Genomic DNA, 110672 nt, shown 5'->3' with positions numbered 1-110672 from the left:
CAGCGCTCCCGCCTGGTTCGAGAGCTCCTCCCCGAGATCGTCGAGCGTCTGCCGGTCGAGCACGGGGAGCTGCGAGATGTCCCCAGCGGTGTGGGCGTCCGGGACAGGGGTGACGGTTGCGCCGTCGGCGTCGTCCTTCGGCCGGGACCAGATCATGAGCAGTAGACCTCCGACGAGGACGGCAGGGACTCCGTAGACCAGGAGCTGGCTGACAACGGGCGTACGGAGGGCCCGGATGATCGAGCCGACCTCGGGGATGACCACTCCGGCCTCGTACACGTGGTCCCCCTCGAGGGTCGCCGTCCAGGGATCGACGGAGTCGTTGGCGTCACCCTTGGTGCGGACGGCGGTGGTGCCGTCCGTCCCTCTGATGACTTCGACCACCCGGTGCGTCTCGACCCGGTGGTCCTCCACGGGGATGTGGTAGCTGATGACGTCGCCCACGGCGATGCTGCTCACGGGCTGGAGTGTGGTGACGACGACGTCGCCGGGCATGATCTCCGGCGCCATGCTGCCGGTGAGCATCGTGGCGGTCTGGTAGCCGAGGAAGCGGGGGCCGATGGCGAAGAACAGGACGGCGGCGATCGCCGTGATCATGAGCAGCGTTCCCAGCAGGCTCGCGAGGCGCTGGGCGAGGGACGGCCGGTCGGCGTCGACCACGGTCTCCACGGGTGCGCTCCGGCGTCCGGCAGGCCGGAGCGTGGCCCGTGGTGCGGGGCTGAGGGACGGGAGGTCGATCGTCGTCACGCGTGGCTCCTTCTGGTGGTTCCCCGGCTCCGGTCGATGACCGGTCGAGGTTGCCCGCCTGCCCGGTGGACGGACCGGAACGGGTGGGCAACCTCGGGAGTGCTGGACTCCTGGTATCCACTGTGCTGCTCCGGACTAAAAGTCACCGTGCCGGAAGGGCGAAAGAAAACCGAAGAAAGAGCGAAGAGCGAGCTCCTGGGGCGTTCGTTCCCGGTGCGTGACGGCGGCCAGTGGGATTCAGGGGCCGGCTCCGCTGGTCGCTGCCTTCGTTCCCAGTGCCCGACGGCGATCGGTGGGAACGAACGGTTGATCCCACTGCGCGACGGCGACCAGTGGGAATGAGCATGGGCCAACGCCTGCGGGAGGGAGCGGTCCGGCCCATCCTTCGCTGCGCTTGTTCCCAGTACCCGACGGCGATCGGTGGGAACGAACTGTCGATCCCACCGATGACGGCCGAGGAGTGGGATGGAGAGCGAACCAACGTCCGACCGAGCTGCTCGATCCCACGTCCTAAGCCGGAGGAGGTCCAGTGGTGGGACCGAGCGTCCTGGACTAGGCGAGCATGTCCCGGACCAGGGGGATGACCTTCGTGCCGTAGAGCTCGATGCTGCGCATGAGCTTCTCGTGCGGCAGGGGGCCGGCGCTGTACTTCATGTCGAAGCGGTCGATCCCGAGGGTCTTGACGGTGGAGGCGATCTTCGCTGCCACGGTCTCCGGCGAACCGACGTAGAGCGATCCGCTGTCGGCCTCCTGCTCGAACTCGGCGCGGGTCGTCGGACCCCAGCCTCGCTCGCGGCCGATGCGGTCGCGCATGATCCTGTTGTCCGGCCACAGCTCCTCGCGCGCCTGCTCGTCGGTGTCGGCGATGTAGCCGGGCGAGTGGACACCGATGGGCAGGGTGGGCTGCTCCAGCTGGGTCAGGGCCCGGTGGTACAGGTCCACGTAGGGCGCGAAGCGTGCGGGGTCGCCGCCGATGATGGCGAGCATCAGCGGCATGCCGTAGCGTGCGGCCCGAACCACGGACTCGGGACTTCCGCCGACGCCGATCCATGTCTTGATCCGGCCGCTCTCCGTCTTCGGGTACACCTCGTGGGCGTTCAGGCCGGGCCTGGTGCTGCCTGACCAGGTGACGGGGCCCTCCTTGAGGAGCTCGGAGAAGAGATCGAGCTTCTCCTCGAAGAGCCGCTCGTAGTCGGAGAGTTCATAGCCGAAGAGGGGGAAGGACTCCGTGAAGGAACCGCGTCCGAGGATGACCTCCGCGCGACCGTCGGAGACGGCGTCGAGCGTGGCGAAGCGCTGGTAGACCCGGACCGGATCATCGGAGCTGAGCACCGTCACGGCCGAGCCGAGCCGGATGCGAGAGGTCTGGCCGGCGATCGCCGCGAGCACGGTCTCGGGCGCGGAGATGGCGAAATCGTCGCGGTGGTGTTCGCCGAGTCCGATGAAGTCGATGCCGACCTGATCGGCGAGCACGGCCTCTGCGACGACGTTGCGGATGACCTGCGGGTAGGGGACGCTGCCGCCGTCCTCCCCGCGCGTGACATCCCCGAAGGTATCGAGTCCGAACTGCACTTCGTCTGCCATGATGGTGCTCCTTCGTGTTGCGTCCGGCGTGTTTCCGGTCCTGCTGGGAGAACGACCTCCATCGCACTCTTATTCCATGCATACGTATGTAGTTTCTCGCGGGGTTCCCTCTTGAGTCCTCCGGTCTCGGCTGCGTTGTCGGGCATGAACGAGTGCTCGTGCACGAGGCGCCGGCACTGAAGTCGCCGGCCCCGGAGTCACCGGCCCAGTCGCAAGCGCGGACGGAGTCATCGGCCCCGGGTCTGCGCGGCCTCGACGGCACGGTCGGCGCGAGCGATGCTCGCCGGGTCCGAGAGATCGACGCCTGCCCTCGCCGCCGCTGCACGGGCTGCAGGGCTCGACAGATCCGGCGGGACGAACTCCTCGGCCCGGGTCCGCTGGTCGACGTCCGCATAGGCCGCCTGCTGCTCGGACAGGGCCGGAATGGTCTGTTCCGTCGTCCATAGCGTCTCCGCGGTGACCGTCACACGGCTCCCGGTCAGCGCGGCGGACACCATCGGCACGTACCCCAGGGCGTGTCCGACCCGGTTGGGGTGGTACGAATCCGAGACGGGATGCGAGAGCCCGTTCAGCCATTCGACGTCGTCGCACACGGCGTGGCCGGTGAAGGCCACCGTCGGATCGACGAAGACGAAGCCTGCCCGCGTAGCCGCCGCCGCCGTCGTCCGGTTGAGGAGGTCCACCGTTGCGTTCAGGCCAGCCTGGTCCCGGGGTGAGAACCAGGTGCCCGCGTTGCAGTCCTCACCGTTGAAGAGGCGCGGGTAGCCGACGATCGCGACCGCCGCCCGCGGCGCACGGACGCGCACCTGTTCGTAGAGCCGGTCGAGGCGACCGGGGAGCAAGCCTGTGATCAGGGCCCGCGTGCGGTCGACGGCGGCGGTGCAGTTGCTCAGCCAGGCCGGCTTGGCACACTCGCTCAGGACCGAGACGAACGCGACGTCGTTCCCGCCGACACTCAGGGAGACGTACGAGGTGGTTGGACCGAGGGCGCCGAGCTGAGTCGCGGCGACATCCGCGACCTTGGCTCCCGAGCAGGCCCGGAGGCTCAGGACGAACCCCTTCGCACTCGCGATCAGGGAAGGGTAGGCATCGGCGGAGCGCCGACAGTCCGTCCCGTCGGCGATATAGGCGCGCGTCCCGGTGCCCGAGGAGTAGGAGTCGCCGAGGGCCACGTAGGACTCCCCCGCCACGGCGGACGGCGCGGGGAGCACTGTGACCGGTAGGACGGGCGCGGCAACGGCAGTCGGGATGCGGGGAGGCATCATCGGTACTCCAGCTCGTCGGGATGATGGATCCACGCTAGACCCGGAGCCGAGTGACCGGGCGGATCCCGCTTCGGGTCCCCGATCCGGGATCCCCGCGCTACGGGCCACCGAAGCGGTGGCCCTGACGGCCGCCGTCGGGCTTTGCCTCTCCTCGGCACCGCGCGGTACGCTGTAGTAAGGATCACATCCAGCGATCCCTCAACTGAATACGCCTTCGATCCGCAGCGGGAGAGTTCTGCTGTCGACCACAGACCGGCAGGCGCCGTAGGAGCAACTCCTCCCCAGGAATCTCTCAGGCCCAGTACCGTCGCGGATAGGCAACTCTGGAAAGCGGTGGCGGACGTCGTCCCTCACCCACCGACGGTGCAAGCAGGCTCTGAGTCTGCGAAAACTCTCAGGTTCCCTACAGAGCGGGGAGGAACCCGACCAGGCATGCGCTACCGCGCCCGATCATCGACCTACGGAGTTCCCATGACTGCCCTGCCCCATCAGGTATCCGGCCCTGCCTCGACGTTCGCCGATCGCCACATCGGCCCCCGCTCCTCGGAGGCCGACCGCATGCTCGAGGTGCTCGGCTACCCGAGCCTCGACAAGCTCGTGGATCTGGCGGTCCCCGCCAGCATCCGCCTCGACCGGTCACTGAATCTGCCCGGAGCGCTGAGCGAGACCCAGGTACTCGCGGAGCTCCGCCGCATGGCGGACCGCAACCGGACAGCCGTGCAGATGATCGGCCAGGGCTACTTCGACACGTTCACGCCGCCGGTCATCCGCCGCAACGTGCTCGAATCGCCCGCCTGGTACACGGCCTACACGCCCTACCAGCCGGAGATCTCCCAGGGTCGCCTCGAGGCACTGCTGAACTTCCAGACCATGGTGCAGGACCTCACGGCGCTCGACATCGCCAACGCGTCCCTGCTCGACGAAGCCTCCGCAGTTGCCGAAGCAGTGCTCCTCATGCGGCGCTCCGGCAAGAACAAGGGCCGCACGGTCATCGATGCCGACACCCTCCCGCAGACCGTCGCCGTCGTCCGCGGTCGTGCAGAGGCCCTCGGCTTCGAGGTGGAGATCGCGGATCTCTCGGCCGGCCTGCCCGACGGCGACATCAACGGCGTGGTCCTCCAGCAGCCCGGCGCCTCGGGCGCACTCCGCGACCACGCAGAGGTCATCACGGCCGCGAAGGAGCGCGGGGCGCTCGTCACGGTGGCCGCCGATCTGCTGTCCCTGACGCTCATCACTGCGCCGGGCGAGCAGGGCGCGGACATCGCCGTCGGCTCCGCCCAGCGCTTCGGTGTCCCGCTGTTCTTCGGCGGTCCGCACGCTGCCTACATGGCCGTCCGCAAGGGCCTCGAGCGCATGCTGCCCGGACGCCTCGTCGGCGTCTCGAAGGACGCCGACGGCGCTCCCGGCTACCGGCTCGCGCTGCAGACCCGTGAGCAGCACATCCGCCGCGAGAAAGCCACGAGCAACATCTGCACCGCCCAGGCGCTGCTGGCGATCGTCGCGTCCATGTACGCCGTCTACCACGGCTCTGAGGGGCTGAAGGAGATTGCCCGCACCACGCACGCCCGTGCCGTCGAGCTCGCCACGGCGCTCGAGGGCACGGACGCCGCCGTCGTGCACGAGGCGTTCTTCGACACCCTCCTGGTCCGCGTGCCGGGGAGGGCCGCGGAGTACGCGGACAAGGCCGAGGCCGCGGGCTACAATCTCCGCCGGATCGACGCCGACCAGCTCGGCATCTCGTGCGACGAGACCACGACGCCGGAGCACGTCGCGGCCGTCGCCGCCGTCTTCGGGGGATCCGACTCCACCTCGGAGACCAGCGGATCGGAGACGGGTCGGTCGACCGGGGAGCGCATCCCTGAGGACCTGCACCGTACGTCGGAATTCATGACGCACCCGGTCTTCTCGATGTACCGCTCCGAGACGGCGATGCTCCGCTACCTGCGCCGGCTCTCCGACAAGGACCTGGCGCTGGACCGCACCATGATCCCGTTGGGTTCCTGCACCATGAAGCTCAACGCGACGGTGGAGATGGAGCCCATCTCCTGGCCGGAGTTCGCATCGATCCACCCGTACGCACCCGAGGCGCAGACCGAGGGCTGGCGTGAGCTGATCACCGATCTCGAGGAGCGCCTCGCGGAGATCACCGGCTACGACCGCGTCTCCCTGCAGCCCAACGCCGGTTCTCAGGGCGAGCTCGCGGGTCTGCTGGCCATCCGCGGCTACCACCGCTCCCGCGGCGACGAGAACCGCACCATCTGCCTCATCCCGTCCTCGGCGCACGGCACCAATGCCGCGTCCGCCGTACTCGCGGGCATGAAGGTGGTGGTGGTCGGGACAGCGGACAACGGCAACATCGACCACGACGACCTGCTGGCCAAGATCGAGCAGCACGCCGAGAATCTCTCGGCCATCATGATCACCTACCCGTCCACGCACGGCGTGTTCGAGGAGGACGTCCGCTGGGTCTGCGAGAAGGTGCACGACGCCGGTGGCCAGGTCTACATCGACGGCGCCAATCTCAACGCCCTCGTGGGTCTCGCGCAGCCCGGCGAGTTCGGCGGCGACGTCTCCCACCTGAATCTGCACAAGACCTTCTGTATCCCCCACGGAGGTGGCGGACCCGGCGTCGGGCCCGTTGCCGTCGCCGCACACCTCTCCCCGTTCCTGCCGGGGGACGCGAACCGCGACATCGCCGATGACGGCGGACCGGACGCGGAGGGTGGCACCCCCGTCTCGGGGTCCATGTACGGCTCGGCCGGCGTCCTGCCGATCTCGTGGGCGTACATCGCGCTCATGGGCGCGGAGGGTCTCACGAGTGCGACAGCGCATGCGCTGCTGACCGCCAACTACGTGGCCTCACGGCTCACCGATCATTTCCCGGTGCTGTACACCGGGGTGCAGGGACTCGTGGCACACGAATGCATCCTGGATCTGCGCCCGCTCACGGCCGCCACGGGTGTGACGGCCGAGGATGTCGCCAAGCGCCTCATCGACTACGGCTTCCACGCGCCCACGCTGTCCTTCCCCGTCGCGGGCACGCTCATGGTGGAGCCGACCGAGTCGGAGGACCTCACGGAGCTGGATCGCTTCATCGACGCGATGATCGCGATCAAGGCGGAGATCGACTGCGTGGCCTCCGGTGAGTTCCCCCTCGAGGAGAGCCCGCTGCGCCAGGCCCCGCACACCGCCCAACTGCTCGTCAGCGACGAGTGGACGCAGGCATACTCGCGTGAGCGGGCCGCGTACCCGCTGCGCTCGCTGCGCCACGACAAGTACTTTCCCCCGGTGCGCAGGATCGACGGCGCTCACGGCGACCGCAACCTGATCTGTTCCTGCCCGCCCATCGAAGCGTTCGAAGACGAGGAGTAGGCCCTCCATGAGTGAGCACGGCAAGAAAACCTCCCTGTACACACAGCACGAGGCTCACGGTGCCTCGTTCACCGACTTCGGCGGCTGGCAGATGCCGCTGAAGTACCGCAGCGAGCTCGAGGAACACCACACCGTGCGCAAGGCCGCCGGGCTCTTCGACCTGTCCCACATGGGCGAGATCCTCGTCAGCGGGTCCCAGGCCGGAGCGTTCCTCAATTACGCGCTCGTCAGCAATCTCGCGGTCATCGCCGTGGGCAGGGCGAAATACTCGCTGCTCTGCACCGCGGAAGGCGGCGTGATCGACGATCTGATCACGTACCGGCTCTCCGAGGACTCCTTCCTCGTGGTGCCCAACGCCTCCAATGCACCCGTGGTGGCCGAGGAACTGCGCCTCCGGGCCGACGGCTTCGACGTGGCCGTGGAAGACCAGTCCGAGGCCACCTCGCTCCTGGCGGTGCAGGGCCCGACGGCGGAGGCTGTGGTCCTCGGCCTCGCCCGCCCCGAGGACGCCGACGCGATCCGCTCCATGAAGTACTACGCCTTCCTCGAACTCGAGCTGGCGGGTGTCCCGGTCCTGCTGGCCCGCACGGGCTACACGGGTGAGGACGGCTTCGAGATCTACATCGGCAACAACATGGCGGTGCGCCTCTGGGACGCGGCACTCGAGGCGGGGAAGAACCACGGGTTGGTCCCCTGCGGTCTGGCCTCCCGCGATTCCCTGCGCCTCGAAGCCGGGATGCCCCTCTACGGCAACGAACTCGGTCCCACCACCAATCCGTTCGAGGCCGGTCTCGGACCCGTGGTCAGTACGAAGAAGACCGACGATTTCGTGGGACGCGCGGTGCTCGAACCACTCAAGGACGTGGAGCCGGCCCGTCGCCTCGTGGGTCTGAGGGCCGCCGGACGCCGTGCGGCCCGGGCCGGGTACGACGTGATCGTGGACGGCGCTCCCGTGGGCACCGTCACCTCGGGACTGCCGAGTCCAACCCTCGGCTACCCCGTGGCCCTCGCCTATGTCGATGCGGCGCATGCCGCGATCGGTACCGAGGTGCAGGTCGACCTGCGGGGCCGAGGAGAACCGTTCACCGTGGTCCCGACGCCTTTCTACCGGCGTCAGCCTGCAGGGAGCCCCTCATGACCATCAGCGCCTTCGATCTCTTCAAGATCGGCATCGGCCCCTCCAGCTCCCATACCGGCGGGCCGATGACCGCCGCCCATCTCTTCACCGAACTCCTGCGGACGGAAGCCCTGCTCCCCGAGGTGCAGCGGGTCCAGGTGGATCTCTTCGGATCGCTCGGTGTGACGGGGCACGGGCACGGGACGGTCAAGGCCGTGCTGCTCGGCCTGGAAGGGGAGCAGCCGCATCTGGTGGACCCGACCTCGGCCGATGCCCGCGTGGCCGCCATCGGCGAGCAGCACTCCCTGAAGCTGGCGGACGAGCAGCACATCGCGTTCGATCCGGAGACCGATGTGCTGCTGCACCGGGGTCAGCGGCTCGACTACCACACCAATGGCATGCGCTTCTCGGCATATTCCTCGAGCGGCGAGGTTATGCGGACCAGGGAATACTTCTCCGTGGGTGGGGGGTTCGTGCTGGACGAGGACCAGATCGGATCGGAAACGGTGGATCTGCCGCAGACTCCGATGCCCCATCCCTTCGACACGGCGGACCAGCTGCTGGAGATCTGCCGGTCCACCGGACTGTCCTTCTCCGACGTGATCCTGGCCAACGAGCTCTCCTGGCGCTCCGAGGAGGAGGTGCGGGCCGGCCTGCTGGAGATCTGGTCCGTCATGCAGGACACCATCCGGCGCGGGACCACCACCGGGGGGATCCTTCCCGGCGGACTGAGCGTCCGGCGACGCGCCGAGCGGCAGCGCGAACTGCTCGAGAAGGCCGATGACCCGACGGACCGGCTGGGCACCATGGAGTGGGTCACGCTGTTCGCGCTCGCGGTGAACGAGGAGAACGCTGCGGGCGGACGCGTGGTCACGGCGCCCACCAACGGCGCGGCGGGCATCATCCCCGCGGTCCTGAAGTACTACGTCGACTTCGTCCCGGGAGCCGACGAGGACGGCGTGGTGCGTTTCCTTCTCGCTGCCACCGCCGTCGGGGCCCTGTTCAAGAAGAACGCCTCCATCTCCGGAGCCGAGGTGGGATGCCAGGGCGAGGTCGGCTCGGCGTGCGCCATGGCCGCCGGAGCGCTTGCCGAGGTTCTCGGCGGCACGCCGGAGCAGGTCGAGAACGCAGCGGAGATCGGGATCGAGCACAATCTCGGTCTGACCTGCGATCCCGTGGGCGGACTCGTCCAGATCCCGTGCATCGAGCGGAACGCCGTCGGTGCCATGAAGGCGATCACCGCTGCCCGCATGGCGGTACGCGGAGACGGACAGCACCATGTCTCGCTCGACATCGCGATCAAGACCATGCGCGACACCGGGGCGGACATGATGGACAAGTACAAGGAGACGGCGCGCGGCGGTCTCGCCCTGAACGTGGTGGAGTGCTGACCCAGGGGTGACGGAGCTCGATACCCGCGTCGAGGTGATTCCGGGGGAGGCGCTGCTCGAACGACTCCTCGACCACGTGCCCGCGCCCGCCGTCGTCTCGGTGACCTGCCTGCCCCACCACGGGCCGGTCCAGACGGTGGAGACGGCCGTCCGGCTGGCCGGTGCCGGCTACACCGTCATTCCCCACCTGGCGGCCCGGTCGGTGGGGAGCCGGAGGGAACTCGCCGGCCACGTTCGTCGTCTGCAGGACGCTGGGATCACCGACACGTTCGTGATCGGGGGAGATGCGGGCCGGACCGCCGGCCCGTACACCTGGAGCGGTGCGCTCATGGAGGACCTCGCGGATCTGACCGGAGGCACGATGCGGCTGGGGATCGCCGTGTACCCGGAGGGCCATGCCGGGATGCCCGGGGACGAGCTCCTACGGACCCTGTGGGCCAAGCAGGAGCTGGCGTCCTGGTGCGTGACCCAGCTCTGTTTCTCCCCCGAGATCCTCGCAGCCTTTCCCGACCGGCTCCGGAGGGACGGCGTGACGCTGCCGGTATGGGCGGGCATCCCCGGTCCCGTCCGCGTGAGCCGCCTGGTGAAGCTGGCCGGGACGATCGGGGTGGGGCAATCGGTCGGATTCCTCAAGCGCTCCGCCGGCGGGTCGAACACCGGATCCGTGGTCCGGCAGCTGCTCTCCTCGACGTCGTACGACCCCTCTCCGCTGCTGGGAGCGATCGACGGTGCGGGGTACGCCGGGGTCCATCTCTACAGCTTCAACGATCTCGCAGGATTGGCCGACTCCGGACTGGCAGGACGGACAGGCTGACCAAGAGGTCCACCAGCGGGTCCACGACGAAGGGCCGCCCCGTGGGGCGGCCCTTCGTCGGTCTGGGGAGCTCGCACGCTCCGCGGGATCAGACAGCCGCGGCGGTCGCCGACTTCTGACGCTGGGGAGCGAGCTCGCCGATGATCCCGCGCAGCAGATTGCGCAGATCGAACGACTCGAGTCCCGCTCCGACCATCAGCGTGCGCTCGATGTCCTCCGCCCGGGCGAGGGCGTCGACGCCGGCCGAGGTGATGGTGATGCGCTGGCTCCGCCGGTCGATGCTGTCGCGGATCTTCGAGATGAAGTCCTGCCGTTCGAGCTTCTCGATGGTCTTGCCGATGGTCTGCGCCTGGACATGCATGGCCAGAGCCAGTTTGGCTCCCGTCATGGTGCCCTGCCGGGACAGGACGCCGAGCGTGGTGTAGCCGGCGTGCGTGATCCCGATATCGAGCAGCCGCTCGTTCCATGCATGATCCACCAGGCGCGCTGCCGTGGTGAGCAGGCGGCTGGTTGACCACTCTTCCAGTTCTGACATTGGGCTTCCTCCGGAGAAGGTGGAACACCCGAGCGGCGCTGGACGGTACCCGCCAGGTGTGATGTCCGTGCCATCGCCGGCCGGGCAAGCCATGGCGCCGACAGCACTACCTCCATTATCCTCTTCGATCTTCAAGATTCTGGTATCGGTATACCGAAGATCGGCAGCAGCCCGATCACGGCAGCAGGCAATCATGCCCGGATGGGACACTGGTCGCGTGGCCCATCTCGAGATCTCCGGTATCGACTATTTCCTCTCCGACGGCAGGCAGCTGCTCAATTCAGTGGCCTTCAGGGTCGGGGAGGGCCACAAGACAGCGCTGATCGGCCCCAATGGCACCGGCAAGACCACCCTCCTGCGGATCATCTCGGGAGAGCTCACCGCGGACGAGGGGTCGGTCACGCGCTCGGGACAGCTGGGCATCATGCGGCAGTTCGTCGGTCAGGTGCGCGACGGAACGAGCGTGCGCGATCTGCTGGTCTCGGCAGCACCGCCGGTCCTCGCCGCGGCGGCGCAGCGGGTCGACGACGCCGAACTCGCCATGATGGAGACCGAGGACGAACCCACCCAGATGAGATACGCCCAGGCGATCGCCGACTGGGGGGACGCGGGCGGCTACGAGCTCGAGACGATGTGGGACGAGGTCACCATGCCGGCCCTCGGCATCCCGTTCGACCGCGCCCAGCACAGGGCGGCGGCGACCCTCTCGGGGGGTGAGCAGAAGCGTCTGGTCCTGGAGGCGCTCTTCTCCGGGCCCGACGACATGCTCCTCCTCGACGAGCCGGACAACTATCTCGATGTCCCGGGGAAGCGCTGGCTGGAGGCGAAGCTCGGGGAGTCGAAGAAATCCGTCCTGTTCGTCAGCCACGACCGCGAGCTCCTCGCGAATGCCGCCACCCGCATCGTGACCCTCGAGCCCGGAGCCCTCGGGGCGTCGTCGTGGACCCATGGCGGCGGGTTCGGCACCTACCTGAACGCGCGCGAGGACCGGAACCTGCGCTTCGAGGAACTCCGGAAGCGCTGGGACGAGGAGCACCTCAAGCTGAAGGAACTCGTCACCATGTACAAGAACAAGGCGGCCTTCCGGTCCGACATGGCCACCAGGTACCACGCAGCCCAGACACGCCTCGCCCGGTTCCTCGAGGCCGGACCGCCGGATGCGATTCCCGTGGAGCAGAACGTCTCGATGCGCCTGGCCGGAGGGCGCACGGCCAAGCGCGCCGTCGTGGCCCGGAAGCTCGAGCTGACCGGGCTGATGAAGCCGTTCAGCACCGAGATCTGGTTCGGTGACCGCGTGGGCGTGCTCGGCTCCAACGGCTCCGGCAAATCACATTTCCTCCGGCTGCTCGCCGGTGGCGGCTCGGATCCGGAGGTGGAGCACCTGCCGGTGTCCGACGTCGAGATCGCCGCGGTACCGCACGAAGGCTCCGTGAAGCTCGGCGCGCGGATCCGTCCCGGCTTCTTCGCGCAGACGCATTCGCGACCGGATCTCCTCGGTCGTCCCCTCGTGGACATCCTGCACCGCGGGGACGAGCACCGATCGGGGCTGGGCCGCGAGGGCGCCTCCGCCGTGCTCGATCGGTACGGGCTGGCCTCCCAGGCGGAGCAGCCCTACGACTCACTCTCCGGCGGCCAGCAGGCCAGGCTGCAGATCCTGCTGCTCGAACTCTCCGGTGCCACCCTCCTGCTGCTGGACGAGCCGACGGACAACCTCGACCTGCACTCCGCCGAGGCCCTCGAGCACGCCATCGACGCCTTCGAGGGGACCGTCCTCGCCGTGACCCACGACCGGTGGTTCGCCCGGAGTTTCGAGCGGTTCCTCGTCTTCGGATCCGACGGCGTGGTCTACGAGACGCAGGAGCCGGTCTGGGACGAGAGCAGGGTCGAGCGGGCGCGCTGATCCTGCCGTCCACACCCTGTCCACAGGGTTATCCCCAATCGGTGGACAACTCTGTCGGGAACGTCACCGATTGGGGACCGCGCCGCCGCCAGCCTACGGTTGAGGAGTGAAACCAGCCGTCCATGCCGCCACGATCGCCACCTATGTCATCTTCGGCCTCAACGGACTGGTCTTCGCGAGCTGGGCCTCACGGATCCCCGCGGCGTCGGGAACCCTGGGACTGAGTTCCGGCCAGACCGGGGGACTGCTCCTGGTGGCCGCCATCGGCTCGGTCATCTCCCTCCCCGTCGCGGGCCTCATCGCCGAACGCTTCGGCACCGCCAATACGGTGCGCACCGGGGGCACCGTGGCGGCACTCGGTGCAGGTGCGGTGGCCCTGGGCCTCGCGCTGGTCTCCGTGCCGGTGGCAGCGGCGGGACTGTTCCTGTTCGGCTGCGGGGTAGCCCTGTGGGACGTGGGACAGAACATCGAGGGGGCCGCGGTGGAGCGGGCCCTGAACAGGACCATCATGCCGCGGTTCCACGCGGCCTTCAGTGGCGGCGCCTTCGCGGGGGCGCTGGTCGGAGCCGGTCTGTCGGCACTGGATATCTCCTTCTCCGCGCATCTGGTCGTCGTCGCCGCTCTCAGCGTCACCGTCTCGCTCTGGGTCCCGCGGTCCTTCCTGCCCGAGCGGACCACGGATCGTCCCTCCTCGACGCCGGAGTCCACCGGCGGCCTGGGTGCCTGGGGAGAATCCCGCACCCTGTTGCTGGGCCTCGTGGTGCTGGGCGCGGCACTCACCGAGGGTGCGGCCAACGACTGGGTGGCGAAGGCGAGTGTGGACGGTCTGGGCACCACGGAGAGTGCAGGCGCCATCATGTTCGCCGTCTTCGTCGCGGCAATGACCCTGGTGCGTTTCGTGGGCGGCGCCGTGATCGACCACTTCGGCCGCGTCCGCGTCCTCCAGGCAAGCCTGGGCTCCTCCCTCGTGGGACTCGTCCTGTTCGTCGTCGCGCCCACCGTCCCCTTGGCCGCCGTCGGCGCGATCCTCTGGGGCGCGGGCGCGGCGCTCGGCTTCCCCATGGGCATGTCGGCAGCAGCCGACGATCCCGAGCGTGCCGCCGCACGTGTCTCGGTCGTCTCCACGGTCGGTTACACCGCGTTCCTCGCCGGGCCCCCGCTCCTGGGCTTCCTCGGCGACCTCGTAGGCATCCGAACGGCTCTCCTGGCGGTCGGTGTCGCGGTCCTCGCCTCCTTCATCGTCGCCCCCGCGGCCCGCGAGCGTCCGCCGCGCTCCGTCGATTCGCTGCCCGGGATTCCCGACCGGAATCCCTAGGTCCGGAACGCCCAGCAGTTCTACCCTTGACACATGGCAATCATCGAGGCAGCAGGTCTGGAGAAGACCTATTCCACCAAGAGCGGGCCTGTCCATGCACTCGACGGCATGGATCTCTCCGTGCCCGAAGGCACGGTCAAGGCGCTGCTGGGTCCCAACGGAGCGGGCAAGACCACCGTGGTGAAGATCCTGACCACGCTCATCCAGCCGACTGCAGGGACCGCTCGGGTGGACGGCCTCGACGTGCTGCGCGACCCGAAGGCGGTCCGCCGGATCATCGGCGTCTCCGGCCAGTACTCGGCCGTGGACGAGAATCTGACGGGTTTCGAGAATCTCGACATGGTGGGGCGGCTGTACCACCTCGGAGCGAGCGCCTCGCGGCGGCGGGCACAGGAGCTGATCGACCAGTTCGAGCTCACGGAAGCCGGCAACCGCCCGGTGAAGGGCTTCTCGGGAGGCATGCGGCGGCGCATCGACCTGGCGGGTGCGCTCGTCATCAGGCCGAAGATCCTCTTCCTGGACGAACCGACCACGGGACTCGACCCGAGGAGCCGGATCTCCCTCTGGGGCATCATCAAGGAGCTCGTCCGCGACGGGACCACACTGCTCCTGACCACGCAGTACCTGGAGGAGGCCGACCAGCTCTCCGACGACATCGTGGTGATCGACGGCGGCAGGGCCATCGCCGAGGGCACCTCGGACGAACTCAAGGCGCAGATCGGCGGGCACCGTGCCTCGGTGTCGCTCCTGGAGCAGGCGGACGCCCCGACGGCCCGCGCCGTGCTGGGTCGGTACGGCGACGGCGAGCCGGTGACGGGCGACGACGGCCGCAGCATCGAGGTGACCGTGAGTGACGGCCCGCGGGCGCTGCAGCTCATCCTGGCGGATCTCGAAGAAGCGGGCATCGCACTGCACGACGCCGGTATGCGGCGCCCGAGCCTCGACGACGTCTTCCTGACGCTCACCGGCCGGCGCGCCGAGGACGGCACGGACAGCTCGGACAGCACTCCAGGTAAGGAAGCTGCGGCATGAGCGTCGTGACCCCGAAGGACCGGCGACCACGGCACGGGCAGAACGCCGTGTTGGAGGATCGGACCACCGAGGCACCTCTGGCCCTGTGGTTCTCCGACGGGTGGATCGTCACCCGGCGCAATCTCACGAAGCTCAAGCGCTCACCCGACATGCTGGTCTTCGCGGTGCTCCAGCCGATCATGTTCGTGCTGCTCTTCAGCCAGATCTACGGTGGGTCCATCGAGGTGGAGGGGAGCGACTACACGCAGTACCTCATGGCAGGGATTTTCGCCCAGACCGTGATCTTCGGCTCCACGTTCTCGGGGTCGGCGATGGCCCAGGATCTGAAGGACGGCATCATCGACCGCTTCAGGACGCTACCCATGAGCTCCTCGGCGGTCCTGATCGGGCGCACCAACAGCGATCTCGTCCTCAACACGCTCTCGGTGGTCATCATGATGGGCACCGGGTTCCTGGTGGGGTGGCGCGTCACCACCGACGCGGGAAGCGCGCTCGCCGGCGTCGGGCTCCTGCTGCTGTTCTCCTACGCCTTCAGCTGGGTCATGGCGCTGCTGGGCATGTCGGTGAAGTCGCCGGAGGTCATCAACAACGCGTCCTTCATGATCCTGTTCCCGCTGACGTTCATTTCGAACGCGTTCGTGCAGCCGCAGAATCTACCGGGTCCACTGGAGACCTTCGCCAACTGGAATCCGGTCTCGGCGCTCGTACAGGCGGTACGCGAACTGTTCGGCAATACGGGCTCCGTCCCCGCGCCCGAGGCCTGGCCCATGCAGAACGCCCTGCCGACGGTCCTGGTGGGCATCGTCGTGCTGCTGGTCGTCTTCGTGCCCCTGTGCATCCGGAAGTTCGCCTCGATCAGCTCGAGATGACGTCCGTCGTCCTCCGAAAGAGGTATGTCGACGCACACCGAGATCATCCCCGGGGCCGGTTGCCGCCGGCAGTCCCGGGCCTACTGTGGACGGAGTACGTGTATCAGCGGGAGACCCCGCGTGCCGCCGACCCGAAGGAACGTCCCATGATCGAGGCCCAGGCCCTGTCCAAACGGTACGGCGCGAAAACAGCCGTGGACGCCGTCTCATTCACCGTGCAGCCCGGGAAGGTGACAGGTTTCCTCGGCCCGAACGGTGCGGGCAAGTCCACGACCATGCGCATGATCGTCGGCCTCGACAGCCCCAGCGGCGGCCATGTCACGGTGAACGGTGCGCGCTATGCGACGCACCGGGCGCCCCTGCGCGAGGTGGGAGCGCTGCTGGACGCCAAGGCCGTCCACACGAAGCGCTCGGCCTACAACCACCTCCGCGCCATGGCCGCCACGCACGGCATCCCGAACAGCCGCGTCAAGGAGGTCATCGATCTCACGGGCCTGGGTCCTGTGGCGAAGAAGCGGGTGGGCGGCTTCTCCCTCGGGATGGGCCAGCGCCTGGGCATCGCCGCCGCGCTGCTGGGAGACCCCCACACCGTGATCCTCGACGAGCCGGTCAACGGCCTCGATCCCGAGGGCGTGCAGTGGGTCCGGCACCTCGCCAAGGGTCTCGCCTCGGAGGGCCGCACGGTTTTCCTGTCCTCGCACCTCATGTCGGAGATGGCACAGACAGCGGATCACCTGATCGTCATCGGTCGCGGACGCATCATCGCCGACGCCCCCATCCAGTCGATCATCGACGGCCAGGGCAGGGTGCGGGTGCGCGTACGCGCCGATCGTCCGCAGGATCTGCTCGGCAGCCTTGCCGGGGACGGTGTGACCTCCCAGGTCCTCGAACCCGAACTGATCGAGATCACCGGGGTGGAGCCGCGCCGTATCGCCGAGATCGCGCTGCGTGAGAGGGTCCTGGTCTACGAGCTGACACCCATCCAGGTCTCCCTGGAGGACGCCTACATGCAGCTCACCCAGGGCGAGGTCGAGTACCACTCCGGGAATCCGGCTGCAGATCAGACCTCCGGCGGGCAGGGCGCTGTCCATCGGGATGATGCTCAGATTGCTCCCACAGCAGAGAAAGGACGCTGATCATGGCGACATCGACCCAGCCTGTCCCCGCCGAGCGACGCTCGCAACGACCACGTACCTCCGGACCGGGCGTCACCTTCGGCCGGGTGCTGAAGTCCGAGTGGATCAAGGTCACCACTGTCCCCTCGACCGTCATCCTCATCATCTCCACGGTCGTGGTGATGGTGGGTCTCGCGGCGCTCTTCGCGTGGAGCCAGTCCATCTCCGCCGAGGCACTCAGCGATCCGGACTTCCCGGCCGAGTTCCAGGCCCCCGCCGAGGGACCGGGAAGCCCGGGCTTCGCGGCGCTCTCAGTGCCCTCGTCCGGCCTGATCTTCGGTCAGCTGCTCATCGCCGCGTTGGCGGTAGTGCTGATCGCGTCCGAGTGGACCACCGGCATGATCCGGTCCACCATGGTGGCCGTGCCCAAGCGCACGCCGGCCCTCCTCGCGAAGACCCTCGTGGTCGCCGTCGTCGCGTTCGCCGTGGGTCTCGGCAGCGCCCTGATCTCCTATCTGGTCGCCCAGCCGATCCTGCGCGGTGAGGACATCGACTTCGCGATCACGGAGGACGGCGTGTTCCAGAGCATCCTCAACACCGGCACCTTTCTTGCGCTCGTGGCCATCATCTCCATGGCCATCGGGATCCTGCTCCGAAACACGGCCGGAGGCGTCGTCACGGCCGTCGGCATCTTCTTCGTGTTGCCCCTGATCGTCCAGCTGCTCTCGGGTCTGGCCGACTGGATCCCGAAGGCGGCACGCTTCCTGCCCGGCGACGCAGGGAACCAGATGGTGAGCATCACGACCCTTGAGGACGACCTCACCCAGTGGGAGGGTGGTCTCGTGATGGGGGCATGGGCGCTGGGTCTTCTGCTCGTGGCGCTGCTCGTCGCGAAGAAGCGGGACGTCTAGGCGCTCGTGAGCCGGTCCCGTGGATGAGAGACCCCCGGTGACGGGGACGACCGTGCGAACGGGCGCGGTCTCCTTCACCGAGCTCAATGCGCGCCGGCTGGGGCCTGTCCGGAGGTACTTCCGCACGCGCCCCCGCGCGATGGACGCCGTCGTCATCCTTGCCTTCCTGGTCCTGACCCTCCCCGACGCCCTCTTCATGGCGGCCGACGAGGGGACCTGGCTGGCTCTCGCGGGCGTCGTCCTGGCCGGGAGCGCCCTGGCGTTCCGCCGGTCGAGGCCGCTGGCGGTGCTGGCGTTCGTCGCCGTCCTCGATCTGCCGCTGAGCTTCCTCACCGAGGGTGTGGGTAGCAGTGGCGCGGCCACGGCCTTCGCCCTGTACTCCGTGGCCACGGCCTACCCGCTGCGCCGAGCGTTCGCTGCATCCGTTGCCGCCGCGGCACTGTCCCTCGCCGCTGTTCTGCTCCTGCCTGCCACCGCGTTCGCCGAGGCACCCTGGGTCAGCTGGCTGCTCGCCGGTTTCGTGGTGATGATCCTCGCCGCGGCGGCCGGGATCGGGATCACCGTGCGGCGCGATCGCGAGCACGAGCGGGAGCTGCGTGACTGGGCGGCACGCAACGCGGAGCTGGCCTCCGCAAGCGAGCGCACCAGGATCGCCCGGGAGATGCACGATGTCGTCGCCCACTCACTCACGGTCATGGTGGCCCTGTCGGACGGCGCAGCCGTCGTCATGAAGCGCGATCCGACACGTGCCGAGGCCGTGCTGGGGGAGCTCTCCGCCGCCGGCCGGACCGCGCTCGCGGACATGCGCCGCGTACTCGGGCTGCTGCGGGCGGACGTCGACGCACCGGCACCACTGCCGGCGTCGAGTTCCGTGACCCAGCTCCTCGACGGCTTCAGGGCGGCAGGTCTACCGCTGCGGGTGACCACCAGCGGTCCGCTCCTGCCCGAGGATCCAGCCTTCCAGCTCACCATCTATCGGATCCTGCAGGAGTCGCTCACCAACGTCCTGCGCTATGGCAAGGGCGTTACGCTGGTGGACATCCGGATCACGAGGACCGGGCGGGCGGTCACGCTGCGCATCGCGGACGACGGCGGAAGCCCCATGGAGCCGGTCGCCTCGTTCGGCTCCGGTCAGGGACTCGAGGGCATGCGCGAACGCGCAGCGATCTACGCGGGCTCCGTGGAGTGCGGCCGCCGGCCGTCCGGGGGCTGGGTGGTGGATGTTCAGCTGACAATCCCCGACGGCGAGTCGGGGAACCAACGGGGGAACGAGAAAGATGACCACGCAGGAGACCATGCAGTCCGGCCCGGATACGCCGATCAGGGTTCTGCTCGCTGACGACCAGCCGCTGCTGAGGATGGGCTTCAGGCTCATCCTCGAGGGCGAGTCCGATCTGGAGATCGCAGGCGAGGCGTCCACCGGCGACGAGGCGGTGAGGCTCTCGGCCCAGCTCTGTCCCGACGTCGTCCTCATGGATGTACGGATGCCGCGTGGCGACGGGATCGAGGCCACCCGGCAGATCACGGCGTCGGGCTCGTGCTCGCGCATCATCATCCTGACCACGTTCGATCTGGACGAGTATGCCTTCGCCGGCCTGCAGGCCGGGGCCTCTGCATTCCTCCTGAAGGACGTGGCTCCGCAGGAACTGGTCCATGCGGTGCGGGTCGTCGCGAGCGGTGACGCCGTCGTGGCGCCCCGTGTCACCCAGCGACTGCTCGAGACCTACGTCCGCTCTCTTCCACCGGCTACCGCGACGGTCCGGGATCCGCGGATCGCCGAACTGACGCCGCGTGAGAACGAGGTGCTGCAGGCCGTTGCCGGAGGCCTCTCCAACGCCGAACTCGCTTCGACCTTCTTCCTGTCCGAGGCCACCATCAAGACGCATGTCCGCCGGATCCTCACGAAGCTCGGCCTGCGGGACCGCGTGCAGGCCGTGGTGTTCGCCTACGAGAACGGGATCGTCGTGCCCGGTCCGGTTTCCTGAGAGCGCTTGTACCGGGCAGGTCAGCAGGTGAAGGTGTAGGTCACGGTGTCCCCGGTCCACGCTCCCACCTTGGCCTGGAGGGAGAGCAGGTACTTGCCGTTCGTGGAGGAGGACACTGAGATCGTCGTCGTCCTCGTCTTGGCGTCCAGGGCGGCCGACTGCACCCTGCCGCTCGGCCCCGTGAGCGTCACGGTGTAGCCTGTCGCGCGCTGCACAGCGGTGAAGTTCCTGATCGTCACGGTGGCCGACCGGGGTGAGGACGTGGCGCATTTCGGTGAGGCGTCGACGCCGGTCGGTGCGGGGACGTCGTACGTGCCCACCGAGACCACGGCCGCCTCCGTGGTGGAGAAGGCCGCCTGCGCAACCGTGGGTGCCCAGGTGACGACGACGACGACGAGCAGCAGCTTCGCGAGGAACCGCAGTCGGCGCGGGAGGCGGGTGGTTCCGCCTGCATGGTGTCGGCTCATGGTCGGATTCCCTCGGTGGTCACTAGGATGCGGCAGCGGGCGCCCTCTGCCGAGGGCTCCCGCTCCTGGACTAGCGGCTGGTGGCTGCGCGCTGCGTGGCGGTGAACGTGAAGTTCACGGTGCTCGTGAGGCCCTGGAACGTGTTGTCGGCGGCGACCGGGAGGGTGGACGTGAAGCGCAGGTTGTCCGCCTTGCCCGGGGCCATCGAGGCGAGGCCGGGGAGTGTGACATCGGTGCCGATGATCGCGCGGCTCGGCAGGATGCTCGTGACGGTCCCCGCGCAGGTGTAGGTGTAGGCGGGCGCGGTGCCGGTCTCGGTCCAGGGGACACTGCAGGAGTCGACCGTGAGCTGGAGGCCGTTGACGGCGTCGGTGGTGAGCTTGGACGGTGAGCCGACCGGGGCGGTGCTCAGGGTGATGCCGCCGAAGCTCTGGCTGCCCGTGTTGGTGATGGCTGCCACGCGCTGGACGCTGTCGCCGGGCACGATGTTGACGGCAGCGACGGTGAGGCGGTTGGCCGCCGTTCCTGCAGCACCGAGCTGGACGTCGACCGTGCCGGCGCTCACGGTCTCGCTGGCGGAGGTGGTGGAGGTGAACGAACCGTAGGTGCCCAGGCCCGCGACGGACGCGGCGACGCCGAGCAGCGCGACCGAGGCGAGGACCTTGCCGGAGGTGGACTTCATCGAGATGCGGGACATGCGAGCCATGGTGAGACCTTTTCGTGAGGATCGATCGGTGGGGCCCGGTTCCCCCAGCGGGATCCGGTGCTTCTGGTATCAAATATGGGCATCGAAGCTCAACCCGGACCCGCCGTACCCTCGAATCATGCGCGAAGGAACACCGAAGAGTAGGTCCAAACCGAAGAACAGGTGAAGGCAGGGCGAAGGAGTGCCCCGTATGACGGAGGGTCACGAACGGTATCTGGTTGAATCGGACCATGAGCCCCACCCCAGCCCACATCCAGGATCTCGGCGCCTATGTCGCGGCGTCACCATCGAGCTATCACGCCGCGGCGGAGGCCGGACGGCGCCTCAGGGCGAAGGGGTTCGTACAGCTGGAGGAGCGCGAGGCCTGGCAGGGCGGTGTCGGCAGCTACTTCGTCATCCGCGACGGGGCCCTCATCGCCTGGGTGGTCCCGCCGGGCGCCGGGCCCACGACGGCGTTCCACATCCTCGGGGCACACACCGATTCGCCGTCGTTCAAGCTCAAGCCGAAGCCCACCACCGGGAAGTACGGCTGGCTGCAGGCCGGCGTCGAGGTGTACGGGGGTCCGCTGCTGAACTCCTGGCTGGACCGCGAACTCGCGCTCGCAGGCCGCCTGACACTGCTCGACGGCACGGAGCACCTCGTGCACACCGGACCATTGCTGCGCTTCCCGCAGCTCGCCGTCCACCTCGACCGGGCGGTGAACGACGGGCTCACGCTCGACAAGCAGCGTCACATGAATCCGGTGTGGGGTCTGGGAGATCCGCTGGACGCCGATCTGCTCGGTCTCCTCGCCGAAGGGGCAGGAGTGGACCCGCTGGAGGTGGGTGGATTCGACGTCGTGGTCGCCGACACCCAGGAGCCGCGCGTCTTCGGTGCCGACGGCGCATTCTTCGCCTCGGGTCGGCTCGACAATCTCTCCTCGGTCCACGCCGGCCTCACCGCGATCATCGAGACCGCCACGACGGGGCCCTCGGAGGGACCGATCGCCGTGCTGGCGGCCTTCGACCACGAGGAGGTCGGCAGCGCCTCGCGCTCGGGTGCGAGCGGGCCGTTGCTCGAGGACGTCCTGTACCGGATCTCGCTCGGTCTCGGAGCTGGAGCAGAGGAGCGGCTCCGAGCCATGGCGTCGTCGTTCTGCGTCTCGGCCGACGCCGGCCACGCCGTGCACCCCAATTACGCAGAGCGTCACGATCCCGTGAATCTGCCCGTGCTCAACGGGGGCCCGCTCCTGAAGATCAACGCCAATCAGCGCTACACCACGGATGCGGCGGGTGCCGCCTACTGGGCGGACCTCTGCCGCGCGGCCGATGTGCCCTATCAGGAGTTCGTCTCCAACAATATGATGCCGTGCGGCTCCACCATCGGCCCGCTGACCGCGACGCGGCTGGGCATCCGGACCGTCGACGTCGGGACCCCTCTGCTGTCCATGCATTCCGCGCGGGAACTCTGCGGGGTGGATGATCCCGGACATCTCGCAGCGGTCACCCTCCGCTTCTTCGGCGACGGGCGGTAGCGCCCCTGGCAGGTTCGGCGCGGACCATTAGTCCGGTATCATTGATTCGTCCGTGCGACGGACTGCCGGCGGTACCTATCGCCGGCAGCGGCCGGATCAACGCTAGAGAACCTCCTGTTGCGGAAAGACCGTGACCGCTCAGCCCAGAGGAGGTGGGTTCACACATGCGTGCATATGAATTGATGGTCATCATCGACCCCGATGTCGAGGAACGTTCCATCGACCCGACACTCGAGAAGTTCCTGAACGTGGTCCGCAATGGCGGCGGCACGGTGGACAAGGTGGACATCTGGGGACGTCGGCGCTTCGCCTACGAGATCCAGAAGAAGACCGAGGGCATCTACGCCGTCGTCAACTTCACCGCCACCCCGGCCGTGGCGTCCGAACTGGACCGCCAGCTGAGTCTCAACGAGACGATCATGCGGACCAAGATCATCCGCCCCGAGGAGCAGAAGGTCTCCGCCGAATAATTTCGGCAGAGCTCTTTCCATCCAGCCCGCTCCGGCGGGACGTGACCCAAGGAGGCACCATGGCAGGCGAGACAGTCATCACGGTGGTCGGCAATCTGACCAATGACCCCGAACTGCGTTTCACGCCGTCGGGTTCGGCGGTCGCCAACTTCACCATCGCGTCCACTCCCCGCACGTTCGATCGTCAGACGAGCGACTGGAAGGACGGCGAAACGCTGTTCCTCCGCGCCTCGGTATGGCGTGAAGCGGCGGAGAACGTCGCCGAGACCCTGACCAAGGGAACCCGAGTGGTTGCCCAGGGCCGACTGAAGTCGCGATCCTTCGACACCAAGGAGGGCGAGAAGCGCACGGTGATGGAACTCGAGGTGGACGAGATCGGTCCGTCCCTGCGCTACGCGTCCGCCAAGGTCACCCGCACCCAGCGCTCCGGCGGTGGTAACAGCGGGGGCTTCGGAGGTAACTCCGGGGGCAACGGTGGCGGGTCGAACGCGCAGTCGGGTTCCGGCTGGGGCGGCGGACAGCAGTCCCAGCAGCCGGCGGACGACCCCTGGGGCGCCCCCTCGGGTGGAAACTCGGGTGGTAACTCACAGGGTTGGGGCAATGGCCCCGACTCCGAGCCACCCTTCTAGGTGACGGTCCCGTTCCCGGGATCGCTACCGCAGTCACTCGCGTGACTTGTACTTCCCATCCCGCAGAATCGTTCTGCGGGCTCCAACAGAAGAAGGAGCACCACGATGGCCAAGGCTGAACTCCGTAAGCCCAAACCAAAGTCCAATCCCCTCAAGGCCGCTGATGTCACCGTCATCGACTACAAGGACGTAGCTCTGCTGCGCAAGTTCATCTCCGATCGCGGAAAGATCCGCGCACGTCGCGTCACCGGCGTGACCGTGCAGGAGCAGCGCAAGATCGCCCAGGCAATCAAGAACGCCCGCGAGGTCGCACTGCTGCCGTACTCCGGCGCCGGTCGCGGCTAGGGAAAGGGACACACCATGTCGAAACTCATTCTGACCCAGGAAGTCACCGGGCTCGGTGCTGCAGGCGACGTCGTCGAGGTGAAGAACGGTTACGCACGTAACTATCTTCTGCCCCGTGGCTTCGCCCTCACATGGAGCAAGGGTGGCGAGAAGCAGGTCGACTCGATCAAGGCGGCGCGGTCCGCGCGGGAGCATGCCTCGCTCGAGGACGCTCAGCGCCAGGCTGCCGCCCTGTCGGCGAAGCCCGTCACCCTGACCGTGAAGGCGGGTGGCTCCGGCCGCCTGTTCGGGACGGTCAAGACGGACGACGTCGCGAAGGCGGTCGAGGCCGCCGGTCTGGGCAAGATCGACAAGCGCAAGGTAGAGCTCCCGGCGCACATCAAGTCGGTCGGCTCCTACCAGGCGAATGTCCGTCTGCACGAGGACGTCGCCGCAGTGATCGATCTGGACGTCGTCGCCAGCTAGCTCGCACGACCCCTCAGCAGGTCCAGGAAGCCCCCACTTCGGTGGGGGCTTCCTTTGTCGTCGGTCCTGCTGGAACCAGCGCGGTCCGGCGCCGCGGGAGCGCCGCCGCTGATCCGTCGCGGCGCAGGACCGGAGGCAATCCGGGGTCTTTGTCAACATGGTCTCTGTGGATGGCGGACCGGAAAAATACTTTCGCTCCACAGGGTCTGTATAAAGTTTTCCCACGTCAGACTCGGTTCGAGCAGCGGTAAAAATAGTTGTCCACAGCGTTGTCCCCATCCTGTGCACAAGACACGCCGCGCAATCCACAGCTTATTCACACTTACCCACACCCCCTGTTGGTCCAGCATTTCGGTCAGCGTCCTGGCGGGGTTACGGTGGCGGATGACTCCCGATAGTGAGGGTGACGGGTGATAGGCCTTGTCCTATCAGGCCCGGGCCGGGTGTCCGGCGTCCGCCGTGGCGGACAGCGTTTCTATAATACGAGGAAGGCCGTTCAGTGTCCCTGGCACATGCAGATTCATCGACGGACACCCGGCATCCGGAGTTCTCCCGGACGCCGCCACAGGATCTCGTCGCGGAGCAATCCGTCCTCGGGGGCATGATGCTGTCGAAGGACGCCATCGCGGACTGCGTGGAGGTGCTCAGGGGGCTCGACTTCTATCGTCCGGCACACGAGAGCATCTACGAGGCGATCATCGACCTCTACGGGCGCGGGGAGCCCGCCGACGCCGTGACCGTCTCCGACGAACTCACCAAGCGCGGGGAGATCTCGCGGATCGGTGGGCCCGCCTACCTCCACACCCTCATCCAGTCCGTGCCGACGGCCGCCAATGCGGGCTTCTACGCCGAGATCGTCCGAGAGCGGGCCGTGCTGCGCCGCCTCGTGGACGCGGGCACGAAGATCGTCCAACTGGGCTACTCGAACGACGGCGAGGTGGACGACCTGGTCAATGCCGCCCAGGCCGAGGTCTATGCCGTCGCCGAACGCCGCACGGCCGAGGACTACGTGGCCCTCAAGGACATCATCGAGGGCACGGTCGACGAGATCGAGTCCGCGGGACATCGTGGGGAGGGAATGACAGGCGTTCCCACTGGATTCTACGAACTCGACGAGTTGACGCAGGGACTGCACGGGGGCCAGATGATCGTCGTCGCTGCCCGCCCCGCAATGGGCAAATCGACCTTCGCCCTGGACTGGGCGAGGTCCGCAGCCATCAAGCACAACATGGCCACCGTCTTCTTCTCGCTCGAGATGGGCCGCAACGAGATCGCGATGCGGCTCCTGTCGGCCGAAGCCACCATCGGCCTGCAGGACCTACGCAAGGGCACCATCAAGGACGAGCAGTGGGGCAAGATCGCCACCACCATGGGCCGCATGAACGACGCCCCGCTCTTCATCGACGACAGCCCCAACATGTCCCTCATGGAGATCAGGGCCAAGTGCCGGCGCCTGAAGCAGCGACACGACCTGAAGCTCGTGGTGCTGGACTATCTCCAGCTCATGTCCTCCGGCAAGCGTGTCGAATCCCGTCAACAGGAGGTATCGGAGTTCTCCCGGGCGCTGAAGCTGCTCGCCAAGGAACTGAATGTGCCCGTGGTTGCCCTGTCGCAGCTCAACCGTGGGTCGGAGCAGCGTACCGACAAGCGCCCGCAGGTGTCCGATCTGCGTGAGTCGGGATCGATCGAGCAGGACGCCGACATGGTGATCCTGCTGCACCGCGACGATGTGTACGACAAGGAATCAGCCCGCGCGGGTGAGGCGGACGTGATCGTGGCCAAACACCGCAACGGTCCCACGAAGACGATCGTCGTCGGCTTCCAGGGCCACTATTCCCGCTTCAACAACATGGCCGCCGACAACAGCGGGTACTAGTCCTTCTTCGGTCCGAGTTCGTTGATCACGGTCGCAAGACCGTCGCGAAGCTCCTGCGAGGCCAGACCGTCGTCGGCCATGAGCTCGTGTTCGATGTTCTTGGCCTGTTCGATCGCACTGACACCTGCTGCGGTGATGGTGATGCGCTGGCTGCGCCGATCTGCGCTGTTCCGCAGCCGGGTGACGAGGCCCCGCTTCTCGAGGCGGTCGAGAGTCCGTCCGACCGTCTGGGCCTGGACGTGGACCAGCTGTGCCAGGCGTACGCCCGTCACCGTGCCCTCCCGCTCGAGGACACCCAGCGTGGTGAGCCCCGCGTGGGTGATGCCGATGCTCAGGAGCTTCTCGTTCCATGAGTGTTCGACGATACGGGCCGCTGTGGTGAGCAGGCGGCTGGTCGACCATTCGTTCAACTCCGGCACGATTGCGTGTCCTTACCCTTGATGACCCTGGAAATGCAGGAGGGCTCGGAGCAACGCCCCGAGCCCTCCCCTGCTGAACGGTTACTCAGCGGTTGTTGTCGGTGCGCCTCTCATCGGCGCCCTCGACCTCGATCTTTTCCTTGCGTACTTCGTCGCTGACCGTCTCATTCTCGGTGACGGTCTCCTTGTCGAGGCGGACCCGCTCTACGGGAACCGTCTCCTTGTCGGCGACGACGCGCTCGGCGTGGAGGGTCACTTCGTGCTCCTCCTCGCTGATGGACGGCCCGTCGTGGGCGTTCCCGCGATTGGCGTCCGTGATGGGCTCGCTGACCACGCGGACCTCCTCATGGCTCACCGGCACGGTCTTGCTGACGTTCTCCGTGACGACATACTTGCGCATACGTGCGCGGCCTGCTTCGGTACGCTCGGTGCCGACATGAAGCTGCTCTTCCGAACGCGTCATGGCGTCGTCGGTGGTGGGTCCCGAGGTGTCGTGTCCCACGGTCTCGCGTGCGGAGTCGAAGCCGGCAGCATCGCGGTCGTCGGTGCGACCGGTCATGCCGGCGTCCGCCGTACCTGCGTGGCGCCCTGCGTTCGCGTCGAGGTCGCGATCGTTGTCGACCATGCCGGTCGTCGTGTCGGTGCGATCGCCCGTCACCCCGCCACCGATCTCGTAGTGGCGGTAGAGGCGATCCTCTTCCTCCGGGCTGAGGTTGCCGTCGGACTCCACGCGGGGAGCATCCTTGACCTGGGCCTTGGTGTAGGGCACACGCACGTCGTTGCCCTCCACGGTGGCGTCCTGCAGCGGAACGAAGGACTCGGACGTGCCGAAGAGGCCCGTCTTCGCCGTGACCCAGCTGGGGTCACCGGTCTGGTCGTCGAGGTAGATCTGACCGACCGATCCGATCTTGTCTCCGTCGGACCCGAGGACGTCGCCGCCATTGCTGAGCAGGGTGTCGATATGTTCCTGGTTGATCATGTCGTTCTCCTTCTGTTGAACCTGTGAGGGTGTGGAACTGCCGGCTTCAGGCTGCGTCGGGATCCTGCTCCGGCGAACCACCGACCTCTAGAGTAAGCACACTTAGCAGTGAATTGAAAGCACGCTTAGTATTTGCTGCCCCTCCACCGGAGGTCGCAGCCCGCTACTTCTGCTGCTGCACTCGTGACTGGGCGTCCTGTGCACTGCCCTTCACGTCTCCTGCGGCCTGCTGTCCCTCTTCCTTGACGGTCTGCGCCGAGTCCGTCGCGGATTCCTTCACCGACTGGGCGGCCTTCTGGGCGGGATCCCTGACCTCCTCGCCGATCTGCTTGGCGGCGTCGGTGACCTTCTCCTTCAGGGGAGCAGCCTGCTCCTTGAGCTGCGATGCGACCTCCTGCTCCTTCTGGCTGGCAGGGATGAGGGAGGCGACGAGGAGGCCGGCACCGAAGGCGATCAGACCGGCGGCAAGCGGATTGCCGGCAGCCTTCTCCTTCGCGGAGGCCGTGGTGGAACGGGAGGTCCCGGCCCCGCCACTCATCGCGTTCCTGGCCTGCCCGGTGTGATCCCGAGCCGAGTCCTTGACGTCCTCCGCCTTGCCGAGCACGGATTCCTTGACGTTCTCTGCCTTGCCCATGACCGTCTCCTTCACGTTGCTGAAACCGTGCTTCACCTTCTCGGTCTGGCGGTGCGCGATGTTCGAGGGGTTCACCCGGTCGGCCATCTCGTCGACGTCGGAACCGAGTGCCTGTCGGGTGCGCTCGATCTCGGCACGGATCTCATCGGGGGACTGGCTCATCGTGTCTCACCTGGTTTCAGTGTCGGCGGAATTTCCTTGATGGTCTCCGCTGTCTGCGGCAGACCCTTGACCTTCTTCATGTCCTTCTTGCCCGTCAGCGCCAGTACTGCGGCGATGATCGCCCAGACCGCGGCGACGATCAGAGCGGCCCAGCCGAGTGCCATGAGCTCTCCGAGGCCCCACATGGCTGCGAGAGAGAGGAACAGGAGGACGAAGTGGCCGCCGACGGCGGCACCGGCGAACATACCTGCGCCTTTTCCTGCATTCTTCGCCGACTCGGTCGCTTCGGCTTTCGCCAGAGCCACCTCCTGGCGCATCAGCGTGGACAGATCCTTCGTGACCTCGCCGAGGATCTCTCCGAGAGAGCGGTCGGGTCCTCCGGTCGTCGTATCCGGCCCCGGACGGGCAGAAGCCTGGTGGGCGCCTCCGACGGATGTCTCAGTCATCAGCGCAGGCCTCCGTCGTTCGGACGGATACCGACGGGCGGCGTTCCCGGTGGGATGGTCGGGTACTCGTCGGCAGGGTCCACGAACGCAGGACTCGAATCGCGCTCGGTGCGCTCCTGCCTCCGGTCGTCCATACCTGCGGTGGCGGGTGTGCCGCTGTAGGCATCGGCATCCACCTCGGTGTAGCCCGCGTACCCGTCGGTCGTCGAGGTGTCCGACGACGTACGGGGGGTGGTGGTCCGTGCCGGGCCCTGCGCAGAGGAGGATGTCGTGTCCGAGTCCCGGTTGCCCGTGACGCCCCGGGTGAGACGCCCCACGAGGACACCTGCGCCTCCGGCGAGGAGGAGGAACATACCCGGCTTGCGGCGTGCGTAGGACTTCACGTCCTCGAGGAGCTCAGAGGCGTCGCGGCCCTCGAGCCAGCTCGCCACGGAGTCCGCACGCTCGGAGGCCTGGTGCACAAGATTGGACACCGTGTGGTTGTCCGACCCGTCGGCCATCGACTTCAGTTCCTCCGAGGCCGAGCGCAGTCCCTTCGAGATGTTCTGCTGCTGGGCGCCGGCCTGGCTCTTGACCTCCGACGTCACGGTACCGAGAAGATCCTTGGCCTGCGCACCGGCTTCGGCTGCCACACCCTTCGCCTCCGACGCGGCGGTACCGGCGACGTTCTTGGCGGCGTGCTTGCCGTCCTCGCCCACCTTCTTCGCCTGATCCTTCGCAGCACCCGTCCGCGAAGCGTCGGAACCGGAGGTGGAGTCCCCGGCGCCCAGGTGTGTGGTGCCGAGATCCGACGTGGAGGACTCGTTCCCGGTGGTGGAGGGGACCAGGGGGTCCTGCGGCCAATTCTGCGTAGTCATGTTCATTCCTAACCTTGACATTGCCCATCGAACGGACGCTCAATCGTGGTTTCCGGTGTAGGGGCGTGGCCCGTGACCGGAACGTATCCTTAAACCTAAGCATGCTTAGGTTCTCCGATGCAACCACGAGTACGGGTGTGTCTTCCCAAGTGCGGGGCGGTTGATGTCCGTCCGGTCGGCGCCGGAGCCGCGGGCCGCCCGGACTCAGGCGCCGAACCCGGCGGGTATCCGCGTACCCTCGATGTCAGATCCCCTTCACGAAAGCAGGCGATGACCATCTCCTCCCGCAGCAGGCGAACCCTCGCCGGACTCACCCTCGTCGGACTCGTGGCGGTCTCCGGATGCTCGGATTCCGAGCCGCCCTCGCCGGACGCCGTCGAGACCGAGGAGCAGCAGGACGCCGATGTGGTCCTCTCCGCCGATGATGCGTCCCAGCGCCTCGTGCTCCGTGGCTCCACCGGTGAGCTCTCACTCGCGACGAGCCGCGCACTCTTCGACCGCAGCCCGGTGGCGGTCGTCCTGACGGAGGACGCGGACGCCTCGCTGCCTGCTACGGATCTCGGACCTGCCGCGAGTGCCGCCGTGGGCCTCCGGGTGCCACTGCTGGTCGTCGGGCCGGGAGAGTCGGGGATCGCCGACGTCACCGCGGAGCTGGACCGACTCGGCGTGGACAGCATCGTCGGTTACGGCGACCCCACTGCCGACTGGACCGCGCTGGGGCAGGCACGTGACCTGCTCGCGGGGCCCACGGCGGCCGAGGGCTTCTCGTCCGTGATCGGCGTGACGGCGGAGCCAACGCCGGTGGAGCCCGCGGATCTCGTCCGTACTGTCACCGGGCTGGAGAGCGAGGACCTGCAGCTGCTGGAGCTCACACCTCCACCGTCCCCGGAGAGCGCTCCGTCCGGTGCCGCACCGGCCGCTCCGGCGCCGTCCGGCCCCGCACCGACCGGGCCGACCTCGGGGGCGTCGTCCGCCGGCCCCGATCTCGCGGAGCAGGCGACCGCCGAGGACCTGCCCGACTTCGAGGCGCCGGAGGAGGACGCCGCCGCCCTCGTCCTGGCCACTGCAGCCTCGGATCCCGCGTCCCTGGCAACGGCGCGAGCGGCGGGAGCGGATGTGCGCATCCTCGCCGAGGGCGATCCCCGTGCAACCTCGGCCTCGGTCGACGCCGTCGGCGAGCACGCCGACACGGCGGTCTACGCGGTGGGTGACGAGTTCGGCAGCGAGACGGAGTTCGCGGCCCGGGTGAGCGTGGCGGCTACCGGCATCGAACTACCCGGCGGCGGCCAGACCGTTTTCCCGGGTAGGCGCATGGTGGCGCTCTACGGACACCCTGACGGCCCGTACCTCGGCGCACTGGGAGAGCAGGACAGCAAAGCCGCCATGGTCAGGGTCAAGGAGCTGGCCGCGCAGTACCAGCCGTTCAGCGACGAACCCGTGATCCCGGCCATCGATCTGATCACCACAGTGGCCAGCGCGGATGCAGGGGACGACGGCGACTATTCCAGCGAGACGGCGATCGAGGACCTGATCCCCTGGGTCGACGCCGCCGAGGAGGCGGGGGTCTACGTGGTGCTCGACTTCCAGTCGGGCCGCACGGACTTCCTCTCCCAGGTGAAGCTCTACGAGGAACTGCTCGAGCGTCCCACGGTGGGGCTGGCGCTCGACCCCGAGTGGAGGCTTGCCCCGGGCCAGCTCCCGCTTCAGCAGATCGGATCCGTCGATGCGGAGGAGATCAACACCACGTCGGCCTGGCTGGCGGACCTGACGCGCGAGAACGATCTCCCGCAGAAGGTCATGATGGTCCACCAGTTCCGGCTGGACATGATCGACGGGCGCGAAAAGCTCGATACCTCGCACAGCGAGCTGGCCTTCACACTCCATGCCGACGGGCACGGGACGCCGGGGGAGAAGCTGAACACGTGGTCGGTCCTGCAGGCCAACATGCCGGAGGGGATCTGGCCCTCGTGGAAGAACTTCTACGACGAGGACAAACCGACCCTCAGCCCCGAGCAGACCTATACGACCGTGACTCCGAAGCCCTGGCTCGTGACCTACCAGTAGCTCTCGTCCTGCCGACGCTCAACCTCCGGCCACAGACTGGATGATCATGACTGTTGCACCCGGGAGCACCTCCGTGTCCAGGCCGCCCAGACGACGGACGTCCTCACCGTCCACGAAGATGTTCACATAGCGCCGCAGCGCACCCGTCTCCGCACGGATCCGCTGCTCGAGGAGCGGGCGTCCCTCGCAGAGTGTGTCCAGGACGGACGAGAGGTCGCCCCGGGCCGGCAGGTCGACGCCGATCTCGCTCCGCCCGTCCAGGTAGGGGCGGAGGAGGGTGGGGATCAGGACGGTGACCGCGGGCATTCCGGGCGACCGGTCAGGCGGGAACGACGGCGGCCCGGACCGACAGGACGTCCGGCAGATGGCTCGCCACCTCACGGAAGGAGCGGCCCTCGTCCATGCTGGCGTAGACCGCCCCGCCCCGGGTCCCGAAATAGACACCTGGGGTCGGTGCGGTGTCCACGCAGGCGGCGTCGCGAAGCACGGCGTTGTAGTCGGCGGCCGGAAGTCCGGCGTCGGTCGCCTGCCAGGTGGTCCCGCTGTCCTCCGTCCGGTGCACCATGAGTCGGCCGTCGGGCGGGATCCGCTCGCCGTCGGCCTTGAGGGGGATGACCCAGGCGGTCCCGCTCCTGTGCGGGTGGGAGAGCATCACGAAGCCGAAATCGGCCGGCAGGCCGGCGGCGATGGATTGCCAGGAGTCCCCGCGGTCCATGGACCGGTACACTCCGTGGTGGTTCTGCGCGAAGAGGTGGTCGGGGTCCACGTCGCGTGCCACCCTGTGCACGCACTGACCGAATTCGGGGTCCGGATCCGGCATGAAATAGGCGCTGATCCCGCTGTTGCGCGGTTGCCACGACGCCCCGCCGTCATCGGAGCGATAGACGCCTCCTGTACTCATCGCCACGTGTATGGTCTCGTCCGCCGGGCTCGGCAACACCGTATGGGCGGCGGCCCCACCGAAGCCCGCACCCCATTCGGTGCGGTGCGGGTGGTCCCAGAGCCCCCGGTTGAGTTCGAAGGTCTGGCCGTGGTCAACGGACTTCCAGACGGAGATCGGTTGGCAACCGGCCCAGACGACGCCGGGCCGGTCCTCCGAGTCGGGCTGGATCTGCCAGATCCGTTCGAGCGCCTCGCCGTCGTCGGCGCCGAACCGGATACTGCCCTCCTGCGGCTCCGTCCAGGTCTCACCGAGATCGTCGGAGTGCGCGATGCAGGGACCGAAGTGCCACGACATCCGGCCCACGAACAACCTCGTGCGGGATCCGCGGGTGTCGATGCCGATGCTCGCGATCTCCTCCATGAGGAACTTCGGTTCGCTCAGGGTCCAGCTCTCGCGGTCGGAGCTCGCGGCGAGCCACAGGCCCTTCTTGGTACCTATGGCGAGAAGGGTGGTTCCTGCGGCTGTCATGTCGGCTCCCTCGGAATCGGAGCGGCCACCGGACCGCACGGGTGATGTGGATCACTTCGGAGGATGCCACCCTCCGACGACTTTGTACAGGGTCCGAGCCGCGGAACCCTACACTGCTCAGCATGGCTGTCCTCATCGATCCGCCGTCCTGGCCTGCGCACGGAACGGTGTTCTCGCATCTCGTCTCCACGTCCTCCCTCCAGGAGCTCCACGGGTTCGCAGCAGCCGCAGGCATCCCGCTCCGTGCGTTCGACGAGGACCACTACGACGTACCTGCACGCCGGTACAGCGATCTCGTCGATCGTGGTGCCCAACCGGTCAGCGGGGCCGGTCTGGTCCGGGCGCTCATCGCGAGCGGGCTCCGGGTCCCGGCCCGACGACGGCCGGCGAAGCTCCGCGCTGCCCTCTCCTCGCGCTGGAGCGCTCTCCTGCCGACCGACCCCAGCCTCGGGCAGGAACTCATGGACCGGTGGGCGGAGGCTCAGCGGAAATACCACACTCCGTCACACCTGCTGGCGGTCCTCGAGGCTCTCGATCAGCTCCTGGATACCTCCGACACTGCACACCGCCAGAGTATTCTCCTCGCGGCATGGTTCCACGACGCCGTCTATCAGGGAGTGGCCGGGGCGGACGAGCAGGCATCGGCAGCCCTTGCCCGCGGTCGGCTTCGGCCGCATCTCCCGGAGGCCGCAGTGGAGGAGATCGAGCGCCTGATCCTCCTCACACGTGCACACGACCCGGTGCCGGGCGATCGCGCAGGCGAGCTCCTCTGCGACGCGGATCTCGCCGTCCTCGGGGGGTCGGACCAGGAGTACGAGCGGTATCGCACGGCGGTGAGGCTGGAGTACGCCCATATTCCCGATGAGGCATTCAGGCAGGGCCGATCAAGGGTGCTGGAGCAGCTCCTCGCGCTCGACCCCCTCTTCCGAACGCGGCGTGCCCGGGACCGCTGGACGGGAGCGGCTCGCCTGAACCTGATGGCTGAGCTCCGGTCCCTCGGCGCGGCTCCGGCTTCATGAACCCCGGAGGGCGGTGACCGGTTCCACACCGGCTGCCCTGCGTGCGGGAAGTCCTCCCGCGAGCAGACCGACGACCGCTCCCAGCAGCACGCCGGATCCCGCGACCCACGGGGTGATGACCGGCGTCCATCCCTGCGAGACGGCTATGACGAGCACCGCGAAAACGCCTGCCGTCGCCCCGAGGAGGCCACCGAGGATGCCGATGACCACGGATTCGGCGATGAACTGGGAGGCGATCTGGCGGCGGGTTGCTCCGATGGCCCGGCGCAACCCGATCTCGCCAGTGCGTTCCATGACCGAGAGCATGGTGACGTTGGCGATCCCGACTCCGCCAGCGAGCAGCACGATGACGGACAGGACCACGAAGATCAGGTTGACATCCGCCTGGACATCGGCGGCGAGGTCCGAGCGCCCCTGTGGCGCCGCGACGTCGATGGTCTCCGGGGCATCGGGTGCGAGCGCGAGCGCACTCTGGTCCGCCAGCGGAGGGCCTGCGCCGACAGCGATCCGGGCCTGGACCTCGCCGGGCGCGCCGAGGCCGAAGTCGTCCCGGGCGGCGCCCGTGGGGATGATGACGCCGTCGAGGAGCTCGGCCCGCTGCTGCACCCCGTCGAAGACTCCGAGGACCGCATAGGGCAGTCCGTCGATGAAGATGGAGGGCTGCGAATCGACGCGGGTGATGCCGAGACGCTCCGCGAGCCGGCTGCCCAGGACGGCTACACGGTCGCGGCGCAGATCGTGGCCGTCGTCGAACAGTCGCCCATGGACGATCCGGCCTTCGAGGGTGTCCACGAGACCGGCGGAGGAAGCGAAAAGCCGTGGAGGAGCGCTGGCCGGTGCCGAGGGATCGTTCACCGGAACAGCGGTGAGGGTGCCGCTGCCGAGATCGACGTCGCTGATCATTGCGGCCTGTTCGACGCCGGCGAGTCGCTCGATCCGTTCTACGGCGTCCCATGGGAGCCGTGTCGTCGCCACGCTGTCACCACCGGCGGTCTGCGCCGTTGCCGGCGAGGCGATCAGCTGGGTCGCTGCGAAGGCGTCGAACTGTCGGGCGAGTTGGCCGGCGGTGGTCTGGGCGAAGCCGATCGTGGCGACGAGGGCGCCGATGCCGAGAATGGTGCCCGCGAGTGTCATGAGGAGCCGGGCCGGTCTGGTGCCCAGGTCCGACGTCGCCTCGATGAGCAGATCGACGAAGCTGTAGCGGTCGGCTGCCGGAACAGGATCGAGGAGGTCGGTGACGGGTACCACCTCGGCGTCGTCGACCGGCTCCACGGGGGTGCGCGCAGAGCGTGTCATCCGTCGGTGCTCGCCCGTCCGTCATCGATGCGCACGCACTGGGGAGCGCGCCGTGCGACGGCTTGGTCGTGGGTGATGATGATCAGGGCGAGGCCATCCGTGACGAGTTCCTCGAACAGGGCCATGACGCCGGCCGTCGTGGCCCCGTCGAGATTTCCGGTGGGTTCGTCGGCCAGCAGCAGTTTCGGTCGGGTGACGACGGCGCGCGCCACGGCGACGCGCTGTCGCTCCCCGCCGGAGAGCAGCCCGGGAAGGAAGTCGATCCGATGCCCCAGACCTACCCGGTGGAGCGCCTCCCTGGCCCGATCCTCGCGTTCCGTCCGGGGGGTACCGCTGTAGAGCATGGGCATCATGACATTCTCGAGCACCGACCGGCGCGGCATGAGGTGGAAGGCCTGGAAGACGAAGCCGATGCGCTGTGCCCGCACGGCTGCGCGGGTGTCCTCGTCGAGGCCGCCGGTGAGGTGGCCGTCGAACCGGTACTCTCCCACGCTCGGTCGGTCGAGCAGGCCCAGGATGTTCAGCATGGTCGACTTGCCGGAACCGCTGGGCCCCACGATCGAGACATATTCCCCGGGGTTCACTGACAGATTGATCCCCTTGAGGGCCTGCACCTCCGGCGGTCCGGGGAAGGACCGCGTGACATCGCGCAGCTCGACCAGGGCCTGACTCACCGGCCCACCACCACGAGGTCTCCCTCGGAGAGCTTCCCCTCGACCGGCGTGACCTCTACGGCACCCGAGGTGGCGAGCCCGCTCCGGACCGTGACGAGCCGTGTGGGGCTCTCGTCCCCGTCCCTGGGATCACCCTCGGAGACCTCGACCCGCGTCTGTCCGCCGGGTCCTGCCGTCAGCGCGGCATAGGGCACGGACAGGACATCGCCGTCCGTGGCGCCGACCGCGATCGCGACCCGGACGTTGGAGCCCTGCAGTTCCAGGATCTGCTCGGGGGTCAGTGGATCCGGGACGAGCTCGACGTCCCAGCGCTGGGAGTCGCCGTCGCCCGGGGCCACCGAGGTGATCTTCGCCTTGTGCGGCGAGCCGTCGGGCAGCTCGAACGTAGCCGCGGCATCGACCTTCAGGAGGCGTGCGTCGGCCTCGGCGGCTGATCCCGTCATTCCGAGTGAGGCCCCCGACACCGTCATGGCCGGTCCTTCCAGAATGGATCCCCGCGTCGCGGTGACGGCATCCACGCGGCGCGGGAGCTCGGTCAGGAACAGGACCTCGCCGGGAGGCAGGGAGGGAAGCGCCGCCTCCTGCGCACGGGCCAGGTCCTCCTGGGTCCCGGTGAGCTGCTGGAGCGCTGCCTCGACGGCGGCACGCTGGGGTGCATCGGTCCGATCCGCCCCGACCTCCTGCCGCCTGAGCGCGGCGAGATCCAGCGCATCGACGAGGTCTGCAATGCGGATTGGATCCGGCGGGCTCTCCTGCTGCGCCGCATCCAGTTCCCGGCGCGCACTCGCGATCGCGTTGTCGGCCTCGCGGAGCTCCACGGGCGTTGCGCCGACAGGCGTCGCTGCCAGATCGCCCTGGGCCGTCAGGAGCGTCTGCTCCGCTGAGCGGACCGACTCCTCCGCGGCGAGCACCATGTCCACGCTGCCCTCCTCGCCCTCAGGTGCCGAGTAGCCGGCCTGGCTGTACAGGGTACCGACGGCCCGTGCCGCATCCGCGCCGAAGACATTGTCGGCGGGGTCTCCGGCATCGAGACCCATCGTCCGCATCGCGGTCTTGAACTGCACCACATCCGGACCCGACACGCCCACCTGGAGCGTCCGATACGCGGGTAGCTGTCCCGGCAGGACGATCACGGGGCGCCCGGCGACCTCCAGGGCGATGGACAGGGCCTCGAGCTCGGTCCCCTCCTCGGGCACCTGACCGGTGACCACCGACGGCCCGGCGCTGCCCGAGGCATCGATCCGCACCTCGACCGGGTCGGAGTAGGCGATCTCGCCGCGGATCGTCACGTCGTTGCTGAGCGGCCCGTACTCCACGGGCACGGTGACCAGCCCTAGCGCCGGCGGTTCGGCGCTCGCGGCCGCATCGGCGGGGGAAATGATGAACCGGCCGAGCAGCAAGCCGGCCACGAGGCTCAGGGCTGCCGCGAGGGCGACGATCCACAGAGTGCGATTGCGCTGCAGGACGGCCGTTCCTCCCGCCAGGAACGGTGCGCGCCTGCGGGGCTGCTCCTCGCCGGTCGTCCCGTCAACCGCATCGGCTTCGTCGGCGAGCATCACGTTCGGGGCGGAGCCGCCGGGGCTCCAGGTCGGCTGTTCCGGATCCGTGGACTCCTGCAGAGCCGCGAGCTTCTCCAGCCCGATGTCCTCCGTGCGTTCGTCGGAATCGTCCGAGCGACTGTCCGGCTGATCACGTCGGAAGCGCCGCACTCAGCGCCCCTGCTCGAGATCTGCCTTGAACGCTTCGAGCTGTGCCTTGTGGTCATCGACGAACTGCTGCTCCTGCTCGTTGTTCACCTGCAGGGCGGCGGCCCGGTAATCCGTCTTCTCACGGCAGTCCAGATCTGCGAGCGCGAGCTCGATCTCCTTCTCTCCCGCCTCGGCCATCTTCGCTTCGTCCGGTCCGTCGCCGGTGCCCTCCCCGTACAGCTCGTTCATCTCCTCGTTGATGCTGTTCTGCGCGTCTGCCTGGGTAGCGAAGCCGGGGCGGCCGGCATCGGCCATGCAGGAGGCCCAGGCGGCATCGAGTTCGGCGAGTTCCGGGGCGTCCATCGTGCTTTCCCACAGCGTGTTCATGTCGTCCATCAGCGCCTTGTGCTCATCGGACATCATGGGGTCCTCACCGCTGCGCTCGTGCTCTGCCCAGCCGTAACACCCCGCGGCCTCCCAGTCGTACTCCATCGACTCGCCCTCGACGGGCATGTCCTCCTCGTCGGGAACGGGACCGTGCAACGCCTCGTAGAAGGCTTCCTGCTCGGATCCGGACAGGCTCTCGACATAGTCGGCATTATTGTCGACGTATTCGTCCTGGTTCCCCGATTCCATTTCTTCGCGGCCCGGGTAGTTGATCATTCCGTACCCGTACTGGGCCACCCATTCGCGGGACTCGGGATCCCATTCCGTGTCGTCGGACATCATGAACGAGGCATCCTGGAGATTCGGTGTGTATTCGAAGCCCTCGTCCTTCATGCACTGCGCAACCAGGTCCTCCCGTTCGCGCTCGTCCTCCGCATATTGTTTCTGTTGCTCCTCCGGACTGGCGTCACCACCGTAGGCGGCGGCGAAATACTCCCCGAGCGGTGATTCCTCGGCTGTGTCCGCGGTGTCCTGCTCCGTCGACGAGCCGCAGCCGGCGAGGAGGAGCGATGCGCACATCACCGCTGTGATCAGCGCCGAAGGGCGGTGGGAAATACGGGGGTGGGAAAGACGCATGTTTCCTCTTCCTCGAGGTCGGATTAGAGAATGCTAGCTCGTGGGAACCCGATTCCGCGTCATACTTCCGCGGTATATTCTCGGTCGCTTCATAACGATCGGGTTTCCGCGTTGTGATCCCTCGAGGGCGGTGCGGGATTCCACGCCGGCGACCCTGCGTGCTGGTGCCGCTGTACTGTGTGCGCATGGAACGCTGCGCGGTGATCTCGGATCTCCACGGGAATGTCACGGCATTCGAGGCCGTGCTGGCCGATCTTCGTCGACGCGGGATCACCACCGTCTACAATCTCGGCGACGTCGCGGGAAAGGGGCCCCGCGGATCGGAGTGCGTGCGGCTCAGCCGCCTCCACTGCGCCGTCACCGTCCGCGGCAACTGGGACGACTTCCTCCCCACGGACACCCCCGAGTGGAGGGACGAGGCCGGATGGTGGTGGCACGACGAGCTGACCCCGGAGGACCGCCGGTGGCTGGGGACCCTCCCGCTCTGTCATGATCTCCGCCTGGGCGGCAGGCGCGTGCGCCTGTTCCACGCCTCGGCCAGGAGCGTGTACCACCGCGTGCACGCCCGGCACACCGACGAGGACTTCGAGGGCATGTTCGCGCCGACCGGGCTGACCGGCGCCGGACCGGCGCCGGACGTGGTGTGCTACGGAGACATCCACGATGCCTTCGTCTCGACGGTGCGCAGCCGCACCCTCGTGAACGTGGGCAGTGTGGGGAATCCCCTCGACGAACCGCAGGCGAGCTACGTGATCCTCGAGGGCGACCCGCGGGATGATCGTGGGGCTGCCTTCGGGATCCAGTTCGTGCGGGTGCCCTACGACATCGAGGCGGAGATCGCCGTCGCCGCCTCGGTCGGGATGCCGGCACTCGAGGCCTACGCGATCGAGTTGCGTACCGCGGTCTACCGCGGGCGTCACGAGGACCTCGGGCTGCTCGGCGCCTCCGCGTCCGGCACGACCGACCCCGCGAAGGAGTCCCCCTGAGGAAGGAGCTCCCTGCCCTGGTCGCCCGCTCCCGGGGACGACGTCAGCGCACCCCGGGATTGGGTAATGTTCATCTCGTCGTTTAGCAGCAAGCGGCAATCCTTTCCCGACGCCGGCGCGTGCCGGCCGCACGGGAAGTGATGCAAAGGTTCACGGATTGTCTGATCAAGAAAACACAGTGGGTCCGGTCGACGCGGGTGCGATCCAGGACATGGTGCTCGACAGCGAGGACGTCGAGCAGTTCCTGACGAAGCTGGTCATCGCGGCCGGTCACCGAATGTCCACCGGCTCCGACGAGGTCCTCTGCGGAGTGACGCTCCTGCGGGACCGCGTCAAGACGACGGTGGCCAGTAACGGCGCTCTGGCCCAGAAGATGGACGAGGTCCAGTACGCGTTCGACGACGGGCCGTGCCTTCGCGCCGCGCGTGAGGGCTCTGCGCAGTACGTCCCCGACTTCACTGTCGAGGAGCGGTTCCCCGAGTACAGCCGGGCGATCGCCGGTCACGGCATCATCTCCGCCCTCGGCGTCCCCATCCCGCTCGAGGGCGAGGCGATGGCGGCGCTCAACTTCTATTCGCCCTTCGCCGAGGCATTCTGCGAGAGCGACATCGCAGCGGCACAGCGATTCGCCGAGGAGGTCTCGGTGTCCCTCCGGCTCGCGGTGCGTATCGCGAGATTGACCGAGTCCAGTGCGGACATGCGGGCGGCGATGGAGAGCCGAACCACGATCGACCTCGCTGTCGGTGTGATCATGGGGCAGAACCGCTGTTCGCAGGACGAGGCGATGTCCATCCTCAAGGCTGCCTCGAGCGCGAGGAATCTGAAGGTGCGTGACGTCGCGGCATCGGTCCTGCAGTCGCTCGGCCAGGGCCCCGGGAGGACGCACTTCGACTAGCGGTGCCGGGCGGCCCGTGCTCGCCCAGGGGACGGCGTCGCAAGGGTACGGCATCCAGGCCAGGTGTCGTCGACCCAGGGTGCGCTGCCCTGGCCCGGGGTCTCAGGGGCGCTGGTCGCCCTGCTCGGGACGCCGCAGCGGATGCTCGCGCCATGTCTCCTGCCCCGGCGGCGGACCGTATCCCGGTCGGAGCAGGGGTTCGTCCGGGTCGTCCTCGCGATGCGGGCGCCGCGGATCCCGGTTGCGACGCGTGAGCCAGTACCCCCAGCCGAGGCACGCGGCGGCGGCGAGGATGAGGGCGAGTCCGATGAGCAGGTACGGCAGGGCCGTGGGGGGCACGGGGGTGCCGGTCGATTCGGCGCGTGCGTAGTCGGAGACGGCCCCGGGCAGGAAGAGCGTGCTGACGAAGAAGAGGATCAGACCGGCCAGGTACTGCTTGAGCCCGAGTTTCATGGTTCCCCTGGTTCCCCGTGCGGAATGGATGGTCTGTTCCAGTTTAGGCCTCGTCACCGACACCCTAGGCTGGTCGGGTGCACGAGAGACTGCCCGACAACCGCCTGCTCAGCCGCAGTATCCTGCGGCTCGCCGTCCCTGCCCTCGGCGCACTCATCGCCGAGCCACTGTTCCTGCTCGCGGACTCGGCCATCGTCGGGCACCTGGGCGTCGCCGAACTCGCGGGCGTGGGACTGGCCTCCACGGTGCTCCAGACCGCCGTCGGGCTCATGGTCTTCCTCGCCTACTCCACCACGCCCGCCGTCGCGCGCCTGCTCGGTGCCGGGCGTCGGCCGGAAGCGCTCGCTGCAGGGCGGGACGGCGTGGGCCTCGCCGTCGTGCTCGGTCTCCTGCTCTCCGGCGCCGGGTGGCTCACAGCTCCCGCCCTCGTGTCACTCCTGGGAGCCGAGGGTGCCGTAGGTGCCTTCGCGGTGGACTATCTGCGCTGGTCCATGCCCGGCCTGACCGCCATGCTGGTGGTCCTCGCCGCCACCGGCATGCTCCGTGGACTGCAGGACACCCGGACCCCGCTCGTGGTGGCGGGTGCCGGGTTCGGCGTCAACATCGCCCTCAACTATGTGCTGGTATACGAGGCGGGGATGTCCGTGGCGGGGTCCGCCCTGGGGACCAGCATCGCGCAGTGGGGCATGGCCGGGGTGTATCTCCTCATGATCGTGCGTTCCTCGCGGCGGGACGGCGTCTCGCTCAGGCCGTCCGTACACGGGATCCGGAGCACCGCCCACGTGGGCTCCTGGCTCATGCTGCGGACTCTGTCACTGCGCGTCGCGGTGGTGGCCACGGTCTTCGTGGCCACCGGGCAGGGGGCCCTCGGCCTTGCGTCGCACCAGCTGGTGATGACGGTCTTCACCTTCCTCGCCTTCGCGCTCGATGCCCTCGCCATCGCGGCCCAGGCGCTGATCGGCAAGGAGCTGGGCTCCGGGAACCGGGTCCTGGCGGGCGCGCTCACGCGACGCATGATCACCTGGGGTGTTGGGTTCGGGGTCATCACCGGCGCCCTGCTCGCCGTGGCCGCCCCGTTCCTCGGGTGGATCTTCACCACCGATCAGTCCGTACAGGCGGCATTCGCCGCCGGGCTCTGGGTCCTCGCGGCAGCGCAGCCGGTGTGCGGCTTCGTCTTCGTGCTCGACGGCGTGCTGATCGGCGCGGGTGACGCGCGGTACCTGGCGCTCGCCGGCGTCGTGAACCTGGTCCTCTACGTGCCGCTGCTGGTCCTCGTGGACCGTGCGGGCCTGTCGGGGAGCGAGGGCATCGTGTGGCTGTGGGTGGCGTTCGGCGTCGGGTACATGCTGGCCCGATCCATCACGCTGGGCTGGCACATCAGGGACGATCGCTGGATGGTCACCGGCGCCACGCGGGGGACAGTGGTGCACGGCGCGTCGTGAGGCGGCCACCGCCCGGGTAGGAGGCCGGAGCAGAGCCGCCCCTAAACTGGTCATGCCGAGAAGGCGAGATCACCGCACCACGTGAGAAAGACACCGATGGTTACTGCAGCACGCGCGCCGGGCGCCGATCCGGCCGGGTTCCTGGTCTGGAGACCCTTCATGGCACGAGCCGTGGTGAGCGCGATCTTCGGCCTGGTCACGATCTTCTGGCGTGAGCCCACCACCTCGGTGCTGGCCATCGCGGGGGGGTCGTATCTCCTGCTGTGGGGCGCCGGTTATCTGTGGACGCATCGGACACTGGGCCGGAACACGCGCATCACGCCGCTCGTCATCGTCGGCGGCGGGCTGCTCCTCGGGGCGGGGCTCGCGTGCCTCGTCGTCGTGGATGCCCGCACGTTCGCCTTCGCGGGGTCCGCGGCCCTGGCGGTGGCCGGCGTCGTCGAGCTGGTCCGGGGTCTCGCCGAGCGGAGCCGGCCCGCGGCACGGGATCTGGTCCTCGTAGGGGTCATCGGCCTCGTCACCGGCGCCATTCTGCCATTCGTGGAGCAGCTGGGTCCGCAGGCGCTGCTGGGCGTCAGTGGCGGGGGGGCGCTCCTGACCGCCGTCGTGCTCGGGATCGCCGCCCTCAGCTATCGGCACGATTCAGCCTTGAGCGCATCATCACTCCAGGGAACCCAGGACGGACCGGACCCCGTAAACTAGAAGCTCTACGACTCGTAGAAAATTCATCACCGGAAGGAGTGCCCGTGGCCAAGCGTCAGCCGGGGAAGCCCACACAGGGACGGTTCCGCTACGGCATCAAGGCTCCGCTGGTGTTCTCGGCGGCGCTAGCCGTGGTCGCGGGAGTGGCGACAGCGATCTTCGCCACCGGCGGCGGCACCCAGGTACTGCGCGTGGACCTCGGCCTCACCGCGGCCGGGATCGCGTTCATCGTCTCACTCGTCATCTGCGCCATGCTGATGATGGCGGAGACCCCCAACGCCGAGCACCTCAGCCAGGGCTCCGGCGTCAACCGGTCCTCCGCCCGGCCGGATGCACAGGCCAAGCCGCAGGGAACATCGCAGGCTGCCGACCCGGAGTCCGGTGACGCGCCCCGGTACGGAGAGCGGCTGCCGAACCAGGACGGCTGAGACAGCCTCCGCCACCTTTCGGCGGTCGGGTGGGTCGGGGGACAGCCGGCGGTGATGTCCCCGGCTGCGGTACCGACACCCTCGGGGACGACGCCGGAACCGCCTGGAGCCCAGACGTCCTGCTACCCTCCCCTCATGGACGATGACGTCGCTGGTTTCATGAGGGATTTCGGTACGCTGGTGCGCCTGGCCCAGGACGCGCTCCCGACGTCGGCGCAGGGTACGGAGCTCCTCGACACGCTCAGCGCCCACCTCGGGACGCCGGCGGGCGGTGTCGCCGTCGTCGTCGAGGAGGTCGCCGCCCACCGCTTCGTCGATGCCGACATCGTGCTGACGGCCGTTGCGGGGCCCGACGCCCGGCTGGTCGGGATCGGCGGGGGCGATCAACGGCACCATTCGTCGCTGAGCGACATGCTCCAGCAGTCTGCCCTCTACCCGAACTTCCCGCTGGCGCAGCCGGACTACGTGAACCTGCCGGTCGGTCCTGCCGAGCAGCGACAGACCGTTGCCCTCGGACTCCGGCTCTTCGATTTCGACGGTGTTCCCGTGGCACTCCTGCAGCGCAGCGCCGAACCTCGCTACGGCCGCATGTCGGCCTCGCTCGAGGTCCTGTGTGCGGACCCGGCGGTGACGAAAGCCTTCCTTGCCGAGTTCCGGCAGCGCATGCGCAGCGAGAGCGTCCTCAAGGGACAGGTGCTCTCGTTCACCACTGACAACTTCGGTTCCGGTGACGCGGGTATCACCTTCCACGAGCGACCCACCCTCTCGGCCGACGACGTCATCCTCCCCGACGGTCTGCTGGGCCGGGTCAGGGAGCATGCGCTCGGCATCAGCGCCCATCGCGAGGCACTCCTGAAGGCCGGCCAGCACCTCAAACGCGGCATCCTCCTCTACGGTCCGCCGGGAACGGGCAAGACCCATACTGTCCGCTTCCTGCTCAGCGCCAGTGAGGGCACGACGGCGATCCTCCTCTCCGGCAGCACGCTCGCCCATGTGGGGGAGGCGGCCAGGACGGCGCGTGCGCTGCAACCCTGCATCGTGGTCCTCGAGGACTGCGACCTGATTGCCGAGGACCGCAGCTTCGGACTTGGCCCACAGCCCCTCCTGTTCGAGGTGCTCGATGCCATGGACGGCCTCGACGCCGACGCCGACGTCACCTTCGTCCTCACCACCAACCGCGTGGACATGCTCGAGCGTGCGCTCGCCCAGCGGCCAGGACGCGTGGATCTGGCGGTCGAGGTGCCGCTGCCGGCCGAGCACGAGCGGGCCGCGCTGCTGCGCCTCTACGCCGGTGGGCTGCCCTTCGGTGCCGAGGCGATCGGGACCGCCGCAGGCCGCACCGACGGCACGACGGCGTCCTTCGCGCGCGAGCTGGTCCGGCGCGCTGTACTCGCAGCCGCGCTCGAGGGTGTTCCGACGGCCGATGCTCACCTGATCGCAGCCGTGGGCGAGCTCATGGCGGACAGCGCCTCACTGACCAGGAGCCTGCTCGGCAGCAATGGTCCGATACCCGAGGAGGCCGGGGGGCCCTTCGGGCCGGGCCCGGGAGTCGGTTACGGCGGTGGGCACGGGTCCGCCTACAGCTCCTCCCTCTCCGTGTCGTTCGACGGCCCGGCACAGCCGGGCTTCGCCGACCACGGATACTCTGAGGACGGCTTCACGGGCGACGGCGTCGAGGGCGTCGCAGCCCCGTCGGCGGAGGAGGACGACGTCGGACGCTGAGCTGCATCGTCCTGTTGATCGGTCGGGAGGCCGGTCGGGTGAGTCGAGCGCCGCAACGATCCGGGCGCGTGCGTTCCACTTCGGGGGCTTCGACGGCGTGGGCTTCTGACGACGGTGTGTCGGGCCGAGCCACACGCCCAGGGATGCCGAAGTTCCCGGACCGCGCACAGGTAAGCCCGCCGTGGCTCGGGCGGTCAGGCGGTGCAAGCCCTAGGGTGCCGAAGTTCCCGGACCGCGCACAGGCAAGCCCGCCGTGGCTCTGATTGATCAGGCGGTACCCGCCCTCCGCGCCCGGTACGCCTTCACATGGGTGCGATTCGCACAGTTCCCCGTGTCGCAGAAGCGTTTGGACCGGTTCCGGCTGAGGTCGAGCACCACGCCGTCGCAATCCGGTGCGGCGCAGGCACCGAGGCGGTCGAGTTCATGGCCCCGGACCACGTCCGCGAGGGCCATCGCCGCCTCCGTGGCCATGCGGTCGGCCAGCGGGGCCTCCGGGGTGGTGGCGTGGAGATGCCAGTCCCACTCGTCATGGCGCACCAGCTGCGGGAGTGCACTGGTCCGCCGCAGGATCGCATTCACCCGCTCTACGACGTCGTCCTCCGCCGCGAACCACAGCACCTCCAGTTCTCTCCGGAGGGCGCGTACGGCCTGCAGCTCGGACTCCGCCCGGGTCCGCGAACCGGTGAACCGCTGCTCCTCGAGGAACGCATCGAGCCCGTCCATGGTGCCGAGCACGTCCACGTCGTCCCGTGCAGTATTGACCAGCGCGGCTGCCGTGGCGAGGGCAACCTGGGTGTCATAGGTGAAAGACATCTTGACTCCTGACATTGCCAACCCTTAGTGTCACGACCATAACGAGCTTCACTGCTGACATCAAAGCCGTGCGGCCGATCTCGACACCACCCGAAGGGAACCGACGTGACGCAGCATCCTGCCGCCGGCCTCTGGATAGCACTCGTCTCGGCGGCGACCTTCGGCGTCTCCGGGCCGTTCGCCAAAGCACTGCTCGAGATCGGCTGGAGCCCGGGCGCCGCCGTCGGCGTGCGTATCGGGGGCGCCGCCGTCGTCCTCCTCGTCCCGGTCCTCCTTGCACTGCGGGGCCGCTGGTCGATCCTGCGCCGGCACTCGCTGACCATCACGATCTACGGCATGACGGCCATAGCCCTGTGCCAGCTGTTCTACTTCAACGCAGTGGCGCGCATGTCCGTCGGCGTCTCCCTGCTGCTGGAGTATCTCGCCCCCGTGCTGATCGTCGGCTTCCTCTGGGTGCGCTCACGGAAACCGCCGACGGTCCCCACCATCCTCGGTTCCGCGACGGCGATCTTCGGACTGCTCCTCGTCCTGGATCTGACCGGCGACGCCCGGCTGGATCCCGTGGGGGTCCTGTTCGGTCTCGCCGCGGCGGTCTGCCTCATGGTCTTCTTCCTGATGTCCGCGCAGATCGACGACTCCCTTCCTCCACTTGTCATGGCCGGCGGGGGAATGGTCGTGGCTGCGCTGACCATCGGGCTCCTCGGGCTAACGAACCTCATGCCCATCCGTGTTGTCCTCGCCGATGTGACCCTGGCGGGAGTCACCTACAGCTGGCTCGTCCCGGTGGCGGTCCTGGTGCTCGTCGCCACGGTGGCTGCCTATGTGACGGGCATCCTGGCGGCGAAGCGGCTGGGTTCGAAGGTGGCGAGCTTCGTGGCGCTGACCGAGGTCATGTTCGCGGTCCTCGCCGCATGGCTCGTCCTCGGCGAGCTGCCGGGCCTGATCCAACTGCTCGGTGGAGTGCTGATCGTGGTCGGTGTGGTGTGGGTTCGGATGGACGAGCTCCGCACGAGCGCCGCCGACGCCGTTGCCGGGGAGGCTTTCGACCAGCCCAACCCGGTGGAGCCGATCCCGCGGCCCTGATCCGCGTCAGCGGCTGGTGGCGGCGCGCTGCGTGGCGGTGAACGCGAAGTTCACGGTGCTCGTGAGGCCCTGGAAGCTGTTGTCGGCGGCGACCGGGAGGGTAGCCGTGAAGCGGAGGTTGTCGGTCTTGCCCGGGGCCATCGAGACCAGGCCCGAGAAGGCCGCGTTGGAGCCGATGATCGCGCGGCTGGGCATGACGCTGGTGACGGTACCGGCGCAGGTGTAGGTGTACGCGGGGGCGATGCCTCCCTCGGTCCAGGGGACGCTGCAGGAGTCGACGGTGAGCTGGAGGCCGTTCACGGCATCGGTGGTGAGCTTCGACGGGGAGCCGACCGGGGTGGTGCTCAGGGTCACGCTGCCGAAAGCCTGGTTGCCCGTATTCGAGATGGTCGCCACGCGCTGCAGCGTGTCGCCCGGGATCAGGGAACTTCCGGAGAGATTGAAGCGGTTCGCGGCTGTTCCCGGCGTGCCGAGCTGGATGGCGACCCTGCCGGCGCTCACGGTCTCGCTGGCGGAGGTGGTGGAGGTGAACGAACCGTAGGTGCCCAGGCCCGCGACGGACGCGGCGACGCCGAGCAGCGCGACCGAGGCGAGGACCTTGCCGGTGGTGGATCGCAGGATGGGGGAGGGGCGGGCCACGGTGCACTCCAGGGAAGAGGCCGGATGTCGGCAGGGAACATCTCGGCCACGGGTGGTGGTCCTGCCGAGTACCACTGTGCCAGGCCCACCCGAGCCCGGAGCCGGTCCTGCGCCAAAGGAAGTCCGAAGAAAGAGCGAAGATCGCTCGGCCGGCCATAGGACGCAGTGAGCCCCCTGCCGGATGGGGCAGGGGGCTCATGGAAGAGTGCGAGCTCAGACGACCGTGGTCTTGTCCCTGGCCGGTCGGTTGGAGACGTTGATGAGCAGGGCGTTCCTGCTCAGCGGTGCTCCTACGGCGGTCTCGAAGTCAGGGATGACGCTGGAGTGGATCTGTTCGATGATGGCACGCACATCGGCCCGGGGGTCGATGCCGACATCGAGGGTGAGATCGGGTTGCGAAGCACTGCCCCGCAGCAGCGCGGACGCTGCCTGGACCCCGTCCAACCGCTCCACGTCCGCCTCGACGGCGTCGGTGAGGACATCCGGCTCGCAGGACGTCATCCCGTCCGCGTTGTCGCCGGAGTTGAGGCGGAATGTCCCCGCCTGGTGCAGTCTGGGGAGCTGCGCCAACAGCCATGCGAGGGCCAGCAGCCCGACCACGACGGCGACGACACTCACGATCACCGCGGCCACGGGCGGCGCGAAGATGCTCTGGAAGTCCTCCGGCAGCGCGGTGTCGCCGGGGCCGGCGGGTTCGAAGCCCGTTCCCGTGGCCGAAGCAATCCCGGATGCCGCACCCGAGGCCAGCAGGATTCCGACGACGCCGAGGAGCAGCGCCACGATACCGATGACCGCCAGCCATCCCCGATTGAGCTTGCCTGCGGTTTCTCTCATCGGTGGTTCCTTCCGTTGACCGGTGCCGCGTGCGGCTCGACCGGTAGCGCGCGCCTCATTCGGTACTCCTGACCCGCACGACGACCTGGGGTGCAGGGTCGACCCCGATCTCGTCGAACTTGCGCTCGAGCGATTCCGTCAGGGTCCTGGAGAGTTCGCTCGTGGTGCGCAGCGGGGTCCGTACTGTTGCCGTGACCTTGCGTGCGGTGGAATCGACCGACGTCGACTCCACGCCGTCGGCGTGGTCCAGGTGCCAGGACGCGAGCCTCGAGAGGCCCCGACGGCTGATCACCGTCTCGACAGACTTGGCGTCGGCGTCGGAGGGGCCGGCGAGACGGACGGCTGTGTGCTTGCCGGGCAGGATGGCCGCCAGGAGCAGGATCAACCCGATGAGGGCGAGGACCACCGCGGCAGCCCAGACAGCGGGACTGTTCCAGGTGAACTCGGCCAGGGACTCCCGGATCGAGGACATGAAGTCGGGCCAGGATCCTGTCACGAGGCGACTGATGCCCAGCCAGGCGACAGCCACGGCCAGCGCCAGGAGGACCAGCGCGGTGATCGTGGCGGGAACCGAGCGGCTGGAACGGCGGCGAAGCCGTTGCGAGCGTGAAGTCTTGCTCACTGGAGTTCCCTTCGATCGGTGTTCGTGGATCCGCCGACGAGCGAGGTGATGTCGATGTCGACATGCCGGACGTCGACGCCGGTGCGGGAACTCACGCCGGAGCGGATCCGCTCACGCAGATTCTCCGTCGTCGCCCGCAGCGGTGTGGGGTACCGCACGCCGGCGCTGACCTCGATCGAGGCCATCTTGCCGTGGAGGCGCACCTTCACCCGGGGGCGGGAATCCTCGTCGTGGTGCCCCCCGATACCGAGGAAGCCGCCTGTGGCGCCGAGGATGTGCGGGGTCTCCATGGCGATCTGCCCTGCGATCTTCTCGATGGCCTTCTCCGAGATCGTCAGTGTGCCGCGGTCACCGGTATCGACTGCATCCGGTGAGGCCGTCATCGGCGTGTACTTGAACGTCCGGTCAGGGCGCCCAGATCAAGTTTGCCGTCGATGACGCGGGCGATCAGGAGTCCGAGGGCGCCGAACACGGCCACGATGAGGAACTCTCCGAAACCGCCGAAAGCGGCCGCCCATCCCAGGACGAGACCGGCCAGGAGGCCCATAGCTGTTGTACTCATAGTCAGTACCTTTCAATGAAAGAACGATGGCAGATGCGCCGCGGGGGCATCCGGTGAAGCAGGCTACCGATCCCGGTGGAACCGGGTGGGCAAGGACCGCCGTCGTCCTCCCTCCGGATCAGGGGGGGGGAGGACGACGATGCGGGTGTTACGCGAGTTCCTGACGATCCGACTTGTTGTCGTCCTTCTTCTGGTCGTCCTCGGGGAGGTGCACATCGGTGACATTGATGTTCACTTCGAGGACCTCGAGGCCGGTCGACTCCTCGACGGTGTCGATGACGTTGCGGCGGATCATCTTGCTGACATCGACGATCGAGGCACCATGCTCGACGACGATGCTCAGGTCGATGGCGGTCTGGCGCTCGCCCTTCTCGACGCTGACGCCACCGCTGACGTTGGTCTGCGAGCCCGGGATGCGCTCCGAGAGGCTGCTGAAGGCCCGGCGGCTCGCGCTGCCCATCGCGTACACGCCGGGGATCTCGCGGGTGGCGATGCCTGCGAGCTTCTGCACGACGGTCTCGTCGATCGTGGTGTTGCCCTGGTCGGTCTGCAGCGGCCCGACGTTGCGGGATTTCTCCATGTCCTTGGACTGGTGCTCCGACTGGCGCTTCTGCTCTTCGCCGGTCGCCGGGACGGCTGCCGAGTGGGAGGCGGGGTTCTGGTTGTTTGCCATGTGGGTACTGACTCCTTCAAAGGATGGTGGTGCGTACACAGGTAAAGACGCCGTGCCGCGGGATTCCTCACGCCTGAATGCAAAGTTTCTTCGTGTCGGATCCGCGTCACCTATCCGACGTGACTTGTGGATAGAAAGCATGCTGAGCATATGCTGGTCCGGAACGCACCGCCGACGACCGTCGTTCGCGTGACGATGGGTCCGCGGTGACGCAGGCTCGAGGAGAGGGGTTCCCATGGCCCGGACGGAGTCGCCCGCCGAGGCAGCACCCTCCCCCGTGACCTCTGTTCCGCTGGCGGATCTGGACGAGTCGACGATCGTGGCACGGGCGCAGGACGGGGATCCGAAGGCGTTCGAATGGCTGATCAGTGCCCATCAGGGTGGCGTGTACCGGCTCTGCTTCCGCATGCTCGACGACCGGGGACATGCCGAGGACATCGTTCAGGAGACCTTCATCGCGGCGTGGCGGGGGCTACCGCATCTTGCCACGGTTCAGGCCTTCGTGCCCTGGCTCTATCGCACCGCCACCAACAAGTGCCTGGACCAGCTGCGGCAGCGCAAGCGCCGTCCGGTCGATCCCACCGCGGAGCTGGACGGGACCTCCATGGAGGTCGGGGGCAATCCCTCGTCCGGAGAGGACCCCACGCGGTCCCCGCTCCTCTCGTCCCGCGGACGGAGCGCGCTCGCCGACGGTGGGCCCGTGGACCCGGCGGAGCAGATCGAGACACAGGAGCAACTGCGCGCCCTGGCAGGATTGCTGCAGACCGTCCCGCCGGGTCCGCGGGCGTGTTGGCTGCTACGCGAGGTGCACGGATTCTCCTATCATGAGATCGCAGCCATCGTGCAGCTTCCCGAAAGTACCGTTCGAGGCAGGATCGCGCGGGCGAAGCGAGTTCTCGCAGAAGGGATGTCACCGTGGCGCTGAATGATGATCGCTTCCAGGAGGAGCGACCGCGCCTGGGGTGCGGCCGGGAACTGGACGACCTGTGGGCCTCGATCGATGATCCGCCGACGGCGCACGAGCAGTCGTGCCCGGACTGCCGCCATGCGCGGGCCGCCCTGCACCACCTCGCGTCGGTCACGGAGGCCATGCGCGACGCGGACCCGCAGGATCCGGGGCTCCAGCCCGGCGACAGGGTCCGGAATGCGATCATGATGGTGGCCCGCGCGGAGGTCCGCCGGGGTCGCAGGGCGCCCCTGCGTACCACGACGCTCGGCACGATCGACATCAGCGAGCAGGCCCTGACCGCCCTGATCCGCTTCGCGGCCGGTACCCTTCCCGGCGTGCATGCGCGCCGCTGCACCATCAGCACCTCGGGCGAGGGGCGCCGCAGGCCGATCGCCGGGGAGGCCGTCGACGTCGGCGACATCCGCATCACCCTGAAGGTGGCTGTCGCGTCGAGCATCAGCATCCCGGCCACCATGGTGGCACTGAGAGAGAGGGTGGGGACGGTCGTGCAGGCGCAGACCTCCATCACCATGGCGCAGATCGATATTGTCGTGGAGGATCTTTACGATGTCTGACGAGCCCGCTGAAGCCACCGTCGTCGATCTCGCGTCGGTGACCCGGACCCTCCGAACGGCACTCCTGGAGCTGCCGGGCATCCTCCGGCTGGAACCGACGGTGCACAGCACCCTCACCCGACTGCGGACGTCGGCGGTGGATTCCGTCCAGCGCCGGCTCAAGCCCACGAACGACGGACCCCATCACGCCTCCAGCGACGGCCTCGTCCTCTCCCTGGCGGACGGGCTCCTTGCCGTGCAGATCGATATCGCCACCGACATCGGGCACTCGGCTCTCACCCTCGCGGAGAGGGCCCAGACCCTGGCGGCACGCACCATCGAACGCAGTGGATTCACCGTCGGATCCGTGGCCGTCACCATCCTGTCCATCGAAAGCGGCTCGGCGCCGACAGAGCGGACCGCCCCCGAGGATTGATCCGGACCAGAAAATCGGTCCGGCCCCGAGGGCCGGTGCGGCGTCAGCGGTTGAAGTGGGTGGTGGTCGCCTGTGACTGACCGACCGAGGCCAGGATGCTGGCGGCGACGTCGCGCAGTTTGATATTGCGAGCGGAGGACGCACGGCGGAGGATCCCGATGGCCTCGTCCTGCCCGCACCGATTCTGGGCCATGATGGCGCCGACGGCCATGTCGATCGTGGTTCTCGACGACAGCGCTGCTTCCAGGTTCCTGGCGTCTTCGGTGAGCCGCCCGATCTTGACCGCCAGGCGCAGACTGCGTGAGGCATTGCTGGCGATCGCTTCGGCAGCGGCGACGCCCTCGTCGTCGAAGGCGTTCGGTTCCGTCGAGTAGAAGTCGAGACCGGCACTTGCGCCGTCCTCGAGGCGGACGGGGATCCCCAGGGCGGAGCGGACGCCGAAGGCCGCGATGGCCTCACGGTACTCGGGGAAACGGGTCTCCGTCAGGAAGTCGCGGATGTGCACGGTGTACCCCTCCCGTGCGGCCCGCAGGCAGGGGCCGTCGTCGAAGCTGTACTGGATCTCGTCCACCTGGCGCGCGCGATCACCACTGCTCGCCACGGTGATCATCGACCGCGGCCGGAGGAGTGTGACGCCGCAGAACACATCCCCGTAGGTCCCCGAGAAGACGGTTGCCGCCACATCGGCCAGCCCGGTCAGGAACTCCTGGACATCACCGCTGTCGAGCACCACGTCCTGCAGCATCGCAGTGACCGGGTCCTCGAGGGACTCCTGGGCGAGTTCGTATTCGTCGGGCATCGTGGGCAACTCCTTCGGATGACGGCACTACACCGGATGGCAGGGCACCGGGTGCGCACCGGGACACCCCAGAGCATACGGTGCGTGTACGGCCGGGGTGACCATGAACGGTGTTATCTCCCGAAGCTGCGCAGTCTCAGGGAATTGGCGACGACGAGCACCGAACTCGCGGCCATCGCGCCTCCGGCCAGCATCGGGTTGAGCAAACCGAGGGCGGCGACCGGGATGCCGACGGCGTTGTAGAAGAACGCCCAGAAGAGATTGCCCTTGATGGTCCCGAGCGTGCGCCTCGACAGTTCGATGGCCTGCGCCACCTGCTCCAGGCTGTTGCCCATCACCGTGAGATCGGCCGCCTCGATGGCCACATCGGTCCCGGAGCCCATCGCGATGCCGAGATCGGCCTGCGCCAGGGCTGCGGCATCGTTGACCCCGTCCCCGGCCATCGCCACCGTGGCGCCCGATGCCTGGAGTGCGCGGACCACGTCCACCTTGCCCTCCGGCGTGATGCCCGCGTGGACGTCAGCGGCATCGATGCCCACGGAGGCGGCGACCTGGAGGGCTACCGCCCGGTTGTCACCCGTCAGCAGGATCGGGCGCAGTCCGAGGGTGCGCAGCCGTCCCACAGCGGCCGCCGACGTCTCCTTGACGGTGTCGGAGAGGGTGATGAAGCCCTCCACCGCGCCGTCCACGGCCACCCAGACCGCCGTGGTCCCGGCGTTCTCGGCGGCGCTGCACGCGGTCTCCTGCTCGGAGGAGGGGCTGATCCTGTTGCGGTGGAGCCAGGCTGCACGCCCCGCGGTGACGGTGAGGCTGCCCACGGTACCCCGCACGCCTCCGCCGGGTGCGCTCGAGAAGTCGACGGCCTCGGCGAGCCGCCCCGCTCCGGCCGCGTGATCGGCGATGGCCCGGGCGATCGGGTGCTCACTCGCCGCTTCGACGGCGCCCGCGAGACGGAGGAGCTCCTGTGCGGTCCGGTGCCCGAAGGCGACGACGTCGTGGACCGCCATGGTCCCGGTGGTGACCGTCCCGGTCTTGTCCAGCACGATGGTGTCCACGGTCCGGGTGTCCTCGAGGACCTGGGGGCCACGGATGAGGATGCCGAGCTGCGCGCCACGGCCCGTACCGGTCAGCAGCGCCGTCGGTGTCGCCAGTCCGAGCGCGCACGGGCAGGCGATCACGAGCACCGTCACGGATGCCGTGAAGGCTGCGTCGAGGTCGCCGGAGAGGACGAGCCAGAGGACGAAGGTGACGACGGCGATCACGAGCACCACCGGCACGAAGACCGCGCTGATGCGGTCCGCGAGCCGGGCTATCCGGGCCTTGCCGCTCTGGGCCTGGCTGACGAGGCGGCCCATGTGGGAGAGCACGGTGTCCGAGCCCACGCGCGTGGCCCGCACCACGAGCCTGCCGGAGGTGTTGATGGTGGCGCCGGTGACGGCGCTGTCGCGGCCCACTTCGACCGGCACGCTCTCACCGGTCAGGAGGGCCGTGTCGATGGCGCTGTGGCCCTCGACGACCACGCCGTCGGTGGCGATCTTCTCCCCGGGGCGAACCACGAACTCGTCACCGGGGATGAGTGTGTCGGCGGGTAGCGTGACCTCCACGCGGTTGCCGTCCACCATCCGGAGCACGTTGGCCTCCTTCGCGCCGAGGCTCAGCAGGGAGGTCAGGGCGTCCCCGGCCCGCTGCTTCGCGGACGCCTCGAGGAAGCGGCCCAGGAGCAGGAAGGTGACCACCACGGCGGCCACCTCGAAGTAGAGGGAGTGCTCGCTCATGCTCATGCCCGTGTGCTGCGTCATCGCCGGGTCGGCGACGAGCTGCCAGGTCGAGAAGAGGAATGCAGCCGTGACGCCGATCGAGACGAGCGTGTCCATGGTGGAGGACAGGTGGTGTGCATTGACAGCGGCAGCGCGGTGGAACGGCCACGCGGACCACGTCACTACCGGCAGGGTCAGTGCGAGGACCACCCAGCCCCAGTTGGCGAACTGCAGTCCGGGAACCATGGAGATCAGCAGTACCGGCAGGGACAGGATTGCTGCGAGGACCAGTCGTGCTCCCAGGCGCGAGGGGGCCTGCTCGGCGGCTCCGCTCCCGCCGGCATGGTCCGGGTCGATGACCCGCGCACCGTAGCCGGTGGCCTCCACGGTGTCGATCAGCTGCTGGTCGGTGACGGACGCCGGGACCCGCACCACCGCGTTCTCCAGCGGCAGATTGACGCTCGCCTCGACGCCGTCGAGCTTGCCGAGCTTGCGTTCCACCCGGCCGACGCAGGAGGCGCACGTCATCCCCTGGATGGAGAGTTCGACGACGCGCTGGTCCTGGCCCGCGTCCGGCGCGGGAAGCTGCCGTGTCGCCATGTCAGGACCCGGCAGGAACCACGGTGTAGCCGGCCTCGGCGACGGCGTCGTCGATCGAGGCGGAGTCGAGTGGGGCCTCGGAGGAGATGGTGGCGGTGGAGGTGCCTCCGTTGACGAGGTCGACGTCCACCGATCCGACGCCGGGGAGCTCCGAGAGCTCGCTCTTGACGGCGCTGACGCAGTGGCCGCAGGTCATGCCGGTGATGTTGATCGTGGTGGTGGTCATGCTGTTCTCCTCGGTGGGTGGGTGGGTACGGTCCCGATGACCGGGTCAGCGCAGGAGCCGGCCGATGGCGGCCGTTGCCTCCGCGACCTTCTCCTGGACCACGTCCGTGGCGCCCGAGACCTGCGATTCCTGCGCGGCGCCGACCACGCAGTGGGCTATGTGTTCCTCCAGCAGTCCCATCGAGACGGCATGGAGAGCCTTGTTCACGGCTGCGACCTGGGTCAGGATGTCGATGCAGTACTTGTCCTCCTCGACCATGCGGGCTATCCCGCGGACCTGTCCTTCCACCCGGCGGAGCCGCTTGAGATAGGCGTCCTTGTCCGCGGTGTAGCCGTGCACGGCGGCGGTCCCGACATCCGGCATCCCGACGTCCCCGGTTGTCGCGGTCATGGAATAGCTCCCTGCTGATCGTCCAAGATACCCTCGGGGGGTATAAGGACTGAGGATATCCCGCTATTCCCTCCGAGGAAACCCCCAGCGGGATGTCGTAGGTTTGCACCGGACCGTTGCCGACCCAAGGACATCCATGACCCTCTCGTTCACCGGCTGGCAGAAGAGGACCCTGCTGGTCCTGGCAGGCTTCGCCGTCCTCGCTCTCTTCGCGCTCGCCTTCACCGCCGGGCGCGTGAGTGCGGCGCCGTCGTACCCGGGCAGCAGCAGCGCCGACGCAGGCTTCGCGCGCGACATGCAGGCGCATCACCATCAGGCGGTGGAGATGTCGATGATCGTGCGCGACGAGGTCGACGACGAGACGGTGAAAGCCGTGGCCTACGACATCGTCACCACGCAGCAGCAGCAGGCCGGCCAGATGTACGCATGGCTCGAGGAGTGGGGCCTGGCCCAGAGCAGCTCCCAGCCGCGCATGGAGTGGATGGCCGAGGCCTCAGGGGACCACGCCGGGATGGAGATGGGATCCGGGGGCGAATCCATGCTCCTGCCCAATGGGCTCATGCCCGGCATGGCCACCGACGAGCAGCTCGACGACCTCAGGAGCGCCACCGGCGATGACGCGGCGCGGCAGTTCCTGGAGCTCATGATCGTCCACCACGAGGCCGGCGTGGACATGGCCGCAGCAGGAGCTGAACTCGCCGCCACGGACCAGGTCCGCGAGCTCGCCCGGAAGATCGAGGCCGGACAGCAGGCGGAGATCACCCTCATGCAGGGCATGCTCGATGACCTGTGAACCACTGCAGCCGCAGCGGCTCCACCGTACGGACTGTCCCGTACTCCCAGGCGCCCCCGGTACATTGGTCACCGGCGCCACCCCATCCCTGCCGCGGCACGAGCCGCAGCGACACCAGCACCGGAGGACATCCCGTTGAACAAGAAACGGTCACAGGAGAATCAGGACCGCCAGGCGCGCCTGGCGGCCATCCAGTCGAAGCAGCGGGCCGGTGAGCGCAAGCGTACCGCCCTGATCTTCGGCGGGATCGGCGCCGTGATCCTGGTGATCATCATCGCGGTGACCCTGGTGATCGTGCAGCAGGTGCGCGTGAACGAAAGCCGGGAGGCCGACGCCGCGCAACCCATCGACGGCGTCCAGACCTTCGACGACGTGACGTTCGAGCACGTGGACGATCCGGTGGACTACGAGCAGTCCCCTCCGGTCGGCGGTGATCACGATCCCATCTGGACCAACTGCGGCGTCTACTCCCAGGACGTGCCGAACGAGAACTCCGTCCACTCCATGGAGCACGGTGCGGTCTGGATCACCTACCAGCCGGACCTCGACCAGGCGGAGATCGACAAGCTGACCGAGCTCGTCGGCTCGCGGTCCTACGTGCTGCTCAGCCCGTACGAGGGGCTCGAGACCCCGATCGCGGCCAGCGCCTGGGGTCTGCAGCTGACCGTCGACTCCGCCGATGACTCCCGCCTGACGACCTTCCTGGACAAGTACGTGCAGGGCGAGCAGACCCGCGAGCCGGGCGCAGCCTGCTCCGGCGGCATCACGCCCCCGGGCCTGGTGGGTTCCTGACCGTATGAGCGACCTCCAGCCGGCTACGCAGTTTCCCGGGACCCGCTGGGCAGCGGACGTCGCCACTCCGGTGGTACTGGTCGATGTGGAGATCCTGGAGCGCAACATCTCGGTGATGGCAGCTTCTGCCCGTCGGCGTGGCCTGCGACTGCGTCCCCATGCCAAGACGCACAAGATCCCCGAGATCGCCCGGCTACAGCTGGCGGCCGGCGCTGTCGGACTCACGATCGCGACGATCGGCGAGGCCGAGGTCTTCGCGGCTGCGGGCGTCGATGACCTCTTCATCGCCTATCCGCTCTGGGTCGAGGAGCGCGCTGCCCGTCGTCTCCTCGCCGTCGCGGACCGGGCCCGCCTCTGTGTCGGGGTCGACTCCGCCCGGGGTGCCGAGCAGCTGGCCCGTGCCCTCGGCGACGACGTCGGGCGGATCGCCGTCCGCGTCGAACTGGACAGCGGATACCATCGCAGCGGGGTGCAGCCCCGGGACGCGCGCGCCGTCGCGGAGGCCGCCCGTTCGGCGGGTCTGGTCGTCACGGGCGTGTTCACCTTCCCCGGCCACAGCGATGGTCCGGGCATGGCGGACACCGCCGTCGAGGACGAGCAGGCGGCGCTGGCCGCGGGAGTGGCAGCCCTCGAAGCGGCGGGCTTCGGCGACGTCGAGGCCAGCGGCGGGTCGACGCCGTCCGCGGCGCTCTCCTCCGGTGCCACCCTGACGGAGCTGCGTCCGGGCGTCTACGTCTTCGGCGACGCGCAGCAGTGGGAGCTCGGCCACTGCCGGCCGGAAGACATCGCGTTGACGGTCGAGTCCACGGTGGTGAGCCACCAGGATGACGCGGGGTCGTCCGACCGGCTGATCCTCGACGCCGGCAGCAAGGTCCTCGGGAGCGACCGCGCGGCGTGGGCCACCGGGTACGGCAGGCTCCTCGATCATCCGGATGCCCGGATCACCGCGCTCTCCGAGCACCACGCCACCGTGGAGTGGCCCTCGGGCGGGTCCCTGCCGCCCCTGGGTACCCGGCTGCGCGTGGTGCCGAACCACGTGTGCCTCACCCCCAATCTCGTGGACGAGGTGCAGGTGGTCCGGGCCGGTGTCCACCAGGGTAGCTGGGCGGTCGCGGCACGCGGGAGGAACAGCTAGGACCGCGCCCGGCAGTCGACCGGTTCCTGCCACGGGACGATACTGGGATCCTGACGACAGAAGGCTGACGAACCCGGGAGTGCTGATGGACAGGTCGAGGACAGAACTCAGGACAGCGACGATCGGGGCCGCCCTGCTCCTGATGACGCTCACGGCGTGTGGCCAGGGCGAACCGGCGGCCATTCCGGAACCGCCGGCCGACGGCAATGTGCTGGATCTGGCCGACGTCCTGACCACGTCCGAGGAGCAGGACCTCAGTTCCCTCATCGACGAACACAACGCCTCCACGGACGCCGCGCGCGTGGCCGTCCTGCTCGTGGAGAACGCCGGTGGCCCGATCGAGGACTACTCCCGCGACGTCGCGACGTCCTGGGGCGTCGGGGACGAGGGCGCGGACAACGGTGTACTCGTGGTCGCGGATACGGCCGAGCGTGAACTGCGCATCGAGACCGCCGACGGCGTCCGTGAGCAGTTCTCCGACGACGACGCGGAGAACCTCATCACCGACGTGCTCGAGCCGACCTTCGCCGACGAGGAGTACACCGAGGGGCTCACCGAGGCGGTGGACCAGGTCTACCTGTACGCAGAGGGCCGGGAGCCGGTGAAGGAGCCCTTCGACTGGGTCCTGTTCGCCTGGGTTGCCGGTATCGGGGTGCTCGTCGTCGGCGGGATCATCTGGTGGATCGTGGCGGTGTCCCGCCGTCGGCGTCGGGAGACCGATGAGGAGATCCGGTCGGCCGAGCAGTCGGACCCGGAGCTGCGGCTCACCAAGGAGCAGCGAGCCGCATACCGCACGTACCGCTGGGGTCACCGCGGCGAGGACGCCATCCGCAACCCGGCGATCTGGCTGCCCCTGTACATCGCCAACCCTGCGCTCTACTCCGGTGGCGGCGGGGACTCCAGTGCTTCCGGCTCCTCCTACAACGGTGGCGGAGGCTTCACCGGAGGAGGAGCCTCCGGCAGCTACTAGGGCAGGCTACTGCTCGACGGCGGCGCCGATCGGCTCGAGGACGACGCCGGGGTGGTCCTTGGTGAAGTGGCCGATCTTCCACTTGTCGCCGAAGACCGCAACGGCCTCGCCGTCGGACCGGAAGAGGATCTCCCCGCCGCGGAAGGTCTCGGGCACACCCTGGCTCTCCGGGCCCACGCGCATCGCGAGAGTGTAGGAGAGGTTGTCCAGGGACGTCGGGGCGTTGAACTCCGTGCCGAGCCGCTCTGCGGCGACCTCGAACTGCAGGGCACCGACGGCGGCCAGTACGGGCGCCTGGTCACCACGCAGATCGGAGCGCAGCACCTGCACCACGCCCTCGTGCTCGAGCTGGTCGATGCCCCGCCGGAACTGCTTGTAGCGTCCGGGGTCCTTGGCGCGGGCCACGGCGAAGAGCTCGGGGGAGAAGCGGGGGATGTCGGGGAACTGGACGGGCTCCTCGGAGAACAGGCTGTCGCCCACCCGCAGGCTCGTCGCGTTGACGAGACCGACGACGTCGCCGGGCCAGGCGGTGTCCACCACCTCGCGGCTGCGGCCGAGCACGCGGTGCGCGTACTTCGTGGCGAAGGGTTTGCCGGTGCGCTGGTTGGTGATGACCATGCCGCGCTCGAAGGTCCCGGAGCAGATGCGCAGATAGGCGATGTGGTCGCGGTGGGAGCTGTCCTGGCCGGCCTGCACCTTGAACACGAAGCCCGACATCGGCGCCTCGATGGCCCGAGGCCCGGCATCCTTCGACGGGCGCGGGGACGGGGACGGTGCCACGTCGACGAGGATGTCGAGCAGCTGGGACACGCCGAAGTTCTTGGCGGCCGCGGCGAAGAGCACGGGCGTCTGCCGGGCGGCTTCGAACTCCTCGCGGTCGAACGAGCCGTTCGAGGACTCGACGAGCCCGGATTCCTCGCGTGCCTCGAGCCAGGCACCCGCCTCGTGCGGATCGAGGGCGTCGATGTCGACGTCGGTCTCCTCGGCGGCCTGTGCCCCTGCGCCGATGGCTGCGAGGGCGATGGCGCGCTCGGCCCGCAGATCGATCAGTCCCTGGAACTCCCCGGCGATCCCGACGGGCCAGGTGAGGGGGACCGGTGTCATGCCGGTGCGTTCGCCGACGTCGTCGATCAGGCCGAGCGCGTCGAGTCCGGGCCTGTCCCACTTGTTGATGACGGTGATGATGGGGATGTTCCGGGCCTTGCAGACGGCGAGCAGCTTGACCGTCTGCGGCTCGAAGCCCTTGGCGGCGTCGATCAGCATGACGGCGGAGTCCACGGCGGCGAGCACGCGGTAGGTGTCCTCCGAGAAGTCGGCGTGACCCGGAGTGTCCACGACATTCAGGACGGTGTCGCGGTAGGTCAGCTGCAGGGCTGCCGAACTGATCGAGATACCGCGCTCCTGCTCGATGCCCATCCAGTCCGAGACCGTGGCATGGCGACTCGACTTCCCGTGCGTCACCCCCGCGTCCTGGATGGCGCGGGCGAGGAGCGCGAGCGCTTCCGTCAGGGTCGATTTCCCGGCATCGGGGTGGGAGATCACGGCGAACGTCCGACGGCGTCCGGCCTCGCGTCGGACGGCTTCGGTGTCGAGAACAGGGGAGTCGGTTAGCAGGGCCACGTCTCCATTGTCCCTGATCCGGGGTATGGGCCGATGCTACAGCCGCGTGCGTTGTGGGCGTGTTTCGGCCCGCTCGGCCGGGCCCGGGTCGATGAGCTGTTCGGCGACGTCCACGAGTCTGCTGTTCCTGCGGGAGCTCTGGCCCTGCAGCAGGGCGAATGCGGCCTCGGCGGTGATGCTGTGACGTTCCATGAGGATGCCCTTGGCCTGGCCGACGAGGTCGCGGCTCTCGACGGCGGCCTGGAGTTGCCTGCTGGTCTCGCGCTGCTGGTCGAGCAGTGCGTGGGCCGCTGCCGGGTCATCGCGGCCGGGGACGGGAGGGTCGTCGCGGGTCGCGATGTGTGGATGATCCGCGGGGCGGCATGATCACGCTCGGCGGTCGTTGCCGGCGGAGTGCGGTCGGGTTGCTGCGCCATGGGAGTCCTGGGATGCGCGGTGATGGCCACGGGGGTGATCATGGGAGCCGGGGTCCAGGGCAACTGTCATCACAGCGCTGTATCGACGCGAAGCGTGTCAAGGCGGGTCCCGCTCCGCTGACCGTCCCGATCCTTCCCCTCCGCACGCCGCCGCCGGGGCGGCGGCTACACTCGGCCTCCTGACGCGGTGTGGCGTGACGCTCGGACGACGTGAAGGACCGGAGGGGAGGCAGCGGTGGTGCACGAGCCTTCCCTGACCGCGTCACCGCCGCACGTGGTGCGTGGATGACCGGACCGAACGGACTGGGCGGACTGTGTTCCACCCTGTGCTGGTCCTTCATCGATGCGCTGCCGGTCTCGGGCGCCGCCCTGTCCGCCTTCAGCGGATCGGAGGGCGAGACCGCCCTGTACGCGAGCGATGCGACGGCAGGGCGACTGGACGAGCTGCAGTTCGATCTGGGCGAGGGTCCCCGCTGGGTGGCAGCCCACTCCCGGACACAGGTGCTCCTGCCCTACGCGCAGTCCATGGCGTACGAGCGGTGGCCGGTCTTCGGAAAGGCGCTGGGACCCACCGGGGTCCAGGCGATGTTCGTCTTCCCGCTCGTCATCGGAGCCATCGATGTCGGAGTGGTCGAGCTGTACAGCACCACGCCCGGACCGCTGAGCGACACAGACCTGATGAGCGCACGGGTCCTGGCGGACAGAGCGGCCTGGAGCCTGCTGCGTCGGCTTCTGGCTCCGGATGCCGCTGACGATTCCCCGCCCGGGCCGTCCGGGTCGCGTCGGGAGATCCACCAGGCCACCGGGATGGTCCTCGCCCAGATCGGCGGTACCGCCGCGGACGCACTGCTGCTTCTCAGGGGTCACGCGTTCGCAAACGGCCAGAGCGTTCGTGAGACCTCGAACGAGGTCCTGGCGAGGCGGCTCGACTTCTCGCCGTCATCGAGCCCGTAGGCAGGGCTGTCGACGCCCCCAAATTGGTGTCCATGGATCTCACCACTCGCGCAAGCAGGGTCGGTGCCGCATTCGTCCGGATCGCGGACACGCTGGTCGATGAGTACGATTCGCTGGATCTGCTGCACACGCTCGTCGAGGAGACCGTCGCGCTGCTTGATGCAACCGCCGCCGGGCTGATGCTCGCAGGTCCGGACGGCGTTCTGCAGGTGCTGGCCTCCACCAGCGAGGAGAGCCACCTGGTGGACGTGCTGCAGCAAAAAACCGGTGTGGGGCCCTGCGTGGAGTGCTACACCACGGGGGTTCCGCTCCGTGCACGCCTTCCCGCTGCGGGTCCGGGGCAGGAGCATCGGCGCCATGAACCTGTTCCGCGTCGAGACCGGTGAGCTGAATGCCGAGGACATCGCCATCGGGCAGGCACTGGCCGATGTTTCCACGATCAGCATCCTGCAGGAGCGCACCATCCGCGAGTCCGCCGTCGTCAACGAGCAGCTGCAACGCGCCCTCAACAGCAGGATCCTCATCGAACAGGCGAAGGGCATGCTCGCCTACACGGCGGACATCGACACCGCTGAAGCATTCCAGCGCCTGCGGGCCCACGCCCGTATCGCACAACACGACTCTCCGCGACACCGCTCAGGCCGTCCTGCACCGTTCGCTCAGCCTCTGACCCAGCTGCTCCCGGTCAGGAACCACCGGCCTCCGTCTCGCTCCTGATGAGTTCCTCGCCGGTGTCGAGATGCGGCACTGCCGCGGGCTCGAGCATCTGCTCCCGGGCGTACTGCAGGGCGACCATCACCACGGCGACGATCGGCGTTGCCAGGAAGGCCCCGACGATACCGAACAGAGTGCCTCCCGCGGTCACGCCCGTGAGGACGACGGCCGGATGGATCTTGAGCGACTTGCCCACCAGGATCGGTTGCAGGACATTGCTCTCGAGCTGCTGGACGAGCAGGACGATGCCGAGGACGACCAGTGCGTCGACCCACCCCTCGGCCAGGAGCGCGACCAGGGTGGCGAGGAGCCCTGTTGCGACTGCTCCGATGACGGGGAGGAAACCGCCGAAGAAGACGAGGATCGCCAGCGGCAGGGCCAGCGGGACATCGAGGAACCACAGCCCGAGTCCGATGAAGACGGCGTCCACGAGCGCGACGGCAGCCTGCGAGAGGACGTAGGCGGAGAGGGTCTTCCAGCTTCTCGAGAAGACTTCGCCGGCATGCACGAAGACCGTGCCGGTGGTCCACCGCAGCAGCCAGCCGGCGAGCCGGTCGCCGTCCTTGAGACTGAAGAAGGTGAGGACCAGCGCCAGCAGGATCGTCACGGTGACGGAGCCGAGCGTCCCGACGCCGGCCGTCACGCGTGTCAGGATCACCGCCACGTTCGCCTGGATCCAGTTGAGCGCCGACGTGAGGAGCTCGTCCACGTCGACGTTGGGGATGTTGAACGGCAGCGACTCCGCGAACTCCCCGATATTCCGGATGTTCTCGACGGCCTTGGTGGAGAGCTCCCGCACGCCGTCGACGGAAAGTACTACCGTGAGCCACCCCACTCCGACCACGACGGCCAGGAACCCGACGATTGTGATGGCTGCGGCCAGCGCCGGCGGGAGGATCCGGCGCAGGAGAGCGTTGACGGGCCAGAGGACCGAGGACAGGAGGAGGGCTAGGATCACGGGGAGGACCACGACCCAGAGCGCGGACAGGAGATAGTACAGACCGATGAGCGCGACCGCGATGACGAGGATCCGGCCGACGATGGACGTCGTAGTGGTCAGGGCTGCGAGGGGCGCTCCGCGGCGGATGCGCTGCATCATCGCGCCCGCCGTCGTGGCGCCTGACGTCCTTCCGTCGGCGCTGCCGCTGTTGCCGCCTTGATCGCTGCCGCTGCCGCTGCCGCTGTTTCCACCCTCGCTCGTACCGCCGCGCTCGTCCTGCTGATCGGCCATGCTCGTCCTTCGATCGGGATCATCCGTGGCGGAGCTGTCCCGCTGCAGGGGCCACCGCCATCAACAGTAGTGTCAGCTGCTCCTGCAACCGCTGTCCTACCGGCCTGTCACGCAGACCGTGCTGGGGCCACAGGCTCGGTCTTCGCGCTTCCGCGCAGACTCCACGCTGCCAGGACGGACGCCCCGACCATCAGGAGGGCGGCGATACCCGAGGTGATGGTCACCCCGCTGTCGAACGCGTGGAACGCCGAGTCCCGCAGGAGTGAGGCGCCGGCGGGCGTCAGCTGGGACGCGACCTCCACGGCACCGCCGAGCGTCTCGGTGGACGATTCCACCTGGGCCTCGGTGAGTCCGCCGGGAAGTACGAGATTCTGCTGATAGGTCGCCAGAAGGATGCTGCCCAGCACTGCTGTGCCGAGGACGGAGCCCACCTCGTAGGCGGTCTCCGAGATGGCCGACGCCGCTCCGGCCTTCGCTGCCGGGACGGTCGAGAGGATGAGGTCGTTCGAGATCGTCTCGGACGCTCCGACGCCGAGCCCCAGGATCACGAACGCGAGCATGAGGAAGCCGGCCGAGCCTCCGTCGTCGAGCAGGGCGATCATCGCGTAGGCGACCGCCGAGAAGAGCAGTGAGACCGAGACGACCGCGTGCGGAGGCAGATGACGTACCACCGGCACGACGGCGAGACCCGCCACGATGGTCACCAGGAGCCCGGGAAGCAGGATGAGCCCGGCGTCGAGGGGACTGAGCCCGAGCACGAGCTGCAGGTGCTGCGAGACGAAGAAGAGGAACCCGACGAGGGAGAAGAGCGCCAGCAGATTGACCAGGACGGCGCCCGAGAAGGCCCGTACGGTGAACAGGCGTACATCGAGCATCGGGTCGGGACGGTGGAGCTGGCGCGTGACGAAGGCGATGCCCGATGCGAGGCCGATGAAGGCTGCTGTCGCCGAGACGAGCAGCGGACCATCGGTAGCGAGATTCTTGATGCCGTAGACGATCGGGAGCATGGTCGCGATCGAGAGCACGATACTCACGACATCGATCCGACCGGGAGCCGGGTCCTTCGATTCGGGCACCAGGATCGGGGTCAGGGCGAGCATGAGCACCAGCACCGGGACGGCCAGGAGGAAGACCGAGCCCCACCAGAAGTTCTCGAGCAGCACTCCGCCGAGGAGGGGCCCCAGGGCGGCTCCGGACGAGAAGCCGGCGGCCCAGACGGCAATGGCGATGCGTCGCTGGTTGCGGTCGGCGAAGATGTTGCGGATCAGCGACAGGGTCGAGGGCATGAGCATTGCACCGAAGACGCCGAGGCCCACGCGCGACGCCAGGAGGAACGCCGCGGTGGGGGCGAATGCTGCCGCCACCGAGAAGAGCGCGAAGCCGGCGGCGCCGATCATCAGCAGGCGACGACGACCGAAGCGGTCCCCGAGGCTTCCCATGACCACCAGGAGTCCGGCGAGCACGAGCGGGTAGCTGTCCACGATCCACAGCAGCATGGTCCCGCTGGTCTCGAAGTAGCGCGAGATCTCCGGCAGCGCGAAACTCAGCACCGTGTTGTCGACCGAGACCAGGAGTACGGGCAGCATCAGGACTGCGAGGGCGAACCATTCGCGGCGGCCCGCGAGGGGAGCAGGTACTGGGGTGCTGTTCGAGGTCACCCCGGGCACAGCAGTGGCGGAGGTATTCACGGTCGTCATTCCTCTAAGGTAAACCGTCCAGCCGGTACAGTACAAGAAAGGTGACGGGTATCATCGGGGTCGTGTCCAGTTCCCGCGAGCGCATCCTCGACAGCTTCGAGAGCGCCCTGATCCGCGCCGGTGAGCGGGCAGCGACGATGGACGCCGTCGCCGCTGCAGCCGACGTGTCCAAGGGTGGCCTCCTTTACCACTTCCCGTCCAAGGAGGCACTCGTGGACGGTCTGGCCGCGCGCCTCCGTTCCCTGGCCGAGGTGGACCGCGAGGCCATGCGGGCGGATCCCGAAGGGGCGGCCCGCTACTACGTGCGAACCTCGATCTTCGAGGACAGCGCCCTCGACCGCTCGCTGGTCTCCATGGCGCGATTGGCCCAGCAGGGGCACCCCACGGCGAAGGCATCGCTGGCCGAGATCCAGGACCGGTGGCTCGATGCCCTGGAATCCCAACTCGGCAATCGCACCACGGCGCTCGCCGTCAAGCTCCTCGGCGACGGCCTGTACTACGACGCAGCGTTCTTCGCCTCCGCCGGCTCCGGCCGCACGAGCGCCGGCGAGATCGCGGCGTTGCTCGACGTCGTCGACCTGATCGTCCACGCCGGTCGCTGACCCCGCACGTGGTCGGGGCCGCCGATCGCGGACACACGGGGACGGGCTGATTAGGGTGAGGCTGTACCAGGCGGCAGCCGAAGCATCCGGAGGAAAACAGTGTTCAAGGGATTCAGGGATTTCATCATGCGGGGCAACGTCATCGAGCTGGCGATCGCCGTGGTGATCGGTGGCGCGTTCACGGCCCTCGTCGGCGCATTCACCGAGAACATCGTCAATCCGGTCATCGCGTCCGCCGGTGGTGTGGACGCCGCCGGGGTCGGCTTCCCCATCAGGCCGGGCAACGAGGCCACCTTCGTGGATTTCGGGGCCGTCCTGACGGCGATCATCTCCTTCCTCATCACGGCTGCCGTGGTGTACTTCGTTTTCGTGCTCCCCATGAACCGGGCCAAGGAGCGGCTCCGGGCCCTGACCTCGGCCGGGGACTCCGAGGAGGAGCCCACGCCCGTGGACACCGCCCTGCTCACCGAGATGCGCGATCTGCTCAAGGACCTGGCGGCTCGGGACACCCGGTAGGACCGGCGGCACCCACGACCCCCAGGCACCCACGGCCCCACGGACCCCAGGCCCCCACGGCCCCCTGTCCGGTGCCGCCGGTGTTCCCGGCGCCGCCGGCGCCGCCGATTTTGCCGAAGCTGCCGGTGCTGCCGGTTGCGGCCGCTAGGGTGACATCCGAGCATCGTCCCGCCAGGAAGGCAGCCTCCGTGCACGTTCAACTCGTCCTGCCGCACCAGCTCTTCGAGGAGCATCTCGGGGCTTCGCCGGACACGACTTTCGTTCTCCTCGAGGACGACCTCCTGTTCCGCAGCCTCCGGTTCCACCAGCAGAAGCTCGTCCTGCACCGGGCGGCCATGACGATCTTCTCCCGACGGCTGGCCGAAGCCGGCTACGCCGTGCAGTATGTGGAAACCTCTGCGGACGTGGCGAGCCAGCAGCGGCTCGCCACCGTGCTGCGGGAGCTCGAGGCCACACGGGTGACCTACTACGACGTCGTCGACGAGTGGCTCGAGCGACGGCTCGGCACCACCCTCGCTGATGCCGGTGTCGAGGCACGCGTGCTCGAGACTCCTCAGTTCCTCACCTCGAGGGACGTCTTCGCCACCTACTTCTCCTCCCATTCCTGGCGGATGCAGACCTTCTACGAGTGGCAGCGCAAGCGACTCGGCATCATGGTGGGCGCAGATGGCTCGCCCGAGGGCGGGAAGTGGAGTTTCGACACCGACAACCGCAAGAAGCTCCCCCGGAAGATCACCGTGCCGGAGCTGCCGAGGTTCCACCGGCCGCCCGAGGTGGAGGAGGCGATCGCCTGGGCGCAGGCGGCGTTCCCGGACAATCCCGGGAACGCCGAGGCCTTCTCCTGGCCGGTGACCCACCAGCAGGCGTCCGATGCGCTGGAGGCCTTCCTGAGCGAACGGTTCGAGCTCTTCGGCCCCTACGAGGATGCGATCGCGGAGGGGCAGACCTATCTGTTCCACTCGGCGCTGAGCTCGAGCCTGAACTGCGGACTCCTCGACCCCGCGGAGGTCGTCGACCTGGCTCTCGACTTCGCCGCCAGGCACGAGACTCCCATCGCCAGTGTGGAGGGGTTCATCCGGCAGGTCATCGGGTGGCGTGAGTACATCCGCGCCTCCTACGTGCTGCGGGGCAGCGAGATGCGAACCGGCAACACGCTCGGGCTCACGGCGGATCTCGACCCCCGATGGTGGACCGGTGACACCGGTCTGGCGCCGGTGGATTCCGTGATCACCCGTGTCCTCGATACCGCCTACGCCCACCACATCGAACGGCTCATGATCCTCGGCAACGCGGCGCTCCTGATGCGGGCGCGGCCGGATGCCGTCTACGAGTGGTTCATGGAGATGTTCATCGACGCCTACGACTGGGTGATGGTGCCCAACGTCTACGCGATGAGCCAGTACGCGGCCGGCACCATGATCACCACCAAGCCCTATGTCAGCGGCAGCAACTACATCAAGAAGATGAGTGACTTCCGGGACGGACCCTGGCGGTTCAGCTGGGACGCGCTCTACTGGGCCTTCGTCGACGACCACCGTGACCTGTTCGCCAGGAATCCCCGGTCGAATATGAGTGTGGTGCTCCTCGACAAGATGGACCTCGGGAGGCGCGCCGACCTCGGGCAGGAGGCGGCCCGCTGGATTCCAGGCTAGGACCCGACGGCAGAACACGGGTTCCACGGACCAGTACCCTCCGCTAGTGTGGGCTTCACCACGTCAGACGAAGCACGAGGACGTCTGTCATCGTTAGATCACCGACGAAGGAATCGACATGACCGAGAACACCTCAAGCGTTGGTACCGGCGAATCCCACACAATCCGCGACTGGACCGATCTCGCGGAGGAGATGTGGTCATACCTGACCGGGCGCGGCGCTGCGATCAACTACACCCTCGAGGACATGACCATCGAGGTTCCCCGCGACATCGGGCCGGATGCACCCCGTGCCACGTGGAAGTTCAACGGCACACTGCGCATCACCACCAGTGACAATGCCGCCAGTGGTTCCGACCACCACACCAGCTGATTCGTCGCGAGCGACATGGCCTCCCCACTCCGGCTGGACATCGATATCGACTTCTCCCTGGGGGAACCTGCCCTCGACGGCAAGCCGGAGGCGCGGCTCTCCGGGACCGTCAGGGCCGCAGGTACCACCGTGGAGATCTTCGTCGACGATCCGGGAGCATTCCGCGGGAACAACGTGCCCGGACTCGGACAGGTGCGCGCCATGGCCAAGGGGCTGGCGGAGCAGGGACTCGAGGTGTCCATCTCGGGGCCAAAGGGACTGCTGGTCAGTGTCGGTGCCGTGCAGTCCTCCCTCGCCCAGCGGCTGATCACGCGTTCCCCGCACATACGGCTCGGCTCTCCGGGAACGCTCGCTCCGCTGCTCGGTATCGGTAAGCGTGCCCTCGAGAAGGACGACACACCGCGGCTCCTTCCGCCGTCCACACCCTTCCCCCTGGTGCCGACGGTGAACCGCCGGATCAAGCGGAACATCACGACCACGCACTATGTGCACGGAAGCGGCCGCCCCCGACTGATCTTCGTGCAGAACTCCGAGACATGGAACGGCCAGGTCCCCCGGGAGTTCGAACTCGTGGGCGATCGCATCACGATCGGCAGCGGCGAGGACGCGATGCTTCGCCTCGCCGGCCTCGACACAGTGCACGCGGAGGTCCTACATACCGTCGAGGACGAGTACGTGCTCGTCCCGCACGGGGCGATCACGGGCAGCGTCAACAGCAAGGAGAAGTCCATCCTCCGGACCGGTGCGCGCATCCAGCTCGGTGACTGGGCGCTCGCCTTCTTCCGTGAGGAGTACGCGGATCACGGCCGGCCCTTCGGCGGTCGCAGCGGCGGGGAGCTGTCCTACCAGCGACCGCAACGCAATCCTCGTACCGGTACCACCGAGCAGGACGGTTCCACCGGGATAGGGGACTTCCGGAGGCCGCCTCGCTGACGCAGCCCGGGACGCCGGCCGGGGGAGGAGGCGCATCCCGTGGCCGATAGTGTCGAACTCCTGCTGGACACGTCGGCGGACCTGTTCATCCGCGAGGACTGGGCCGCACTGGAGCACGAGGGCCTGCCGAATCTGTCTCGGCACGGGTCCGCGAGCAATGCACCGCACGTCACCCTCGCCGCCGCCTCGCGGATCGACGACCGGTATGACGCCGATCTCGCTGCCGCCGCAACCGCTGCGCCGCCCGGACTCGTCACCGCGGGCTTCATCGTCTTCCCCACGCGCCGGAAGTTCGTCCTCGCCCGGCAGGTGGTCGTGGACCAGAATCTGACAAATCTGCACCACCGGATCTGGTGTGCCCTGAACGGCCTCTCCGACGCCGTCCCGACCACCCGGGCGGGTGTCTGGACTCCGCACCTCACGCTCTCCCACTCGTTGACGGCCGAGCAGCTGGCCGATGCGCTCGGCGTGCTGCGCGAGCGCACTCCGGAGCGGCTCGGTACTGGTCCGGTGCGGCGCTGGAATGCACTGGAGAAGCAGCTGGTCCTGCTGGGTGGTGCAGACGAGCAGGCATAGCGGTGCCCGCTCGCCCCGTACGGGGTGGTCCAACTCCCGCCGTCGAACATCCTGATCACAGGGGCGCATTATCGTGATACCGGCGGATCGCCGCCCGGGCGGCAAGGATCAGCTGGACCGTGGCAGCCGGACGGAACCACCAGCGCCGCGGTACGTCGACCATGCGGCCCAGGAGGAGACTGCGCGAGAGGACCACGGCGGCCGGTGCCACCCACGCGGCGAGCGCAGCGAGCTGGACGGTCCTGCTGGTCTCGTGCCGCAGGCCGAACCAGGTCCACATGGCTGTGTCCGCGAGGAAGTCGGCGTACTGGCCGAAGGAGCTCTCCGTTCCGGTTGCGCGAGCCAGCTTGCCGTCGATGAAGTCACTGGCCAGCGCCAGGGCAGGGACCCATCCTCCCAACAGGTGCCCGACGGCCGGTAGATTCGCCCTCGACAGGGTGAGGGCGTTCGCCGGGCCCAGCGATCGTCGATCCTCCAGCAGTCCGAGATGTGTCACGGCGAGCGTCCAACTCACGGAGATCCACGTCCGGCCGCGCCGACCGGCCATGCCGGCGAGAAGGAGGTGCAGGGCCGTCACCTCGAGAAACGGCCGGGGCCGGATGAGGGCCTGCTCGACAGACCGCCTTGAGGCGGCGCACAGGAGCCGGAACCACGCACCCATGGTCCACCCACCGTCCCGGGCCAGGGCAAGGAGCTCATTCGTCGCGGTACGACTCCGGGGCGCGAGGGCTCCCGCCGTCGGGCGGCGCCCATCCAGCTCGTGTCCGGGAGCAGGCGTCAATGGCCGCCCCTTCGTCTCCGCTTTGGCGTCGCCTCTGTCCTGCCGCTATCGAGGCTCGTCGCCGGATCGGTCGTCACTGGGCTGGTCGCCTCTGGGCCGGTCGTCACCCGGCCGGTCGTCTCCGGGCTGGTCCTCATCAGGCCGCGAATGGTCGATGTCCAGCAGGACCTGTATGGGAGCATGGTCGCTGGCGTGCCGGCCCTCGAACGTCGACGAATTCACACCGGCCTGCCGGACCACCACCTCGGGTGTCGTCAGGATCCAGTCGATCCGGGGTCCGTGGAGGATCGGTTCGTCGTAGCGCGGATACGTGCCGTAGTCCGGCGTCAGCTGGTCCCGCGCGGTGGCCCAGGTGTCGGCGAGGACGCCCGAGGTGATGAAGCTCTGGAAGACAGTGGAGGAGTCGGCGTCGGAGTTGAAGTCGCCCATGACGATACTGGTCAGACCCGGCTGGAAGAAGCGCACCAGGTCGAGGACCGCCGAAGCACTCCGTCTCCGTGCGTTCTCGGATTCGTGGTCGAAGTGCGTGTTCACGATCAGGAGCTCCTGATCTGTGCTGGTGTCGTGGAAACGACCCCACGTGACGATCCGCGGCACCCCGTTGCCCCAGGTCGAGGAGCCGATCAGCTTCGGGGTGTCGGAGAGCCAGAACTGGTCCCACTCGATGAGCTGCAGACGCCCGGAGTCATAGAAGATGGCCGAGTATTCTCCGCGGCTGCCGCCGTCCCGACCCATCCCGATCATCCGGTGTGTCGCGGGGAGGGCCGACTCGATCACCACCAGCTGATGATGCAGCGCCTCCTGGACGCCGAGGACAGAGGGCAGTTCGCGCCGCAGTAGATCCTGGAGCGGAGCAATCCTGTCGGGCCAGTAGTCGGTGTCACCGGGACCGGAGGAAGGACGGTCGTACCTGATGTTGAAGCTCATGACGTGGAGGAACGTCCGACTGGCCCCTATCAGGGGCTCCTCTGGCGCTCCGGCCACGGTGGTGGGTCGGCTCATGACTGTGTCCTGGTGACCGCTCACCCCAGGTGGTCCACGAGGTCGGCCGCGATTCCCGTGTAATCGGCGGGCGTGAGTCTCAGGAGCCGCTCTTCAGCCGCCGGGCTGAGCTCGAGGCCGCCGACGAATTCCTTCATGCGCCCGGCATCCACCCGCTGACCGCGCGTCAGCTCCTTCAGGCGCTCGTAGGGGTCGTCCAGCCCCGGCACTCCGGCGATCGACTCCGCCCGCATGACCATCTGTACCGCTTCGCCGAGTACCTCCCAGTTGGCATCGAGGTCCGCTGCCAGGACGTCGTCGGCGACGTCGAGGCGGGCGAGCCCCTTGGCCACGTTGGAGATGGCCAGGAGGGAGTGGCCCATTGCCACGCCGATGTTGCGCTGGCTCGAGGAGTCCGTCAGATCGCGTTGCCATCGTGAGGTCACCAGGGTGGAGGCTAGCGTGTCCAGCAGACCCGAGGAGATCTCCAGATTGGCTTCGGCATTCTCGAAGCGGATGGGATTGACCTTGTGGGGCATGGTCGAGGATCCGGTGGCACCCGGAACGGGGATCTGCGCGAAGTACCCGATGGAGATGTAGCTCCACACGTCGGTGCAGAAATTGTGCAGGATCCGATTGAACCGTGCCAGATCCGAGTACAGCTCCGCCTGCCAGTCATGCGACTCGATCTGCGTGGTCAGGGGGTTCCAGGTGAGGCCGAGGCCCTCCACGAACGAGCGCGACACCGCCTGCCAGTCCGCATCGGGAACGGCGGCGTAGTGTGCTGCGTACGTTCCGGTTGCTCCGTTGATCTTGCCGAGGAACTCCGTGGCGGCGATGCGGTCCAGTTGACGCGTCAGTCGATGGGCGACGACGGCGAACTCCTTGCCGAGCGTGGTGGGGGTGGCCGGCTGCCCGTGCGTGCGGGACAGCATCGGCGTGTTCCTCGAGTCCCGGGCCCGGTCGGTGATCGCGGCGACGAGCGCTCGGGCGGCAGGGAGCCAAGTGTGCTGCACCGCTGCCTTGATCCCCAATGCGTAGGAAAGATTGTTGATGTCCTCGGAAGTGCACCCGAAGTGCACCAGCGGTTTGAGCTGCCCGATGCCGATACCGTCGAGGCGGCGCCCGATGAAGTACTCGACGGCCTTCACATCATGGACCGTGACCGCCTCGATCTCGGCGAGCTCCGAGACCGCGTCCGGTCCGAAGATCTCCACGATCCTGCGCAGCTCGGACTCCTGCCGGGCCTCCAGCGGTCCGGTCCCGGGCAGTACCGCCTGGCGGGTCAGATGGATCAGCCATTCGATCTCCACGTGGACGCGGTCGCGATTGAGCGCTGCCTCCGAAAGGAAATCGATGAGGGGGGCGACGGCTTCGCGATACCGGCCGTCCAGTGGGCCCAGCGTCAGGGATGTTCCCTCCCCCCGGGCCAGTGCAGCGAATTCGACACGGGACGGTGTGCAGTCAGCCATTGCTCCATCATTCCACGGAGGGACCCCTGCGCCCGCGACTCTGTCCACATATCCGGGTGCGCCGTCCGGCCCACGCGGCCCCGCCCATAGCGTTGCGACACAGCCGGAGGAGGAGAGCGCAGCATGGACGGTCAGGCGGTGTGGCGTTTCCCGGACGACCCCGGTGGTGGCGTGGCGGTGCAGGTGTCGGCCTTCGAGGCAGAGCTACGCCGGCACAGGGACATCCTCGACGATCTGCGGCGGCAGGCACTGTCCGTCACCCTGCTGTCCTGGGAGTCCCCCGCCGGGCGGTCGTTCCGGACCTATCTCTGGGCACGCTGCGCGGAACTGGCACGAACCGTGGAGCTGCTCGGCGCTGCGGCGGAGGAGCTGGGCAGCTACGGCCGCCTCCTCGGGGAGGCGGAACTGCTGCAGCGACAGGTGGGGCTGTGAGCGACGGACTGCGGCCGCTGATCGACCACGAGGAGGGTTTCGTCATCCAGGGGGGTGTGGGCGGAATCCGCTTCCAGTGGGAGGAACTCGAAGAGGCCGCCCGGCTCCTGAGGCTCCTCGCGTCGCAGGTCGGAGCGGTGGCTCTGGATCTCGCCTTCCTCGACCGCGATCTCGGTGCCCTGCCGTGGCTGGTCATGCGTGTCGGTCCGGCCGCAGCCGTCGCGGGCAGGCAGTACCAGTCAGCGCTCGGACAGGTCCACGCGGCGGCGACATCGGCGCAGGAGAACAATCGTGCACTCGAGTCGACCGGTGTGCGGCTGGGCACGAGTGTGCAGGCGTACCGCCTGGCCGACGGGGTGGTGCGCGCCGCGACGGAGGGGGTCCGTGCCGGGAGTGCTCTCATGGCACGGGAAGCTGCGCGCGAGGCCCTCGACCGCGGGGCGCTCAGCGCCGGTCCGATCGACCTGCGCCGCAGGGCAACGGCGCCCGAGGTGCCGTTCACGGGGACCGTCGAGGGCGTGCTCGACCGGGTGGCGGCCGTCGAGAACGACGACCCGGGTACGTTCGAGGTGCTGCGGACAGGACCGGACGGCCACCCGAACTTCGTCGTCGTCCTGCCGGGAACGCAGTCGGGACGCGTCGACGGGCGGGAGGGAGCCAATCCGTTCGACGTCGGTGGTATCGCCGAGGCGCTGGCGGAGGACAGCCGCTTCCTCGAGGAGGCCGTCGGTACGGCCCTGGAGCGGGCGGGGGCGGAGGCCGGGGACCCGGTGCTGCTCGCCGGGTACAGCCAGGGCGGCCTGCACGCCGTCAACCTCGCCGGATCGGACGCGCTGGGCGATCGGTTCGACGTGCAACTCGTCGTCACGATCGGCTCCCCCACCGGCTGGCACGAGACAGGATCCGGTGAGTACCTGCACCTGGAACACCGCGACGACGCCGTTCCCGGTCTGGACACCGTGCTGAACGAGGACGATCGCCACCGGACCACAGTGCGTCTCGGGAACCCCGTCCCCGAACTCGGGCGGAGACCCGACGGGTCCACGGAGCCATGGGGACTCGGGCCGGCCCACAAGGTGGAGAACTACCTGCAGGGCGCGCGGCTCGTCGACGCGAGCGATGCGCTGTCCCTCGCACCGGCGGTCGCACTCCTGGCCGCCGCCGGTGCGTCCGGCACGGCCCGGCGCTACTCCTTCACCGCGCTGCGGCGCAGGGAGGGCGGCGCCGCACCGGAGCGCCGTGGCCCACGAGGGGAGGCGGAACGCGGGTCTAGGCTATGGCCATGACATCGATCGACGACTCCTCCGCAGCACCCTCCGGAAAGACACTCGAAGCCTTCTCCGAGGCCGCCGGTATCCGCCCCCGCGACGCGCTCGGCAAGCTCCCGCGCTATGCAGCCGGCAAGCCCCCCCTGACGGTCGAGGGCCTGGAGAGCTTCAAGCTGTCCTCGAACGAGAATCCGTTGCCACCACTGCCTGCCGTGCTCGAGGCGATCGCAGCAGAGACCTCGATCAACCGGTACCCGGACCCCATGACGACGGCGTTGCGTGCGGAGCTCGCCGCCCACCTCGGGGTCCCCGCCACGGATATCGTCACCGGAGCTGGCAGCCTCGGAGCCCTGAACCAGATCCTCGCCACCTTCGCCGGTCAGAACGACTTCGGGGCGCCGGACGAGGTCGTCTACGCGTGGCGTTCCTTCGAGGCGTATCCCATCAGCGTGGGTCTCGCCGGAGCGGTCGGCGTGCAGGTGCCGGTCCGCGCGGACGGCACGCACGATCTCGAGGCAATGGCGGCTGCGGTCACCGAGCGGACCCGCGTGGTGATGCTGTGTACGCCGAACAACCCCACGGGACCCATCCTCACGCACGACGACGTCGTGGGCTTCCTCGGCCAGGTCCCGGACGACGTGGTGGTGGTGATCGACGAGGCGTACCAGGAATTCGTCCGGCGCCCGGACGCCGTGAACGGATTGGGGCTCTACCGGAGCCATCCGAATGTGATCGTCCTGCGGACCTTCTCGAAGGCACACGGCCTGGCGGGACTCCGCGTGGGTTACTCGGTGGCCCAGCAGTCGCTGACGGAACATCTGCGGGTCAGCGCCGTACCGTTCGCCGTCTCCCAGATCGCCGAGCATGCCGCCGTCACGTCGTTACGGCACATCGGCGAGGTGGAAGCCCGGGTCCAGTCGATCGTCGACGAGCGTACTCGCGTTGTCGCCGGACTCCACGAACTCGGATGGACAGTCCCGGAGGCGGAGGGCAATTTCGTCTGGCTCGCGCTCGGTGAGCACACCCAGGACTTCGCCGCGCAGGCCGGAGAGCAAGCGCTCTCCGTTCGGGCCTTCGGCTCCGAGGGTGTCCGTGTGTCCATCGGCGAGGAGGCGGCGAATACGCGGTTCCTCGAGCTCTGTGCAGGCTATCCGCATCGTCCGTGAAGCGGTCACGACATCCTGAATGGCACTGCGAGGGCCCGCTGACTAGTGTTGATCGGGACGTCGCCGGAACATATGGTCTTCGGTGCATGACCAACGGCATACATTCCACAACAGCAATGTATTCGGCCGGGTGAGGATACGGATGAACGGCAGTCGCTTGCCCACGGCGGAGTTCGAGGCCGAGGACGTGGCGCGTAGTCCGGACGTCGACGTGGCCGGATCCTCCGGGATCGACGACGCCGACACGCTGCACATCCTCTCGGAGCAGGGGGAGCTGGGTAGCACCCTGACGGCCCGAGTCGGGGGTGAGGTGGTGGACTTCTCGCCCTACGTCCGGGCCGACGATACCGAGCACCTCCGCTCGCTGTACCGCGACATGTATCTCATCAGGCGCTTCGACCAGGAGTCGACGGCGCTGCAGCGCCAGGGACAGTTGGCCCTCTGGGTGCCGCTCACCGGACAGGAGGGAGCGCAGATCGGGTCGGGTAGGGCGCTGCAACCCCAGGACTATGCCTTCCCCACCTACCGGGAGCACGGCGTCGCGCTCACGCGCGGAGTGGAGCCGGCGGATCTCCTGCGCCTCTTCCGGGGTGTCACGAACGGTGGCTGGGACCCACGCGAGCACAACTTCCACCTCTATACACTGGTCCTCGCGGCCCAGTGCCTCCACGCGGTCGGTTATGCCATGGGTCTGCAGCGCGATCAACTGGCCGAGCCCTCGCTGCCACCTGCAGCCTCGATCGCCTACTTCGGCGACGGCGCCAGCTCCGAGGGTGATGTCCACGAGTCCATGGTCTTCGCAGCCTCCTTCAAGGCCCCCGTGGTGTTCTTCTGCCAGAACAACCAGTGGGCCATCTCCGTCCCGTCGACCGTGCAGACGAGGGTGCCGCTGGCCCAGCGTGCGGCCGGGTACGGGTTCCCTGGCATCCGAGTGGACGGGAATGACGTCGTCGCCGTGGAGGCCGTGACGCGGTGGGCCCTCGAGCATGCCCGCTCCGGCAGGGGCCCGGTGTTGATCGAGGCGTACACCTACCGCATGAGCGCGCACACCACGGCTGACGATCCGACCAAGTACCGTCTGTCCGAGGACGAGCGACAGTGGCGGACGAGGGATCCCCTGCTCCGTCTGGAGACACACCTCCGTTCCACGGGCCAGGCGGACGACGCCTTCTTCGAGGGCCTCGACGCCCAGGCCCGCACCATGACCACCGGCCTGCGCGAAGCGGTCCTGTCCATGCCGGTGCCGGATCTCGAGGACCGGTTCGCGAGCGTGTACGCCGAGCCCCATCCCCTCGTGCAGGAGGAACTGGCGTTCTTCCGCGAGTACCAGGCCGGGTTCGCCGATGACGGGCAGGTGTCCTGATGCCCACGATGACCATCGCGAAGGCGCTCAACGAAGGGCTCCGCGCCGTCCTGGACAACGACCCCACCACGCTGCTCATGGGGGAGGACATCGGGGAGCTCGGTGGTGTGTACCGCGTGACCGAGGGTCTCAAGAAGGATTTCGGCGCCCTGCGGGTCGTGGACACCCCGTTGGGAGAGTCCGGGATCATCGGGACGGCCATCGGCCTCGCGTTGCGCGGGTACCGGCCCGTCTGCGAGATCCAGTTCGACGGCTTCGTCTTTCCCGGGTTCAACCAGATCACAACGCAGCTCGCCAAGCTCCACACCCGCAGTGACGGCATGCTCAGCGCGCCCGTGGTGATCAGGATTCCCTATGGCGGGGGGATCGGCAGCATCGAGCACCATTCCGAGTCACCCGAGGCGCTCTTCGCCCACACCGCGGGCCTGCGGATCATCACCCCGTCGAATCCACAGGATGCCTACTGGATGATCCAGCAGGCTGTGACCTGCCAGGACCCGGTCATCGTCTTCGAGCCCAAACGGCGCTACTGGCTCAAGGGCGACGTGGACACCTCGGCGCCGGCGTCCGATCCGTTCTCCGCCCATACGCTCCGGGCCGGAACGGATGCCACGGTGGTCGCCTACGGACCGCTGGTACCCGTGGCACTCGCAGCGGCGAATGCCGCGGAGGCCGACGGCCGGAGCATCGAGGTCATCGATCTGCGGTCCGTCTCGCCGATCGACTTCGACACCGTCACCGCGTCCGTCCTCCGTACGGGCCGGCTCGTCGTCGCGCACGAGGCACCCACGTTCGGGGGGATCGGCGGGGAGATCGCTGCGCGTGTCTCCGAGCGCGCTTTCCTCTCGCTCGAGGCACCGGTGATCCGTGTGGGTGGATTCCACATGCCGTATCCGGTGGCGCGCGTGGAAGAGCACTATCTGCCGGACATCGACCGCATCCTCGAGGCACTCGACCGTGCCTTCGCGTACTGAAGGATCATCATGACGCTCAAGACATTCGATCTGCCCGACGTCGGCGAGGGTCTCACCGAAGCGGAGATCGTGGAGTGGCGAGTCGCTCCGGGGCAGGCGGTCGCGGTGAACGACATCATCTGCGAGATCGAGACCGCCAAGTCGCTGGTCGAACTCTCCTCGCCGTACGAGGGCACAGTATCGGAACTCCTCGTGGTGGCGGGCGAGACCATCGAGGTCGGCACCCCGATCATCTCCGTCGACGATGCACGGGAGTCACCGGGGGGTTCGGCGGGATCGGGTGGTTCGCAGCAGGAGTCATCGGGGGGTTCGGCGGGATCGGGTGGTTCGCAGCAGCAGTCACCGGGGGGTTCGGCGGGAACCACGGGCTCGTCGTCGGCAGCGCTTGCCGACGCCATTGATACTCCAGTCCCGGCGCCGGACATGCCGGGTGAGGTCGCCGGGCCGCTCGTGGGATCGGGTCCGAAGGCCGACTCCGTCAAGCGGCGCCCGCGGAAATCCTCCGCGACAGCTGGGCCGGGTACGCCGTCGGCCGGAACGTCATCACGCACCACCCCTGCAGATCAGCGCACGACGCCGGGTTCGCCGTCGGACACGAGCAGCACGCCGGCCGGTCAGCACACGACGCCGGTTTCGCCGTCGGATACGAGCAGCACGCCGGCCGGTCAGCACACGACGCGGGCCTCGCCGTCCGACTCGAGCAGCACGCCGATCCCCGCGGACCAGCGCACCCCCCGACCCGGCGGGACCGGCGGTCGCGTCCTCGCCAAGCCTCCGGTGCGGAAGGCCGCGCGGGACCTCGGGATCGACCTCGCTGATGTCCCGGCCTCGGGCTCGGCGGGGGACGTGACCAAACAGGATCTCCTCGGTTACCGGGATCGACTCGGCGGTGGTCGCGGCTCAGTCCCTCAGTCCGTCTCTCCGTCCGTCACACCGTCCATCGCTTCGCCCGGCACCGATCGCGGCATCTCGGCAGGCGACCGCATCGAGCGGATCCCGGTGAAGGGCGTCCGGAAGGCGACGGCGGAGGCGATGGTGCGGAGCGCCTTCACCGCTCCGCATGCGAGCATCTTCGTGGACGTCGATGCCTCCCGCACCATGGAGTTCGTGCGCCGGCTCAAGGCCTCACGGGACTACGAGGGCATCAGGGTCTCGCCCCTGCTGATCGTCGCCAGGGCCGTCATCTGGGCGGCCGCCCGGAACCCGGCGGTCAATGCGACCTGGGGCGATGACGAGATCCTGGTCAAGCACTTCCTGAATCTCGGGATCGCGGCCGCTACCCCGCGTGGGCTCATGGTGCCCAACATCAAGGACGCCCAGGATCTCTCCCTGAAGGAACTGGCGCTGGCCCTGAACGAGCTGGCGACGACGGCGCGGGACGGCAGGACCCAGCCGGCCCAGATGCAGGGTGGTACATTGACCGTCACCAACATCGGTGCGCTGGGCCTCGACACCGGTACCCCCATCATCAATCCGGGCGAGGTGGCGATCGTGGCATTCGGCACCATCAAGCAGAAGCCCTGGGTGGTCGGGGGCGAGGTGGTGCCCCGCTGGATCACAACCCTGGGAGGATCATTCGATCACCGGGTGGTCGACGGCGAACTCAGTGCTCGGTTCATCGCGGATGTCGCGTCGATCCTCGAGGAGCCTGCGCTCCTGCTCGATTAGTCTGGGCTCATGGACCAGGAGTACGGAAGCGACCGGGGGAGGCCGTCACGACGGCATTACCCGCTGAGCAGGCTCCTGCTCGTGGTGGTCCTCGGATTCGTGGCGTCCAGCATCCTCCAACTGGTGTTCCCCGATCTGGGTGTCGTCGGGAGACTGTCGATCCTCGTCATCATCGCCGCCCTCATCTCCATCGCGGTCACGATGCGCCAGCAGAGACGCCCACCGCGCTGAGGTACCAGGCCGTGGACAGCCCGATCCTCCACGCCCTGTAGTCGCTCCTGCCGGGCGCTGCCCCTGTTGCGGGACGAGGTCCGGGTCGCTGCCGCCGCGCTCTTGCCGGGATGATGCCCGGGTCGCTGCCGCCGCGCTCTTGCCCGGGTCGCTGCCGCCGTGCTCTTGCCGGGACGATGCCCGGGACGAGGTCCGGGTCGCTGCTGCCGTGCTCTTGCCGGGACGATGCCCGGGTCGTTGCCGCCGTGAGCGGCGACGTCCGCAGAGGTTATGCCCCGAGTTCGCTGATCGCCGTGCGAAGGATCGGCGCCAGGCGTCGCACGCCCTCCACGATGTCCTCGGGCGTCACGGCACTGAATGCTAGGCGTAGCTTGTTGGACGGCTCGTCCGACGGCGTGAATGCCGCGCCCGGGATGAAGACCACACCGGCGTCGATCGCGGTGTACAGGAGCGGATACGTGTCGATGCCCTCCGGGAGGGTAACCCAGACGAAGAATCCGCCGTCCGGCGTTGTCCAGTGGACCCCGTCCGGGAACTCCTCGGCCAGCGCACCGAGCATCGCCTCGCAGCGCTCCAGGTACAGCCCGCGCATGGACCGCAGATGTCCCTGCCAGTCGTAATCGGTCAGATAGGCGCTCACGAGCATCTGCGTCAAGGGCGACGGGCACAGGACCACGGCCTCACAGGCGAGGTAGAAGCGGCGGTACAGATGCTTGGGCACCAGGGCCCACCCGAGCCTGACCCCCGGCGCGAAGATCTTCGAGAAGGAGCCGAGATAGATGACGTCGTCCGGGTTGTCGGCGCGCATGGGTGTGAGCGGCTCGCCGTCGAAGCGCAGCATGCCGTAGGGGTTGTCCTCGAGGACCAGGATGCCGTGGTCGCGGCAGATGTCCACCACGCGCTGACGACGATCGGCGGCCAACGTGACGCCACTCGGGTTGTTGAAGCTCGGGATGGTGTACAGCAGCTTGATGGCGCGCCCCTGTGCCTCCAGCTCGCCGATGGTTCGTTCCAGTTCGTCGGGAACCAGTCCGTTCTCGTCCATCGCGATACTCACGACATCGACCTCGTACGCCTCGAAGGTGTTGAGGGCCCCCACGTAGGTGGGGTCCTCGCAGAGGATCACGTCGCCCGGATCACAGAAGACCTTGGCAGCGACATCCTGTGCGGATTGGGAGCCGGTGGTGATGACGATGTCCTCGGGGACGGCGCCCAGGATCCCCTCGGCCGCCATCACCTCGCAGACGAGGGTGCGCAGTTCCTCCATGCCCTGTCCGCCACCGTACTGCAGCGCTTCGAGGCCGTGCTCGGCGATGATCGTCTGCGCGGTGCGGCCGAGATCCTCGAGGGGGAGCGATTTCAGATAGGGACTGCCGCCCGCGAGCGACACGAGCCCGGGACGGATGGAGATGTCGAAGACGTCCCGCACCGCCGACTGCTTGATGTTGGCCGCCCGTCGCGAGAAGAGCCGGTCGTGTCGCGCGGCGGACTCCGCCGCGCGCCCGAGTGCCGCTTCGGTCTCGGCAGGCAGGATTTCGGTGGAGGATTCGCGGGAGGTCGTCACGCCCAGAGTCTAGGCGTGGGTTCACTCAGGGGCAACAGGTGTTGCCATCCCGTCCTTACAGTGTTCAGACCCATCCGGCTTCCCTCGCCCTGAGTCCGGCCTGGAAACGACTGTCCGCACCGAGCGTCTCGAGCATGAAGGCGATGTGACGCCGACAGGTCCTCACATTGATGTCCAGGCGGCGCGCAATCGACTCGTCGGACAGGCCGTTGGACAGCCCCTGGAGGATGGAGCGCTGCAGGCTGTTCAGGGGCGACTCGACCCGCTCCGGAGCGAGGAACGACTCACTGAGCTCCCACGCAACCTCGAAGAGATGGATGAAGATGGTGATCAGACTGGGATCCCGCACCACCAGGGCCGCTTTGTCGGTGCGGGTCTGTTGCCGGCCGATCAGGGCCAGTTTCTCGTCGAAGATGAGGATGCGCAGGGGGATGAACGGGAGGACGCCGAACTCACCACCTCCGGCCGCGATCGCCTCGACGGCTTTACGCGTGGGGACATGGTCGCGCGTACTCGTGTCATAGAGAGTCCTGCGCCGTACCCCGTTCTCCAGGAGCTCGAGATCCTTGCGCACGCTCTCCTCGTGGACGTCCGCCGTCGATCCCTGGCCGGGTTGCGCGATGTAGACCTTCTCCGTGACGTCCCGGCCGTAGTCGATCAGGACCCGATGGATGAGATGGGGGTCCTCGAGGGTCTCGACCGAGGCGCTCGCGAGGACGCTCTTGCGAGCCTCGAGGAAGGAGGGGAGCAGGCTCGACATCTCCCGCCGCTGCCCGCTGATGCGGGTCTTGAGCTCCTGCAGGGCGCGTTCGTCCGCATCGACCAGATCGGCGAGGGCAACATCCGGGGACACAGCGATGAGTCCGCCCGTGTCGCCGGCCCGGGCGCTGAGCAGCTTGCGAGCCGAAAGCTCGCCGATCGCGTCATCGATGCGACGCAGCGTCAGGCCCAAAGCCTCGGACGCATCCGAGCGGGTCCAGCCGGGATGGCCCACGGCATAGCGGTAGACCTCCAGCGACATCGCGTCCAGCATGGGCGGTCCTGTTCTCGTCACCGATGTGGCAGCGGCTTCCATGGCAGTGTATTTCCCGGGCCTGTCCAGTTAATGACAGAACAGTGCCGGTGGCAATGCGACGCGCAGAATTGCTCGTCAAGGGCTGTGTTCTCCGTGTTCTGAAGCATGAGAATCAGTTGGCAATGCCTGTCCATCACGCCTCAGGGTCCATTTGGCGTCATGTCCGCAAAGGGACATTTCTATTGCTGGACACCGGCTGCTGCCGACCGACATCCTTGTGGAGCCGGTCACCGGTGATCCACCAGGATTCCTGGTGGATCGGGGTATCGCGGAAACGCGCTACCCACAGCTCGAGCCTCCCGGACGCCAGAGATGGAAGGAGCCGTCATGAAGAAGGTACTCGCTGCAACTGCGGGCCTGTTGATCGTGGCGGGAGCTGTGGTGCTGGTAGGAGGATCCTTCGGCTCTACACGTGAACACCGGCTCGAGAGCCTCTCCGTGTTGGGCGGCAAGGGTGTTTCCGACAGCGGGTCGGTCAGCAGTTGGGACTGGCCCAAGTAAGAGGGAGCGCCGGCACAGAGCCCGGTCTCCCGCCCAGAGCCCGCCCCAGCGGGAGTAATCAGAGCCCGTGAAGGATGCAGCCATGAGCCAGGTGATAGCCGCCCGAACCGCCTCTCGGACGGTCGTCAGCTCTCAGTGGTGGCATGTGTCCCTCTCGGCGGGTGACTTCGATGCAGCGGACGGCATCATTGAAGAGCTGATTACCCCGCTGGTGGCGCAGGCACAGAAGTACGGAGCGAAACGGTGGTATTTCACCCGCTCCAGGAGCACGGCATCCGGCGCCGGCAGCGACGTCGTCCTCAGCGTCCAGGCACATCCGCGTGTTCTCGCTCGGCTTCGGAGCTTCCAGCAGGAACATCGGACGGATCCCGGCTCGGCCAGCTCTCTCCTCAGTGCCCGGCAGTACTTCACGCCGCCGGCAAGCGACACCTACTACGCGGGAGGCCAGCACATGGCCGATCCCCAACTGGAGGCGAACCTGGTGAGATATGGCGGCGTCGAGGGTCTGGGCCTTGCCGAGGAGGTCTTCGAGCTCGGCTCGGAACTCGCCATCTGGGCCGCGCAGAGATTCCCCCGTCCGCAGAGCCGATCTGCCTTTGCCGCCATACTCCTGTTCGATGCCGCTCAGAGTATGACATCCGGACCGCATTCGGAGCGCTGGATCGACCGCCGTATCTCCTGGGGGCACTACTGGGACAGCCACTTGAGGACGTGTACCGCCGACGCAGGAGTGCACGCCGCAGATGTTCGCACGGCGATGACCGCGCATGTGTCCACGAAAGCTGCGGGCTTCCATTCCCTCATGGATGCTGAAGCGTCCGAGCTCGCGGTGCAGAGATGGCGGCGTCGTTGGTGCCAGGCGCTCGACTCGTACCTGCACCGTGCGAATCGGGTGTGCGTCAGCCGTAGTGCGCTCCACCTGACCGTCTACCAGGCCCACATGATGTTGAACCGACTGGGTATCAGCGCCGCCGAGGAGGCGCCTCTCGGCCTCTACGCGCGATCCTGGGTGCCGCAGGTCACATTGAGTCGCGGTCCGGCGGGCACCCGGCGTCGCTCTTCCGACACTACCGGCCGAGGGGCTGACCGATGAACGACAGGAACACGGTCGTCCTCGCCCTCGGCGAGAAAGCACTTTCCGAGGCCCTGGGATGTTCGTCCGAGACGGTGGAACTGTTGCGGAACGACGGCGTCCTCGAGCTGCAGGGCGAGCTCTGGGAGATCGGCGCAGCGCGGGACTACCTACGCGACGCCGCGTGGGCGGACCAGCTCTGGCACTGAGCCCCACCCCGGCGTTCCCTGATCCCCGATGATCACACCTGCGACGGCTGCCTGCGGGGCCAGAGCGTGTAACCGATGGCCCAGACGAGGTCGATCAGGACGATGAGGCCGAGAATCGGGTAGAACCCTGCGAGGGCTGCGGTTCTGCCGGGGTCACCCACGAGGGCGCTGAGCAGGTAGAGGAACCCTGCGGCGATCAGCGCTGCCGCCACCGTCCGCACCACGTCCTTCCAGCACTCTTGTGCGTAGGTCATGCCATAGAGCCGCGTCGGTCGCGGACCATCGGAGAATCGGTGGGCAAAACGGGTATCGGCCCAGCCGATCATCTTGTGCCCGTAGGCGATCGAAATGCCGAGATAGACGGCAGCAAGCCCGTGGGCGGTGCCCGCGGTGGCCCCGGACCGGAGATCAAGAACGGTGGCAACCAGCAGGATGAGATCGACGAGCGGCGTCAGCGCCAGTAGGACAAGGCCTGCGCGTCGTCTGCCGAGGACGTACCGGACGATCAGACCGGCGATGATGAGCACCCAGAAACCGATCTCGCACGCGATGATGATTGCGAGGATCAGGTTCACGGTGACTCCCTTTCGTGCCTTGAAAGTAGTTGCCGAACAAACTAGCTCATGCAGAGGGCTCGGGCTCGAAACCCCTCCACTTCTGAGCTCCGTGTCCTGACGGTCCCACGGAGGCAAGGCGGGCTTGCATCATGAACGCAGCACGCAGCGTACGAACAACCCGCGCACTTCTTCTCACCGTCGTCCTCGCCTGCTTTTGCCTCACGGTATTCGGGGTGTTCGTTGGCATGGGCATTGCCGGGCTCATAGCCGGCCTGGCAGGTCAGGTCGCCGTCGCCGTCACCGTCGTCGTCGGTGTCATCTTCCTCTTCGTAAAGCTGACGCAGCAGACAAGGACGGCGCAAGCCGGGCCGTGGCGTCCTGCTGAAGGGGATGCACCCAGGTGAGCGCCGAGCTCGACGCGCACCTGTTCGTCGAGCTGTCCCGCCTGGCTGCGCAGCGCGCACCCACGTCCAACGACGCTTCCTCCCCCGCCGTGGACCAGCTCCTTGCTTCCATCACGGCGTTCCACGATCTCGTGCGCCTCTCGGCAGACCTGCAGGGACAGGCTGTGCGCGCGGCACACGAGGCAGGGGTCAGTTGGACAAGTATCGGCACACTTCCCGGGACCTCCCGTCAAGCGGTACAGCAGCGGTTCGACCCGAATTACATGGCGCGAGACGAGTCGACCGGTGCCACCCGTACCCTCGGCCCTGTATCCCGTGCCAAGGAGATGCGTCACCTCGCCGAAGCGGGGGCGCAGGGTTGGCGGCTGGTGAAGTCCTTGCACGGTGAGCATGTCCTCGAACGTGACCCGCAGAAGTGGGAAGTCAGACGCGTCTCCGTCCTGGCAGCTCGGCCGATGCCATCGCGCAGGAGCGGGTGGCACGCCGCGGCCACGCGTTTCCCGGACTGCTTCTACATCCGTCCACGACAGGACCCCGACGCAGCGGCGCCATCGTTCAGCTAGATGTACTGGCCAGGGACGTTGGTTGAGGTGTGACGGGTTGATATGACGAAGACCTCCGGCGGAGGGTGGAGCTGTCTAGGTCCCATTCCTCAACCCGGAGGTCTTCGTGTTTCACGCTAATGCTGCTCTCACCCCGGTTCAACGGCTGCGGATCGGGAGGCTGATCGTCGACGAGGGGTGGCCCGTCGCTCACGCGGCGGTGTTCTTCCACGTGTCCTGGCCGACCGCGAAGCGGTGGGCCGACCGGTACGCGGCCATGGGCCGGGCGGGCATGCAGGACCGCTCGTCACGCCCGTACCGCAGCCCCTCGAAAACCCCGCCCGCCATGGTCCGGAAGGTCGTCCATCTACGCTGGAAGAAGCGGCTGGGACCCGTCGGGATCGGGGCGCGGGTGGGCATGCCGGCCTCCACGGTCCATGCGGTGCTGACCCGGTGCCGGCTCAACCGGTTGCATCACGTCGATGTCCGCACCGGGGAACCGGTCCGCCGGTACGAACACGAGGCGCCCGGGGACCTGATCCACGTCGATGTGAAAAAGCTCGGGAACATCCCCGACGGCGGCGGGTGGCGGTACGTCGGCAAGCACCAGGGCAACCAGAACCGAGCCAGCACCCCGAATAAAGCCCGCAGCAAACACCGCGGACCGCTGATGGGGACCGCGTTCGTGCACACCGTCATCGATGATCACTCCCGCGTCGCGTACGCCGAGATCCACGCCGACGAAACCGCCGCCACCGCGGTCGGTGTCCTGCACCGGGCCGTGTCCTGGTTCGCCGCCCGCGGCATCACCGTCCAACGCGTCCTGTCCGACAACGGGTCGGCCTACAAATCGCATCTCTGGCGCGAGACCTGCGCCGAGCTCGGCATCAAGGCCAAGAAGACCCGCCCGTACCGGCCGCAGACCAACGGGAAGATCGAACGCTTCCACCGCACCCTCGCCGACGGGTGGGCCTTCTCCCGCCACTACAACTCGGAATCAGCCCGACGAGCCGCCCTACCGGGCTGGCTCCACGAATACAATCACCACAGGCCCCACACCGCCATCGGAGGCAAACCACCCATCACCCGGCTAACCAACCTCCCCGGGTAGTACAGCTAGACGAGCGCCGTCCAGTCCTCCGACAGGTCCAGATCGTGCGCGGTGGACACGGAGTGATGGGTCACCTTGCCCGCCGCCACATTCAGGCCACGCGCCAGGGCGGCGTCGGCGTCGAAGGCCCCACGCACGCCCTTGTCCGCAAGCGCAACCGCGTAGCGGAGGGTGACGTTGGTCAGGGCGTAGGTCGAGGTGTTGGGTACGGCACCAGGCATGTTTCCCACGCAGTAGAACAGCGACTGGTGCACGGTGAAAGTTGGATTCTCGTGCGTGGTGACGTGGGAATCCTCGAAGCATCCGCCCTGATCCACGGCGATATCCACGAGCACGCTGCCGGGCTTCATGCGGGACACCATGCCATTGGTCACAAGCTTCGGTGCGCGTGCGCCGGGGATCAGTACCGAGCCGATCACGAGATCAGCCTCCAGCACCGATTTCTCGACCTCGAGAGAGTTCGAGACCACCGTCTTCACACGCCCGGCGTAGAGGGCATCGAGCTCGCGCAATCGTGCAACGTTGATGTCGAGGATGGTCACCTCGGCGCCGGTGCCGACGGCCATCGCCGTGGCATTGGTACCGGCCACACCCGCTCCGAGGACGACGACCTTCGCCGGACGGACCCCGGCGACACCCCCTAGGAGCAGGCCGGGCCCACCGGCAGGGGCGGACATGACATTCGCGCCGACCTGCACCGAGAGACGGCCGGCGACCTCGGACATGGGCGCCAGCAGCGGAAGGACTCGACCGTCCTGCACGGTCTCGTAGGCGATGGCCGTGACGCCTGCGTCGATCAGCGCACGGGTGAGCTCCGGCTCGGCGGCAAGATGCAGATAGGTGAAGAGGATCAGGCCTTCGCGGAACAGGTGGTATTCCGACGCGAGGGGCTCCTTGACCTTCATGATCATGTCTGCGCGCTTCCAGACCTCCTCCGCCGTCCCCACGAGTTCCGCTCCCGCGGCTTCGTATTCGGCGTCGGAGATGGTCGATCCCACGCCGGCGCCGCGTTCCACCAGGACGGTGTGACCATGTGCGTTGAACTCGTGTACGCCGGATGCGGTGATCGCGACACGGAACTCGTTGTTCTTCACTTCTTTGGGGACGCCGATGATCATGAGGTTCTCCCTGGGTGTGACCGGGCGGATGGGATGTCTCCAGAATAGGGATCACAGAGTCAGAACGGCGCTGCCGATTCGCCGGGGTTGCCGGAGTCACTCTCTTCCTCGAGCGGCAGGTCGCAATGTAATCCGCGCCACAATGCGCTCCAGGCCTTTGTTCGCTGGATTCCGAACGCAGACCTGTGACATGCCGGTTCGACATATGTCGAACCTAGATGCAACAGGTGTCGCCCGCCGGCTCGTCCCCACCTACGCTGGGGGAATGAAGGACCAGACGATCGAGGACGTGGTGGAGACCCTCGCGCAGGAGCTGGGAAGGGGCCTGTCCCTCGAGGATCCCGATGGGGTGCTGCTCGCCTACAGCAGCCATCAGTCCTCGGCGGACCGCGTGCGGGTGAACTTCCTGCTCAGCAAGAAGGTGCCCGAGGACGTGGCCGAGTGGCAGCTCCGGCACGGTATTGCACAGGCGGTTCGGCCCGTCGTCGTCCCCTCCAACGAGGCGCTCGGCATGCGGGAGCGTGTCTGTGTCCCGCTGCTCGTCCGGGGTTTCAGGGTCGGCTATCTGTGGGTGCAGCAGCAGTCGGATGCTGATCCTGCAGCGGAGATCCTGACGGAACTGCCGGGAATCAGACGGACGACCGATCGTCTCGCCGAACTCCTCCTCGAAACGGACGCGGCGGTGTCCGAGCGCAGACTCCAGCGGGAGGAGGTCTTCCTCGGGGCATGTCGTGGGCGATCTTCCGCAGTCGACGACATGAATGGCTGGCGTGGGTTCGACGACGGCATGCCCTGGCGTGTGGCGGTCATCAAGGAACTGACCCCGGCGATGCCAGCCGATCGTCCTGAGGCGCAGGACCCGGTCGAGGCTGCTCTCCTGCAGCGCACACTCGCATTGCATGCGACGGTCGGCGTGCGCGATGTCCTGTTCAGCGCTGGTGCTCCGAGCTGTTCCGTACTGTTGTGCGCAGGCGACATCGCCCGCGGAGTGTTGGGGCAGGTCTTGGAGCGCTACCGTTCGGAGGTGGGGAAGCGTGCCGGACGTCCTCCGGAACGACTGGTCCTCGGCGTGAGCGAATCCGTCCCTGCCCCACGTGGCATGTTCGGCGGCTTCGAGCAGGCGCTGCACGCCGTCCAGGCCGCTGCGGTGGACGAAGCCCTGGGCAGTGTCGTCTCCTACGCGGGGATCGGCGTCTACCAGTTCTTCGGAGCGCTGACGGGCCCGCCGCCCGTGGAGACCAGCATTCGCTTCACCGAATTGTGTCGTGCCGATCGCCTCGACGAGCTCGTCCCGGTCCTCGAACTGCTCTACGACAAGAACGGCTCGGTTCAGGATGTCGCGGAACAGCTGCATCTGCATCGCAGCACCGTGTACAACCGGCTTGCGCGGATCCGCGCGGTCATTGGCGTCGATCCGCTCGGCGGTGCAGCTCGGCTCGAACTGCACCTTGCGCTCAAGGCCCGGCGATGGCGTTCGCGGCCCCAGGTGGACTCTTCCGGGTAGCGGCCGCGCTGTGCTGTGCGGTGCTGACCTCGTCTCCTCCCAACCAGCCCAGCCTCGTTCCGTTCGGGTCCGTTTCGAGCCCTGCTGTGCCGTCCCCGCGTCGGCTCGCGCTCTCCGGGGCCGAGCCCCGTCCCGTCCCAGCAGCCCAGCCTCGTTCCGTTCGGGCTGGACAGAGCCGGGGCGGACAGTGCCGAGCCCCGTCCCGTCCCAGCAGCCCAGCCTCGTTCCGTTCGGGCTGGTCAGAGCCGGGGCGGACAGTGCCGAGCCCCGTCCCGTCCCAGCAGCCCAGCCTCGTCCCGTTCGGGCTGGACAGAGCCGGGGCGGACGGCGCCGAGCCCCGTTCCGAGCCTCGTGCTGTGCGAGTAGGGCTTCGGTGAACCACCTAATTACTTCGGGTGTCAGAGAGTCCGACAGCACCTGCCGGCGAACCGGGTGGAGCGACAGCACGTGGCACAGCCCCTGCGATGTCACGGCGCGTAAGGTGCTCGTGGACGGCCTCCTCCACCTGCCAGTAGCGGTTACGTCTGCGAGTCCTGCCTGGGTCGAGGTACTTCGGTGGTCTGAACCAGGGGATGCCATGGAGCGATTCGACCGCCCACTGTCCTTCATGGATCAGGTGGTGATGCCGGGAGCAGAGCAGTACGCCGTCGTCGATGCTGGTGGTTCCGCCTGCCGCCCAGGGAATGATGTGGTGGGCTTCGCACCAGGTGGCAGGCATCGTGCAGTCAGGGAAGGCACAGCCCCTGTCACGTGCTACGAGTGCCCGCCGCAGGTGAGGTGGAAAGAGGCGCTGGGCTCGCCCGACGTCGAGGATCTGGCCCGAGCCGCCGAGCACGAGTGGCAGGATGTCGGCGTCGCAGGCGAGCCGCCGGATGCTTCGAGCGCTCAGTTGCTGCGCGAAGACGGAGTGACCGTCATGACCCAGCTCGCTGAGGAGGTCGCGATAGTTGATGGTCACCATCACCTGGGGTCTGTGCCCTCCGGTCGCGGGAAGTCCGTCGCCGGCGAGCGCGATGTGGCAGGCCGAGACCAATCCGTCGAGAAGTTCCTGAGCACGGGTGAGACGCTCGGGTACGGGCTCGTTCCCGGCGCCCGTCGGTTCCTGCCTGCTCGGACCCGCAGACTCATTCGATAGCCCTGTGCCATCTGGCCGGGCATCAGCCGGGGCTGTGCCGCCGGCCCGGGGATTGGTCGCCGTTTTCATGACGGTGACGAGGTGCTCGAACTGTTCATCGGTGGCGCCGATCTCCATGAGGTGAAGTCCATGGCGCTTCCCGCGGAGGAAGACTCCCTGCCGGGCTCTCAGTGTCTTCTCCGTCGGCTCCTGACCATCCTGGTCGATCACACTCTCCCACCGTCGCGCAAGGACCCGCAGGATGTCCTCATCGGACTCGACGGCCTGGCGTGTCAGGTGTTCCTCCATGGCCTGCACCTGTCGGCGAGTCGCGACCGTGGCGACCCGGTGCACGGTATCCCGAATCACGGTGGCCGCGCGGCTGCTGATTGCCCCGGCACTCGCTGCTGCGGCAAGGGTAGCCATGCGGGGCTCTACCGATGCGCCTGGACCGGGAGTCTCGGGCAGGAGGTCCTCTCCCAGCCGCAACCGACGATTCGCCTCGGAGCGACTGATTCCGATCGTCGCCCGCAGGTACTCCGCCGTGCTCCCGTAGGGTTCCTGGCCGTCCATCGTCGCGAGCTGGTGGTCCTCGGCAGCGCGGGAAGCCAGGGTCTGGAGGTGGTCGATGAGGTGCGAACACTGTTCGACCATGACGAGGGTCGCTGCCGCCTCCTGCTGGCTCAGCAGGAGGTAACTCGACTCGAGATGCTGAGCCGCGGCAATCAGGGCCGAGTGCAGGCCGTGCAGGAGGAATGCGTCCTCCGTACGGGGTTCCAGCATCTCGATAGCCATAGGTCAATTTTATCGAACGCGTGTACTAATAGCGATGATACGGAGGCGATGTGGAGGACAAGTGAGTAGGAACTTGTCCACAGTTTTGTCGGGCACTCTTGCCTTGACCGCAGCTATGCTCGATCGATGCACTCCACCGGGTCCGGCTCGCATGAGACGAAGGACTGCCGCTCCTGCGGACGCCGCATCGAGTGGCGGAAGAAGTGGGAGCGGAACTGGGATTCGATCGCCTACTGCAGCGACGCGTGCCGCGCGCGGAAGGTGCGCTCCATCGACGTCGAGCTGGAGGCGTGGCTGCTCGCGCGGCTGACCAGCACCCCGCGAGGCGGGGCGGTGGACCCGGCGGACGCTGCCCAGGCCCTCGGGGCGGACGCGACAGCACTGCGTGAACCGGCCCGCAGCGCCGCACGCCGACTCGTCAACCGCGGACTGGCGGAGATGGTCCAGCGCGGCGTCGTCGTCGATCCGTCGACAGGGAAGGGCCCGGTGTCCCTCCGCCTACCCCGCTGAGGGCTGCGGCTGCACGTCGTACACGAGTTCCTCTCCGGCAACCCTCACCCCCTGGGTCGGTGGGTGGACGGTGAGCTTCCTCCCCGGCATGAGATGCTCGACGGTGATGCCGTGCAGCAGTGCGGCGCTGTCGGCGATGAGCCGACGGTGGCAGCGCCACCAAACGGTCTCGCTGCACATGATCACGGTCGGCGTTTCCCGTGCCTGGGCCAGCAGCTCCGCCAGCGCCGCCTTGAACTCCTCGGATCTCATATACCCGGCGTAGCCCCTGAAGGACTCGTTGCGCAGCACTATGTCCGGGGAGTCGGGCAGTAGCTTACGGAACCCGCCGAGGTCCTTCTCCCAGCGGTAGGCGATCCCGGCTGCCGGTAGCCACTGGTCCAGGGAGTCCTTGCCGAAGTGGGGGAACTTCCTGCTTCCGGGACCGATGCGCACATCGACCAGCGCCCGGATCCCGGCCTTGTGAAGCAAGTCGGCGAAAGCCTCCTGCGAGGCGGTGCCGTGGCCCACCGTCATCAGTGTGTACTCCGTGTCTGCCACAGCTCCACCTTATGCGTCGTGATCCGGAGGGGTTGGCGCTCGCGGATCCTCCGGATCGCCCTGGTTCGCAGGGCCTACTGTCGGCGGCCCATCTGCGTGCTGAGCCAGTGTTCGACGTCGGCCCTGCGGATGCGCCGGTGGGAGCCGCGGTACTCCACGGCGAGGGTACCGGCGTCGGTGAGCTTGCGGAGATAACTGTTCGAGATGCCGGCGAGTTCGGCTGCCTGGGAGGTGGTGAGCAGTTCGGCCACGGAAGACACCTGGGCGGTGTCGCCGTCGGACAGGCGTGCAAGGAGGTCGACGACGGCGTCACGGGTGTCGTCGGGCAGGCGGTGGGCGGTACCGTTCACGAAGACGGTGATGTCGGCACTCTCGGTGAGCGCCGCGTGCAGCCTGGCGGCCTGATCGGGCGGCAGCGCCGCGGCGGTGCGAGGTGGCCTGGCCGTCATGTCACCATTGTGTCAGCCGAACGCGGCCCGGCGCCGCCCCAGGACTTATGGGCGCTTCCGATTCGGGCTCAGTGGACCAGGATGTTCCGATGAATCCTGGTCCAGCCTTTCTGCTCCAGCAGGTCGGTGGAGTATCCGTCCGTCACCAGGGTCACCGACACCAGGCCCGAATCGGCACCCGGTGTGTTCGTGATCACCCGGCCCGGGCCGGCGCTGCATCCTCCCAAGAAGTTGTCGCTCGTAATCGAGTAGACACAGGCCGATCGGTCGTCGTTCAACACTCCCAGGTAGTACGTCACGCCGTCGTGCTCTTCGACCTTCCGGACCGAGTCGGCGTCGAGGTCTCCGATGCCGTTACCCACCGCGATTTCCGCGACGAATCCAGGTAGCTGATCCTCCGCAGTAGGCTCTCGGGTCAACGCGGCGATACTGCTTCCGGATGGTGGCTCCTGCGCCGGAGCCGTGTGCGCCGGACCCGTGACGTCGTCCGACGCACTGCCACAACCGGCGACACCGGTCAGGACTGCAGCTACTCCCACGATCAGCGCCGATTGCCCGAGCCGCATGTCGTCACCCTTCAGCTCGTTGGTCGTCGATCGTCCGCGCTGCATCCGCGCATCCCAGACGACTCGTTCGCCGCTGCGAGTCACCGAGGTCAACGAAGCTATCAGCACCCATGCGCGATCTCGATGGTGTCCGGTGGACCGAGATGACACCGTTACCTGCCCCACCTATGGGTGAGGGAACGCGCGGTTCGGAGGTGCTCACTCCTCCGCGGCGGCGTGCCCGACGGCGGTGCGGACACGCGCCTTCAGCTCGGGCAGGACGTCGGTGACGAACCACGGATTCCTCGCTTGCCACCGGAAGTTCAGCGGTGAGGGGTGAACCAGTGGGAACCAGTGCGGCGCGAAGTTCCGGTGGTCGCGCACATTGTCGGTCAGCGTCCGGTGGCGGCCGGACGGCAGGTAGTGCAGCTGGGCGTAGCGGCCGATCAGGAGGACGAGCTCTATCCGAGGCATCAGCGCGAGCAGCGGCGGATGCCATGTCGCCGCGAAGCCCTTTCGCGGCGGGAGATCACCGCTCCGGCCCCTCCCCGGGTAGTAGAAGTCCATTCCGAGGAAGGCGAACAGGGTGGGGGAGCGGAACTGCTCCTCCGTCACGCCGAGCCACTCGATGAGCTTCCTGCCACTGGCGTCGTCCCACGGGATACCGCTGGTCTGCGCCTTGATCCCGGGCGCCTGCCCGATCACCGCGATCCGTGCGTCGGCCGACGCCGTGTACAGCGGCTCCCAGCCCTTCTCGCGCATCGGTCGATTGGCCTCGTCATGGATCAGGGCGTGTCTGACGGCGTCGAAGGTGTCCAGCGGAGCAGCGCGCTGGTCGCCATGACGCTGCCCGAATGCCCCCGCCGGAGCGCTGCTGGATCCCACTGGCCCATTCTACGATTCCGGCCGATCCCTTGACCTTCCCTGAATGCCTCCCTAGGTTTGAGGCACGGTGCTCCCGATGGGACACGCGCCCGCAGCTGCTTCTCCAACGACGGAGGAAGACCGATGCCGCTCTACGACTTCCGGTGCTCCGCGGGGCACGGGACCGAGGCCTCCTTCGCGATGGCCGACCGACCGGACCACGTGGCGTGTCCGGTCTGCGGGGAGACCTCACGACGCCGGATACCGTCCCCGCGACTGTCCATCGCGGGCAGCTCAGCGTTCGGACTGCTCGAGTCCACGCAGCGCAGCGCCCATGAACCCGAGGTGGTGGCGTCCACCAACCCCGGTAAGCGCTCGCCCACCCCGACGACGTCGAACCCCCTCCACCGGAAACTTCCCCGACCGTAGGGCCGGGTGGGCAGACCCATACGCGCAGTAGACAGCCAAGGAGACATCATGCCGGAACATCTCTTCTCACTCGATTCCAGCAAGGCCTTCAAGGACCAGGAAAAGCTCGGCCACAATCGCTGGCACCCCGAGATCCCTCCCGTCGCGACGGTCAAGCGCGGCGACTCGTTCCGCGTGGACTGCCGGGAGTGGTTCGACGGCGCCATCCACAACGACGACTCCGCACAGGACATCCTCGACGCGCCCCTCCTCACCGTGCACACCCTCAGCGGGCCGTTCGCCGTCGAGGGAGCCAAGCCCGGCGACCTCCTCGTGGTCGACATCCTGGACGTGGGGCCCATCCCGCAGGAGGACTCCGGGCCGCTCGCCGGACAGGGCTGGGGCTACACGGGCATCTTCGCCAAGAACAACGGCGGAAGTTTCCTCACCGACCAGTTCCCCGACGCCTACAAGGCCGTCTGGGACTTCAAGGGGCAGGTTGCCACCTCCCGGCACGTGCCCGGTGTGGCGTTCGAGGGGATCATCCATCCCGGACTGATGGGGACCGCTCCGTCCGCGGAGCTCCTGGCCAAGTGGAACAAGCGCGAGGGAGACCTCATCGCGACGGACCCCCACCGCGTACCGCCGCTGGCCCTGCCGCCCGAGGCCGAGCACGCCATTCTCGGTGGTCTTCCGCGGGACCAGTGGCAGCGTGTGGGGTCCGAGGCCGGACGCACCGCCCCGCCGCGGGAGAACGGTGGGAACCAGGACATCAAGAATCTGTCCAAGGGCACCCGCATCTTCTATCCCGTCTTCGTGGACGGCGCCAACTTCTCCGTCGGCGATCTGCACTTCTCCCAGGGCGACGGCGAGATCACCTTCTGCGGCGGCATCGAGATGGGCGGGTTCATCGATCTGTCCGTGGACGTGATCCCCGGCGGGATGGAAACCTACGGGGTCACGGAGAACGCCATCTTCATGCCCGGCCGGGTGGAGCCGCAGTTCAGCGAGTGGCTCGCGTTCTCCGGGACGTCCGTGACGCTCGAGGGCGAGCAGCGCTACCTGGACTCCCACCTGTCCTACCAGCGGGCCTGCCTGCACGCGATCGACTACCTCACCAAGTTCGGGTACGCCCCGGAGCAGGCCTATCTGCTGCTGGGAGCCGCGCCCATCGAGGGCAGGCTCTCGGGCGTGGTGGACATCCCGAACTCCTGCTCCACGGTGTATCTGCCGACGGCGATGTTCGACTTCGACATCCGCCCCTCCGCCGCCGGGCCCGTGCAGATCGACCCGGGGATCGGAGCGCCGCGGGCCGCGAACGGCTGACGGACGGGCGCTTCCGCGCTAGGACGGTCAGTAGCTCGGCGTGGTGCTGCTGTCCGATATGCCGCCGTCCGACGCTCCGGTGCCGGGCAGGTCATCGCCCGACGCCGGGACGAAGGCTGCGGCCAGGGCCTCGGATCCGCGGGCCAGCAGTGCGACGTCGGCACCCACGAGGATGAACCGGGCGCCGGCGTCGAGATAGCCGTTCGCCGTGGCAGGGGAGAAGGCATTGACACCCGCCGGTTTCCCTGCACGGTTCGCGGCCGCGAGGCAGTGCACGACGGCGGTTTGCACGTCGTCGTGCTCCTGCTGCCCCAGCAGGCCCATGGACGCCGCGAGATCGGAGGGGCCCACGAAGATCGCGTCCACGCCGTCGACCGCGAGGATGTCCTCCACCGCGACGACGGCCTCGGTCGACTCGATCTGCACCGTGACGCTGATGGTGGAAGCGGCGGTGGTGAGATAGTCGGGCACCCTGTTCCACCGGGCCGCCCGGGCGAGTGCGGAGCCCACCCCACGGACACCGGCGGGTGGATAGCGGGTCGCGGCGACGGCGGCCTCGGCGTCGGTCACGGAGTGGACCATCGGCACCAGCAGATTCTGCACTCCCAGGTCCAGGTACTGCTTGATGAGGACCGCGTCATTGACCGGCGGCCGCACGAGGACCTGCACCGGGTAGCCGCGCACCGCCTGGAGCTGGGCGAGGATCGACTCGAGACCGTTGGGGCTGTGCTCGGCGTCGACGAGCAGCCAGTCGAGACCCGCCCCTGCGCAGATCTCGGCGACGAGGGGGCTGCCGGAGCAGACCCACATGCCGGCGAGCGGCCGCTCCGCCGAGCTCAGTGCCTCGCGGAAGCTCTCTCCTAGTGGAAGTGGCATGTCACGGCTCCCAGGGGTCCGTAGTCGGCGTGGATGGTGTCGCCCTGTCCCACCCACAGCGGCCGGGTGAAGGATCCGGCGAGGATGGTGTCGCCGGCCTTCAGCCCGTCCCCGTGTGCCGCGATCTTGTTGGCGAGCCAGTGCACGCCCGCCGCCGGATGGTCCAGGACGCCGGCAGCGACACCGGTCTCCTCCACCGTCTGGTTCTTGTACAGGATGGCGGAGATCCAGCGCAGGTCGACGGCGTCGGGCCGCACCGGACGTCCACCCAGCACCATGGCCCCCATGGCCGCGTTGTCGGCGATGGTGTCCACGATGGTGCGGCCCTCCATCTCGATCCGTGAATCGAGGATCTCCAGCGCCGGCATCACGTAATCGGTCGCGTTGAGGACGTCCACGAGCGTGCAGCCCGGTCCGCTGAGGTCGCGCCTGAGCACGAACGCGAGTTCCACTTCGATGCGCGGGCGGGTGTAGCGGTGCCAGCCCACCGAGGCCCCGGTCTCCAGGACCATGTCGTCGAAGATGGCGCCGTAGTCGGGTTCGGTGATGCCCGTGGCCTCCTGCATGGCCCGTGAGGTCAGGCCGATCTTCCGGCCCACGAGCGTCCGGCCCGCCTCCTCGTTCCGCGTGCGCCAGAGGCGCTGGACGGCGTAGGAGTCCTCCACGGTCATCTCGGGGTAGCGGGCGGTGAGCAGGGGGACGGGGGTATGCGTGCGGGCGGCGTCGAGCAGTTCGTCGGCGATCCGGCTGATGGTGTGCTGATCGAGCATGGGGACGTCCTTGACCGGTGGGGGGCGGGGAGTGTCAGAGCTGGGTGCCGAGCTTGAAGCCCTCGGGCGAACCGTCGTCGTTCCTGGTGTAGGAGAAACCGTCGGCTCCCACGGTGACCGCCATCTCGCTGCGCTCGTCGCGCTCGGTGACGGGCTGCGGCTTGCCGTCGAGGTCGAGCACGAGGGAGGCCTCGGTGTACCAGGACGGTACGACGGCGTTGCCCCACCAGTCGCGGCGCTGGTTGTCATGCACGTCCCACGTGATGGTGGGATTGTCCGGATCGCCCGTGTAGTAGTCCTGGCAGTAGATCTCGATGCGGTGGTCGTCCGGATCCAGGATGTACAGGTAGAACGCATTCGAGACGCCATGGCGCCCCGGTCCGCGTTCTATGCGGTCGCTGATCCGCAGCGCGCCCATCTTGTCGCAGATCTGGATGATGTTGTGCTTCTCGTGGGTGGCGAAGGCGACATGGTGCATGCGGGGGCCGTTGCCGCCGGTCAGAGCGGTGTCGTGGACCGTCTGCTTGCGGTGCATCCAGACCGCATAGGTGACGCCGTCGGAGTCCTGGATGTCCTCCGAGACGCGGAAGCCCAGGTCCTCCAGATATGCCCGGCCCCGCGGTACGTCGGGCGTGACCTGGTTGAAGTGGTCGAGGCGCACCAGTTCCCCCGCGGAGTAGAGGTCGTAGCGCTGCGTGAGGCGTTCCACGTGTTCCACGTCGTAGAAGAACTCGTACGGGAAACCCAGCGGATCCTGCACGCGGACGGAATCGCCCACGCCCTTCGTGAAGCCCTCCCGGCGGCGCTCGGTCCTGCAGCCCAGTTCACGGTAGTACGCCTCCGCGGCGTCCACCTCCTCGGGGGAACGGACGCGGTAGGCGAACGCGGCGACGGCGGCCACGGGACCCTTCCGCAGCACCAGGTTGTGGTGGATGAACTCCTCGAGGGAGCGCAGGTAGATCGCCTCGTCGTCCTCCGCGGTCACGTGGAGTCCGAGTACGTCGACGTAGAAGGCGCGCGAGCGCGCCAGATCGGTGACCACGATCTCCATGTACGCGCAGCGGACAATATCCGGTGCGGGGACGGAGGGCGTGGGAATGCGGTGGGCCATGGGATTCTCTCCTCGTCGAGCGAACGGGGTTGAGCGGACGGATGGGTCAGGCGGTGGCGGTCGGGTCCGTCGCGCCGAACTTCGGGGTGTGTACGGTGCCGAGCGTGATGTGCACGGCCTGCTGGTCCGTGTAGAAGTCGATGGACCGGTAGCCGCCCTCATGGCCCAGCCCAGAGGCCTTCACCCCGCCGAACGGGGTGCGCAGATCGCGGACATTGTGGCTGTTGAGCCAGACCATCCCGGCCTCCACACTCTGCGCGAAGGTGTGGGCGCGGGTCAGGTCGTTCGTCCAGATGTACGCGGCGAGCCCGTACTTCGTGTTGTTCGCCAGCTCCAGCGCTTCGGCGTCGGTGTCGAACGGCGTGATCGCGACGACGGGGCCGAAGATCTCCTCCTGGAAGATGCGTGCTTCGGGGGCCACGTCGGCGAAGACGGTGGGTGCGATGTAGTTGCCGTGCGGGAGGTGGTCCGGGCGTCCGCCACCGGCCAGCAGCGTCCCCTCCGTCTTCCCGATCTCCACGTAGGAGGCCACCTTCTCGAAGTGTTCGGGGTGGACCAGTGCACCCACCTCGGTGAGCGGATCGTGCGGGTCCCCGACCACGATCGTCTTGGCCCGCGCCGCGTACTTCTCGCAGAACTCGGCGTAGACGGAGCGTTCCACGAGGATGCGTGAGCCTGCTGTGCAGCGCTCGCCGTTGAGGGAGAAGACGCCGAAGAGCGCCGAGTCGATGGCGGCGTCGATGTCCGCGTCCGCGAAGACCACGCAGGGCGATTTGCCGCCGAGTTCCATCGACAGGCCCTTCAGGCTCTCCGCCGCATTCCGGAAGATGGTCTGGCCCGTGGTCGTCTCACCCGTGAAGGAGATCAGCGGTACGTCCGGGTGCTTCACGAGGGCGTCCCCCGCCTCCTCGCCGAGTCCGTTGACCAGGTTGAAGACGCCGTCGGGCAGGCCTGCGTCCTTGAAGATCTTTGCCCATAAGGACGCCGAGAGCGGGGTGAACTCCGCGGGCTTCAGGACCACGGTATTGCCGGTCGCGAGCGCCGGGGCGAGCTTCCAGGACTCGAGCATGAACGGCGTGTTCCACGGCGTGATGAGTCCGGCCACGCCGATCGGCTTGCGGTTCACGTAGTTGATCTGCGCGCCGGGAACCTTCATGGCGTCGTCGAACTGGGCCACGATGAGATCGGCGAAAAAACGGAAGTTCTCGGCCGCGCGGAGCGCCTGGCCCCGGGACTGGGTGATCGGCAGGCCGGTGTCGAATGTCTCGAGCTCGGCGAGGCGGGACTCCTGGGCCTCGACGGCGTCGGCGATCCGGTTCAGCACGCGCGCCCGTTCGCGCGGCTTCATGCGCGGCCAGGGTCCGTTGCTGAACGCTTCGCGCGCTGCGCTCACGGCGGCGTCGATGTCCTCCCGCTGGCCCGCGGCCGCCGTGGCGTAGGTGGTGTTCGACACCGGGTCGAGCACCTCGAACGTAGCCCCGCCGACCGAGTCGACGAACTCGCCGTCGATGTAGTGCTGGAGATGCGTGGGCAGGTCCTCGGGGACGTAGTGCGTGCGGGTGTCGGGTGAGATGGTCATGGTGTCTCCTTGCTGTGGTCTGCACTGTGGTCAGCAGCGGTGTCGGTGCCGGTGAGGGCGAGATAGGCGTCGAGGGTGGTGCTGCGGTGGAGGCGGGCGGCGCGCTCGACGTCGTCGGCCGCGGCTCCGGAGGCGATGAGCTGGAGCAGTGCGTCGTGTTCCCGGACGGACTCACGGGCCCGTCCCGGGACGAAGCGGAAGGTCGAGGCGCGCAGTGAGGCTAGACGGTCCCAGCCCCGGTGGACGAGATCCAGGATGTGCGGGTTCGGGCAGTTCTCGAACAGGATCCCGTGGAAGTCCCGGTTGAGTCGCGTGAATCGCACCGGGTCGAAGTCCTCGAGGCAGGCACGCATCTGCTCGTTCACGGCGCGGGCCCGGGCGATGTCCGCAGCGCCGATCAGAGGGGAGGAGAGCGCTGTCGCCGCGCCCTCGAGGATGCTGAGCGTCTGCATCGTGTAGAGGTACTCGGTGGGGTCGATGCCGGCGACCGTGGCGCCGACGTTGCGCTCGAAGCTCACCAGACCCTCGGCCTCGAGGCGCCTGATGGCCTCGCGGACGGGGACCACACTCACCCCGAGATCGTCGGCGATCCTCCCGAGGACCAGCCGGTACCCGGGGGAGTAGCTGCCGTCGACGATCCTCGCCTTGACAGCGGCGTAGGCCTGCTCCGATTTGCTGCCGGTTCCCGTGGCCGTGCTACTCACCCATCCTCCCGGCGTCGTGCTGGGCCCGGTGCTCCTCGTAACGGGCCCGCCACTGCGCGTTCATCGGGTAGAGGCCGTCCACGCCGTGACCCTCGGAGACCATCTGCGCGATGAACACCTCCTCGCGTTCCTGCGCGAGGGCGTCGTCGGCCACGCTCTCCGCCAGGGACGGCGGGATCACGAGGACGCCGTCGGCGTCGGCCACGATGATGTCTCCCGGCTGCACAGTGGTCCCGCCGCACGCGATGGTGAGGTCGATGTCCCAGGGCACGTGCTTCCTGCCGAGGACGGCCGGGTGCGGATTCGCGAACCAGGTGGGGATCTCCATGGCCGCCACGGCGGCGTAGTCCCGGACTCCGCCGTCGGTGATGATCGCGGCGGCCCCGCGGACCTGCGCGCGCAGAGCCAGGATGTCCCCGATGGTGCCGGTGCCCTTCTCGCCGCGGGCCTCCATGACGAGGATCTCGCCCTCGCCCACGGTGTCGATGGCGCGCTTCTGCGCGTTGAAGCCGCCGCCGTGGGTCTCGAAGAGATCCTCGCGGTTGGGGACGAACCGGAGGGTTCTGGCGAGCCCGACGACGCGGCGCTCGGGCCGGGTGGCCTGCAGCCCGTCGATGCTCACGTTGTTCAGGCCGCGCTTGCGCAGCTGGGAGGACAGCGTGGCTGTGGCAACCTGCTCGAGCTTCGCCTTCAGCTCGGCGCCGAGTCCGGGGGAGGACGCCGGCAGGCCGGCGGCCTCCCGGGATCCGTAGGCTTCCTCGCGCTGGGTGTCGTCGGACTTCGGCTGCGCGCCGAAGTCCGCGAGCGGCGTCTGCCCCTCGACCACGCGGGTGGACAGGCGGCCGGTCGAGACCGTGCCTCCGGTATCGGTCACCTCGATCTCGATCGTGTCGCCGGGGTGGGCGACCGATGCGCCGGACGGCGTCCCGGTCAGGATGATGTCGCCCGTCTCGAGAGTCAGCAGCTGGGACAGATCCGCGATCAGGCGGGAGAAGGGGAAGAGCAGATCCTCGGTCGTGTCGTCCTGGACCACCTCGCCGTTGTGCCAGGTGCGGATGCGGAGTCGGGTGGGATCCACGGAGTCCGCGGGGATGAGGCCCGGGCCCACCGGGGTGAAGCCGTCACCGCCCTTCGAGCGCAGATTCGAGCCCTTGTCCGCATACCGGAGGTCGTAGACGCCGAGATCGTTGCTCGCGGTGACCCAAGCGACGTGCCGCCAGGCATCCGCAGGGTCTATCAGCCGGCCCGGGGTCCCGATCACGAGGGCGATCTCACCCTCGAAGCCGAGCAGCTCGCACCCCGCGGGGCGCTCGACGCTCGCCCTCGAGAGGGCGAGCGAGGAGGGTGGCTTGAGGAAGTAGGAGGGCTGGGCCGGTGTGCGTCCGCGCTGGGCGGCCCGGCTCGGGTAGTTGATGTGCACGGCGATCACCTTGCGGGCCGCTTGCAGAATCGCGTCGTCCAGCTGTTCCACGCATGCTCCTCATCGAGTACAAAATCGTATATGAAGCGTAGGAAGTATTCCGCGCCGCGTCAAGGGGTCCGGGGCTCACCTCTGCGCCCGCATCGGGCACCCTTGCCCGTGTGGTCCCGATCACCTACGCTTGCCGAGCAATAGTAGAACGCTCCGTTCGATTATCGAACTTCACCCAGCGCCACCTGATCAGCGCCATGACCACGACGACGTGAGGACAGCCCGTGCAATTCCATCACCACGGATACGTTTCCGGTGATCCCCGGATCCAGCCGGTGGCGGGCGTCGGTGTCGACCGTCCGCAGGAGCTCCCCGAGGTCGTCGATGTCCTGATCATCGGTACCGGCCCGGCCGGCATGATCGCCGCCGCACAGCTCTCGCAGTTCCCCGGCATCACCACCCGCATCGTCGAGCGCCGACCGGGCCGCCTGGCCATCGGTCAGGCGGACGGCATCCAGGCCCGCAGTGTCGAGACCTTCCAGGCCTTCGGCTTCGCGCAGCGCATCACCGACGAGGCGTACCGCATTGTCGAGATGGCGTTCTGGAAGCCCGATCCCGAAGACTCCTCGCGCATCATCCGCACCGCCCGCCCGGTCGACGACCCGGCCGGCATCAGCGAGTTCCCCCACCTGATCGTCAACCAGGCCCGCGTGCTCGATTACTTCGCGGAGTACATGAAGAACGCGCCCACGCGCATGGAGCCCGACTACGGCTTCGAGTTCGCCGGTCTGGAGGTCGACGACGCCGCCGAGTACCCGGTGTCCGTCACCCTCACCGCGACCGGGGGCGAGCGCGAGGGACAGCAGCGCGTGGTGCGTGCACAATACGTGGTGGGCGCCGACGGCGCGCGGAGCGGCGTACGCCAGTCCATCGGCTGCACCATGGAGGGCGACCACGCCAATCATGCCTGGGGCGTGATGGACATCGTGGCCGTGACCGACTTCCCCGACATCCGGCGCAAATGCGCCATCCAGTCCGGCAACGGCGGCAGCATCCTCCTGATCCCACGGGAGGGCGGCCACCTGTTCCGCATGTACGTGGATCTCGGCGAGACGCCGGCCGATGACCGTGGAGCGGTGAGGTCCACCACCATCGACCAGATCATCGCGAAGGCGAACGCCATCCTGAGCCCCTACACGCTCGATGTGCGCAACGTCGCCTGGCACAGCGTCTACGAGGTGGGGCACCGGCTCACGGACAGGTTCGACGACGTCCGCCCCGAGGACCTCGGCAGACGCACCCCGCGCGTCTTCATCACCGGCGACGCCTGCCATACGCACAGCGCCAAGGCAGGTCAGGGCATGAACGTGTCGATGCAGGACGGCTTCAACATCGGGTGGAAACTGGGCCACGTGCTCGAGGGCCGCAGCCCCGAGACGTTGCTCGCCACCTACTCGCAGGAACGCCAGGTGGTGGCGAAGAATCTGATCGATTTCGACAAGCAGTGGTCCACGCTCATGGCGAAGCGCCCGGAGGAGTTCGAGGACCCGTCCGAGCTCGAGGACTTCTACGTCCGCACCGCCGAGTTCCCGGCCGGCTTCATGACGCAGTACGAGCCGTCCATGCTCGTGGCCGATGACGCCCACCAGGGCATCGCGACGGGCTTCCCGCTCGGCAAGCGCTTCAGGTCGGCGCCCGTGGTGCGCGTGTGCGACGGCGTGCCCCTGCACCTCGGGCACCACGCGACGGCGGACGGGCGGTGGCGCATCTACGTCTTCGCCGACGAGGCCGAGCCCGGAGCGGCATCCGGGGTGACCGACCTCGCGCAGTGGATCGGATCCGCCGCCGAGTCACCCCTGGCAGCCACACCGGAGGGCTCCGATCGCGATGCCTGGTTCGACCTGAAGGTGGTCTACCAGCAGGACCATGTCGGGGTGGACATCGGCCAGGTACCGGGGGAGTTCAAACCGGCTGTCGGCCCCTTCGGTCTGACGGACTACGAGAAGGTCTACGCCGCGGACCCCGCATCCGATGTCTTCGAGCTGCGCGGTATCGACCGCTCAGGCGTCGTCGTCGTCGTGCGCCCCGACCAGTACGTGGCCGCCGTCCTGCCGCTGCGTGCGACGGCGGAGCTCGGGCAATTCTTCGCCGGAGTCCTCTCGCCCGTTCCGGTCCGGGCGACGGCCGGCCAATGAACGCGCAGGGCGCGACGGGTACGGACGCGGCTCCCCGGATGACGAGCGGGGCACCGCCGAGCCAGACGCTTTCGCGGGGAATCCGCGTGCTCGAGATCCTGGCGGACACCACCGGCGCCATGACGATCGCCGAGATAGCCGGGGCGCTCGGGGTGCATCGCTCCATCGCCTACCGCATCGTCCGTACGCTCGAGGATCACGGCCTCGTGCTGAAGGACGTGGCCGGTGGCTTCCGGATCGGGCCGGGCATGGCGACTCTGGCGCGGGGTGTGGCCCGCGATCTGCAGTCGGCCGCCCTGCCGGAGCTCACGGCGCTCGCCGCGGAGCTGCGGATGACGGCCTTCATCGCTGTCTGGGACCGCCGGCACTGCGTCACGCTCGTCGCCGTCGAACCGCCGCACGGGGAGGGGACGATCGTGCAGCGGCCCGGATCGCGGCACAGGTTCGACGCCGGCGCGCCCGGCATCGCCATCCAGGCGGCGCTCGGGGAAGCACGGTGGGAGCAGCTCTCGCCGGGTGAGCTGTTCCGCGACGAGTCGCGCGTGGCCGCGGCGACGGGCTACGCGGTGAGCCACGACGAGGTGATCCTGGGTGTCAGCTCGGTCGCGGCGCCGATCCTGGTGCCGGGGCACATGCCTGCTGCGCTCGCCGTCGTCTATGTGCGCAGCGATCTCGACGAGGCCGGTCTGGGGCGGCAGGTCGCGCGGACGGCCCACGCCGTCGGGGCGCTTCTCTAGGACCTACAGCACACCCACCGTGCTGCACGTCACAATCAGAACACAATCGTCCACGGCATTACCGAATGAACGATCGTTCGGTAATGTTTGGGGCACCGACCACCGATGCACTGCCGAGGGCTGCTGCAGGGGCGGGAGCCCAGCACCACCTACCGGAAGACAAGGGAGTTTTTCATGGCTGTAGCAGCAGGGCGGGCGCAACCCGCCACCCGCATGAGTTCGGCCGACCGACGGGTCCTGGCGGGCACCATGGTCGGCACCACGATCGAGTGGTACGACTTCTTCATCTTCGCGCAGGCGGCAGGGCTCGTCTTCGCCACGCTGTACTTCGGACCCCTGGAGTCGGAGAGCGCAGGCCTGGCCCAGCTCGTCTCCTGGGCAACGATCGGCATCAGCTTCTTCTTCCGGCCCCTCGGGGCGATCATCGCCGGCAGGCTCGGTGACCGCATCGGGCGCAAGGCGATGCTGGTGTTCACCCTGGTCCTGATGGGATCCGCCACCGCCCTGATCGGCCTGCTCCCCACCTACGCGCAGATCGGTGTCTGGGCGCCCATCCTCCTGATGCTGCTGCGCATCCTCCAGGGTTTCTCCGCCGGCGGTGAATGGGGCGGCGCAGCGCTGATGGCCGTGGAGCACGCTCCCGTGAACAAGCGCGGCTTCTGGGGTGCGTATCCGCAGATCGGCGTACCTGTCGGCATGATCCTCGCGACCCTCGTGCTCTTCGTGCTGCGCAGCTCCATGTCCGCAGAAGCCTTCCTCGAGTGGGGCTGGCGCATCCCGTTCCTGCTGTCCGTGGTCCTGATCGTCGTCGGCTACTTCATCCGCTCCGCCGTTGCCGAAAGTCCTGTCTTCAAGCGCATGATCGAGCGCAAGCGCGACACCGCCACCCCGCTGCGCAATCTGCTGAAAACCAACAAGCGCGAGGTGATCCTCGCCGCTGTCATCTTCATCGGTAACAACGCCGCCGGCTATCTTGTGATCGCGTTCCTGTCCTCCTACGCGCAGAAGACCCTCGGCATGCCTGCCGCACCGGTGCTGCTGGCCACACTGCTGGCGTCCTTCGGGTGGCTGATCTTCACCCTGTTCGGGGGCATGCTCTCCGACCGTATCGGGCGCGTGCGGACCTTCCAGATCGGCTACGGCCTGATCTTCGTCTGGATGATCCCGCTCTTCCTCCTGATCGACACCGGTAACGTCTGGCTCTACGGCATCGGCATCTTCATGCTGACCATCGGGCTGGGGCTCTCCTACGGTCCCATGTCCGCGATGTATGCGGAGATGTTCCCGGCCAATGTGCGGTACTCGGGCATCGGGATCGGCTATGCACTGGGCGCGATCCTCGGTGGGGCGTTCGCCCCGCTGATCGCTCAGGCACTACTCGGCAGCACAGGCTGGTCCGGGTCGATCGCGCTCTACATCATGGCCCTGTGCGTCATCTCGTTCATCGGAGCAAGCATGGTGAAGGAGACCAGGGGGGCGCCGCTGGAGGCGGACGAGTCCCTGACGGCCGACGAGGCACTCACCCGCCCGTAGGCATGGCCCACCCGCGATGAAGGTCCCCGCACCGCACGAAGGAGCACCCTTGGAAACCGTCACCCTGCGAGCCTCGGCAGCCGATCCCGCCACCCTGGACCCGGAGGAGACGTGGTCACGGGACCACCTGGAGGCCGTGCAGCTCGAGCGGCTCCGGGCCACCGTGCAGCACGCCTACACGAACGTGCCGCTCTACAGGCGCAAGTTCGACGACGCTGGTGTGCATCCTGACGATCTGCGCGAGCTCGGCGATCTGGCGAAGTTCCCTTTCACCACCAAGGAGGATCTGCGCAGCACGTATCCGTTCGGGATGTTCGCCGTACCGCAGGACCAGATTGCACGGATCCACGCGTCGTCGGGCACCACGGGCCAGCCGACCGTGGTCGGCTACACCTCCGGTGACCTTGCCCGCTGGGCGTCGCTCGTGGCCCGCTCGCTGCGGGCGTCGGGGGTCAAGAAGGGCTGGAAGGTCCACAATGCCTACGGGTATGGGCTCTTCACGGGTGGGCTCGGTGCCCATGCGGGTGCCGAGCGGCTCGGCTGCACCGTGATCCCCATCTCGGGCGGGCAGACCGAGCGGCAGGTGCAGCTGATCCGTGATTTCGAGCCGGATGCGATCCTCGCGACGCCCACGTATCTGCTGACCATCCTCGACGCGATGGCGGAGGCGGGCATCGACCCGCGGTCCACGTCGCTCAAGACCGCCGTACTCGGGGCCGAACCGTGGACCGAGGGCATGCGGCAGGAGCTCGAGGGCCGCATGGGCTTCGACGCGTGCGACATCTACGGGCTGTCCGAGGTCATGGGCCCCGGGGTGGCCGGCGAGTGCGTCGAGTCGAAGGACGGCGCTCACGTCTGGGAGGACCACTTCCGCCCCGAGATCATCGACCCGTTCACGGAGAAGGTGCTCGACGACGAATCGGCCGGGGAGCTGGTGTTCACCTCGCTCACCAAGGAGGCCCTGCCGATCATCCGCTACCGGACGCACGATCTCACGCGGCTCATGCCCGGCACCGCGCGCCCCGGCATGCGCCGGATGGAGCGGATCAGGGGGCGCAGCGACGACATGGTGATCGTCCGCGGTGTGAATCTCTTCCCCACGCAGGTGGAGGAGCTGGCCCTGGGCATCCCGGCGCTCAGCCCGCACTTCCAGCTCGAGCTGAGCCGGCCCGACGGCCAGCGCATGGATCAGCTGGCCATCAACATCGAGCTGCGTGAGGGCGTCAGTACCGACGACGGTACGGCTGCGGCTGCCGAGCTGCGGCGCCTGATCAAGGTGCACATCGGCTCGACGTGTGCCGTGCGGATCGTCGAGCAGGGCTCGCTCGTCCGGTCCAGTGGCAAACTGCGCCGCATCTACGATCTGCGGCCGAAGGCCTGACGGCTGCACTCTCGTCGCGTGCTCCCGACGCCGACTGTTTCTACTGTCGTCGGGTGGGGCCCCAATTCCCCCTCGGAGCCTTCCCGATCGCGGCAGCGACGCCGAGCATCATCGCGGTGCCGGCGGTAGTGCCGAAGGCGACGAGGATCATTCCGACGGCCCATAGGCCAGAGCTGTCCTGCGCGGAAGCCGTAGT

At 68.0% G+C, this 110672-nt stretch carries 117 protein-coding genes and 1 riboswitch (2 of these 118 running past the window's edge); of the genes, 65 read left to right on the top strand and 52 right to left on the bottom strand.

The window, feature by feature from the left end; all coding sequences use genetic code 11:
* The 3 genes from FQ377_RS14975 to FQ377_RS03495 form a co-directional block, all read right to left on the bottom strand.
* A protein-coding gene (locus tag FQ377_RS14975; protein WP_262364244.1) for a signal peptidase I crosses the window boundary here: on the bottom strand, positions 1 to 747 show its 5' portion. It extends 267 nt beyond the left edge of the window; 747 of the gene's 1014 nt are visible here — the first part of the coding sequence; the start codon lies at positions 745 to 747; the stop codon falls past the left edge of the window.
* Between the two features lie 552 nt (positions 748 to 1299).
* A complete protein-coding gene (locus FQ377_RS03500) occupies positions 1300 to 2331 on the bottom strand; it encodes an LLM class flavin-dependent oxidoreductase (protein ID WP_148599817.1) in 1032 nt (343 codons plus the stop codon).
* A 227-nt stretch (positions 2332 to 2558) separates the two neighbouring features.
* On the bottom strand, positions 2559 to 3596 hold the full coding sequence (locus tag FQ377_RS03495) for an SGNH/GDSL hydrolase family protein (RefSeq protein WP_148599816.1): 1038 nt from the start codon (positions 3594 to 3596) through the stop codon (positions 2559 to 2561).
* 215 nt (positions 3597 to 3811) lie between these two features.
* Positions 3812 to 3913: riboswitch (glycine riboswitch) on the top strand.
* Between the two features lie 154 nt (positions 3914 to 4067).
* Here FQ377_RS03495 and gcvP point away from each other — a divergent pair.
* From gcvP to FQ377_RS03475, 4 genes are read left to right on the top strand one after another with little or no spacing between them, the layout of a single operon-like run.
* A complete protein-coding gene (gcvP, locus tag FQ377_RS03490; RefSeq protein WP_148599815.1) occupies positions 4068 to 6968 on the top strand; it encodes an aminomethyl-transferring glycine dehydrogenase in 2901 nt (966 codons plus the stop codon).
* A 7-nt stretch (positions 6969 to 6975) separates the two neighbouring features.
* Positions 6976 to 8106, top strand: a complete 1131-nt coding sequence (gcvT, locus tag FQ377_RS03485) for a glycine cleavage system aminomethyltransferase GcvT (protein ID WP_148599814.1) — start codon at positions 6976 to 6978, stop codon at positions 8104 to 8106.
* Complete coding sequence (locus FQ377_RS03480; protein WP_148599813.1) at positions 8103 to 9476, top strand: L-serine ammonia-lyase; 1374 nt, start codon at positions 8103 to 8105, stop codon at positions 9474 to 9476. Before gcvT ends, FQ377_RS03480 begins: the two co-directional genes overlap by 4 nt.
* Before the next feature lie 7 nt (positions 9477 to 9483).
* Entirely contained in the window at positions 9484 to 10290 is an 807-nt protein-coding gene (locus tag FQ377_RS03475; RefSeq protein ID WP_148599812.1) for a methylenetetrahydrofolate reductase, read from the top strand.
* 88 nt (positions 10291 to 10378) lie between these two features.
* Here FQ377_RS03475 and FQ377_RS03470 read toward each other — a convergent pair whose 3' ends face one another.
* Positions 10379 to 10825: a MarR family winged helix-turn-helix transcriptional regulator gene (locus FQ377_RS03470; RefSeq protein WP_148599811.1), complete on the bottom strand. Its 447-nt coding sequence runs from the start codon at positions 10823 to 10825 to the stop codon at positions 10379 to 10381.
* 217 nt (positions 10826 to 11042) lie between these two features.
* On the opposite strand from FQ377_RS03470, the gene FQ377_RS03465 reads away from it, so the two are divergent.
* From FQ377_RS03465 to FQ377_RS03430, 8 genes are all read left to right on the top strand, one after another.
* Positions 11043 to 12725: an ABC-F family ATP-binding cassette domain-containing protein gene (locus tag FQ377_RS03465; protein WP_148599810.1), complete on the top strand. Its 1683-nt coding sequence runs from the start codon at positions 11043 to 11045 to the stop codon at positions 12723 to 12725.
* Between the two features lie 106 nt (positions 12726 to 12831).
* Positions 12832 to 14040, top strand: coding sequence for an MFS transporter (locus FQ377_RS03460; protein ID WP_148599809.1), 1209 nt, complete (start codon positions 12832 to 12834; stop codon positions 14038 to 14040).
* A 33-nt stretch (positions 14041 to 14073) separates the two neighbouring features.
* Positions 14074 to 15072 carry an ATP-binding cassette domain-containing protein gene (locus FQ377_RS03455; RefSeq protein WP_148599808.1) on the top strand — a complete coding sequence of 333 codons (999 nt, stop codon included), beginning with the start codon at positions 14074 to 14076 and terminating at the stop codon, positions 15070 to 15072.
* On the top strand, positions 15069 to 15941 hold the full coding sequence (locus FQ377_RS03450; RefSeq protein ID WP_148599807.1) for an ABC transporter permease: 873 nt from the start codon (positions 15069 to 15071) through the stop codon (positions 15939 to 15941). Before FQ377_RS03455 ends, FQ377_RS03450 begins: the two co-directional genes overlap by 4 nt.
* A gap of 146 nt (positions 15942 to 16087) precedes the next feature.
* Positions 16088 to 17077, top strand: coding sequence for an ABC transporter ATP-binding protein (locus tag FQ377_RS03445; protein WP_148599806.1), 990 nt, complete (start codon positions 16088 to 16090; stop codon positions 17075 to 17077).
* A 2-nt stretch (positions 17078 to 17079) separates the two neighbouring features.
* Entirely contained in the window at positions 17080 to 17967 is an 888-nt protein-coding gene (locus FQ377_RS03440; RefSeq protein ID WP_148599805.1) for an ABC transporter permease, read from the top strand.
* 37 nt (positions 17968 to 18004) lie between these two features.
* Positions 18005 to 19306, top strand: a complete 1302-nt coding sequence (locus FQ377_RS03435; RefSeq protein ID WP_262364243.1) for a sensor histidine kinase — start codon at positions 18005 to 18007, stop codon at positions 19304 to 19306.
* Positions 19245 to 19952: a response regulator gene (locus FQ377_RS03430; protein WP_262364242.1), complete on the top strand. Its 708-nt coding sequence runs from the start codon at positions 19245 to 19247 to the stop codon at positions 19950 to 19952. The genes FQ377_RS03435 and FQ377_RS03430 overlap by 62 nt, the downstream gene beginning before the upstream one ends.
* Before the next feature lie 20 nt (positions 19953 to 19972).
* Here FQ377_RS03430 and FQ377_RS03425 read toward each other — a convergent pair whose 3' ends face one another.
* Together FQ377_RS03425 and FQ377_RS03420 are read right to left on the bottom strand one after the other, a co-directional pair.
* A complete protein-coding gene (locus FQ377_RS03425; protein ID WP_148599804.1) occupies positions 19973 to 20419 on the bottom strand; it encodes a hypothetical protein in 447 nt (148 codons plus the stop codon).
* Between the two features lie 70 nt (positions 20420 to 20489).
* Entirely contained in the window at positions 20490 to 21125 is a 636-nt protein-coding gene (locus tag FQ377_RS03420) for a TasA family protein (RefSeq protein WP_148599803.1), read from the bottom strand.
* 230 nt (positions 21126 to 21355) lie between these two features.
* Here FQ377_RS03420 and FQ377_RS03415 point away from each other — a divergent pair, with 230 nt between their 5' ends.
* From FQ377_RS03415 to dnaB, 6 genes are all read left to right on the top strand, one after another.
* Positions 21356 to 22639, top strand: a complete 1284-nt coding sequence (locus tag FQ377_RS03415) for a M18 family aminopeptidase (protein ID WP_148599802.1) — start codon at positions 21356 to 21358, stop codon at positions 22637 to 22639.
* 164 nt (positions 22640 to 22803) lie between these two features.
* Positions 22804 to 23109 carry a 30S ribosomal protein S6 gene (gene rpsF / locus FQ377_RS03410; protein WP_148599801.1) on the top strand — a complete coding sequence of 102 codons (306 nt, stop codon included), beginning with the start codon at positions 22804 to 22806 and terminating at the stop codon, positions 23107 to 23109.
* A 59-nt stretch (positions 23110 to 23168) separates the two neighbouring features.
* On the top strand, positions 23169 to 23738 hold the full coding sequence (locus FQ377_RS03405; protein ID WP_148599800.1) for a single-stranded DNA-binding protein: 570 nt from the start codon (positions 23169 to 23171) through the stop codon (positions 23736 to 23738).
* Positions 23739 to 23843: 105 nt separating this feature from the next.
* Positions 23844 to 24083, top strand: coding sequence for a 30S ribosomal protein S18 (gene rpsR / locus FQ377_RS03400; RefSeq protein WP_005273147.1), 240 nt, complete (start codon positions 23844 to 23846; stop codon positions 24081 to 24083).
* Between the two features lie 15 nt (positions 24084 to 24098).
* On the top strand, positions 24099 to 24548 hold the full coding sequence (rplI, locus tag FQ377_RS03395; protein WP_148599799.1) for a 50S ribosomal protein L9: 450 nt from the start codon (positions 24099 to 24101) through the stop codon (positions 24546 to 24548).
* A gap of 499 nt (positions 24549 to 25047) precedes the next feature.
* Complete coding sequence (gene dnaB, locus FQ377_RS03390) at positions 25048 to 26424, top strand: replicative DNA helicase (protein WP_148599798.1); 1377 nt, start codon at positions 25048 to 25050, stop codon at positions 26422 to 26424.
* On the opposite strand, the gene FQ377_RS03385 is transcribed toward dnaB, so the two are convergent.
* The 5 genes from FQ377_RS03385 to FQ377_RS03365 form a co-directional block, all read right to left on the bottom strand.
* Positions 26421 to 26843 (bottom strand): MarR family winged helix-turn-helix transcriptional regulator, encoded by a 423-nt coding sequence (locus FQ377_RS03385; protein WP_187393239.1) that lies wholly within the window; start codon positions 26841 to 26843, stop codon positions 26421 to 26423. The two genes, dnaB and FQ377_RS03385, sit on opposite strands and share 4 nt — an antisense overlap.
* Before the next feature lie 85 nt (positions 26844 to 26928).
* The gene (locus FQ377_RS03380; protein WP_148599796.1) at positions 26929 to 27822 is read right to left on the bottom strand and encodes a DUF2382 domain-containing protein; all 894 of its coding nucleotides are present in this window, start codon (positions 27820 to 27822) and stop codon (positions 26929 to 26931) included.
* A gap of 163 nt (positions 27823 to 27985) precedes the next feature.
* Positions 27986 to 28618 carry a DUF3618 domain-containing protein gene (locus FQ377_RS03375; protein ID WP_148599795.1) on the bottom strand — a complete coding sequence of 211 codons (633 nt, stop codon included), beginning with the start codon at positions 28616 to 28618 and terminating at the stop codon, positions 27986 to 27988.
* Positions 28615 to 29064 carry a phage holin family protein gene (locus FQ377_RS03370; protein WP_148599794.1) on the bottom strand — a complete coding sequence of 150 codons (450 nt, stop codon included), beginning with the start codon at positions 29062 to 29064 and terminating at the stop codon, positions 28615 to 28617. The genes FQ377_RS03375 and FQ377_RS03370 overlap by 4 nt, the downstream gene beginning before the upstream one ends.
* Positions 29064 to 29921: a hypothetical protein gene (locus FQ377_RS03365; protein ID WP_148599793.1), complete on the bottom strand. Its 858-nt coding sequence runs from the start codon at positions 29919 to 29921 to the stop codon at positions 29064 to 29066. Before FQ377_RS03365 ends, FQ377_RS03370 begins: the two co-directional genes overlap by 1 nt.
* Positions 29922 to 30191: 270 nt before the next feature.
* Here FQ377_RS03365 and FQ377_RS03360 point away from each other — a divergent pair, with 270 nt between their 5' ends.
* The gene (locus tag FQ377_RS03360) at positions 30192 to 31985 is read left to right on the top strand and encodes a hypothetical protein (RefSeq protein WP_148599792.1); all 1794 of its coding nucleotides are present in this window, start codon (positions 30192 to 30194) and stop codon (positions 31983 to 31985) included.
* 18 nt (positions 31986 to 32003) lie between these two features.
* On the opposite strand, the gene FQ377_RS03355 is transcribed toward FQ377_RS03360, so the two are convergent.
* Both FQ377_RS03355 and FQ377_RS03350 read right to left on the bottom strand, forming a co-directional pair.
* On the bottom strand, positions 32004 to 32291 hold the full coding sequence (locus FQ377_RS03355) for a MoaD/ThiS family protein (RefSeq protein WP_148599791.1): 288 nt from the start codon (positions 32289 to 32291) through the stop codon (positions 32004 to 32006).
* 13 nt (positions 32292 to 32304) lie between these two features.
* Positions 32305 to 33396, bottom strand: a complete 1092-nt coding sequence (locus tag FQ377_RS03350) for a WD40/YVTN/BNR-like repeat-containing protein (RefSeq protein ID WP_148599790.1) — start codon at positions 33394 to 33396, stop codon at positions 32305 to 32307.
* A 122-nt stretch (positions 33397 to 33518) separates the two neighbouring features.
* On the opposite strand from FQ377_RS03350, the gene FQ377_RS03345 reads away from it, so the two are divergent.
* On the top strand, positions 33519 to 34415 hold the full coding sequence (locus FQ377_RS03345) for a DUF4031 domain-containing protein (RefSeq protein WP_148599789.1): 897 nt from the start codon (positions 33519 to 33521) through the stop codon (positions 34413 to 34415).
* On the opposite strand, the gene FQ377_RS03340 is transcribed toward FQ377_RS03345, so the two are convergent.
* Genes FQ377_RS03340 through FQ377_RS03325 form a run of 4 tightly spaced genes read right to left on the bottom strand, consistent with a single transcriptional unit; the run spans position 34410 to position 39096 of the window.
* On the bottom strand, positions 34410 to 35711 hold the full coding sequence (locus FQ377_RS03340; protein ID WP_148599788.1) for an ABC transporter permease: 1302 nt from the start codon (positions 35709 to 35711) through the stop codon (positions 34410 to 34412). The two genes, FQ377_RS03345 and FQ377_RS03340, sit on opposite strands and share 6 nt — an antisense overlap.
* The gene (locus FQ377_RS03335; RefSeq protein ID WP_148599787.1) at positions 35708 to 36385 is read right to left on the bottom strand and encodes an ABC transporter ATP-binding protein; all 678 of its coding nucleotides are present in this window, start codon (positions 36383 to 36385) and stop codon (positions 35708 to 35710) included. Before FQ377_RS03335 ends, FQ377_RS03340 begins: the two co-directional genes overlap by 4 nt.
* Positions 36382 to 38094 carry an HlyD family secretion protein gene (locus FQ377_RS03330; RefSeq protein WP_262364241.1) on the bottom strand — a complete coding sequence of 571 codons (1713 nt, stop codon included), beginning with the start codon at positions 38092 to 38094 and terminating at the stop codon, positions 36382 to 36384. Before FQ377_RS03330 ends, FQ377_RS03335 begins: the two co-directional genes overlap by 4 nt.
* Complete coding sequence (locus FQ377_RS03325) at positions 38095 to 39096, bottom strand: hypothetical protein (protein ID WP_148599786.1); 1002 nt, start codon at positions 39094 to 39096, stop codon at positions 38095 to 38097.
* A gap of 185 nt (positions 39097 to 39281) precedes the next feature.
* Here FQ377_RS03325 and FQ377_RS03320 point away from each other — a divergent pair, with 185 nt between their 5' ends.
* Both FQ377_RS03320 and FQ377_RS03315 read left to right on the top strand, forming a co-directional pair.
* Positions 39282 to 40082: a metallophosphoesterase family protein gene (locus FQ377_RS03320; protein WP_148599785.1), complete on the top strand. Its 801-nt coding sequence runs from the start codon at positions 39282 to 39284 to the stop codon at positions 40080 to 40082.
* Between the two features lie 157 nt (positions 40083 to 40239).
* A complete protein-coding gene (locus FQ377_RS03315; protein WP_262364240.1) occupies positions 40240 to 40977 on the top strand; it encodes a GAF and ANTAR domain-containing protein in 738 nt (245 codons plus the stop codon).
* A 102-nt stretch (positions 40978 to 41079) separates the two neighbouring features.
* Here the strand turns inward: FQ377_RS03315 and FQ377_RS03310 are convergent, their stop codons facing one another.
* On the bottom strand, positions 41080 to 41430 hold the full coding sequence (locus FQ377_RS03310; RefSeq protein WP_148599784.1) for a hypothetical protein: 351 nt from the start codon (positions 41428 to 41430) through the stop codon (positions 41080 to 41082).
* Between the two features lie 77 nt (positions 41431 to 41507).
* On the opposite strand from FQ377_RS03310, the gene FQ377_RS03305 reads away from it, so the two are divergent.
* The 4 genes from FQ377_RS03305 (at position 41508) to FQ377_RS03290 (ending at position 45724) form a co-directional block, all read left to right on the top strand.
* Complete coding sequence (locus FQ377_RS03305; protein WP_148599783.1) at positions 41508 to 42872, top strand: MATE family efflux transporter; 1365 nt, start codon at positions 41508 to 41510, stop codon at positions 42870 to 42872.
* A 96-nt stretch (positions 42873 to 42968) separates the two neighbouring features.
* On the top strand, positions 42969 to 43574 hold the full coding sequence (locus tag FQ377_RS03300; RefSeq protein WP_148599782.1) for a DUF308 domain-containing protein: 606 nt from the start codon (positions 42969 to 42971) through the stop codon (positions 43572 to 43574).
* A gap of 44 nt (positions 43575 to 43618) precedes the next feature.
* Entirely contained in the window at positions 43619 to 44002 is a 384-nt protein-coding gene (locus FQ377_RS03295; protein ID WP_316245905.1) for a hypothetical protein, read from the top strand.
* A 135-nt stretch (positions 44003 to 44137) separates the two neighbouring features.
* Positions 44138 to 45724 carry an AAA family ATPase gene (locus tag FQ377_RS03290; protein WP_148599780.1) on the top strand — a complete coding sequence of 529 codons (1587 nt, stop codon included), beginning with the start codon at positions 44138 to 44140 and terminating at the stop codon, positions 45722 to 45724.
* A gap of 267 nt (positions 45725 to 45991) precedes the next feature.
* On the opposite strand, the gene FQ377_RS03285 is transcribed toward FQ377_RS03290, so the two are convergent.
* Positions 45992 to 46537, bottom strand: coding sequence for a CGNR zinc finger domain-containing protein (locus FQ377_RS03285; RefSeq protein ID WP_148599779.1), 546 nt, complete (start codon positions 46535 to 46537; stop codon positions 45992 to 45994).
* 105 nt (positions 46538 to 46642) lie between these two features.
* Between FQ377_RS03285 and FQ377_RS03280 the strand changes: the two genes are divergently transcribed.
* Positions 46643 to 47620: an EamA family transporter gene (locus tag FQ377_RS03280; protein ID WP_148599778.1), complete on the top strand. Its 978-nt coding sequence runs from the start codon at positions 46643 to 46645 to the stop codon at positions 47618 to 47620.
* A gap of 6 nt (positions 47621 to 47626) precedes the next feature.
* Here the strand turns inward: FQ377_RS03280 and FQ377_RS03275 are convergent, their stop codons facing one another.
* The 6 genes from FQ377_RS03275 to FQ377_RS03250 form a co-directional block, all read right to left on the bottom strand.
* Positions 47627 to 48259 (bottom strand): CalY family protein, encoded by a 633-nt coding sequence (locus tag FQ377_RS03275; protein WP_262364239.1) that lies wholly within the window; start codon positions 48257 to 48259, stop codon positions 47627 to 47629.
* Between the two features lie 213 nt (positions 48260 to 48472).
* A complete protein-coding gene (locus tag FQ377_RS03270) occupies positions 48473 to 49093 on the bottom strand; it encodes a hypothetical protein (RefSeq protein WP_148599777.1) in 621 nt (206 codons plus the stop codon).
* A gap of 55 nt (positions 49094 to 49148) precedes the next feature.
* On the bottom strand, positions 49149 to 49715 hold the full coding sequence (locus tag FQ377_RS03265) for a DUF6286 domain-containing protein (protein ID WP_148599776.1): 567 nt from the start codon (positions 49713 to 49715) through the stop codon (positions 49149 to 49151).
* Positions 49712 to 50098, bottom strand: a complete 387-nt coding sequence (locus tag FQ377_RS03260; RefSeq protein WP_148599775.1) for an Asp23/Gls24 family envelope stress response protein — start codon at positions 50096 to 50098, stop codon at positions 49712 to 49714. The genes FQ377_RS03265 and FQ377_RS03260 overlap by 4 nt, the downstream gene beginning before the upstream one ends.
* Complete coding sequence (locus FQ377_RS03255; RefSeq protein ID WP_148599774.1) at positions 50095 to 50277, bottom strand: hypothetical protein; 183 nt, start codon at positions 50275 to 50277, stop codon at positions 50095 to 50097. The genes FQ377_RS03260 and FQ377_RS03255 overlap by 4 nt, the downstream gene beginning before the upstream one ends.
* Before the next feature lie 148 nt (positions 50278 to 50425).
* Positions 50426 to 50950, bottom strand: a complete 525-nt coding sequence (locus tag FQ377_RS03250; RefSeq protein ID WP_148599773.1) for an Asp23/Gls24 family envelope stress response protein — start codon at positions 50948 to 50950, stop codon at positions 50426 to 50428.
* A 235-nt stretch (positions 50951 to 51185) separates the two neighbouring features.
* Between FQ377_RS03250 and FQ377_RS03245 the strand changes: the two genes are divergently transcribed.
* The 3 genes from FQ377_RS03245 to FQ377_RS03235 are packed head-to-tail and all read left to right on the top strand — an operon-like array spanning position 51186 to position 52889.
* Positions 51186 to 51875, top strand: coding sequence for an RNA polymerase sigma factor (locus tag FQ377_RS03245; protein ID WP_148599772.1), 690 nt, complete (start codon positions 51186 to 51188; stop codon positions 51873 to 51875).
* Positions 51866 to 52474: an Asp23/Gls24 family envelope stress response protein gene (locus FQ377_RS03240; protein WP_148599771.1), complete on the top strand. Its 609-nt coding sequence runs from the start codon at positions 51866 to 51868 to the stop codon at positions 52472 to 52474. Before FQ377_RS03245 ends, FQ377_RS03240 begins: the two co-directional genes overlap by 10 nt.
* Positions 52467 to 52889 (top strand): hypothetical protein, encoded by a 423-nt coding sequence (locus tag FQ377_RS03235; RefSeq protein ID WP_148599770.1) that lies wholly within the window; start codon positions 52467 to 52469, stop codon positions 52887 to 52889. The genes FQ377_RS03240 and FQ377_RS03235 overlap by 8 nt, the downstream gene beginning before the upstream one ends.
* A 43-nt stretch (positions 52890 to 52932) precedes the next feature.
* Here the strand turns inward: FQ377_RS03235 and FQ377_RS03230 are convergent, their stop codons facing one another.
* The 4 genes from FQ377_RS03230 to FQ377_RS03215 form a co-directional block, all read right to left on the bottom strand.
* On the bottom strand, positions 52933 to 53688 hold the full coding sequence (locus FQ377_RS03230) for a GAF and ANTAR domain-containing protein (protein WP_187393238.1): 756 nt from the start codon (positions 53686 to 53688) through the stop codon (positions 52933 to 52935).
* A 113-nt stretch (positions 53689 to 53801) separates the two neighbouring features.
* The gene (locus FQ377_RS03225) at positions 53802 to 56045 is read right to left on the bottom strand and encodes a heavy metal translocating P-type ATPase (RefSeq protein ID WP_148599769.1); all 2244 of its coding nucleotides are present in this window, start codon (positions 56043 to 56045) and stop codon (positions 53802 to 53804) included.
* Position 56046: 1 nt separating this feature from the next.
* The gene (locus tag FQ377_RS03220) at positions 56047 to 56271 is read right to left on the bottom strand and encodes a heavy-metal-associated domain-containing protein (RefSeq protein WP_148599768.1); all 225 of its coding nucleotides are present in this window, start codon (positions 56269 to 56271) and stop codon (positions 56047 to 56049) included.
* 45 nt (positions 56272 to 56316) lie between these two features.
* Positions 56317 to 56661 (bottom strand): metal-sensitive transcriptional regulator, encoded by a 345-nt coding sequence (locus tag FQ377_RS03215; protein WP_148599767.1) that lies wholly within the window; start codon positions 56659 to 56661, stop codon positions 56317 to 56319.
* A gap of 136 nt (positions 56662 to 56797) precedes the next feature.
* On the opposite strand from FQ377_RS03215, the gene FQ377_RS03210 reads away from it, so the two are divergent.
* The 4 genes from FQ377_RS03210 to FQ377_RS03195 all read left to right on the top strand — a co-directional run bounded on the left by FQ377_RS03210 (position 56798) and on the right by FQ377_RS03195 (position 60351).
* Positions 56798 to 57454, top strand: coding sequence for a DUF305 domain-containing protein (locus tag FQ377_RS03210; RefSeq protein WP_148599766.1), 657 nt, complete (start codon positions 56798 to 56800; stop codon positions 57452 to 57454).
* Positions 57455 to 57589: 135 nt separating this feature from the next.
* On the top strand, positions 57590 to 58246 hold the full coding sequence (locus tag FQ377_RS03205) for a DUF3105 domain-containing protein (RefSeq protein ID WP_148599765.1): 657 nt from the start codon (positions 57590 to 57592) through the stop codon (positions 58244 to 58246).
* Between the two features lie 4 nt (positions 58247 to 58250).
* A complete protein-coding gene (locus tag FQ377_RS03200; RefSeq protein ID WP_148599764.1) occupies positions 58251 to 59381 on the top strand; it encodes an alanine racemase in 1131 nt (376 codons plus the stop codon).
* Between the two features lie 85 nt (positions 59382 to 59466).
* Positions 59467 to 60351, top strand: a complete 885-nt coding sequence (locus tag FQ377_RS03195) for a TPM domain-containing protein (protein ID WP_148599763.1) — start codon at positions 59467 to 59469, stop codon at positions 60349 to 60351.
* A gap of 6 nt (positions 60352 to 60357) precedes the next feature.
* Here FQ377_RS03195 and FQ377_RS03190 read toward each other — a convergent pair whose 3' ends face one another.
* Both FQ377_RS03190 and FQ377_RS15100 read right to left on the bottom strand, forming a co-directional pair.
* On the bottom strand, positions 60358 to 61971 hold the full coding sequence (locus FQ377_RS03190) for a peptide chain release factor 3 (protein ID WP_262364238.1): 1614 nt from the start codon (positions 61969 to 61971) through the stop codon (positions 60358 to 60360).
* 36 nt (positions 61972 to 62007) lie between these two features.
* A complete protein-coding gene (locus FQ377_RS15100; RefSeq protein WP_262364237.1) occupies positions 62008 to 62163 on the bottom strand; it encodes an ANTAR domain-containing protein in 156 nt (51 codons plus the stop codon).
* Here FQ377_RS15100 and FQ377_RS15095 point away from each other — a divergent pair.
* From FQ377_RS15095 to FQ377_RS15215, 4 genes are all read left to right on the top strand, one after another.
* Positions 62152 to 62337, top strand: coding sequence for a hypothetical protein (locus tag FQ377_RS15095; RefSeq protein ID WP_262364236.1), 186 nt, complete (start codon positions 62152 to 62154; stop codon positions 62335 to 62337). The genes FQ377_RS15100 and FQ377_RS15095 overlap by 12 nt on opposite strands.
* Before the next feature lie 335 nt (positions 62338 to 62672).
* Positions 62673 to 63341 (top strand): GAF and ANTAR domain-containing protein, encoded by a 669-nt coding sequence (locus tag FQ377_RS03180; RefSeq protein WP_148599761.1) that lies wholly within the window; start codon positions 62673 to 62675, stop codon positions 63339 to 63341.
* 32 nt (positions 63342 to 63373) lie between these two features.
* On the top strand, positions 63374 to 63727 hold the full coding sequence (locus tag FQ377_RS15220; protein ID WP_316245904.1) for a hypothetical protein: 354 nt from the start codon (positions 63374 to 63376) through the stop codon (positions 63725 to 63727).
* Positions 63699 to 64058, top strand: coding sequence for an ANTAR domain-containing protein (locus FQ377_RS15215; protein WP_316245903.1), 360 nt, complete (start codon positions 63699 to 63701; stop codon positions 64056 to 64058). The genes FQ377_RS15220 and FQ377_RS15215 overlap by 29 nt, the downstream gene beginning before the upstream one ends.
* On the opposite strand, the gene FQ377_RS03170 is transcribed toward FQ377_RS15215, so the two are convergent.
* Positions 64027 to 65286: an AI-2E family transporter gene (locus FQ377_RS03170; RefSeq protein ID WP_148599760.1), complete on the bottom strand. Its 1260-nt coding sequence runs from the start codon at positions 65284 to 65286 to the stop codon at positions 64027 to 64029. The two genes, FQ377_RS15215 and FQ377_RS03170, sit on opposite strands and share 32 nt — an antisense overlap.
* Positions 65287 to 65393: 107 nt before the next feature.
* Positions 65394 to 66983: an MFS transporter gene (locus FQ377_RS03165; protein ID WP_148599759.1), complete on the bottom strand. Its 1590-nt coding sequence runs from the start codon at positions 66981 to 66983 to the stop codon at positions 65394 to 65396.
* Positions 66984 to 67045: 62 nt separating this feature from the next.
* On the opposite strand from FQ377_RS03165, the gene FQ377_RS03160 reads away from it, so the two are divergent.
* The 6 genes from FQ377_RS03160 to FQ377_RS03135 all read left to right on the top strand — a co-directional run bounded on the left by FQ377_RS03160 (position 67046) and on the right by FQ377_RS03135 (position 71635).
* Positions 67046 to 67585 (top strand): TetR family transcriptional regulator, encoded by a 540-nt coding sequence (locus FQ377_RS03160; protein WP_148599758.1) that lies wholly within the window; start codon positions 67046 to 67048, stop codon positions 67583 to 67585.
* A 99-nt stretch (positions 67586 to 67684) separates the two neighbouring features.
* Positions 67685 to 68101, top strand: coding sequence for a large conductance mechanosensitive channel protein MscL (mscL, locus tag FQ377_RS03155; protein ID WP_148599757.1), 417 nt, complete (start codon positions 67685 to 67687; stop codon positions 68099 to 68101).
* Positions 68102 to 68289: 188 nt separating this feature from the next.
* Complete coding sequence (locus FQ377_RS03150) at positions 68290 to 69753, top strand: cryptochrome/photolyase family protein (RefSeq protein ID WP_148599756.1); 1464 nt, start codon at positions 68290 to 68292, stop codon at positions 69751 to 69753.
* Positions 69754 to 69871: 118 nt separating this feature from the next.
* On the top strand, positions 69872 to 70126 hold the full coding sequence (locus tag FQ377_RS03145; RefSeq protein WP_187393237.1) for a hypothetical protein: 255 nt from the start codon (positions 69872 to 69874) through the stop codon (positions 70124 to 70126).
* Between the two features lie 15 nt (positions 70127 to 70141).
* Positions 70142 to 71059 carry an FHA domain-containing protein gene (locus FQ377_RS03140; RefSeq protein ID WP_148599754.1) on the top strand — a complete coding sequence of 306 codons (918 nt, stop codon included), beginning with the start codon at positions 70142 to 70144 and terminating at the stop codon, positions 71057 to 71059.
* 39 nt (positions 71060 to 71098) lie between these two features.
* A complete protein-coding gene (locus FQ377_RS03135) occupies positions 71099 to 71635 on the top strand; it encodes a 2'-5' RNA ligase family protein (RefSeq protein ID WP_148599753.1) in 537 nt (178 codons plus the stop codon).
* A gap of 55 nt (positions 71636 to 71690) precedes the next feature.
* On the opposite strand, the gene FQ377_RS03130 is transcribed toward FQ377_RS03135, so the two are convergent.
* From FQ377_RS03130 to purB, 3 genes are read right to left on the bottom strand one after another with little or no spacing between them, the layout of a single operon-like run.
* On the bottom strand, positions 71691 to 72416 hold the full coding sequence (locus FQ377_RS03130; protein WP_222861824.1) for a CDP-alcohol phosphatidyltransferase family protein: 726 nt from the start codon (positions 72414 to 72416) through the stop codon (positions 71691 to 71693).
* 45 nt (positions 72417 to 72461) lie between these two features.
* The gene (locus FQ377_RS03125; protein WP_148599752.1) at positions 72462 to 73418 is read right to left on the bottom strand and encodes an endonuclease/exonuclease/phosphatase family protein; all 957 of its coding nucleotides are present in this window, start codon (positions 73416 to 73418) and stop codon (positions 72462 to 72464) included.
* A gap of 20 nt (positions 73419 to 73438) precedes the next feature.
* Positions 73439 to 74869: an adenylosuccinate lyase gene (gene purB, locus FQ377_RS03120; RefSeq protein ID WP_148599751.1), complete on the bottom strand. Its 1431-nt coding sequence runs from the start codon at positions 74867 to 74869 to the stop codon at positions 73439 to 73441.
* Between the two features lie 123 nt (positions 74870 to 74992).
* On the opposite strand from purB, the gene FQ377_RS03115 reads away from it, so the two are divergent.
* The 7 genes from FQ377_RS03115 to FQ377_RS03085 all read left to right on the top strand — a co-directional run bounded on the left by FQ377_RS03115 (position 74993) and on the right by FQ377_RS03085 (position 81971).
* Positions 74993 to 75301 carry a hypothetical protein gene (locus FQ377_RS03115; RefSeq protein WP_148599750.1) on the top strand — a complete coding sequence of 103 codons (309 nt, stop codon included), beginning with the start codon at positions 74993 to 74995 and terminating at the stop codon, positions 75299 to 75301.
* Entirely contained in the window at positions 75298 to 76587 is a 1290-nt protein-coding gene (locus tag FQ377_RS03110) for a hypothetical protein (protein ID WP_148599749.1), read from the top strand. The genes FQ377_RS03115 and FQ377_RS03110 overlap by 4 nt, the downstream gene beginning before the upstream one ends.
* A complete protein-coding gene (locus FQ377_RS03105; protein WP_187393236.1) occupies positions 76584 to 77735 on the top strand; it encodes a histidinol-phosphate transaminase in 1152 nt (383 codons plus the stop codon). Before FQ377_RS03110 ends, FQ377_RS03105 begins: the two co-directional genes overlap by 4 nt.
* A gap of 142 nt (positions 77736 to 77877) precedes the next feature.
* Complete coding sequence (gene pdhA, locus FQ377_RS03100) at positions 77878 to 79098, top strand: pyruvate dehydrogenase (acetyl-transferring) E1 component subunit alpha (RefSeq protein WP_187393235.1); 1221 nt, start codon at positions 77878 to 77880, stop codon at positions 79096 to 79098.
* Positions 79098 to 80072 carry an alpha-ketoacid dehydrogenase subunit beta gene (locus FQ377_RS03095; protein WP_148599747.1) on the top strand — a complete coding sequence of 325 codons (975 nt, stop codon included), beginning with the start codon at positions 79098 to 79100 and terminating at the stop codon, positions 80070 to 80072. Before pdhA ends, FQ377_RS03095 begins: the two co-directional genes overlap by 1 nt.
* A 9-nt stretch (positions 80073 to 80081) precedes the next feature.
* Positions 80082 to 81740 carry a dihydrolipoamide acetyltransferase family protein gene (locus FQ377_RS03090; protein WP_148599746.1) on the top strand — a complete coding sequence of 553 codons (1659 nt, stop codon included), beginning with the start codon at positions 80082 to 80084 and terminating at the stop codon, positions 81738 to 81740.
* A gap of 9 nt (positions 81741 to 81749) precedes the next feature.
* Positions 81750 to 81971 carry a hypothetical protein gene (locus FQ377_RS03085; protein ID WP_148599745.1) on the top strand — a complete coding sequence of 74 codons (222 nt, stop codon included), beginning with the start codon at positions 81750 to 81752 and terminating at the stop codon, positions 81969 to 81971.
* A gap of 268 nt (positions 81972 to 82239) precedes the next feature.
* On the opposite strand, the gene FQ377_RS03080 is transcribed toward FQ377_RS03085, so the two are convergent.
* Entirely contained in the window at positions 82240 to 83535 is a 1296-nt protein-coding gene (locus FQ377_RS03080; protein WP_262364235.1) for an aminotransferase-like domain-containing protein, read from the bottom strand.
* Between the two features lie 64 nt (positions 83536 to 83599).
* The gene (locus FQ377_RS03075) at positions 83600 to 84568 is read right to left on the bottom strand and encodes a LuxR C-terminal-related transcriptional regulator (protein WP_148599744.1); all 969 of its coding nucleotides are present in this window, start codon (positions 84566 to 84568) and stop codon (positions 83600 to 83602) included.
* A gap of 369 nt (positions 84569 to 84937) precedes the next feature.
* On the opposite strand from FQ377_RS03075, the gene FQ377_RS14795 reads away from it, so the two are divergent.
* From FQ377_RS14795 to FQ377_RS03065, 3 genes are all read left to right on the top strand, one after another.
* Positions 84938 to 85111 (top strand): hypothetical protein, encoded by a 174-nt coding sequence (locus tag FQ377_RS14795; protein WP_187393234.1) that lies wholly within the window; start codon positions 84938 to 84940, stop codon positions 85109 to 85111.
* Between the two features lie 82 nt (positions 85112 to 85193).
* Complete coding sequence (locus FQ377_RS03070) at positions 85194 to 86204, top strand: lantibiotic dehydratase C-terminal domain-containing protein (RefSeq protein ID WP_148599743.1); 1011 nt, start codon at positions 85194 to 85196, stop codon at positions 86202 to 86204.
* Positions 86201 to 86392: a hypothetical protein gene (locus tag FQ377_RS03065; RefSeq protein ID WP_148599742.1), complete on the top strand. Its 192-nt coding sequence runs from the start codon at positions 86201 to 86203 to the stop codon at positions 86390 to 86392. The genes FQ377_RS03070 and FQ377_RS03065 overlap by 4 nt, the downstream gene beginning before the upstream one ends.
* Positions 86393 to 86424: 32 nt before the next feature.
* Here FQ377_RS03065 and FQ377_RS03060 read toward each other — a convergent pair whose 3' ends face one another.
* Positions 86425 to 86967: a hypothetical protein gene (locus tag FQ377_RS03060; RefSeq protein ID WP_316245902.1), complete on the bottom strand. Its 543-nt coding sequence runs from the start codon at positions 86965 to 86967 to the stop codon at positions 86425 to 86427.
* Positions 86968 to 87098: 131 nt separating this feature from the next.
* Between FQ377_RS03060 and FQ377_RS03055 the strand changes: the two genes are divergently transcribed.
* The 3 genes from FQ377_RS03055 to FQ377_RS03045 all read left to right on the top strand — a co-directional run bounded on the left by FQ377_RS03055 (position 87099) and on the right by FQ377_RS03045 (position 89006).
* The gene (locus tag FQ377_RS03055; protein ID WP_148599741.1) at positions 87099 to 87353 is read left to right on the top strand and encodes a hypothetical protein; all 255 of its coding nucleotides are present in this window, start codon (positions 87099 to 87101) and stop codon (positions 87351 to 87353) included.
* Entirely contained in the window at positions 87350 to 87916 is a 567-nt protein-coding gene (locus FQ377_RS03050) for a hypothetical protein (RefSeq protein WP_148599740.1), read from the top strand. Before FQ377_RS03055 ends, FQ377_RS03050 begins: the two co-directional genes overlap by 4 nt.
* Before the next feature lie 106 nt (positions 87917 to 88022).
* Complete coding sequence (locus FQ377_RS03045; RefSeq protein WP_148599739.1) at positions 88023 to 89006, top strand: IS481 family transposase; 984 nt, start codon at positions 88023 to 88025, stop codon at positions 89004 to 89006.
* Positions 89007 to 89011: 5 nt separating this feature from the next.
* Here the strand turns inward: FQ377_RS03045 and ald are convergent, their stop codons facing one another.
* A complete protein-coding gene (gene ald, locus FQ377_RS03040) occupies positions 89012 to 90124 on the bottom strand; it encodes an alanine dehydrogenase (RefSeq protein ID WP_148599738.1) in 1113 nt (370 codons plus the stop codon).
* A gap of 265 nt (positions 90125 to 90389) precedes the next feature.
* Between ald and FQ377_RS03035 the strand changes: the two genes are divergently transcribed.
* Positions 90390 to 91628, top strand: coding sequence for a PucR family transcriptional regulator (locus FQ377_RS03035; RefSeq protein ID WP_148599737.1), 1239 nt, complete (start codon positions 90390 to 90392; stop codon positions 91626 to 91628).
* Between the two features lie 382 nt (positions 91629 to 92010).
* Here FQ377_RS03035 and FQ377_RS03030 read toward each other — a convergent pair whose 3' ends face one another.
* Positions 92011 to 93537, bottom strand: coding sequence for an HNH endonuclease signature motif containing protein (locus FQ377_RS03030; protein ID WP_148599736.1), 1527 nt, complete (start codon positions 93535 to 93537; stop codon positions 92011 to 92013).
* Positions 93538 to 93663: 126 nt separating this feature from the next.
* On the opposite strand from FQ377_RS03030, the gene FQ377_RS03025 reads away from it, so the two are divergent.
* Positions 93664 to 94047 (top strand): DUF2256 and DUF3253 domain-containing protein, encoded by a 384-nt coding sequence (locus FQ377_RS03025; protein WP_148599735.1) that lies wholly within the window; start codon positions 93664 to 93666, stop codon positions 94045 to 94047.
* On the opposite strand, the gene FQ377_RS03020 is transcribed toward FQ377_RS03025, so the two are convergent.
* From FQ377_RS03020 to FQ377_RS03005, 4 genes are all read right to left on the bottom strand, one after another.
* On the bottom strand, positions 94036 to 94587 hold the full coding sequence (locus FQ377_RS03020) for a DUF488 domain-containing protein (protein ID WP_262364234.1): 552 nt from the start codon (positions 94585 to 94587) through the stop codon (positions 94036 to 94038). The two genes, FQ377_RS03025 and FQ377_RS03020, sit on opposite strands and share 12 nt — an antisense overlap.
* 74 nt (positions 94588 to 94661) lie before the next feature.
* Complete coding sequence (locus tag FQ377_RS03015) at positions 94662 to 95036, bottom strand: helix-turn-helix domain-containing protein (RefSeq protein ID WP_148599734.1); 375 nt, start codon at positions 95034 to 95036, stop codon at positions 94662 to 94664.
* A 68-nt stretch (positions 95037 to 95104) separates the two neighbouring features.
* On the bottom strand, positions 95105 to 95647 hold the full coding sequence (locus FQ377_RS03010) for a hypothetical protein (RefSeq protein WP_148599733.1): 543 nt from the start codon (positions 95645 to 95647) through the stop codon (positions 95105 to 95107).
* Between the two features lie 153 nt (positions 95648 to 95800).
* Positions 95801 to 96466, bottom strand: a complete 666-nt coding sequence (locus tag FQ377_RS03005) for a uracil-DNA glycosylase family protein (protein WP_262364233.1) — start codon at positions 96464 to 96466, stop codon at positions 95801 to 95803.
* A gap of 123 nt (positions 96467 to 96589) precedes the next feature.
* Here FQ377_RS03005 and FQ377_RS03000 point away from each other — a divergent pair, with 123 nt between their 5' ends.
* Both FQ377_RS03000 and fmdA read left to right on the top strand, forming a co-directional pair.
* On the top strand, positions 96590 to 96874 hold the full coding sequence (locus FQ377_RS03000) for an FmdB family zinc ribbon protein (RefSeq protein WP_148599732.1): 285 nt from the start codon (positions 96590 to 96592) through the stop codon (positions 96872 to 96874).
* A 48-nt stretch (positions 96875 to 96922) separates the two neighbouring features.
* Positions 96923 to 98179 (top strand): formamidase, encoded by a 1257-nt coding sequence (fmdA, locus tag FQ377_RS02995; RefSeq protein ID WP_148599731.1) that lies wholly within the window; start codon positions 96923 to 96925, stop codon positions 98177 to 98179.
* A gap of 27 nt (positions 98180 to 98206) precedes the next feature.
* On the opposite strand, the gene FQ377_RS02990 is transcribed toward fmdA, so the two are convergent.
* The 6 genes from FQ377_RS02990 to FQ377_RS02965 are packed head-to-tail and all read right to left on the bottom strand — an operon-like array spanning position 98207 to position 104690.
* A complete protein-coding gene (locus FQ377_RS02990) occupies positions 98207 to 99055 on the bottom strand; it encodes an HpcH/HpaI aldolase family protein (RefSeq protein ID WP_187393233.1) in 849 nt (282 codons plus the stop codon).
* Complete coding sequence (gene hpaH / locus FQ377_RS02985; protein WP_148599730.1) at positions 99040 to 99825, bottom strand: 2-oxo-hept-4-ene-1,7-dioate hydratase; 786 nt, start codon at positions 99823 to 99825, stop codon at positions 99040 to 99042. The genes FQ377_RS02990 and hpaH overlap by 16 nt, the downstream gene beginning before the upstream one ends.
* A gap of 34 nt (positions 99826 to 99859) precedes the next feature.
* Complete coding sequence (gene hpaD / locus FQ377_RS02980) at positions 99860 to 100936, bottom strand: 3,4-dihydroxyphenylacetate 2,3-dioxygenase (protein ID WP_148599729.1); 1077 nt, start codon at positions 100934 to 100936, stop codon at positions 99860 to 99862.
* A 46-nt stretch (positions 100937 to 100982) separates the two neighbouring features.
* Positions 100983 to 102515 carry a 5-carboxymethyl-2-hydroxymuconate semialdehyde dehydrogenase gene (gene hpaE / locus FQ377_RS02975; RefSeq protein WP_148599728.1) on the bottom strand — a complete coding sequence of 511 codons (1533 nt, stop codon included), beginning with the start codon at positions 102513 to 102515 and terminating at the stop codon, positions 100983 to 100985.
* Positions 102512 to 103219 carry a GntR family transcriptional regulator gene (locus tag FQ377_RS02970; protein ID WP_148599727.1) on the bottom strand — a complete coding sequence of 236 codons (708 nt, stop codon included), beginning with the start codon at positions 103217 to 103219 and terminating at the stop codon, positions 102512 to 102514. The genes hpaE and FQ377_RS02970 overlap by 4 nt, the downstream gene beginning before the upstream one ends.
* Entirely contained in the window at positions 103212 to 104690 is a 1479-nt protein-coding gene (locus tag FQ377_RS02965; RefSeq protein WP_148599726.1) for a fumarylacetoacetate hydrolase family protein, read from the bottom strand. The genes FQ377_RS02970 and FQ377_RS02965 overlap by 8 nt, the downstream gene beginning before the upstream one ends.
* Before the next feature lie 224 nt (positions 104691 to 104914).
* On the opposite strand from FQ377_RS02965, the gene FQ377_RS02960 reads away from it, so the two are divergent.
* From FQ377_RS02960 to paaK, 4 genes are all read left to right on the top strand, one after another.
* Positions 104915 to 106825, top strand: a complete 1911-nt coding sequence (locus FQ377_RS02960) for an FAD-binding monooxygenase (RefSeq protein ID WP_148599725.1) — start codon at positions 104915 to 104917, stop codon at positions 106823 to 106825.
* Positions 106822 to 107562, top strand: a complete 741-nt coding sequence (locus FQ377_RS02955) for an IclR family transcriptional regulator (protein ID WP_148599724.1) — start codon at positions 106822 to 106824, stop codon at positions 107560 to 107562. Before FQ377_RS02960 ends, FQ377_RS02955 begins: the two co-directional genes overlap by 4 nt.
* 174 nt (positions 107563 to 107736) lie before the next feature.
* Positions 107737 to 109095, top strand: coding sequence for an MFS transporter (locus tag FQ377_RS02950; protein ID WP_148599723.1), 1359 nt, complete (start codon positions 107737 to 107739; stop codon positions 109093 to 109095).
* Positions 109096 to 109111: 16 nt separating this feature from the next.
* Positions 109112 to 110476: a phenylacetate--CoA ligase PaaK gene (gene paaK / locus FQ377_RS02945; RefSeq protein ID WP_148599722.1), complete on the top strand. Its 1365-nt coding sequence runs from the start codon at positions 109112 to 109114 to the stop codon at positions 110474 to 110476.
* 40 nt (positions 110477 to 110516) lie between these two features.
* Here the strand turns inward: paaK and FQ377_RS02940 are convergent, their stop codons facing one another.
* On the bottom strand, positions 110517 to 110672 hold the 3' end of the coding sequence (locus tag FQ377_RS02940) for a hypothetical protein (protein ID WP_148599721.1). Its footprint extends 276 nt past the window's final position; only the last 156 of its 432 coding nucleotides appear in the window; its start codon lies beyond the right edge, outside the window; the stop codon is at positions 110517 to 110519.

Origin of the sequence: Arthrobacter echini, assembly GCF_008107445.1 — a bacterium.
Taxonomy (GTDB): domain Bacteria; phylum Actinomycetota; class Actinomycetes; order Actinomycetales; family Micrococcaceae; genus Arthrobacter_D; species Arthrobacter_D echini_A.
Note: the sequence above shows the minus strand (reverse complement) of the source record. Positions and strands in the feature narration are given on the sequence as shown.

Excerpts from the sequence above, each read along its gene's own strand:
- FQ377_RS03500 (WP_148599817.1), bottom strand. The coding sequence starts at position 2,331 with ATGGCAGACGAAGTGCAGTTCGGACTCGATACCTTCGGGGATGTCACG.
- FQ377_RS03495 (WP_148599816.1), bottom strand. The coding sequence starts at position 3,596 with ATGATGCCTCCCCGCATCCCGACTGCCGTTGCCGCGCCCGTCCTACCG.
- gcvP (WP_148599815.1), top strand. The coding sequence starts at position 4,068 with ATGACTGCCCTGCCCCATCAGGTATCCGGCCCTGCCTCGACGTTCGCC.
- gcvT (WP_148599814.1), top strand. The coding sequence starts at position 6,976 with ATGAGTGAGCACGGCAAGAAAACCTCCCTGTACACACAGCACGAGGCT.
- FQ377_RS03480 (WP_148599813.1), top strand. The coding sequence starts at position 8,103 with ATGACCATCAGCGCCTTCGATCTCTTCAAGATCGGCATCGGCCCCTCC.
- FQ377_RS03470 (WP_148599811.1), bottom strand. The coding sequence starts at position 10,825 with ATGTCAGAACTGGAAGAGTGGTCAACCAGCCGCCTGCTCACCACGGCA.
- FQ377_RS03455 (WP_148599808.1), top strand. The coding sequence starts at position 14,074 with ATGGCAATCATCGAGGCAGCAGGTCTGGAGAAGACCTATTCCACCAAG.
- FQ377_RS03450 (WP_148599807.1), top strand. The coding sequence starts at position 15,069 with ATGAGCGTCGTGACCCCGAAGGACCGGCGACCACGGCACGGGCAGAAC.
- FQ377_RS03445 (WP_148599806.1), top strand. The coding sequence starts at position 16,088 with ATGATCGAGGCCCAGGCCCTGTCCAAACGGTACGGCGCGAAAACAGCC.
- FQ377_RS03440 (WP_148599805.1), top strand. The coding sequence starts at position 17,080 with ATGGCGACATCGACCCAGCCTGTCCCCGCCGAGCGACGCTCGCAACGA.
- FQ377_RS03430 (WP_262364242.1), top strand. The coding sequence starts at position 19,245 with ATGACCACGCAGGAGACCATGCAGTCCGGCCCGGATACGCCGATCAGG.
- FQ377_RS03425 (WP_148599804.1), bottom strand. The coding sequence starts at position 20,419 with ATGAGCCGACACCATGCAGGCGGAACCACCCGCCTCCCGCGCCGACTG.
- FQ377_RS03420 (WP_148599803.1), bottom strand. The coding sequence starts at position 21,125 with ATGGCTCGCATGTCCCGCATCTCGATGAAGTCCACCTCCGGCAAGGTC.
- FQ377_RS03415 (WP_148599802.1), top strand. The coding sequence starts at position 21,356 with ATGAGCCCCACCCCAGCCCACATCCAGGATCTCGGCGCCTATGTCGCG.
- rpsF (WP_148599801.1), top strand. The coding sequence starts at position 22,804 with ATGCGTGCATATGAATTGATGGTCATCATCGACCCCGATGTCGAGGAA.
- FQ377_RS03405 (WP_148599800.1), top strand. The coding sequence starts at position 23,169 with ATGGCAGGCGAGACAGTCATCACGGTGGTCGGCAATCTGACCAATGAC.
- rpsR (WP_005273147.1), top strand. The coding sequence starts at position 23,844 with ATGGCCAAGGCTGAACTCCGTAAGCCCAAACCAAAGTCCAATCCCCTC.
- rplI (WP_148599799.1), top strand. The coding sequence starts at position 24,099 with ATGTCGAAACTCATTCTGACCCAGGAAGTCACCGGGCTCGGTGCTGCA.
- FQ377_RS03380 (WP_148599796.1), bottom strand. The coding sequence starts at position 27,822 with ATGATCAACCAGGAACATATCGACACCCTGCTCAGCAATGGCGGCGAC.
- FQ377_RS03375 (WP_148599795.1), bottom strand. The coding sequence starts at position 28,618 with ATGAGCCAGTCCCCCGATGAGATCCGTGCCGAGATCGAGCGCACCCGA.
- FQ377_RS03370 (WP_148599794.1), bottom strand. The coding sequence starts at position 29,064 with ATGACTGAGACATCCGTCGGAGGCGCCCACCAGGCTTCTGCCCGTCCG.
- FQ377_RS03365 (WP_148599793.1), bottom strand. The coding sequence starts at position 29,921 with ATGACTACGCAGAATTGGCCGCAGGACCCCCTGGTCCCCTCCACCACC.
- FQ377_RS03360 (WP_148599792.1), top strand. The coding sequence starts at position 30,192 with ATGACCATCTCCTCCCGCAGCAGGCGAACCCTCGCCGGACTCACCCTC.
- FQ377_RS03355 (WP_148599791.1), bottom strand. The coding sequence starts at position 32,291 with ATGCCCGCGGTCACCGTCCTGATCCCCACCCTCCTCCGCCCCTACCTG.
- FQ377_RS03350 (WP_148599790.1), bottom strand. The coding sequence starts at position 33,396 with ATGACAGCCGCAGGAACCACCCTTCTCGCCATAGGTACCAAGAAGGGC.
- FQ377_RS03345 (WP_148599789.1), top strand. The coding sequence starts at position 33,519 with ATGGCTGTCCTCATCGATCCGCCGTCCTGGCCTGCGCACGGAACGGTG.
- FQ377_RS03340 (WP_148599788.1), bottom strand. The coding sequence starts at position 35,711 with ATGACACGCTCTGCGCGCACCCCCGTGGAGCCGGTCGACGACGCCGAG.
- FQ377_RS03325 (WP_148599786.1), bottom strand. The coding sequence starts at position 39,096 with ATGCGTCTTTCCCACCCCCGTATTTCCCACCGCCCTTCGGCGCTGATC.
- FQ377_RS03320 (WP_148599785.1), top strand. The coding sequence starts at position 39,282 with ATGGAACGCTGCGCGGTGATCTCGGATCTCCACGGGAATGTCACGGCA.
- FQ377_RS03310 (WP_148599784.1), bottom strand. The coding sequence starts at position 41,430 with ATGAAACTCGGGCTCAAGCAGTACCTGGCCGGTCTGATCCTCTTCTTC.
- FQ377_RS03300 (WP_148599782.1), top strand. The coding sequence starts at position 42,969 with ATGGTTACTGCAGCACGCGCGCCGGGCGCCGATCCGGCCGGGTTCCTG.
- FQ377_RS03290 (WP_148599780.1), top strand. The coding sequence starts at position 44,138 with ATGGACGATGACGTCGCTGGTTTCATGAGGGATTTCGGTACGCTGGTG.
- FQ377_RS03285 (WP_148599779.1), bottom strand. The coding sequence starts at position 46,537 with ATGTCTTTCACCTATGACACCCAGGTTGCCCTCGCCACGGCAGCCGCG.
- FQ377_RS03270 (WP_148599777.1), bottom strand. The coding sequence starts at position 49,093 with ATGAGAGAAACCGCAGGCAAGCTCAATCGGGGATGGCTGGCGGTCATC.
- FQ377_RS03260 (WP_148599775.1), bottom strand. The coding sequence starts at position 50,098 with ATGACGGCCTCACCGGATGCAGTCGATACCGGTGACCGCGGCACACTG.
- FQ377_RS03255 (WP_148599774.1), bottom strand. The coding sequence starts at position 50,277 with ATGAGTACAACAGCTATGGGCCTCCTGGCCGGTCTCGTCCTGGGATGG.
- FQ377_RS03250 (WP_148599773.1), bottom strand. The coding sequence starts at position 50,950 with ATGGCAAACAACCAGAACCCCGCCTCCCACTCGGCAGCCGTCCCGGCG.
- FQ377_RS03245 (WP_148599772.1), top strand. The coding sequence starts at position 51,186 with ATGGCCCGGACGGAGTCGCCCGCCGAGGCAGCACCCTCCCCCGTGACC.
- FQ377_RS03235 (WP_148599770.1), top strand. The coding sequence starts at position 52,467 with ATGTCTGACGAGCCCGCTGAAGCCACCGTCGTCGATCTCGCGTCGGTG.
- FQ377_RS03230 (WP_187393238.1), bottom strand. The coding sequence starts at position 53,688 with ATGCCCGACGAATACGAACTCGCCCAGGAGTCCCTCGAGGACCCGGTC.
- FQ377_RS03225 (WP_148599769.1), bottom strand. The coding sequence starts at position 56,045 with ATGGCGACACGGCAGCTTCCCGCGCCGGACGCGGGCCAGGACCAGCGC.
- FQ377_RS03220 (WP_148599768.1), bottom strand. The coding sequence starts at position 56,271 with ATGACCACCACCACGATCAACATCACCGGCATGACCTGCGGCCACTGC.
- FQ377_RS03215 (WP_148599767.1), bottom strand. The coding sequence starts at position 56,661 with ATGACCGCGACAACCGGGGACGTCGGGATGCCGGATGTCGGGACCGCC.
- FQ377_RS03210 (WP_148599766.1), top strand. The coding sequence starts at position 56,798 with ATGACCCTCTCGTTCACCGGCTGGCAGAAGAGGACCCTGCTGGTCCTG.
- FQ377_RS03200 (WP_148599764.1), top strand. The coding sequence starts at position 58,251 with ATGAGCGACCTCCAGCCGGCTACGCAGTTTCCCGGGACCCGCTGGGCA.
- FQ377_RS03195 (WP_148599763.1), top strand. The coding sequence starts at position 59,467 with ATGGACAGGTCGAGGACAGAACTCAGGACAGCGACGATCGGGGCCGCC.
- FQ377_RS15100 (WP_262364237.1), bottom strand. The coding sequence starts at position 62,163 with ATGGAACGTCACAGCATCACCGCCGAGGCCGCATTCGCCCTGCTGCAG.
- FQ377_RS03180 (WP_148599761.1), top strand. The coding sequence starts at position 62,673 with ATGACCGGACCGAACGGACTGGGCGGACTGTGTTCCACCCTGTGCTGG.
- FQ377_RS15220 (WP_316245904.1), top strand. The coding sequence starts at position 63,374 with ATGGATCTCACCACTCGCGCAAGCAGGGTCGGTGCCGCATTCGTCCGG.
- FQ377_RS15215 (WP_316245903.1), top strand. The coding sequence starts at position 63,699 with ATGAACCTGTTCCGCGTCGAGACCGGTGAGCTGAATGCCGAGGACATC.
- FQ377_RS03170 (WP_148599760.1), bottom strand. The coding sequence starts at position 65,286 with ATGGCCGATCAGCAGGACGAGCGCGGCGGTACGAGCGAGGGTGGAAAC.
- FQ377_RS03165 (WP_148599759.1), bottom strand. The coding sequence starts at position 66,983 with ATGACGACCGTGAATACCTCCGCCACTGCTGTGCCCGGGGTGACCTCG.
- FQ377_RS03145 (WP_187393237.1), top strand. The coding sequence starts at position 69,872 with ATGACCGAGAACACCTCAAGCGTTGGTACCGGCGAATCCCACACAATC.
- FQ377_RS03140 (WP_148599754.1), top strand. The coding sequence starts at position 70,142 with ATGGCCTCCCCACTCCGGCTGGACATCGATATCGACTTCTCCCTGGGG.
- FQ377_RS03125 (WP_148599752.1), bottom strand. The coding sequence starts at position 73,418 with ATGAGCCGACCCACCACCGTGGCCGGAGCGCCAGAGGAGCCCCTGATA.
- purB (WP_148599751.1), bottom strand. The coding sequence starts at position 74,869 with ATGGCTGACTGCACACCGTCCCGTGTCGAATTCGCTGCACTGGCCCGG.
- FQ377_RS03115 (WP_148599750.1), top strand. The coding sequence starts at position 74,993 with ATGGACGGTCAGGCGGTGTGGCGTTTCCCGGACGACCCCGGTGGTGGC.
- FQ377_RS03105 (WP_187393236.1), top strand. The coding sequence starts at position 76,584 with ATGACATCGATCGACGACTCCTCCGCAGCACCCTCCGGAAAGACACTC.
- pdhA (WP_187393235.1), top strand. The coding sequence starts at position 77,878 with ATGAACGGCAGTCGCTTGCCCACGGCGGAGTTCGAGGCCGAGGACGTG.
- FQ377_RS03095 (WP_148599747.1), top strand. The coding sequence starts at position 79,098 with ATGCCCACGATGACCATCGCGAAGGCGCTCAACGAAGGGCTCCGCGCC.
- FQ377_RS03090 (WP_148599746.1), top strand. The coding sequence starts at position 80,082 with ATGACGCTCAAGACATTCGATCTGCCCGACGTCGGCGAGGGTCTCACC.
- FQ377_RS03085 (WP_148599745.1), top strand. The coding sequence starts at position 81,750 with ATGGACCAGGAGTACGGAAGCGACCGGGGGAGGCCGTCACGACGGCAT.
- FQ377_RS03075 (WP_148599744.1), bottom strand. The coding sequence starts at position 84,568 with ATGCTGGACGCGATGTCGCTGGAGGTCTACCGCTATGCCGTGGGCCAT.
- FQ377_RS14795 (WP_187393234.1), top strand. The coding sequence starts at position 84,938 with ATGAAGAAGGTACTCGCTGCAACTGCGGGCCTGTTGATCGTGGCGGGA.
- FQ377_RS03070 (WP_148599743.1), top strand. The coding sequence starts at position 85,194 with ATGAGCCAGGTGATAGCCGCCCGAACCGCCTCTCGGACGGTCGTCAGC.
- FQ377_RS03065 (WP_148599742.1), top strand. The coding sequence starts at position 86,201 with ATGAACGACAGGAACACGGTCGTCCTCGCCCTCGGCGAGAAAGCACTT.
- FQ377_RS03055 (WP_148599741.1), top strand. The coding sequence starts at position 87,099 with ATGAACGCAGCACGCAGCGTACGAACAACCCGCGCACTTCTTCTCACC.
- ald (WP_148599738.1), bottom strand. The coding sequence starts at position 90,124 with ATGATCATCGGCGTCCCCAAAGAAGTGAAGAACAACGAGTTCCGTGTC.
- FQ377_RS03035 (WP_148599737.1), top strand. The coding sequence starts at position 90,390 with ATGAAGGACCAGACGATCGAGGACGTGGTGGAGACCCTCGCGCAGGAG.
- FQ377_RS03030 (WP_148599736.1), bottom strand. The coding sequence starts at position 93,537 with ATGGCTATCGAGATGCTGGAACCCCGTACGGAGGACGCATTCCTCCTG.
- FQ377_RS03025 (WP_148599735.1), top strand. The coding sequence starts at position 93,664 with ATGCACTCCACCGGGTCCGGCTCGCATGAGACGAAGGACTGCCGCTCC.
- FQ377_RS03015 (WP_148599734.1), bottom strand. The coding sequence starts at position 95,036 with ATGACGGCCAGGCCACCTCGCACCGCCGCGGCGCTGCCGCCCGATCAG.
- FQ377_RS03010 (WP_148599733.1), bottom strand. The coding sequence starts at position 95,647 with ATGCAGCGCGGACGATCGACGACCAACGAGCTGAAGGGTGACGACATG.
- FQ377_RS03000 (WP_148599732.1), top strand. The coding sequence starts at position 96,590 with ATGCCGCTCTACGACTTCCGGTGCTCCGCGGGGCACGGGACCGAGGCC.
- fmdA (WP_148599731.1), top strand. The coding sequence starts at position 96,923 with ATGCCGGAACATCTCTTCTCACTCGATTCCAGCAAGGCCTTCAAGGAC.
- FQ377_RS02990 (WP_187393233.1), bottom strand. The coding sequence starts at position 99,055 with ATGCCACTTCCACTAGGAGAGAGCTTCCGCGAGGCACTGAGCTCGGCG.
- hpaH (WP_148599730.1), bottom strand. The coding sequence starts at position 99,825 with ATGCTCGATCAGCACACCATCAGCCGGATCGCCGACGAACTGCTCGAC.
- hpaD (WP_148599729.1), bottom strand. The coding sequence starts at position 100,936 with ATGGCCCACCGCATTCCCACGCCCTCCGTCCCCGCACCGGATATTGTC.
- hpaE (WP_148599728.1), bottom strand. The coding sequence starts at position 102,515 with ATGACCATCTCACCCGACACCCGCACGCACTACGTCCCCGAGGACCTG.
- FQ377_RS02955 (WP_148599724.1), top strand. The coding sequence starts at position 106,822 with ATGAACGCGCAGGGCGCGACGGGTACGGACGCGGCTCCCCGGATGACG.
- FQ377_RS02950 (WP_148599723.1), top strand. The coding sequence starts at position 107,737 with ATGGCTGTAGCAGCAGGGCGGGCGCAACCCGCCACCCGCATGAGTTCG.
- paaK (WP_148599722.1), top strand. The coding sequence starts at position 109,112 with ATGAAGGTCCCCGCACCGCACGAAGGAGCACCCTTGGAAACCGTCACC.